Source organism: Nocardioides astragali, assembly GCF_024436375.1.
Classification (GTDB): domain Bacteria; phylum Actinomycetota; class Actinomycetes; order Propionibacteriales; family Nocardioidaceae; genus Nocardioides; species Nocardioides astragali.
In genome coordinates, this window is sequence record NZ_JAFMZM010000001.1 from 443,789 (window position 1) to 556,560 (window position 112,772).

109 protein-coding genes and 2 tRNA genes (2 of these 111 running past the window's edge) are annotated in these 112,772 nt (G+C 70.3%); 76 read left to right on the plus strand and 35 right to left on the minus strand.

What is annotated here, in order from left to right; all coding sequences use genetic code 11:
• Positions 1–860, plus strand: the 3' portion of a protein-coding gene (locus tag J3P44_RS02275; protein ID WP_255888606.1) for a sulfotransferase family protein. Its footprint begins 256 nt before the window's first position; 860 of the gene's 1,116 nt are visible here — the last part of the coding sequence; its start codon lies off the left edge, out of view; it ends in the stop codon at positions 858–860.
• Positions 861–882: 22 nt separating this feature from the next.
• Here J3P44_RS02275 and J3P44_RS02280 read toward each other — a convergent pair whose 3' ends face one another.
• Both J3P44_RS02280 and J3P44_RS02285 read right to left on the minus strand, forming a co-directional pair.
• On the minus strand, positions 883–1,470 hold the full coding sequence (locus J3P44_RS02280) for a hypothetical protein (protein WP_255888607.1): 588 nt from the start codon (positions 1,468–1,470) through the stop codon (positions 883–885).
• A complete protein-coding gene (locus J3P44_RS02285; RefSeq protein ID WP_255888608.1) occupies positions 1,467–2,588 on the minus strand; it encodes an ATP-dependent DNA ligase in 1,122 nt (373 codons plus the stop codon). Before J3P44_RS02285 ends, J3P44_RS02280 begins: the two co-directional genes overlap by 4 nt.
• Positions 2,589–2,630: 42 nt before the next feature.
• Here J3P44_RS02285 and J3P44_RS02290 point away from each other — a divergent pair, with 42 nt between their 5' ends.
• From J3P44_RS02290 to J3P44_RS02310, 5 genes are read left to right on the plus strand one after another with little or no spacing between them, the layout of a single operon-like run.
• Positions 2,631–3,422: a hypothetical protein gene (locus J3P44_RS02290; protein WP_255888609.1), complete on the plus strand. Its 792-nt coding sequence runs from the start codon at positions 2,631–2,633 to the stop codon at positions 3,420–3,422.
• 8 nt (positions 3,423–3,430) lie between these two features.
• Positions 3,431–3,772 (plus strand): SAV_915 family protein, encoded by a 342-nt coding sequence (locus J3P44_RS02295; RefSeq protein WP_255888610.1) that lies wholly within the window; start codon positions 3,431–3,433, stop codon positions 3,770–3,772.
• Positions 3,769–4,065, plus strand: a complete 297-nt coding sequence (locus J3P44_RS02300; RefSeq protein ID WP_255888611.1) for a hypothetical protein — start codon at positions 3,769–3,771, stop codon at positions 4,063–4,065. Before J3P44_RS02295 ends, J3P44_RS02300 begins: the two co-directional genes overlap by 4 nt.
• Positions 4,062–5,330: a hypothetical protein gene (locus tag J3P44_RS02305; protein WP_255888612.1), complete on the plus strand. Its 1,269-nt coding sequence runs from the start codon at positions 4,062–4,064 to the stop codon at positions 5,328–5,330. The genes J3P44_RS02300 and J3P44_RS02305 overlap by 4 nt, the downstream gene beginning before the upstream one ends.
• A complete protein-coding gene (locus J3P44_RS02310) occupies positions 5,318–5,719 on the plus strand; it encodes a hypothetical protein (RefSeq protein WP_255888613.1) in 402 nt (133 codons plus the stop codon). Before J3P44_RS02305 ends, J3P44_RS02310 begins: the two co-directional genes overlap by 13 nt.
• A 2-nt stretch (positions 5,720–5,721) precedes the next feature.
• Here the strand turns inward: J3P44_RS02310 and J3P44_RS02315 are convergent, their stop codons facing one another.
• From J3P44_RS02315 to J3P44_RS02330, 4 genes are read right to left on the minus strand one after another with little or no spacing between them, the layout of a single operon-like run.
• Positions 5,722–6,423 carry an ABC transporter permease gene (locus J3P44_RS02315; protein WP_255888614.1) on the minus strand — a complete coding sequence of 234 codons (702 nt, stop codon included), beginning with the start codon at positions 6,421–6,423 and terminating at the stop codon, positions 5,722–5,724.
• Entirely contained in the window at positions 6,420–7,331 is a 912-nt protein-coding gene (locus tag J3P44_RS02320) for an ABC transporter ATP-binding protein (protein ID WP_255888615.1), read from the minus strand. Before J3P44_RS02320 ends, J3P44_RS02315 begins: the two co-directional genes overlap by 4 nt.
• Positions 7,328–8,215, minus strand: coding sequence for an ABC transporter permease (locus J3P44_RS02325; protein ID WP_255888616.1), 888 nt, complete (start codon positions 8,213–8,215; stop codon positions 7,328–7,330). Before J3P44_RS02325 ends, J3P44_RS02320 begins: the two co-directional genes overlap by 4 nt.
• Positions 8,208–9,170 carry an ABC transporter ATP-binding protein gene (locus J3P44_RS02330; RefSeq protein WP_255888617.1) on the minus strand — a complete coding sequence of 321 codons (963 nt, stop codon included), beginning with the start codon at positions 9,168–9,170 and terminating at the stop codon, positions 8,208–8,210. The genes J3P44_RS02325 and J3P44_RS02330 overlap by 8 nt, the downstream gene beginning before the upstream one ends.
• Before the next feature lie 150 nt (positions 9,171–9,320).
• Here J3P44_RS02330 and J3P44_RS02335 point away from each other — a divergent pair.
• A tRNA-Gln gene (locus J3P44_RS02335) sits at positions 9,321–9,399 on the plus strand.
• On the opposite strand, the gene J3P44_RS02340 is transcribed toward J3P44_RS02335, so the two are convergent.
• On the minus strand, positions 9,388–9,993 hold the full coding sequence (locus J3P44_RS02340) for a hypothetical protein (RefSeq protein ID WP_255888618.1): 606 nt from the start codon (positions 9,991–9,993) through the stop codon (positions 9,388–9,390). The genes J3P44_RS02335 and J3P44_RS02340 overlap by 12 nt on opposite strands.
• A gap of 405 nt (positions 9,994–10,398) precedes the next feature.
• Here J3P44_RS02340 and J3P44_RS02345 point away from each other — a divergent pair, with 405 nt between their 5' ends.
• From J3P44_RS02345 to J3P44_RS02360, 4 genes are all read left to right on the plus strand, one after another.
• Positions 10,399–10,683 carry a hypothetical protein gene (locus tag J3P44_RS02345; protein ID WP_255888619.1) on the plus strand — a complete coding sequence of 95 codons (285 nt, stop codon included), beginning with the start codon at positions 10,399–10,401 and terminating at the stop codon, positions 10,681–10,683.
• A 32-nt stretch (positions 10,684–10,715) separates the two neighbouring features.
• The gene (locus tag J3P44_RS02350) at positions 10,716–10,883 is read left to right on the plus strand and encodes a hypothetical protein (protein ID WP_255888620.1); all 168 of its coding nucleotides are present in this window, start codon (positions 10,716–10,718) and stop codon (positions 10,881–10,883) included.
• 190 nt (positions 10,884–11,073) lie between these two features.
• On the plus strand, positions 11,074–12,510 hold the full coding sequence (gene glmU, locus J3P44_RS02355) for a bifunctional UDP-N-acetylglucosamine diphosphorylase/glucosamine-1-phosphate N-acetyltransferase GlmU (RefSeq protein ID WP_255888621.1): 1,437 nt from the start codon (positions 11,074–11,076) through the stop codon (positions 12,508–12,510).
• A 109-nt stretch (positions 12,511–12,619) separates the two neighbouring features.
• Entirely contained in the window at positions 12,620–13,591 is a 972-nt protein-coding gene (locus J3P44_RS02360) for a ribose-phosphate diphosphokinase (protein ID WP_255889152.1), read from the plus strand.
• A 125-nt stretch (positions 13,592–13,716) separates the two neighbouring features.
• Here J3P44_RS02360 and pepN read toward each other — a convergent pair whose 3' ends face one another.
• Positions 13,717–16,158, minus strand: coding sequence for an aminopeptidase N (gene pepN, locus J3P44_RS02365; RefSeq protein ID WP_255888622.1), 2,442 nt, complete (start codon positions 16,156–16,158; stop codon positions 13,717–13,719).
• 254 nt (positions 16,159–16,412) lie between these two features.
• Between pepN and J3P44_RS02370 the strand changes: the two genes are divergently transcribed.
• The 11 genes from J3P44_RS02370 to J3P44_RS02420 all read left to right on the plus strand — a co-directional run bounded on the left by J3P44_RS02370 (position 16,413) and on the right by J3P44_RS02420 (position 32,615).
• Positions 16,413–17,108, plus strand: a complete 696-nt coding sequence (locus J3P44_RS02370) for a 50S ribosomal protein L25/general stress protein Ctc (protein WP_255888623.1) — start codon at positions 16,413–16,415, stop codon at positions 17,106–17,108.
• 144 nt (positions 17,109–17,252) lie between these two features.
• On the plus strand, positions 17,253–17,843 hold the full coding sequence (gene pth, locus J3P44_RS02375; RefSeq protein ID WP_255888624.1) for an aminoacyl-tRNA hydrolase: 591 nt from the start codon (positions 17,253–17,255) through the stop codon (positions 17,841–17,843).
• Between the two features lie 315 nt (positions 17,844–18,158).
• Entirely contained in the window at positions 18,159–19,475 is a 1,317-nt protein-coding gene (locus J3P44_RS02380; protein ID WP_255888625.1) for a nucleotide sugar dehydrogenase, read from the plus strand.
• Positions 19,469–20,758 (plus strand): glycosyltransferase family 4 protein, encoded by a 1,290-nt coding sequence (locus J3P44_RS02385; protein ID WP_255888626.1) that lies wholly within the window; start codon positions 19,469–19,471, stop codon positions 20,756–20,758. The genes J3P44_RS02380 and J3P44_RS02385 overlap by 7 nt, the downstream gene beginning before the upstream one ends.
• 3 nt (positions 20,759–20,761) lie before the next feature.
• Positions 20,762–22,672 carry an asparagine synthase (glutamine-hydrolyzing) gene (asnB, locus tag J3P44_RS02390; RefSeq protein WP_255888627.1) on the plus strand — a complete coding sequence of 637 codons (1,911 nt, stop codon included), beginning with the start codon at positions 20,762–20,764 and terminating at the stop codon, positions 22,670–22,672.
• A gap of 88 nt (positions 22,673–22,760) precedes the next feature.
• Complete coding sequence (locus J3P44_RS02395) at positions 22,761–24,941, plus strand: bi-domain-containing oxidoreductase (RefSeq protein WP_255888628.1); 2,181 nt, start codon at positions 22,761–22,763, stop codon at positions 24,939–24,941.
• A complete protein-coding gene (locus J3P44_RS02400; protein ID WP_255888629.1) occupies positions 24,938–26,968 on the plus strand; it encodes an alginate lyase family protein in 2,031 nt (676 codons plus the stop codon). Before J3P44_RS02395 ends, J3P44_RS02400 begins: the two co-directional genes overlap by 4 nt.
• Complete coding sequence (locus J3P44_RS02405; protein ID WP_255888630.1) at positions 26,961–28,499, plus strand: Wzz/FepE/Etk N-terminal domain-containing protein; 1,539 nt, start codon at positions 26,961–26,963, stop codon at positions 28,497–28,499. The genes J3P44_RS02400 and J3P44_RS02405 overlap by 8 nt, the downstream gene beginning before the upstream one ends.
• On the plus strand, positions 28,496–30,103 hold the full coding sequence (locus tag J3P44_RS02410) for a YveK family protein (protein WP_255888631.1): 1,608 nt from the start codon (positions 28,496–28,498) through the stop codon (positions 30,101–30,103). The genes J3P44_RS02405 and J3P44_RS02410 overlap by 4 nt, the downstream gene beginning before the upstream one ends.
• Positions 30,100–31,359: an O-antigen ligase family protein gene (locus tag J3P44_RS25365; protein WP_255888632.1), complete on the plus strand. Its 1,260-nt coding sequence runs from the start codon at positions 30,100–30,102 to the stop codon at positions 31,357–31,359. Before J3P44_RS02410 ends, J3P44_RS25365 begins: the two co-directional genes overlap by 4 nt.
• Positions 31,350–32,615 (plus strand): MATE family efflux transporter, encoded by a 1,266-nt coding sequence (locus J3P44_RS02420; protein ID WP_255888633.1) that lies wholly within the window; start codon positions 31,350–31,352, stop codon positions 32,613–32,615. Before J3P44_RS25365 ends, J3P44_RS02420 begins: the two co-directional genes overlap by 10 nt.
• Here the strand turns inward: J3P44_RS02420 and J3P44_RS02425 are convergent.
• Positions 32,601–33,251, minus strand: a complete 651-nt coding sequence (locus J3P44_RS02425) for a phosphatase PAP2 family protein (RefSeq protein ID WP_255888634.1) — start codon at positions 33,249–33,251, stop codon at positions 32,601–32,603. The two genes, J3P44_RS02420 and J3P44_RS02425, sit on opposite strands and share 15 nt — an antisense overlap.
• The gene (locus tag J3P44_RS02430; RefSeq protein WP_255888635.1) at positions 33,248–33,811 is read right to left on the minus strand and encodes a dTDP-4-dehydrorhamnose 3,5-epimerase family protein; all 564 of its coding nucleotides are present in this window, start codon (positions 33,809–33,811) and stop codon (positions 33,248–33,250) included. The genes J3P44_RS02425 and J3P44_RS02430 overlap by 4 nt, the downstream gene beginning before the upstream one ends.
• Before the next feature lie 197 nt (positions 33,812–34,008).
• Between J3P44_RS02430 and J3P44_RS02435 the strand changes: the two genes are divergently transcribed.
• Genes J3P44_RS02435 through J3P44_RS02465 form a run of 7 tightly spaced genes read left to right on the plus strand, consistent with a single transcriptional unit; the run spans position 34,009 to position 41,276 of the window.
• On the plus strand, positions 34,009–35,232 hold the full coding sequence (locus J3P44_RS02435) for a class I SAM-dependent methyltransferase (protein ID WP_255888636.1): 1,224 nt from the start codon (positions 34,009–34,011) through the stop codon (positions 35,230–35,232).
• A 17-nt stretch (positions 35,233–35,249) separates the two neighbouring features.
• The gene (locus J3P44_RS02440) at positions 35,250–36,080 is read left to right on the plus strand and encodes a sugar phosphate nucleotidyltransferase (protein WP_255888637.1); all 831 of its coding nucleotides are present in this window, start codon (positions 35,250–35,252) and stop codon (positions 36,078–36,080) included.
• A 54-nt stretch (positions 36,081–36,134) separates the two neighbouring features.
• Positions 36,135–37,331, plus strand: a complete 1,197-nt coding sequence (locus tag J3P44_RS02445) for an HAD-IIIA family hydrolase (protein WP_255888638.1) — start codon at positions 36,135–36,137, stop codon at positions 37,329–37,331.
• A gap of 3 nt (positions 37,332–37,334) precedes the next feature.
• Positions 37,335–38,480, plus strand: coding sequence for a glycosyltransferase family 4 protein (locus tag J3P44_RS02450; protein WP_255888639.1), 1,146 nt, complete (start codon positions 37,335–37,337; stop codon positions 38,478–38,480).
• Positions 38,480–39,592, plus strand: a complete 1,113-nt coding sequence (locus J3P44_RS02455) for an NAD-dependent epimerase/dehydratase family protein (protein ID WP_255888640.1) — start codon at positions 38,480–38,482, stop codon at positions 39,590–39,592. The genes J3P44_RS02450 and J3P44_RS02455 overlap by 1 nt, the downstream gene beginning before the upstream one ends.
• Positions 39,589–40,290 (plus strand): nucleotidyltransferase family protein, encoded by a 702-nt coding sequence (locus tag J3P44_RS02460; RefSeq protein ID WP_255888641.1) that lies wholly within the window; start codon positions 39,589–39,591, stop codon positions 40,288–40,290. The genes J3P44_RS02455 and J3P44_RS02460 overlap by 4 nt, the downstream gene beginning before the upstream one ends.
• Positions 40,287–41,276: a GHMP family kinase ATP-binding protein gene (locus tag J3P44_RS02465; RefSeq protein ID WP_255888642.1), complete on the plus strand. Its 990-nt coding sequence runs from the start codon at positions 40,287–40,289 to the stop codon at positions 41,274–41,276. Before J3P44_RS02460 ends, J3P44_RS02465 begins: the two co-directional genes overlap by 4 nt.
• Positions 41,277–41,280: 4 nt before the next feature.
• Here the strand turns inward: J3P44_RS02465 and J3P44_RS02470 are convergent, their stop codons facing one another.
• The 3 genes from J3P44_RS02470 to J3P44_RS02480 all read right to left on the minus strand — a co-directional run bounded on the left by J3P44_RS02470 (position 41,281) and on the right by J3P44_RS02480 (position 45,123).
• Positions 41,281–42,495 (minus strand): polysaccharide pyruvyl transferase family protein, encoded by a 1,215-nt coding sequence (locus J3P44_RS02470; RefSeq protein WP_255888643.1) that lies wholly within the window; start codon positions 42,493–42,495, stop codon positions 41,281–41,283.
• A 41-nt stretch (positions 42,496–42,536) separates the two neighbouring features.
• A complete protein-coding gene (locus J3P44_RS02475) occupies positions 42,537–43,466 on the minus strand; it encodes a glycosyltransferase family 2 protein (protein WP_255888644.1) in 930 nt (309 codons plus the stop codon).
• A gap of 136 nt (positions 43,467–43,602) precedes the next feature.
• Positions 43,603–45,123: a right-handed parallel beta-helix repeat-containing protein gene (locus J3P44_RS02480; protein WP_255888645.1), complete on the minus strand. Its 1,521-nt coding sequence runs from the start codon at positions 45,121–45,123 to the stop codon at positions 43,603–43,605.
• Between the two features lie 389 nt (positions 45,124–45,512).
• On the opposite strand from J3P44_RS02480, the gene J3P44_RS02485 reads away from it, so the two are divergent.
• From J3P44_RS02485 to J3P44_RS02505, 5 genes are all read left to right on the plus strand, one after another.
• Entirely contained in the window at positions 45,513–46,184 is a 672-nt protein-coding gene (locus J3P44_RS02485; protein ID WP_255888646.1) for a PIG-L deacetylase family protein, read from the plus strand.
• Positions 46,162–47,556: a glutamate-1-semialdehyde 2,1-aminomutase gene (locus tag J3P44_RS02490; RefSeq protein WP_255888647.1), complete on the plus strand. Its 1,395-nt coding sequence runs from the start codon at positions 46,162–46,164 to the stop codon at positions 47,554–47,556. Before J3P44_RS02485 ends, J3P44_RS02490 begins: the two co-directional genes overlap by 23 nt.
• A complete protein-coding gene (locus tag J3P44_RS02495; RefSeq protein ID WP_255888648.1) occupies positions 47,553–48,575 on the plus strand; it encodes an NAD-dependent epimerase/dehydratase family protein in 1,023 nt (340 codons plus the stop codon). Before J3P44_RS02490 ends, J3P44_RS02495 begins: the two co-directional genes overlap by 4 nt.
• An 80-nt stretch (positions 48,576–48,655) precedes the next feature.
• On the plus strand, positions 48,656–49,906 hold the full coding sequence (locus J3P44_RS02500; RefSeq protein WP_255888649.1) for a DUF4910 domain-containing protein: 1,251 nt from the start codon (positions 48,656–48,658) through the stop codon (positions 49,904–49,906).
• A 98-nt stretch (positions 49,907–50,004) separates the two neighbouring features.
• The gene (locus J3P44_RS02505; RefSeq protein ID WP_255888650.1) at positions 50,005–50,757 is read left to right on the plus strand and encodes a GH12 family glycosyl hydrolase domain-containing protein; all 753 of its coding nucleotides are present in this window, start codon (positions 50,005–50,007) and stop codon (positions 50,755–50,757) included.
• Between the two features lie 41 nt (positions 50,758–50,798).
• Here J3P44_RS02505 and J3P44_RS02510 read toward each other — a convergent pair whose 3' ends face one another.
• The 4 genes from J3P44_RS02510 to J3P44_RS02525 form a co-directional block, all read right to left on the minus strand.
• A complete protein-coding gene (locus J3P44_RS02510; RefSeq protein WP_255888651.1) occupies positions 50,799–52,256 on the minus strand; it encodes a sugar transferase in 1,458 nt (485 codons plus the stop codon).
• 377 nt (positions 52,257–52,633) lie between these two features.
• A complete protein-coding gene (gene asnB, locus J3P44_RS02515) occupies positions 52,634–54,451 on the minus strand; it encodes an asparagine synthase (glutamine-hydrolyzing) (RefSeq protein ID WP_255888652.1) in 1,818 nt (605 codons plus the stop codon).
• Positions 54,452–54,482: 31 nt separating this feature from the next.
• Positions 54,483–55,166 (minus strand): LuxR C-terminal-related transcriptional regulator, encoded by a 684-nt coding sequence (locus J3P44_RS02520; RefSeq protein WP_255888653.1) that lies wholly within the window; start codon positions 55,164–55,166, stop codon positions 54,483–54,485.
• Positions 55,144–56,583: a sensor histidine kinase gene (locus J3P44_RS02525; protein ID WP_255888654.1), complete on the minus strand. Its 1,440-nt coding sequence runs from the start codon at positions 56,581–56,583 to the stop codon at positions 55,144–55,146. Before J3P44_RS02525 ends, J3P44_RS02520 begins: the two co-directional genes overlap by 23 nt.
• A 509-nt stretch (positions 56,584–57,092) precedes the next feature.
• Here J3P44_RS02525 and J3P44_RS02530 point away from each other — a divergent pair.
• From J3P44_RS02530 to J3P44_RS02540, 3 genes are read left to right on the plus strand one after another with little or no spacing between them, the layout of a single operon-like run.
• A complete protein-coding gene (locus tag J3P44_RS02530; protein ID WP_255888655.1) occupies positions 57,093–57,809 on the plus strand; it encodes a helix-turn-helix domain-containing protein in 717 nt (238 codons plus the stop codon).
• Positions 57,810–57,818: 9 nt separating this feature from the next.
• Positions 57,819–58,589, plus strand: a complete 771-nt coding sequence (locus J3P44_RS02535; RefSeq protein ID WP_255888656.1) for a 3'(2'),5'-bisphosphate nucleotidase CysQ — start codon at positions 57,819–57,821, stop codon at positions 58,587–58,589.
• 7 nt (positions 58,590–58,596) lie between these two features.
• Complete coding sequence (locus J3P44_RS02540) at positions 58,597–59,010, plus strand: VOC family protein (RefSeq protein WP_255888657.1); 414 nt, start codon at positions 58,597–58,599, stop codon at positions 59,008–59,010.
• Positions 59,011–59,018: 8 nt separating this feature from the next.
• Here the strand turns inward: J3P44_RS02540 and J3P44_RS02545 are convergent, their stop codons facing one another.
• From J3P44_RS02545 to J3P44_RS02560, 4 genes are all read right to left on the minus strand, one after another.
• Positions 59,019–60,536: a M20/M25/M40 family metallo-hydrolase gene (locus tag J3P44_RS02545; RefSeq protein WP_255888658.1), complete on the minus strand. Its 1,518-nt coding sequence runs from the start codon at positions 60,534–60,536 to the stop codon at positions 59,019–59,021.
• A gap of 43 nt (positions 60,537–60,579) precedes the next feature.
• A complete protein-coding gene (locus J3P44_RS02550) occupies positions 60,580–61,560 on the minus strand; it encodes a lytic transglycosylase domain-containing protein (RefSeq protein ID WP_255888659.1) in 981 nt (326 codons plus the stop codon).
• 61 nt (positions 61,561–61,621) lie between these two features.
• The gene (locus J3P44_RS02555; protein WP_255888660.1) at positions 61,622–62,308 is read right to left on the minus strand and encodes a hypothetical protein; all 687 of its coding nucleotides are present in this window, start codon (positions 62,306–62,308) and stop codon (positions 61,622–61,624) included.
• A 116-nt stretch (positions 62,309–62,424) separates the two neighbouring features.
• Positions 62,425–63,138 (minus strand): hypothetical protein, encoded by a 714-nt coding sequence (locus J3P44_RS02560; protein WP_255888661.1) that lies wholly within the window; start codon positions 63,136–63,138, stop codon positions 62,425–62,427.
• Positions 63,139–63,385: 247 nt separating this feature from the next.
• On the opposite strand from J3P44_RS02560, the gene mfd reads away from it, so the two are divergent.
• The 11 genes from mfd to J3P44_RS02615 all read left to right on the plus strand — a co-directional run bounded on the left by mfd (position 63,386) and on the right by J3P44_RS02615 (position 73,597).
• Entirely contained in the window at positions 63,386–66,952 is a 3,567-nt protein-coding gene (mfd, locus tag J3P44_RS02565) for a transcription-repair coupling factor (RefSeq protein WP_255888662.1), read from the plus strand.
• A complete protein-coding gene (locus tag J3P44_RS02570) occupies positions 66,949–67,638 on the plus strand; it encodes a hypothetical protein (protein ID WP_255888663.1) in 690 nt (229 codons plus the stop codon). The genes mfd and J3P44_RS02570 overlap by 4 nt, the downstream gene beginning before the upstream one ends.
• A gap of 12 nt (positions 67,639–67,650) precedes the next feature.
• The gene (locus J3P44_RS02575) at positions 67,651–68,052 is read left to right on the plus strand and encodes a MazG nucleotide pyrophosphohydrolase domain-containing protein (protein ID WP_255888664.1); all 402 of its coding nucleotides are present in this window, start codon (positions 67,651–67,653) and stop codon (positions 68,050–68,052) included.
• A gap of 120 nt (positions 68,053–68,172) precedes the next feature.
• Complete coding sequence (gene eno / locus J3P44_RS02580) at positions 68,173–69,450, plus strand: phosphopyruvate hydratase (protein WP_255888665.1); 1,278 nt, start codon at positions 68,173–68,175, stop codon at positions 69,448–69,450.
• Positions 69,451–69,469: 19 nt separating this feature from the next.
• Positions 69,470–70,099, plus strand: coding sequence for an FtsB family cell division protein (locus J3P44_RS02585; protein ID WP_255888666.1), 630 nt, complete (start codon positions 69,470–69,472; stop codon positions 70,097–70,099).
• Positions 70,096–70,635 carry a DUF501 domain-containing protein gene (locus tag J3P44_RS02590; RefSeq protein WP_255888667.1) on the plus strand — a complete coding sequence of 180 codons (540 nt, stop codon included), beginning with the start codon at positions 70,096–70,098 and terminating at the stop codon, positions 70,633–70,635. Before J3P44_RS02585 ends, J3P44_RS02590 begins: the two co-directional genes overlap by 4 nt.
• Positions 70,636–70,639: 4 nt before the next feature.
• A complete protein-coding gene (locus J3P44_RS02595; RefSeq protein WP_255888668.1) occupies positions 70,640–71,572 on the plus strand; it encodes a Ppx/GppA phosphatase family protein in 933 nt (310 codons plus the stop codon).
• 2 nt (positions 71,573–71,574) lie between these two features.
• Complete coding sequence (locus J3P44_RS02600) at positions 71,575–72,423, plus strand: uracil-DNA glycosylase (RefSeq protein WP_308212209.1); 849 nt, start codon at positions 71,575–71,577, stop codon at positions 72,421–72,423.
• Positions 72,420–72,938, plus strand: a complete 519-nt coding sequence (locus J3P44_RS25370; RefSeq protein ID WP_255888669.1) for a glycine cleavage system transcriptional repressor — start codon at positions 72,420–72,422, stop codon at positions 72,936–72,938. The genes J3P44_RS02600 and J3P44_RS25370 overlap by 4 nt, the downstream gene beginning before the upstream one ends.
• A gap of 8 nt (positions 72,939–72,946) precedes the next feature.
• Positions 72,947–73,504, plus strand: a complete 558-nt coding sequence (locus J3P44_RS02610) for a peptide deformylase (protein ID WP_255888670.1) — start codon at positions 72,947–72,949, stop codon at positions 73,502–73,504.
• A gap of 19 nt (positions 73,505–73,523) precedes the next feature.
• Positions 73,524–73,597 (plus strand) — tRNA-Leu (locus tag J3P44_RS02615).
• Between the two features lie 901 nt (positions 73,598–74,498).
• On the opposite strand, the gene J3P44_RS02620 is transcribed toward J3P44_RS02615, so the two are convergent.
• Complete coding sequence (locus tag J3P44_RS02620) at positions 74,499–75,689, minus strand: IS110 family RNA-guided transposase (RefSeq protein WP_255888671.1); 1,191 nt, start codon at positions 75,687–75,689, stop codon at positions 74,499–74,501.
• Positions 75,690–75,963: 274 nt separating this feature from the next.
• Between J3P44_RS02620 and J3P44_RS02625 the strand changes: the two genes are divergently transcribed.
• Entirely contained in the window at positions 75,964–76,311 is a 348-nt protein-coding gene (locus J3P44_RS02625; RefSeq protein ID WP_255888672.1) for a VOC family protein, read from the plus strand.
• A gap of 34 nt (positions 76,312–76,345) precedes the next feature.
• Here the strand turns inward: J3P44_RS02625 and J3P44_RS02630 are convergent, their stop codons facing one another.
• Complete coding sequence (locus J3P44_RS02630) at positions 76,346–76,669, minus strand: hypothetical protein (protein WP_255888673.1); 324 nt, start codon at positions 76,667–76,669, stop codon at positions 76,346–76,348.
• A 76-nt stretch (positions 76,670–76,745) separates the two neighbouring features.
• Here J3P44_RS02630 and J3P44_RS02635 point away from each other — a divergent pair, with 76 nt between their 5' ends.
• The 8 genes from J3P44_RS02635 to J3P44_RS02665 all read left to right on the plus strand — a co-directional run bounded on the left by J3P44_RS02635 (position 76,746) and on the right by J3P44_RS02665 (position 80,770).
• Positions 76,746–77,132 carry a hypothetical protein gene (locus J3P44_RS02635; RefSeq protein WP_255888674.1) on the plus strand — a complete coding sequence of 129 codons (387 nt, stop codon included), beginning with the start codon at positions 76,746–76,748 and terminating at the stop codon, positions 77,130–77,132.
• Between the two features lie 153 nt (positions 77,133–77,285).
• On the plus strand, positions 77,286–78,626 hold the full coding sequence (locus J3P44_RS02640) for an HNH endonuclease (RefSeq protein ID WP_255888675.1): 1,341 nt from the start codon (positions 77,286–77,288) through the stop codon (positions 78,624–78,626).
• 29 nt (positions 78,627–78,655) lie between these two features.
• The gene (locus tag J3P44_RS02645) at positions 78,656–78,907 is read left to right on the plus strand and encodes a hypothetical protein (protein WP_255888676.1); all 252 of its coding nucleotides are present in this window, start codon (positions 78,656–78,658) and stop codon (positions 78,905–78,907) included.
• Positions 78,904–79,116: a nuclear transport factor 2 family protein gene (locus tag J3P44_RS02650; RefSeq protein ID WP_255888677.1), complete on the plus strand. Its 213-nt coding sequence runs from the start codon at positions 78,904–78,906 to the stop codon at positions 79,114–79,116. The genes J3P44_RS02645 and J3P44_RS02650 overlap by 4 nt, the downstream gene beginning before the upstream one ends.
• A complete protein-coding gene (locus J3P44_RS02655) occupies positions 79,116–79,286 on the plus strand; it encodes a nuclear transport factor 2 family protein (RefSeq protein WP_255888678.1) in 171 nt (56 codons plus the stop codon). The genes J3P44_RS02650 and J3P44_RS02655 overlap by 1 nt, the downstream gene beginning before the upstream one ends.
• Before the next feature lie 183 nt (positions 79,287–79,469).
• A complete protein-coding gene (locus tag J3P44_RS02660; protein WP_255888679.1) occupies positions 79,470–79,643 on the plus strand; it encodes a hypothetical protein in 174 nt (57 codons plus the stop codon).
• The gene (locus J3P44_RS25730) at positions 79,643–79,762 is read left to right on the plus strand and encodes a hypothetical protein (RefSeq protein WP_372496481.1); all 120 of its coding nucleotides are present in this window, start codon (positions 79,643–79,645) and stop codon (positions 79,760–79,762) included. The genes J3P44_RS02660 and J3P44_RS25730 overlap by 1 nt, the downstream gene beginning before the upstream one ends.
• A 141-nt stretch (positions 79,763–79,903) precedes the next feature.
• Positions 79,904–80,770, plus strand: coding sequence for a Bax inhibitor-1/YccA family protein (locus J3P44_RS02665; RefSeq protein WP_255888680.1), 867 nt, complete (start codon positions 79,904–79,906; stop codon positions 80,768–80,770).
• 67 nt (positions 80,771–80,837) lie between these two features.
• On the opposite strand, the gene J3P44_RS02670 is transcribed toward J3P44_RS02665, so the two are convergent.
• Complete coding sequence (locus J3P44_RS02670) at positions 80,838–81,866, minus strand: SGNH/GDSL hydrolase family protein (RefSeq protein ID WP_255888681.1); 1,029 nt, start codon at positions 81,864–81,866, stop codon at positions 80,838–80,840.
• 62 nt (positions 81,867–81,928) lie between these two features.
• On the opposite strand from J3P44_RS02670, the gene J3P44_RS02675 reads away from it, so the two are divergent.
• The 4 genes from J3P44_RS02675 to J3P44_RS02690 are packed head-to-tail and all read left to right on the plus strand — an operon-like array spanning position 81,929 to position 85,622.
• Positions 81,929–83,314, plus strand: a complete 1,386-nt coding sequence (locus J3P44_RS02675; protein ID WP_255888682.1) for a cystathionine beta-synthase — start codon at positions 81,929–81,931, stop codon at positions 83,312–83,314.
• A gap of 8 nt (positions 83,315–83,322) precedes the next feature.
• The gene (locus tag J3P44_RS02680; RefSeq protein ID WP_255888683.1) at positions 83,323–83,760 is read left to right on the plus strand and encodes a hypothetical protein; all 438 of its coding nucleotides are present in this window, start codon (positions 83,323–83,325) and stop codon (positions 83,758–83,760) included.
• Position 83,761: 1 nt separating this feature from the next.
• A complete protein-coding gene (locus J3P44_RS02685; protein WP_255888684.1) occupies positions 83,762–84,541 on the plus strand; it encodes a TSUP family transporter in 780 nt (259 codons plus the stop codon).
• 37 nt (positions 84,542–84,578) lie between these two features.
• Positions 84,579–85,622, plus strand: coding sequence for a YihY/virulence factor BrkB family protein (locus J3P44_RS02690; RefSeq protein WP_255888685.1), 1,044 nt, complete (start codon positions 84,579–84,581; stop codon positions 85,620–85,622).
• On the opposite strand, the gene J3P44_RS02695 is transcribed toward J3P44_RS02690, so the two are convergent.
• A complete protein-coding gene (locus J3P44_RS02695; RefSeq protein WP_255888686.1) occupies positions 85,598–85,954 on the minus strand; it encodes a YchJ family protein in 357 nt (118 codons plus the stop codon). The two genes, J3P44_RS02690 and J3P44_RS02695, sit on opposite strands and share 25 nt — an antisense overlap.
• 92 nt (positions 85,955–86,046) lie before the next feature.
• Between J3P44_RS02695 and abmR the strand changes: the two genes are divergently transcribed.
• Both abmR and J3P44_RS02705 read left to right on the plus strand, forming a co-directional pair.
• The gene (gene abmR, locus J3P44_RS02700) at positions 86,047–86,625 is read left to right on the plus strand and encodes an ATP-binding transcription factor AbmR (RefSeq protein WP_305121870.1); all 579 of its coding nucleotides are present in this window, start codon (positions 86,047–86,049) and stop codon (positions 86,623–86,625) included.
• A gap of 32 nt (positions 86,626–86,657) precedes the next feature.
• Complete coding sequence (locus J3P44_RS02705) at positions 86,658–87,194, plus strand: DinB family protein (protein WP_255888687.1); 537 nt, start codon at positions 86,658–86,660, stop codon at positions 87,192–87,194.
• Between the two features lie 31 nt (positions 87,195–87,225).
• On the opposite strand, the gene J3P44_RS02710 is transcribed toward J3P44_RS02705, so the two are convergent.
• On the minus strand, positions 87,226–87,609 hold the full coding sequence (locus tag J3P44_RS02710; RefSeq protein ID WP_255888688.1) for a VOC family protein: 384 nt from the start codon (positions 87,607–87,609) through the stop codon (positions 87,226–87,228).
• Positions 87,610–87,705: 96 nt separating this feature from the next.
• On the opposite strand from J3P44_RS02710, the gene J3P44_RS02715 reads away from it, so the two are divergent.
• On the plus strand, positions 87,706–88,347 hold the full coding sequence (locus J3P44_RS02715; RefSeq protein WP_255888689.1) for a response regulator: 642 nt from the start codon (positions 87,706–87,708) through the stop codon (positions 88,345–88,347).
• A 98-nt stretch (positions 88,348–88,445) separates the two neighbouring features.
• Positions 88,446–89,048 (plus strand): hypothetical protein, encoded by a 603-nt coding sequence (locus J3P44_RS02720; RefSeq protein ID WP_255888690.1) that lies wholly within the window; start codon positions 88,446–88,448, stop codon positions 89,046–89,048.
• A 72-nt stretch (positions 89,049–89,120) separates the two neighbouring features.
• Here J3P44_RS02720 and J3P44_RS02725 read toward each other — a convergent pair whose 3' ends face one another.
• Together J3P44_RS02725 and J3P44_RS02730 are read right to left on the minus strand one after the other, a co-directional pair.
• Entirely contained in the window at positions 89,121–90,695 is a 1,575-nt protein-coding gene (locus J3P44_RS02725) for a sensor histidine kinase (RefSeq protein WP_255888691.1), read from the minus strand.
• 48 nt (positions 90,696–90,743) lie between these two features.
• Positions 90,744–91,184 carry a pyridoxamine 5'-phosphate oxidase family protein gene (locus tag J3P44_RS02730; protein WP_255888692.1) on the minus strand — a complete coding sequence of 147 codons (441 nt, stop codon included), beginning with the start codon at positions 91,182–91,184 and terminating at the stop codon, positions 90,744–90,746.
• 152 nt (positions 91,185–91,336) lie between these two features.
• Here J3P44_RS02730 and J3P44_RS02735 point away from each other — a divergent pair, with 152 nt between their 5' ends.
• The 3 genes from J3P44_RS02735 to J3P44_RS02745 all read left to right on the plus strand — a co-directional run bounded on the left by J3P44_RS02735 (position 91,337) and on the right by J3P44_RS02745 (position 95,234).
• The gene (locus J3P44_RS02735; RefSeq protein WP_255888693.1) at positions 91,337–92,722 is read left to right on the plus strand and encodes a magnesium chelatase ATPase subunit I; all 1,386 of its coding nucleotides are present in this window, start codon (positions 91,337–91,339) and stop codon (positions 92,720–92,722) included.
• Positions 92,723–92,734: 12 nt separating this feature from the next.
• Positions 92,735–94,723, plus strand: a complete 1,989-nt coding sequence (locus J3P44_RS02740) for a vWA domain-containing protein (protein ID WP_255888694.1) — start codon at positions 92,735–92,737, stop codon at positions 94,721–94,723.
• 124 nt (positions 94,724–94,847) lie between these two features.
• Complete coding sequence (locus J3P44_RS02745; protein WP_255888695.1) at positions 94,848–95,234, plus strand: VOC family protein; 387 nt, start codon at positions 94,848–94,850, stop codon at positions 95,232–95,234.
• On the opposite strand, the gene J3P44_RS02750 is transcribed toward J3P44_RS02745, so the two are convergent.
• Together J3P44_RS02750 and J3P44_RS02755 are read right to left on the minus strand one after the other, a co-directional pair.
• A complete protein-coding gene (locus J3P44_RS02750) occupies positions 95,235–95,651 on the minus strand; it encodes a nuclear transport factor 2 family protein (protein ID WP_255888696.1) in 417 nt (138 codons plus the stop codon). It lies immediately after the preceding gene.
• Positions 95,652–95,691: 40 nt separating this feature from the next.
• A complete protein-coding gene (locus tag J3P44_RS02755; RefSeq protein ID WP_255888697.1) occupies positions 95,692–97,050 on the minus strand; it encodes an ABC1 kinase family protein in 1,359 nt (452 codons plus the stop codon).
• A gap of 102 nt (positions 97,051–97,152) precedes the next feature.
• Between J3P44_RS02755 and J3P44_RS02760 the strand changes: the two genes are divergently transcribed.
• Positions 97,153–98,604 (plus strand): S8 family serine peptidase, encoded by a 1,452-nt coding sequence (locus tag J3P44_RS02760; RefSeq protein ID WP_255888698.1) that lies wholly within the window; start codon positions 97,153–97,155, stop codon positions 98,602–98,604.
• A gap of 128 nt (positions 98,605–98,732) precedes the next feature.
• Complete coding sequence (locus J3P44_RS02765) at positions 98,733–99,017, plus strand: DUF1905 domain-containing protein (RefSeq protein WP_255888699.1); 285 nt, start codon at positions 98,733–98,735, stop codon at positions 99,015–99,017.
• On the opposite strand, the gene J3P44_RS02770 is transcribed toward J3P44_RS02765, so the two are convergent.
• Complete coding sequence (locus J3P44_RS02770; protein WP_255888700.1) at positions 99,018–99,746, minus strand: CDP-alcohol phosphatidyltransferase family protein; 729 nt, start codon at positions 99,744–99,746, stop codon at positions 99,018–99,020. It abuts the gene before it with no gap.
• Between the two features lie 138 nt (positions 99,747–99,884).
• On the opposite strand from J3P44_RS02770, the gene J3P44_RS02775 reads away from it, so the two are divergent.
• The gene (locus J3P44_RS02775) at positions 99,885–100,424 is read left to right on the plus strand and encodes a hypothetical protein (protein ID WP_255888701.1); all 540 of its coding nucleotides are present in this window, start codon (positions 99,885–99,887) and stop codon (positions 100,422–100,424) included.
• A 19-nt stretch (positions 100,425–100,443) separates the two neighbouring features.
• Here J3P44_RS02775 and J3P44_RS02780 read toward each other — a convergent pair whose 3' ends face one another.
• A complete protein-coding gene (locus J3P44_RS02780; RefSeq protein WP_255888702.1) occupies positions 100,444–100,785 on the minus strand; it encodes a YciI family protein in 342 nt (113 codons plus the stop codon).
• A gap of 339 nt (positions 100,786–101,124) precedes the next feature.
• On the opposite strand from J3P44_RS02780, the gene J3P44_RS02785 reads away from it, so the two are divergent.
• Genes J3P44_RS02785 through J3P44_RS02795 form a run of 3 tightly spaced genes read left to right on the plus strand, consistent with a single transcriptional unit; the run spans position 101,125 to position 105,452 of the window.
• The gene (locus J3P44_RS02785; protein WP_255888703.1) at positions 101,125–104,469 is read left to right on the plus strand and encodes a CLIPPER-2 domain-containing protein; all 3,345 of its coding nucleotides are present in this window, start codon (positions 101,125–101,127) and stop codon (positions 104,467–104,469) included.
• 1 nt (position 104,470) lies between these two features.
• Positions 104,471–105,160 (plus strand): class F sortase, encoded by a 690-nt coding sequence (locus J3P44_RS02790; protein ID WP_255888704.1) that lies wholly within the window; start codon positions 104,471–104,473, stop codon positions 105,158–105,160.
• Positions 105,153–105,452, plus strand: coding sequence for a helix-turn-helix domain-containing protein (locus J3P44_RS02795; protein WP_255888705.1), 300 nt, complete (start codon positions 105,153–105,155; stop codon positions 105,450–105,452). Before J3P44_RS02790 ends, J3P44_RS02795 begins: the two co-directional genes overlap by 8 nt.
• Before the next feature lie 25 nt (positions 105,453–105,477).
• Here J3P44_RS02795 and J3P44_RS02800 read toward each other — a convergent pair whose 3' ends face one another.
• From J3P44_RS02800 to J3P44_RS02810, 3 genes are all read right to left on the minus strand, one after another.
• A complete protein-coding gene (locus tag J3P44_RS02800; RefSeq protein ID WP_255888706.1) occupies positions 105,478–106,080 on the minus strand; it encodes a ClpP family protease in 603 nt (200 codons plus the stop codon).
• Positions 106,077–106,691, minus strand: coding sequence for a ClpP family protease (locus tag J3P44_RS02805; RefSeq protein ID WP_372496458.1), 615 nt, complete (start codon positions 106,689–106,691; stop codon positions 106,077–106,079). Before J3P44_RS02805 ends, J3P44_RS02800 begins: the two co-directional genes overlap by 4 nt.
• Positions 106,692–106,788: 97 nt before the next feature.
• A complete protein-coding gene (locus J3P44_RS02810) occupies positions 106,789–111,003 on the minus strand; it encodes an nSTAND1 domain-containing NTPase (protein WP_255888707.1) in 4,215 nt (1,404 codons plus the stop codon).
• A gap of 254 nt (positions 111,004–111,257) precedes the next feature.
• Here J3P44_RS02810 and J3P44_RS02815 point away from each other — a divergent pair, with 254 nt between their 5' ends.
• Positions 111,258–112,148 (plus strand): alpha/beta fold hydrolase, encoded by an 891-nt coding sequence (locus J3P44_RS02815; protein ID WP_255888708.1) that lies wholly within the window; start codon positions 111,258–111,260, stop codon positions 112,146–112,148.
• A 94-nt stretch (positions 112,149–112,242) separates the two neighbouring features.
• A protein-coding gene (locus tag J3P44_RS02820; RefSeq protein WP_255888709.1) for an FAD-binding oxidoreductase crosses the window boundary here: on the plus strand, positions 112,243–112,772 show its start. The gene runs 754 nt beyond the window's last position; the window shows 530 of its 1,284 coding nt (coding positions 1–530); its start codon is at positions 112,243–112,245; the stop codon falls past the right edge of the window.

Sequence of the window (112,772 nt, forward strand, 5' to 3'; positions counted from 1 at the left end):
TGGTCTCCCACTACATCGCCTCCGGCGCGCCTGCTGCCGAGCTGCACGGATGGCTCTCCGGACAGCTCGACGCTGCCCAGATCGTCGTCAAGGATCCGCACGCCTTCTGGTTCGCGCAGGTCTGGGAGCAGGTGACCGCCGAGCTCGGCGTCGACCTGCGGTGGCTGACCGCCCTGCGCCACCCGGCCGAGGTGGTCGGCTCGCGCGACATCGCCTATCTCTCCAGCCAGTCGGACGACCTGCGGCTGACCAAGGAGACGTCCAACGTCGCCGGCTGGGTGCACGCCGCGCTGCTCACCGAGCGGGCCGGCCGCGGCTCCCGGCGCGCGTTCGTGCGCTACGGCGACCTGCTGGCCGACTGGCGCTCGGCCCTCGCTCCTGTCCAGGAGCAGCTCGACCTGGCCTTCAACACCGACCTCGCCACCCCTGTTTCCGAGCGCGACCACCACCCCGTCGACGACTTCATCGAGCCGTCGATGCGCAAGTCGCAGCTGACGTGGGACGACGTCCGCACCCCCGACTGGCTGCGCGACATGGCCGAGGAGGTCTGGCAGCTGCTCGGCGTGCTCACCACCTCCCCGGACGACGAGGAGAGCCAGAAGCGTCTCGACCAGGTCCACGAGGACTACACGGCCCGCTACGCCGACGCCGTCGCGCTCACCTTCGACCACACCCGCGCCGCGTCCGTCCTGGCCGGGCGTGAGGCGCGCGACGCCCAGCGGGCCACCGTGCAGCAGCTGCGGCGCGACCTCGAGCAGGCGCGCCACGACGGCGCCGCGGCCGGGGCGCCGGGCGTGGGCGGACGCGAGGCGGCGCGCATCCTCGGCCGCGCCGTCGTACGCCGCATCGCCCGCCGCTGACCCGAGGCGGGCGCAGCTCGGCTCAGAGGCCGGTGACGCCCTCCTCGGGACCGGTCGCCTGCTCGTCGAAGTTCTCGTGCTCGATGAGGTGCAGGACGGGTACGCCGAGCTTGCGGCGCGCTCGCGAGGTCCAGTCGACGTGGAAGAACTCGGCCACCACGTGAGGCCTGGTGAGGATGATGGCCTCGCGTGCGTCGACCGCCGCCACCAGCGCGGCGAGGGCGTCGACCGGGGGCTCGGAGGTGACCTTGCCGGTGGCCTTGCCGCCGGCGGCGGTGATCGCGGCGAGTGTCTGCTGGAGCTCCGCGGAGGAGTGCTCCTCGCACTCGCGGCGCAGCGCCTCGATGTCGACGTCGCTCATCGCCAGGGCCGGGGCGGCCATCAGGTCGCCGGCGCCGAGGGTGCCGAGCGAGGCCTCGACGCGGGCTGCGGCGTCCTCGAGCGGCAGGAGCACGTGATAGACGACCGGGTCGTCGATCTCGGCATGGAGGGACCGCACCTGCTCGGCATCGGCGGAGGTGAGGGCCTGCTCGACGAGCAGCACCACGTCGTAGGTGCCGTGCCCGTCATGGATGGAGCCGTCGTGAATCGTGTCGCTGGTGTCACTCATGACTCGCCTCCGGTGTCGGTACTGAGAATTCTAGTGAGGTCGTAGCCGGATGGCTCCTCCAGCTGCGAATATCCGCAGCTCTCCGGTTCGCGGTCCGCGCGCCACCGCTTGAAGTGCGCCGTGTGGCGGAAGCGCCGGCCCTCCATGTGGTCGTACTTCACCTCCAGCACGCGCTCGGGGCGCAGCGCGGTGAAGCCGAGGTCCTTGCCCGCGCTCCACCGGCTCTGGGTGCCGGGGACACGATCGGGGTTGGCGGTGAGGAACTCGTTCCACCTGCCCCACGGGTGGTCCTCGATGTCGCAGACGAGGGGCTGGAGCTCCTGCCACAGCGCGGCGCGCTTCGCGGCGGTGAAGCTGGCCGAGACCCCGATGTGCTGCAGCTCGCCGTCGTCGTCGTACAGCCCCAGCAACAGCGAGCCGATCAGCGGCTCCTCGGGGGTGGACGTCTTGTGCTCGCGATAGCCCGCGAGCACGACGTCGGCGGTGCGCTCGTGCTTGATCTTGAGCATGGTGCGCTTGTTGGGCTCGTAGGCGGCGCCGAGCGGCTTGGCGACGACTCCGTCGAGCCCGGCTCCCTCGAACTCCTCGAACCACCGCTCGGCCTCGACCGGGTCCTCGGTGGTGCGCGTGAGGAAGCAGGGACCGGTGCCGTCGAGGTGCCCGAGCGCCTCGACGAGCGCGGCCCGGCGTTCGGCGAAGGGACGCGCGAGGTACGACGTGTCGCCCAGGGCGAGGAGGTCGAAGGCCACCAGCCCGGCCGGCGTCTCGACAGAGAGCTTGTCCACGCGGCTCGCGGCCGGGTGGATCCGCTCCTGCAGGGTCTCGAACTCCAGTCGCCATCCCTGCGGACCCTGCAGGCCGACGAAGATCTCGCCGTCCAGCACGACGCGGTCGGGAAGCTGGCGGCGGCACGCCTCGACGACCTCGGGGAAGTAGCGGGTGAGCGGCTTGGTGTTGCGGCTGGCGAGCTCGACCTCGTCGCCGTCCTTGAAGACCAGGCAACGGAACCCGTCCCACTTCGGCTCGAAGCTCAGGCCGCCATGCTTGGCCGGGTCGGGCACGCCGCTCACGCTCTTGGCGAGCATCGGCTGCACGGGCGGCATCACGGGGAGGTCCACGCCACCGAGCCTAGTGGCGGGCGCCTTCCTAGACTTGCCGCCATGACACGCGCCGCGACCGTCCCGTTCTCCGGCCGCACGAAGTGGGGGGAGGTCCTCGGCAACGTGGGGCTCGCCGCGCTGGGCGTGGTGCTGCTGCTCGTCGCAACAGCCGAGCTGTCGGGGCGCGAGCCCGTCGGGCTCTGGCTGCTGGTGCTCTACACCGCGTACGCCGTCGCGGCGACCCTCGCGCTCGCCGTCGTGGTGGCCGTCACCTCACAGCTGCCCACGCTGGGCGAGGCCACGGTCGACGATCGGCCGGCGGTCGGGGTGCGTTCGTGGTCGGCGCCCTGGTGGCACGCGAACGCCCTCGACCTCGGCCTCGCGGTCACCGGCGTCGCCCTCGCCGCTGCCGGCTTCGCAGCGGGTGGGACGTGGACCGTCGTCGGCGCCCTCCCGGGACTGGTCGGCCTCTGGTTCGCCGTCCGGGTCGCGCTCGTCCTGATCCGCAGGCGCCGCCCGCCCGCTCTGTGGCTCACCGCCGACGAGGTCGTCGTGGATTCTCCCGCCGGGCGCGCCCGTGCCGCCCGCGAGACGGTGCGTGAGGTGCGCAGCCGTGGACGACGCGTCGTCGTCGAGCTCGACCGGGACGCGACCTGGGAGTCCTGCCCCCGCCCGTGGCGGCGCGGGCCATCGGCCGGGACCGTCCTCGTGCTCGAGGCCTCGGACGTCGGGCACCGTGCGGGCGCGCTCGCGGACTGGCTCCGCGCCGAGCTCGACCTCGCCGACAGGGTTAGGGCGAGCCCACCGGGGAAGGCACCTAGCTGGCCCCGATCCCCCCACCACAAGGAGTGACCACTTCCGTGACGAGCAACCAGGCGACCCCACAGGGCGTGAACACCGAGGGGCGGCCGCAGCTGCCGCCGGTCGTCTACGTGCCCACGACGGACGAGTGGGACGTCGCCTCTCGCCGGGTGCTGCTCCACCAGGTCGCCGACGGACGCACCGCCCTCTACACCTACTCGGCCATCGACCGGCTCCACAGCTGGTACCTGCCGGACGCTCCCTGGCTGCTGTGTGACGTCGCTGCCCTCCAGCGCATCCACGACCAGACCCCCTACGACCTGCTGTTCCTCGACGTGGACCCCGGGCTGCGCGACGAGCCGGCCGGCGCGGATGACGACGGACACGAGGCGCGCAGATGAGCGGGGGCATCGACGTCGACCTCGGGGTCCTCGACACGATCGCCGGCGACCTCGAGGGCGCGGCCGAGGGACTCGAGGGCCTGGCCGGGAGCGTCCCGCGTGGCGTGGACGCCGGCCCGATGACCGCGGTGGTGGCGAGCATGCTCAGCCAGGTCGTCACGAGCGCCGGCAACGTGGCCAACGCCCTCACCGGCACCGCCGATGGCGTACGACTCGCGCGCGGCTACTACCAGCGGGCGGACGCCGATGCGTCTGCCGACATGAACCGGATCCGCCAGGTGATGGAGCCGTGAGCATCGAGACCGAGATCACGGGCTCGCCCGGCGGCATCGAGGGCGCCGCCACGTGGCTGCGCAGCAGCCTCGAGCCGAAGCTCACCGGGGCCGCTGACGCCGCCAACGGCGCGCGTCGTGCCGCCGAGATGGGGGGGAGCTCGGTGGCGGGCGAGGAGTTCGCCGACACCGCCGGGCGCATCCGTGACAAGTCCGACGATCTCGCCGGGGCGGCGAAGAAGATGGCCGGCGACCTCGACGACTTCGCGGAGAAGCTGCGTCGCTCGCAGGACCAGATGGGCGACGTGCGGTCCACCGCCCGCGGCAAGGGGCTCACCGTCACCGGGTTCACGGTGCAGCACCCCGGCGACGGCCCGTCCCGCCCGCCTTCCTCCTTCGAGGGGACACCGGAGGAGGTCGAGGACCACAACCGGCGCGTGACGGCGTACGACGCGCACCAGGACCTGCTCCAGGCCTACTACGACGCCGAGACCGAGGCTGCGCGCATCGACCGCTACTACGCCACCGCCTGCCGGGAGCTGCAGAACGACTACCTCCCCGGCACGCACGCGGCCTGGATCATCACCCTGGGCGACATCGTGGGCGAGGGCGCGGCCGGCATCATCGGCGCGACGATCTCCCTCGAGCGCTCCCGCCTGCTGCAGTCCGCCACGGACCTCGTCGACGAGGCAGCTCGGGCCATCGACGACCTGCAGGCACACCCCGAGCGCTACATGAAGCGCAAGTGGTTCTTCTTCCAGACCATCGACGAGGCCAGGCTGGAGGCCGACCGGCTCGCCATCCAGGGCAAGCTCGACGAGGCCGAGGACCTGCTGCGCCAGGCCGACGAGGTGGCGGACTCCCGTGCCCTGCGATACCTCGGCCGCGCCGGCAAGATCCTCGGGCCGTTGGGTCTCGGGCTCGGGGTCTACAACGACTGGCAGGAGGGGGAGACGACCGAGCAGATCGCGGTCTCGCAGGGTGTCTCCGCCGGGCTTGGCGCCGCTGCCGGTTTCGGTGCGAGCGTCGGCACGGCGGCGTTGATCGGTGCCGCCGCCGGCTCCGTGGTGCCCGGCGTCGGCACCGTTGTCGGAGCCGTGGTCGGCACGGTCGTGGGTGCCGGCATCGCGATCTTCGCCGACGGTGCCATCGACTCGCTGTTCGAGAACGGCCCCGACGTCGGCAAGGCGTGGGACGAGGGCGTCGACGCGCTCGAGGACACCGGCGAGGCCATCGTCGACGGCGTCTCGAGCGTCGGCGAGACCGTCGGCGGGTGGTTCAGCTGACCGCGCGGCGCAGGATCGGCACGGTCTCCGCGGCCTTCGGCGTCGTGGCGGGGTTGCTGGCCGGCGCGCTCGGCGTCGGGCTCGTGCTCGAGGCCGACAGTGCCTTCGGGCGCGCCTGGTCGTCGGCCTTCATCGTGTTCGGCGTGGTGTCCGTGCTGGGCGCGGTCGTGTCAGCGCGACCTCTCGAGGCGGACTCCCCGGCGGCACGGACCGCAGGACTGGCCACGCTGGTGCTGCTCGGCGGCTGGGCGGCGGTTGCCGCCGTGGTGGGCGCGGTCGAGGAGAGCTGGCTGTGGGGCGTGCTGCTCGGTGCCGCGGCGCTGTACCTCCTCTCGGCCGCCGCGAGGCTCTGGCGTCGTGCACCACGCGGTGCCGCCGCTCGCCGCTGAGCTCAGTCCTCGCCGCGCAGGGAGAACGACCGCAGCCGGTCGCCGGCGAACCACACGCCGACAGCCGTGACGACCAGGCTGGCCAGGATCGCCCACGTCAGGTTGGCCGGGTCTGGCAGCTGGGCGGAGAGCTCGTGGCCCACCCGCAGGCCCCACTGACCGATGCTGAGCCAGGCGACCCCGGTGAACAGGTTGCCGAGCAGGCTCTCCCAGATCAGCACGAACATCAGCGACGCGATGACCGCGTGCCGGGTGACCGCGGAGATCGCGAGGAACAGCGCGGAGTACGTGGTCCCCGCCACGAGCGCGCCGACGAAGAGTGCCCACGCCCGCGTGCTGTCGCCGGTGATGAGGGCAGCGACCAGGATCGGCAGCGCTCCGGCCGTGAGCGTGGCGGCGAGCGCCACGACCCACTTGCTGATGGCCACGCCGTAGCGGCTGACCGGCTTGGCGAGCAGGTAGATGATCGAGCCGTCGTCCACCTCCGGTCCGAGCACCGAGGAGGCCGCGAGGATCGCGACCAGCGGCAGCACGAGGGGGTAGCCCAGGCCGGGGAGGATGTCGAAGGCCGCGTCGCCGTCGGCGAGGGCGGTGATCAGGGACACCAGCGCGATCAGCAGGACCGGGAAGGCCAGCAGCAGGTAGAAGCGGCGGCGACCCAGCAGTGCTTGCAGGGCCAGCTTGGCGATCGTCGCGTTCATCATCGGGCCACCAGGTAGGCGAAGACGCTCTCCAGCGACTCGTCGCTGGGGGAGAGCTCGTAGAGGGTCACGTCGTGCTGCTTGGCCAGGCCGGGCAGGCCGACGGCGAAGCTGCCCAGGTCGTCGACCTGGACGTCGAGGTGGTCGCCGCGCAGGCTGACCGATCGCACCGAGGCCTGCGCCATCAGGGCGGCGGCGAGGGTGCGGTTGTCGCTGGACTTGAGGGCGTACTGCACCGGCCGATCGGTCATCAGCCGGCGGATCGCACCGAAGTCGCCGGAGGCGGCGTGCCGTCCGGAGACCACGACCTCGATGTGCCGGGCGAGCCGCTCGACCTCCTCGAGGATGTGGGAGCTGAAGAGCACCGTGCGGCCCTCGTCGCCGAGGCGTCGCAGCAGGTCCATCAGGTGCATCCGCTGACGCGGGTCGACGCCGTTGAACGGCTCGTCGAGCAGCAGCACGCCGGGGTCGTGGACCAGGGCCGCGGCGATCTTCACGCGCTGCCGCATGCCCTTGGAGTAGGTGTCCAGACGGCGCCCCGCCGGCTCGACCATGTCGACCTCCTCCAGGATCCGCTCGGTGGCGGCGGCCGCGTCGGGCAGTCGGTGGAGGTCGGCGTTGGCACGGACGAACTGGCGCCCGGTCAGGTAGCCGAAGCTCAGCTCGCGCTCGGGCACCAGCCCGATCTGCCGGTAGATCTCGGTGTTGCGCCAGACCGGCTTGCCGTCGATCGTGACGTGGCCGGCCGACGGCGCGAGGAAGCCCGCCATCATCGCCATCAGCGTGGTCTTGCCAGCGCCGTTGGGACCGAGGAGGCCGGTGACGCCGGGACCGATCGAGAGCGAGACGTCGTTGACCGCGACGACGTTGCCGAACCAGCGCGAGGCCGAGTCGAGGACGAGGGTGGTCATCGCGACCCCACCTTCTGGAAGCGGGCGACCAGGCCGAGGAGACAGCCCGCGACGAGCAGCAGCGCGACCAGGGCGTACGCCAGGACCCAGGCGCCGTCGACCGGCACGAACGTCTCGACCCCCGCGTCCCAGGCATTGGCGAGCCCGGTGTAGAGGGACCAGGGGGAGAACAGTCCGGCCGCGACCGACACGGCGTCGGCGTCCTGGTCCGCCGCGATGGCCTGGATCGCGGTCACGACTCCGGTGAGGACGATCAGCGCCATCACGGAGCCGACCACGGCGAAGCCGCGCCGCAGGGACACCGAGGAGATGAGCCCGGTGATGCCGGCGACCAGCAGGGCCAGCAGGGTCTGGAGCGCGACCGCCTTGAGCAGCTGGGTGACCTGGTCGCTCTTGTCGAGGCCGGACAGCATCGCGCCGACGAAGAGCAGGAGCGTCGGCACGGCCATGAAGAACCAGAGTGCGACCGCCAGCGACAGCCACCTCATCAGGGCGAAGAGGGGCGCGGAGAGCGGCCGTGCCAGGTAGAGCACGATCGAGCGGTGGCGCAGGTCGCGGGAGAACAGCACCGGGGCCTGCGCGGCGGCGAAGAGGCTGACCAGGAGCTGGGTCTGGTTGGTGTAGTCGGCGTAGGAGATCGGCAGCGAGGACATGCCGGTGAGGACCACCACGCCGACGACGATCAGGGCGGGCAGGACCGACATCGCCAGGAGCAGGAACGGCATCACCTTGGACTTGCCCGAGCGTCCCAGGCCGTAGGCGTGGCGCAGGCCGGTGATGAAGAGGGTCCGCGCGATCGTGGCGGTGCCCTCGCGGAGGCCGTCGTAGCGGCGGTAGCCGAGGTCGTGGATGACACCGGGGCGGGACTGCGGGACGTCAGACATGGGCGGCACCCCCGTCGAGGAAGACGTCCTCCAGGTGGCGACGGTCTGGCTGGAGGCGCATCAGGCCCAGGCCCAGCTCGGCGGCGACGTCACGGATGAGGTCGAAGGCCGCGCCCTCGTGAGCCAGCTCCGTCGGAGGCGGGTCGATCGCGACCATCGCGCCACGTGGCCGGCAGGTGAGGCCGCGCTTGGCGAGCGCCTCACCGAGCAGGTCACGCTCGGTCTCGGTGCCGACGACCTCGACGAGCAGGCTGCCGGTGTGCTCGATGAAGTCGCCGGTCGCGCTGGAGCGCAACAGGTGGCCGCCGTCGAGGACGATGACGTGGTCGCTGACCTGCTCGAGCTCGCCCAGCAGGTGGGAGGTGACCAGGACGGCGATGCCGAACTCGCCTCCGATGCGCTCCACCAGCCGCAGCATGTCGTTGCGGGCGGCCGGGTCGAGGCCGTTGGTGGGCTCGTCGAGGAAGACCAGACGAGGGTCGTGGGCGAGCGCCTGGGCGAGCTTGGCGCGCTGCTTCATGCCGGTGGAGTAGCCGCCCATCGGCCGGTAGCGCTCCTCGTCGAGCCCGACGTGGCGCAGCACGTCGGCCGCTCGCTCGCGGGCCGCCGAGGCGCCGAGGCCCGACATCCGCGCCATGTGGACCACGAAGTCGCTCGCGCTGACGTCGGGCGGGAGGCAGTCGTGCTCCGGCATGTAGCCGACGAGCCGGCGGATGTCCTCGCTGGCTTCCTCGATGTCGTGGCCCAGGACGCGGGCGTGGCCGCCGGTCGGCTCGAGCAGCCCCAGCAGGATCTTGATCAGCGTCGACTTGCCCGCGCCGTTGGCTCCGACGAGTCCGGTCACACCGGCGCCGACCTCGACCGTGAGGTCGGTCAGCGCGTGGACCGCCCCGTAGTGCTTCGTCAGGCCGGCCGTCGAGATGACTGGCGCCAGGCCGGTGAGTTCCCCCGTCACGAACCTCACGCTAGCGGTACGCGCCCACAGGTGGCATCAGGGAGGTCCCTGAGGCGTGTGGGGATTCGGTGAAGATCCGCGTTGGCCCGCGTACCGGTCTGCCGGGTCTCGGCAGCCCCGCCCGAGGCGGGCCCTAGGCTTGCCTTGCAATCCCCGGTTGGTCTGCCGGCAGGGCCCGCCTGACTTTGAATCAGGACTAGCGACGTAGGTTCGACTCCTACCCGGGGAGCTCATCGTCCGTCGTACTCGGGGTGTGCGCGTACCAGCCGGCCCCGGCTGGGGGTGGACCCGCCGCCTGCATCGCTATGAGGGCGCGGAGGCTTCCGTTCACCGGAGGCAGCTCCTCACGCGTCGAGCGGACGAGGTCGCCCGCCCAGAAGACGATGAACAGCTCGTCAGGGTGTCCGGAGGCGAGCAGCTCGCTGAAGTGATCGAGGAGCCACGAGCGCCTGGTGCCGTGCTTCCGGACGACCTCCTCCCACTGGTCAGGGGTCACGAGGAACGTGCGGTCGGGCCGGGCGGGCGAACGGCGTACGACGAACCGACCCGGAGCCAGCTCCTCGAACTCGCCCTGGAACCGGAGGACCTCGTGCAACCACGCGCGCTGGGTGGCGCGGTCCGGCAGGTCCGAGGCCTCGCTGGCCGTGCCCCGATGGGCGAGGATGTGTCCGCCGACGCCGCGCATGACTGCGAAGGCTGCCCACGGCGCGTAGGCAGAGGGCTCGTCGTAGCCCTGGGCCGCGCGCCACTCCGCGGCGAGGGGGAGGAGGAGCAGCGACCCCTCGGCGGGCACGTCGTCGGGCAGCTTGTCCCGGTCGAGCACAACCCGATGTCGAGCTGGCTGCCGTACGGCCCGGGGACGACGTCGACGGACGTTACCCGGACGTCCGTGCCGAGGCCGTCGTAGCGCTCGATCCGGTCAGCCCCGGTGCCGTACGCGTCCACCGTCTCGTCCGGGTCGAGCGGCCGGGTGAGGATCTCGAACAGACGGCGGGCGTACTCCTCGTCCTCCATGACCCGATCCTCCTCCCTCCCTGTAGGGCTGACGACTGCGTTCCTCCTTTCTGCGAGGAGCGATCGCCGCGACAGCGTTTGTTCTCGACCACGCTGACGTCGTCGTGGCTGCCGAGCGCTGACCCCGGCCTTCACCTCCTCGGGGGGACCAATGGCCCTGTCGCGGCAGCCACGGGACGAGGACACTCGAGACCAGAGACCAGAGGAGACCGCGATGACCCACGCGCCAGCGCCTCGCCCGCCAGACCCCGTCCGGGTCGTGGTCGAGGACGTTCCCGGCCTCGAGGACCGCGTGAGCGAGGCGACGCGACGCGCTCACGCGTCCGGGTGCGCCGTCGAGCTCGTCGAGACGGCGGTGGCCGAGGACGACCACGAGGCCAGGGCACGGTTGATCCGACGCCTGGACGAGGCTCTGACGGTGGCCCGTCGCGCTGCCCCGGGTGTCGAGATCCGCGTCGGTGCTCCCATCGACCTCCCCCGCTCTCGGCACCCGCTCTGAAAGGCGTTCTCGCGGTCGGGAGGGTCCGGAAGATGCGCTCTGCTCCGAGCAGCTCCCGAGAAGCGGTGCACCACCCCGGCGGCGACGTCGGCGGCTCCCAGCGCCAAGAGCTCGCGTCGCGCGCCGATCAGGCGGCGAGCCTTGCCGACCCCGGCATGACGGTCGGCCGGCAGGAGCACGTGTCGCTGCACGCGAGGTAGGTGTGCACCGCGTGCCCACAGCCGGGGCAGGGCAGGTCGTGCGACAGGTGCTGGGTGCTGGTCTGGACTGTGTCCCACATGGTCGTGCCTCCGATCGGGCCTTCTCCTACAAGGACGACGATCGGGGCGTCCCTGATACGACACAGAGATGCAAATTCGCCTCCCCAGAGGCCAGTGACAGACTGCGGCCATGGACAACCTCACCGTCATCGTCCTCGCCGCCGGCGGCGGCACCCGGATGAAGTCGAAGACCATGAAGGTGCTGCACCCGATCGCCGGACGCTCCATGATCGGCCACGTGCTCCGCGCCGTGCAGGCCGTCGAGCCCACCCGCGTCGTGGCCGTCGTCGGCCACCAGCGCGAGCAGGTCGGACCGCACATCACGGAGCTGCTGCCGGATGCCGTGCTGGCGGTCCAGGAGAAGCAGGAAGGCACCGGCCACGCCGTACGCATCGCGATGGAGGCCGCCGGGACGACCACCGGCACCGTGATCGTGGCGGCCGGTGACACCCCGCTGCTGGAAGGGGACTCGCTGCGCGCCTTCGCCGCCGAGCACGAGGCCGCCCAGCGGGCGGTGAGCATCCTCAGCGGCCGGGTGCCCAACCCCTTCGGCTACGGCCGGATCCTCCGCAACGCCGAGGGCGACGTCGAGGCGATCGTGGAGGAGAAGGAGGCGACGCCCGAGCAGCAGGCGATCGACGAGATCAACTCCGGGATCCTGGCCTTCGACGCCGAGTTCCTGGTCTCCGCGCTGCCGCGGATCACCAACGACAACGCCAAGGGCGAGTACTACCTGACCGACGCCGTCCACCTCGCCCGCGAGGACGGACTCACCGTCGGTGCCCACCTCATCGAGGACGTGGCCCAGACCGAGGGCGCCAACGACCGCGCCCAGCTCGCCGAGCTCGGCAAGGAGCTCAACCGCCGCATCGTGACCCGCTGGATGAAGGACGGGGTCACCGTCATGGACCCGGCCACCACGTGGATCGAGGCCGACGTGGTGATCGAGCCCGACGCCACGATCCTGCCCGGCACGCAGCTCCTCGGCGCGACGGTCGTCCGCGAGGACGCCGTGGTCGGGCCGGACACCACGCTCAAGGACTGCGAGGTCGGCGCCGGCGCGCGGGTCGTACGCACTCACGGCGAGCTCGCCGTCATCGGCGATCGCGCCACGGTCGGTCCGTTCGCCTACCTCCGCCCGGGCACCCAGCTCGGTGCTTCCGGCAAGATCGGCACGTTCGTCGAGACCAAGAACTCGCTGATCGGCGACGGCGCGAAGGTCCCGCACCTCTCCTACGTCGGTGACGCCGAGATCGGTGAGGGCACCAACATCGGGGCCGGCACGATCTTCGCCAACTACGACGGGGTGGCCAAGCACCGCACCGTCATCGGCCGGTACGTCAAGACAGGGTCCCACAACACGTTCGTCGCGCCGGTCTCGGTCGGCGACGGAGCGGCCACGGCGGGAGGCACCGTCGTACGCCGCAACGTGCCGCCGGGAGCGCTCGCCGTCAGCAGCTCGCCGCAGCGCAACCTCGAGGGGTGGACGGAGTCGAAGCGCCCCGGGACCGCGCAGGCCGATGCCGCGCGAACGGCTCGTGAACTCCAGGAGAAGACCGAGGGGTGACCCGGGGTTGGGGGATGGGCCGCAGGTGGGCGAGAATCCTGACAGCACCTCCGAACGCCCACCCCCCAAGGCTGACGAGCACAGCGAGGAGTCGCGTCGCGTGAGCGGTATGAAGCGGACCACCGAGAAGAACCTGATGGTCTTCAGCGGCCGGGCCTACCCCGGGCTCGCCGAGGAGGTCGCTGAGCTCCTCGAGTGCGGGCTCGTGCCCCAGGACGCCAGAGCCTTCGCCAACGGCGAGCTCTACGTCCGCTACGAGGAGTCGGTGCGCGGCTGCGACGCCTTCGTGATCCAGAGCCACACTGCTCCGATCAACGAGTGGATCATGGAGCACCTGATCATGGTCGACGCCCTCAAGCGGGCGTCGGCGAAGCGGATCACGGTGGTCATGCCCTTCTACGGCTACGCGCGCCAGGACAAGAAGCACCGCGGTCGCGAGCCGATCTCGGCTCGGCTGATGGCCGACCTCTTCAAGACCGCCGGCGCGGACCGGCTCATCACCGTCGACCTCCACGCCGACCAGATCCAGGGCTTCTTCGACGGCCCCGTCGACCACCTGATGGCGCTGCCGATCCTCACCGACTACGTCAAGGAGAAGTACGGCGACCAGCCACTCGCCGTGGTCTCCCCGGACGCCGGGCGGATCAAGGTCGCGGAGCGCTGGTCGGCCCGCCTCGGCGGCGTACCCCTGGCGTTCATCCACAAGACCCGCCGCACCGACGTGGCCAACGAGGTCGTCGCCAACCGCGTGGTCGGTGACGTGGCCGGCAAGATCTGCATCCTGACCGACGACATGATCGACACCGGTGGCACGATCGTGAAGGCCGCCGAGGCGTGCGTCGCCGCCGGCGCCGCCGGGGTGATCATCGCCGCCACGCACCCGATCCTGTCCGACCCGGCGGTCGACCGGCTCAAGAACTCCTCGGCCATCGAGGTCGTGGTCACCAACACGCTTCCGGTGCCCGCGGACAAGCAGTTCGACAAGCTGACCACGCTGTCGATCGCGCCGCTGATCGCGCGGGCGATCCGCGAGGTCTTCGAGGACGGGTCCGTCACCTCCATGTTCGACGGCCACGCGTAGGGACCCTGCGGCATCTGCATGAATCCCCGCGTACGCGGGGATTCATGCATTGTCGGGGTGTTGCAAACCCCTCGCGGTGCCAGTTCCCCCGCGTACGCGGGGAAACCAACGACCGCCGACGACCCCTACAACGCGCGGTCCAGGTCGTCGAGCGCGTCGTTCCACGCCCGCGCCAGGACCGTCGGCGCGTCCCCACCCTCGAGCGCGGCGGCGACCGCGGCGCGCAGCTCGCGGCGTACGTCGGGGGTGAGGGGCAGGCGCGGGAAGGCGTCGCCGATCACGTCGCCCATCGCCTGGCCCGAGCGGCGGGCGAGGTCGAGGCCGTCGGTGACGTAGCGGGTGAGGTAGGGGTGGACCAGGTCGGCCTGCTCCCAGCCCCAGAACCCGGCGCCGACGGCGTGGAACTCGTGGCTGCCCAGCTCGCCGCCCATCAGCCTCGCCCACGCATCGGCCTTCGCCTCCGGAGTGGGTACGGCGGCTCGCGCGCTCAGCTCGGCGAGGTGGCCCGACACCGACTTGTCCCGCTCGGCCTCGGCGTCGATCCAGGAGGGGTCGCCGAGCTCGGCGAGGCGGTGGACCGCCGCCCACCGGACGCTCTGCTCGACCTCGTCGCTCGCGAGCTGCGCGACGAGGAAGTCGGTGTCGTCGCTCAGTCGCGACAGCATCAGGGTGGCGCCCGGGGCGAGCGCCGGGTTGCCGGCCTCGACGGCCCCGCGCGCGATGTCGGCGACCACTGAGAGGTGGGCGCCGATGTCGCCGGGTTCACCCTGGCTGCGCATGACGGCCGCCGTGGGTGCGCCGAACTTGAACGGACCGGCGAGCACGCGCGTCACTCCCTCGAAGACGAGGGGGTGCGTCTCCTTGCGCAGGTGACGGTCGGCCAGCGCGACGAGCTCGGCCAGCGAGATCACCTGCGACTCGCAGAGGTCGAGCGCGGTCCACCACAGCATCGCGCGGGTCAGGTGCGACTCCACCAAGGACAGCCCGGCCGCGATCGCGGCCCACGACTGCTCGTCGGGACGGATGACCGCGAAGGTCTCGTCGCCCGAGTTGGGCACGACCACCAGGCCGGCGAACTCCTCCAGCCGGACGGGCTCGGCGCCGAGGTGCACGTCGCGGGAGTCCACGAGCCGCATCGAGTCGTCGTACGCCGACACGGTGAGGCGGTGCGGCCGCGAGCCCTCGCGGGTGAGGACGGGGACCCCGGAGCCGTCGCGGGTGACGCGAAGGGTGTCGAAGCCCGTCGTGCGCAGCCACGCCTCGGCCCAGGAGCGGACGTCGAGGTCGGTCGCGGAGTCGAGCGAGTCGAGGAAGTCGGCGAGGTCGGCGTTGCCGAAGGCGTGGGAGGTGAGGTGGCGGTTGACTCCGGCCAGGAAGTCCTTCTCGCCGAGCCAGTGCCCCAGCTGCGCGAGTGCGGCGTTGCCCTTGGCGTAGGTGATCATGTCGAAGTTGGCGAAGGCCGTGTCGACGTCGACGATCTTGTCGGTGACCTCGGCGATCGGGTGCGTGGAGCGCCGCCGGTCGGCGCGGTAGCCGGTGGGCTTGCGGGTGATGGCGGCCGAGGTCCAGGCGTCGGTGTAGCCCGCCGCGACGCCGGCGATGTCGTAGCCCATGAAGTCGGCGAACGACTCGTTGAGCCAGGAGTCCTCCCACCACTTCATGGTGACGAGGTCGCCGAACCACATGTGGGCCATCTCGTGCGCGAGGGTCGATGCGCGCCACTCGCGCTCGAGCTCGGTCGGGGTCCCCTGCGTGAGGCTCTGGTCGCGGAACACGACGCAACCGGGGAACTCCATCGCGCCCCAGTTGAGGCCGGGTGCAAAGACCTGCTGGTAGTCGGCGAAGGGGTAGTCCGGCTCGAAGATGGTCGTGAAGTGCTGGAAGCACGCGCTGGTGATCCGCTTCAGCTCGTCGGCGTCCCGACGCAGCTCACGCTCCTGGGACGCGCGCGCGTGCCAGCCGAAGGGCAGCGTGCCGGCGGGCGCCGGGGCGTACGGCTCGTCCCACGTCACCGACACCCAGGGGCCGCCCACCACGGTGAAGAGGTACGACGAGAACGGCGGGGTCGTCGCGAAGGACCACGTGTCGCCCTCGCGGCCCGTCAGCGCGCCGTTGGCGAGGATGGTCCAGTGCGAGGGCGCCGTCACCGACAGCGAGAAGGTCGACTTGATGTCGGGCTGGTCGAAGCAGGGGATGACCTTCTGGGTGATGTCCATCGACGTGTGCGCGCAGACGTAGCGCTCGCCGTCGGCGGGGTCGACGGTCACCGTCATCCCGTCGCCGTCGGTGACGTAGGGCATCCGTGCGGCGACCCGCACCTTGTTGGTCTCGCCGAGGTCGGTGAGCGCGATCCGCCCGTCCTCGTACGCCGCCGGGGAGTCGTCGAGCGTGACGTCCTTGCCGCCGTTGAGCTCAAGGAACGTCGAGGCCCCCGGCCGGGTGCACCGGAAGGAGATCGTCGCCTCGACGCCGAAGTCCTCGGTGGAGGTCAGGTCGAGGTGGAGCTCGGTGTGGACGTCGGTCAGCAGGAGGGCGCGCTCGCGCGCCTCGGGAAGCAACAGGGGCACCGGGCCACCCTAGTGACCGGCCTCCAGCACGGCCTGCGGATTCGACCCGGCGCGGGGACCGGGTCTAGAGTTCACGGGTTGCCTCGGCGAGGGAGCCCGACGAACGACTGGGACTCCGTGATCGACTGGGCCGGACCGCACTCACTGCGCCGCGCTCACGATCCGGAGCGCGGCGTTCGTCGTCTCCGGAGCGCCGGGCCCACCGACCAGGGCTGCCAGGCCCGACCCGAGACCCCGACCTGATGGAGAACGCCATGTCTGCCCCCGAGAAGATCGCCGCCGAGCCGCGCACCGAGTTCGGCAAGGGTGCCGCGCGCCGCATCCGCCGCGAGAACAAGATCCCCGCCGTCATCTACGGTCACGGCAACGAGACGGTCCACGTGATCCTGCCCGGCCACCAGACGATGATGGCCCTCAAGCACGGTGGCGCCAACGCCCTCCTCGCGCTCGAGATCGACGGCTCCGAGCAGCTCGCCCTGACCAAGGACGTGCAGGTCGACCCGATCCGCCGCGTCATCGAGCACCTCGACTTCGTGGCCGTGCGACGCGGCGAGAAGGTCACCGTCGACGTCCCGATCCACGTCATCGGCGACGCCGCCCCCGAGACCCTGGTCGTCACCGAGAACACCGTCATCTCGGTCGAGGCCGAGGCCACCCACATCCCCGAGTTCTTCGAGGTGTCGGTCGAGGGCGCCCCGATCGGCACCCAGATCCACGCCAAGGACCTCGACCTCCCCTCGGGCACCACGCTGCTCGCCGACGAGGAGCTGCTCATCGTCAACGTGACGCAGCAGATCTCCGCCGAGGCCCTCGAGGCCGAGCTGGAGGAGGCCGAGGCCGAGGCCGGCATCGAGCACGACGCTCCCGAGGCCGAGACCGCCGAGGCCCAGGACGAGGCTGCCGGCGAGGACGCCGCCGCGGAGTCCGGTCAGGGCACCGACTCCGAGTGAGCCACGACGTCCCGCGGTGATGCTTCACCATGGGATGTCGCTCGATGGGCACTTGCCACGGTGAACTCACCGTGGCAAGTGCCCATTCGTCTGCATACCGTGATGAAGCGACGCCGGAGCCGGAGCGGCTGGGAGGATGAGCCCATGAGTGGGGAGCAAGACGGGGTGTGGCTGGTGGTCGGCCTGGGCAACCCCGGGCCGGCCTACGCCGGGCACCGCCACAACATCGGCTACCTCGTCGCCGACGAGCTGGCCTCCCGGATGGGCAGCGCGTTCCGCTCCCACAAGTCCGGGCGCGCCGACGTCGTGGAGGGACGCCTCGCGATGGGCGGGCCCCGCGTCGTGCTCGCCCGCGGCCGCGGCTACATGAACGAGTCGGGCGGGCCCGTCAAGGCGCTTGCCACCTTCTACAAGGTCGACCCGGGCCACGTGATCGCCATCCATGACGAGCTCGACATCCCCTTCGGCACCCTGCGGATCAAGCTCGGCGGCGGCGACAACGGCCACAACGGCCTCAAGTCGATGCGGTCCTCCCTGGCCACCGGCGACTTCTACCGCGTCCGGGCCGGCATCGGTCGCCCGCCCGGACGCCAGGACGTCGCCGACTTCGTCCTGTCGAACTACTCCACGGTCGAGCGCAAGGAGCTTCCGTTCCAGGTCTCCGACGCCGCCGACGCGGTCGAGTCGCTGATCACCGACGGGCTCGAGAAGACCCAGCAGCGCTTCAACAGCTGACCGGGCCGGCCGGTCACCAATAGTGGTGAACCGTCTTGCCGGCTGCCACATCGCCGGTTTGGCCGTGGCCAACATGGAGGTGTGCCGCCCGGGCCCGGGCGGCACACCAATGTCACCGGTTGTGCGCGTGCGGACCCACGCGACAGCGACCTCCGGCACCCTCGGCGACGCGGTTCAGGCGACTGCCCCGGAGCGAACGCCCACCGGGACTCCCCAATACGGATGATGTCGGGCGCTCGCCCACGCCAGCCAGGGACCCCGGCGAAAAACTCTCCTTGTCTGTCGGCTTCGGACGCCGACTGGTGGGGAGGGGACATGAAGGTCGCGGTCTTCGGGCTGGGGTATGTCGGAACGGTGACCTCGGCGGGCCTCGCGTCCCAGGGCCACGCGGTCGTGGGGGTCGATGTCGATCCACACAAGGTGAGCTCGATCCGGGCGGGAAGCTCACCGGTGGTCGAGCCGGGGCTCGAGAAGCTCGTCGCAGACGGCGCGGCGTCAGGTGCCCTCACCGCCACCGACGACGCCCGCGTCGCGATGGAGCACGCCGACGTGTCCCTCGTCTGCGTCGGCACACCGTCCGGACCGCACGGTGAGACGGACCTCAGCTACGTCAGTCGCGCTGTGGAGGACATCAGGGACGCCATGGAGACGGCGTCCGTGCCGCCTTTCGGCCATCACTCGGTCGTGATCCGGAGCACGGTGCCACCAGGGACCGGCGCGCAGATCGTGGCGCCGGTCTTCGCGGAGCCCCCCCACGGGTGGCAGGTCGGCACGGCGATGTGCCCCGAGTTCCTCAGGGAGGGATGCGGCGTCGCCGACTTCTACGACCCGCCCTTCCTCGTGGCTGGGACCTCCGACGTGCGGACGGTGGAGGCGCTGGGTGAGCTGTTCGCTTTCCTCGACGGGGACGTCCTGCACTGCGATGTGCCGACCGCAGAGGCGCTCAAGTACGCCTGCAACGCCTTCCACGCCACGAAGATCTCGTTCACCAACGAGATCGCACGCGTCTTCCGGGACTTCGGCGTCGACTCCCGTGAGGTGATGCGGATCTTCTGCCGTGACGAGAAGCTCAACCTGGCGCCTGCCTACCTGCGTCCCGGCTTCGCGTTCGGCGGGTCGTGCCTGCCGAAGGACCTGCGCGCCCTGCAGCACATGGCCAGGACGATCGGAGCCGACGTCCCGCTGCTGTCGGGTGCAAGGCAGGCCAACGACCTGGTGATCCGTGATGTGGTGGACCGGGTGCTTGCCACGGGGCTGCGCGACGTCGCCATCCTGGGCCTGAGCTTCAAGGCAGACACCGACGACCTGCGAGAGAGCCCCAACGTCGAGCTCGCCGAACGGCTGATCGGGAAGGGCCTCGACGTGCGGATCTACGACCCGATCGTCAACCCCGACCGGCTCGTCGGCGCCAACCGACGCGAGGTCGAGGCGCGCCTCCCGCACCTCAGCCGCCTGCTGACCTGTTCGCCCGAGGACGCCTTGGTGGGAGTGGACGTCGTGCTCGTCTCGTCGGCCGAGCCTGCGGTGGTGCGCGCACTCGGCTCAGTCCAGCCGCACCTGGTCATCGACCTCGACGGACGCCTCGGACCGGGCGTCGAGAGCCTCTCCGGATATCAAGGAGTCGGATGGTGACCAGCCGCGCGGCACCGCGGCCGGCTGCGTCCGGGCCGCGGGTCCTCATCATCATCCAGAACCTGCACGTGCCCTTCGACCGCCGCGTGTGGCTGGAGTGCCAGACGCTCGTCGCCGCCGGCTACGACGTCACGGTCATCTGCCCTCGTGGCCCGGACTCCAAGCCCTACGAGGTCATCGAGCAGGTGGCCGTGCACACCTATCCTCCCTACGCCCCGGGCGGCCGTGCCGCCGGCTTCGTCATCGAGTACGCCTACTCGTTCCTGGCGACTGCCCGACTCGCCGTCAAGGCGCGGCGTCGCGGTGCCTTCGACGTGGTGCAGGCATGCAACCCGCCGGACATCTTCTGGCCTCTGGCGGGTTGGTTGCGCCGGCGCGACGGGTCGCGCTTCGTCTTCGACCACCACGACCTCTGCCCTGAGCTCTTCGACTCGCGCTTCCCGGGCGGCTCCCGAATCGCCCGACGCGGCCTGCTCCTCCTGGAGCGCGCCACCTTCCGGACGGCCGACCGCGTCACGTCGACCAACGAGTCCTATGCACGGGTCGCGATGGAGCGAGGTGGGCTTTCCCCCGACCAGGTGACCGTGGTGCGGACCGGTCCGGACGCCGAACGACTGCGACGCGGTCCCGTCGATCCCGAGTGGCGGCGCGGGCGTCAGCATCTGGTGGCCTACCTGGGAGTGATGGGCCCGCAGGACGGTGTGGACATCGCTCTGGCGGCCGCCGAGACCATCGTCCACAGGATGGGCCGCAGGGACATCGCCTTCACGTTCATGGGAGGCGGGGACTGCCACGCGGACCTGGTCGCCGAGCGGGAGCGTCTCGGGCTGGAGGACTTCGTCGAGCTGCCGGGCCGGGTGCCCGACGCCACTGTCGCCGGCGTGCTGTCCGCTGCCACTGTCGGCCTCTGCCCGGACCCCAAGAACCCGCTCAACGACGTCTCCACGATGAACAAGACGATGGAGTACATGGCGTTCGGCCTGCCGGTCGTCGCCTTCGACCTTGCCGAGACGCGGGTCTCTGCACAGGACGCAGCGGTCTACGTGCTGTCGGGCCGGGTCGAGGACTACGCCCGGGCGATCGTCGACCTCGTCGACCGTCCGGAGGTGTGCGCCGAGATGGGTCGAGTCGGTCGCGATCGCGTGGAGCGGGTCCTGTCATGGTCGCACCAGCGCCAGGCGTACCTGGACGTCTACGACGGACTTCTCGGGCGTGCGCACAGGGCGCTCCTCCCGGAACCCGCCGGGGCCGGCACGAGCCCGCCCCTCGCCGGGGAGGGCTGAGCAGTGTGCGGGATTGCTGGCGCCTTCCAGCAGGCCGACGGCAAGGTGGTCGTCAGCGCCATGATCGAGCGCCTCGGTCACCGTGGCCCGGACGCGGGCGGCCTGCTCGAGCTCGTGGACCCGGAGACCTCGGTGGTCCTGGCGCACCGGAGGCTCTCGATCATCGACCTGTCCGCTGCCGCGGACCAGCCGTTGAGCAAGAGGGGACTGACCCTCACCTACAACGGTGAGCTCTACAACTATCGCGAGCTCCGGCGCGAGCTCGCCCAGAGCGGCGTGACGTTCCTGACCTCGTCCGACACCGAGGTCGTGCTCGAGGCGTGGCGTGCGTGGGGTCACGATGCCCTTCGCCGGTTCCGCGGGATGTTCGCGTTCGCGGTGCACGACGAGGCGACCGGCAGCCTGACCCTCGCCCGCGACCCACTCGGCATCAAGCCCATGTTCACCATGCGGCGCGGGGACGGAGTCGTGTTCGCCTCTGAGCTGAAGGCGATCGTGACCGCTCTCGGTGCGGAGCTGCGCGCCGACCCGGCCGGCATGGTGGCTTCGACGCTCTTCTACTGGCTGCCGCCCGAGTTCGAGGCGCTGCGCGGGGTCGAGAAGCTGCCGGCCGGGACGTGGAGGGAGTACCGGCGCGACGGCACCGTGACCAGTCGGCAGTACTGGGACCCGGTCGCCGAGGCTGCGGCGGCCGTTGCCGGACCGGAACGGGACCTGGCCGCCACCATCGAGGAGTCGGTGGAGGTCCACCTCGTCTCGGACGTGCCGGTGGCGACCTTCCTGAGCGGAGGGCTCGACTCCAGCATCATCACGGCGTTGGCCCACCGCCGTGACCCTTCGATCGAGGCGTACACGATCGCCTTCCGCGCCCAGGACCAGCGACTCGAGGCGATGCCCGACGACGCCCACTACGCCCGCAAGATGGCCGCCCACCTGGGTATCCGGCTGCACGAGATCGAGATCCAGCCGCAGGTCGCCGACATCCTGCCCCGCATGGTCGACATCCTCGACGAGCCGATCGGGGACCCGGCCGCCATCAACACCTTGTTGATGTGCGACGCCGCGAGGGAGTCCGGCGTCAAGGTGCTGCTCTCCGGGATGGGGGCCGACGAGCTGTTCGGTGGGTATCGGCGGCACCTTGCTTGCCTCCTGGCCGAGCGCTACCAGCGGGTGCCTGCCCTCCTGCGTACGGGGATCGCGCCCGCCGCGCGCCGGCTGCCGGTGGCGATGGGCGGGCGCGGCATCCGGTCGGTCCGCTGGGCGCAGCGGTTCCTCAGCTTCGCCGAGCTGGCGGAGGAGGAGGCCTACCGGCGCAGCTACACGCTGTACGCGCCCGACGAGCTCGGCGACCTCCTCGATCCGGCGCTCGCCCCCGTCGTGGCTCGGGTGCTCGACGGCCATCGGCGCGTCTACGAGGACAACGACCTGGCCGATCGGACCGCTCGTATGTGCCTCGCGGACACACGGCTGTTCCTTCCTGGCCTCAACCTCGCCTACACGGACCGGGCGAGCATGGCCGCCTCGACCGAGGTACGCGTGCCCTTCGTGGACGTCGACGTCTTCGCAGCCGCTTTCGCCCTGCCGGACACCGGCAGGATCCGAGGCCGGGTGCAGAAGGCCGCCCTCAAGGACGTCGCCCGCTCATGGATCCCGGAGGAGATCGTAGACAGGCCGAAGGCCTCCTTCGGGGTGCCGTTGCGGGCCTGGGTGACCAACGACCTCCGCGAGCAGATCGATGACGTCCTGCTCACCGGCGAGCTGGGGACCAGCGGGTTCCTCCGGGCGGGCACGGTCGAGCGCCTCGTTGCGGAGCATCGCACGGGCCGCCGCGACCACTCGAAGCAGATCTGGCAGCTGCTGACCCTGGAGCACTGGTACGCCCACGTGCGAGCGCTGGGAGTGGGGACCGTCTGAGACAGCAGCCGAGATCGTGCCCGGCAAACGGGCACCGAGTGGGAACCGAGTGGGGAACGAAGTGGGGGAACGAAGTGGGGGCACGACGATGAAGCAGGTTGCGCAGAACTACCGCTCCGGGGAGCTGACGGTGCTCGACGTCCCGCCGCCGGCCTGCAAGCCGGGCGGGGTCCTGGTGAGGACGCTCTTCTCGCTCATCTCGACCGGCACGGAGCTGATGAAGGTGAGCGAGGCACGGAAATCGCTCCTGGGCATGGCCCGCGCTCGCCCGGACCAGGTTCGCAAGGTCGTCGACTCCCTGGCTCAGCAGGGCCCGGCTGCGACGTACCAGAAGGCCATGAATCGTCTCGACAGCTACACCCCCCTCGGCTACTCACTCTGCGGAGTCGTGGTGGAGGTGGGGTCCGGAGTGACGGACTTCGCGGTGGGGGACCTCGTGGCGGCCGCCGGCAACGAGTTCGCCCTCCACGCCGAGCTCAACTGGGTGCCGGTCAACCTGTGCGTGCCCGTGCCGGACGGCATCTCCCCGGAGCATGCAGCCTTCGCGACGGTGGGCGCCATCGCCCTGCAGGGCGTACGCCGGGGGGAGGTGCAGCTCGGGGAGTCCGCGTGCGTCATCGGACTCGGCCTCGTCGGACAGCTGGTGGTCCGGCTGCTCGTGGCGGCGGGGGTCCGCGTGGTGGGCCTCGACACTGTGGAAGCCCGGTGCCGCATGGCCGAGAAGGCTGGCGCCCTCCTGTGCGCCACGCCCGACGCCGCCGGGGTGGCCGCCGTCGAGCAGGTGCTGACGGCGAATCAGGGCCTCGGGGCGGACCACGTCTTCCTTGCTGCCGGGGGCCCGACCAACGAGCCGGTGGAGCTGGCCGCCCGGCTGGCGCGCGACCGTGCCCGCATCGTCGACATCGGGAAGACCCGGCTGGACCTGCCCTGGAACGACTACTACGAGAAGGAGCTCGACGTCCGCTTCTCGAGGTCGTACGGACCCGGTCGGTACGACGACCGCTACGAGCTGGAGGGCATCGACTACCCCGCCGGTTACGTCCGATGGACCGAGCGCCGCAATCTCCAGTGCTTCCTCGACCTGATCGCCAACGACTCCATCGAGGTCTCCTCGCTGGTGTCAGGGGTCCATCCCATCGTCGAGGCGGCCGCGGTCTACGAGCAGCTGCGCACCGGGAACCTGCAGGGAGTCGGCTTCCTGCTTGAGTATCCGCAGGGTGCGGTCCCTCAGCGACCCACCCATCGCGCTGCGGAGGCCCGTCGCGGCGAGCCGGCTTCGACGTCCGGTCCGTCAGGCGCTTCCCGGCCGCTGCCCAGGGACGGGGTGCGCGTCGGCTTCATCGGCGCGGGCAACTACGCGACCTCCATGCTGCTTCCTCACCTCGCCCGCGAGGAGGACGTGACGCTCGCGCGCGTCGCGACCACACGATCGCTGTCGGCGGTCAACGCTCAGAGGAAGTTCGGGTTCGGGGGAGCGTCCACCGCGGTGGATGACGTCCTCGAGGATCCTGACATCGACGCTGTGTTCGTCGTGACCCGCCACCACTCCCACGCCGAGCTCGTCTGCCGCGTCCTGGAGAGCGGCAAGGCGGTCTTCGTCGAGAAGCCGCTCGCGCTCGGCAACGAGCAGCTCGATCGGGTGGTGGAGACCGTGGCACGCACCGGCAACGACCGGCTGATGGTGGGTTTCAACCGACGCTTCGCCCCCCTGTTCGTCGAGCTCCGGGGACGCCTGGGCCGCTCGGAAGCACCCGTCAGTGCGCGTTACCTGGTCAACGCAGGCCGGCTCGACGCCGCCAGCTGGTACCTCGACGAGGACTTGGAAGGGTCCCGTTTCCTGGGGGAGGGCGGACACTTCGTCGACACGCTCAGCGCCCTGGTCGGCACACCCGTCGAGGTGCAGTCGATCCAGACGCCGGACGACGTGCACGTGACTCTGCGCTTCGAGAACGGTTCGGTGGGGACCGTCAGCTATGTCACCAGCGGTCATCCGCGCTACCCGAAGGAGACGCTCGACGTCTCCGGCGGTGCTCGCAGCGCCAGGCTCGACAACTTCGGGCGGGTCACGGTGTGGACCCCTTCGGGAAGGCACGTGAAGCGCGCGCTCTACGGGCAGGACAAGGGGCAGCGGGACATGTTGCGCGCCTTCCTCGCGGCCGTGCGCGACGGGCAGCCGATGCCCATCGGGTTGGACTCGCTCGTGGCCACGACCCGCGCGACCATCGGCGCCCAGTCGAGCCTGTCCTCAGGGCGGTCGGTGATCCTGTGAATCGCCCGATCACCTGGTACGCCCAGCGGCTGCGGAGCATGTCGCCGGCCGAGGTCGCGGGACGCGCTCGAGACGCGGCGCTGCGACAGGCCTGGTCCCGGATGCAGGTCGTTGCCGGTGAGGCAGCGTCGGTCCCGCAGGGCACGCATGGCCTGAGGCAGTTCGCCACCACGATCCCGGAGGAGGTGCGGGCGCGAGTGCCCGCGTCAGCGCGTGAGGCGGTGGTCGCCGCCGCCGAGCGCGTTCTCAGTGGCGAGTGGATGGTGCTGGGAACGCCGCGATCCGACAGCGCTGACCCGGACTGGTTCTGGGATCCCGTCACGGGTCGCCGGTCGCCTCACGACCGACTCGCGTTCCGCATCGACCACCGCGACGAGGACGTCACGGGCAACGTGAAGTCTGTCTGGGAGCTCTCCCGCCACCATCATCTGACCGTGCTGGCCTGCGCCTTCTGGCTGACGGGCGAGGAGAGGTACGCCCGGGCGGTCGACGCGCAGCTGCGCTCGTGGTGGGGCGCGAACCCCTTCCTCAGCGGCGTGCATTGGACCAGCGGCATCGAGCTGGGGGTCCGTCTCACGAGCTGGGTCTGGATCCGTCGGCTCCTGGACGACTGGCCGAAGGTGGGGGACCTCTTCGAGACGAATGACGACGCACTCAGGCAGATCTGGTGGCACCAGCGTTTCCTCGCCGCGTTCCCCAGCAGAGGGTCATCCGCCAACAACCATGCCGTTGCGGAAGCCTGCGGCCTGCTCGCCGGCTCCTGCGCGTTCCCGTGGTTCTCGCAGAGCGAGCGCTGGCGCACCCTGGCCACGAGCCGGCTCGAGCGCGACTGGGCGGCCAACACGTTCCCGAGCGGGGTGAACCGGGAGCTGGCCAGTGACTACCACCGGTTCGTCACCGAGCTGGGGATGGTCGCTCTCGTGGAGTCCCACGGAGCCGGCCACTCTCTGGATGACGCCACGTGGAACCTCTTGGCCCGCTCGCTCGATGCCGCCGCGGCCATGCTCGACGTACGCGGTCGCCCGCCGCGCCAGGGAGACGGGGACGAGGGGCGCGCTCTCGTGGTGGACGCCCCCGACGCGGATGACTGGAGCGTGCTCCTCAGCGCGGGGGAGGCGCTCGTCGGAAGGTCCTTGTGGTGGCCGGACGTCCAGCCCAGCGTCCTCGGAACCGTCCTGGGCGGCATCGCTCCGGCGCGCCCCCGAGCCGGGCCGCGACCCCCAGAAGCGCCGCGAGCGTTCGCCGACGCAGGCATCTACCTGCTGCGCACGCCCGTCGAGGACGGGCCGGAGATCTGGTGCCGCTGCGACGGAGGACCACACGGCTTCTTGTCGATCGCCGCGCACGCCCATGCCGATGCGCTGTCGATCGAGGTCCGTCACGACGGGGTGGAGATCCTGGTCGACCCGGGGACCTACTGCTACCACGGGGAGCCGGAGTGGCGGAGCTACTTCCGCTCGACACTCGCGCACAACACGGTGGAGATCGACGGCACTTCGCAGTCGGTGGAGACCGGGCCGTTCATGTGGACCAGCCACGCGCCGTCCCGTGTGATCGACTCGTCAGTGGGCGACCTGGCCGTCCAGTCCTGGACGGCCCAGCACCACGGCTACGCCGACCTCGATCCGTGCGTACGGCACGTGCGCGGCGTGTGGCTGGACCGCCGTGCCCGCACGCTCACCGTCAACGACGTGCTGAGCAGCGAGGGGCGTCACGACGTCCGGCTGGTGTTCCACCTCGGACCAGAAGTCGAGGCGACGCTGTCGTCCGATGCCAGCGCCGCCCTTGCTCGGCTCCGCTGGCGGGGGCGAGCATCTGACGTCGAAGCGGTCCTGCGGCTCCCTCCGGAGCTCGCCTGGACAGCTCATCGAGGTGGGACCGACCCGGTCCTGGGCTGGTACTCACCGAGGTTCGGCCACAAGGTGCCGACCACCACCCTTCTGGGGCGGGGCGTGATCGCGACGACGGTCGAGCTGCGCACGACGCTGGTGTTCGCGGAGTCCGGGCGGGGTGGGTCGCATGGCTGAGCAGCCGCTGGACCTCCGCTCGACGCTCTCGATCCTGCGGCGACGACGCCGGGTGCTGGCCGCGGCCGCCGTGGCAGGAGTCGCGGCGGGGGTGGCCTTCGCCCTCGCCAACCCGCCGATGTACGGCAGCACAAGCCAGGTCCTGCTGCCCTCCTTGCAGGGGCAGAGCGGCGAGGCTGTGAGCCGGGATGTCAGGACCGACGTGACCATCGCCGAGAGTGATGCCGTCCTGGGCGAGGCGGGTCGCAACCTCACGCCCCCTGTGCCGCTCAAGACTCTCCGCAAGCGGGTCGAGGTCGAGGCGATGACCGGGGACATCCTGAGCTTCCGGGCGATGGCCGACACCGCTGAGGAGGCGGAGGACCTCGCCCACACCGTCGCCGAGGCCGAGGTCGCCTACGTCCAGCACGCAGCGAACACCCTCAGCGATGCCGAGGTCGCGGCGCTCACGGAGCGCAGGGCTGCGCTCGAACGGAGCCTGGAGACGGTGGAGGGAGAGATCCTGAACACCCACGAGCGCCTCCGGGCAGGGACACCGGGCAGTGCCTCGGCCAAAGCCGATGCCGCGGCACTGGCCCGGCTCACGGCGGAGGAGGCGAAGCTGGTCCTCCAGATCGACCAGGTCAAGGGCGAGGTGGCGAGGGCGGCTCCGTTGCTGGACGCCACGATCCTCCAGAACGCCTCACCGGGAGAGAGGCCATCCCCCGTCATCACGTTCACGCTGGCTGCGATGATCGCAATGGTGGCGGCACTGGTCCTCTGCATCCTGGTCCTGCTGCTCCTCGCCAAGAAGGACCGGCGGGTGCGTTACCGCGACGACATCGCCGATGCTCTCGGGACCTTGGTCGTCGGATCGGCGCACAGCCGGGTGCCGCGCACGGTCGCCGGATGGGCGTCCCTGATCGAGACCTACGTGCCGGGCCCCGTCGAGGCGGTGGCGATGCGGCAGACGCTGCGCCGGCTCGGCCAGGCGGGACCCGGCACCGGTGAGGCGTCAGACCGGTCGGTCGCCGTGATCACCCTCTCCGGGGATCCGCGCGGCCTTTCTTACGGTCCGCAGCTCGCCGCGTACGCCGCCTCCGCTGGCCTCGACACCCGGCTCCTCGCTGCGGAAGGACACGAGTCCGCAGCCCCGCTGTGGGCGGCCTGCTCAAGCTTCGTCGCCCACGCAGACCCGCCCCCGCACCTGACCGTGCAGGTCGGCAAGCTGGCGGAGGACGCCACCGCCCTGACCATCGTGATGGCGGTCGTGGACCGGGAACACCCGGCTCTGACTGACCTGCCCCGTGTGTCGTCGACGGTCGTGGCCGTGTCCTCCGGCGCCGCGACGGCCGACGAGCTGGCCCGCCTGGCGCTCGCCGCCGACTCCGCCGGCATCCAGCTGGACGGGCTCATCGTCGTCGACCCCGAGGACCTGGATCGGACGACAGGTCACCTGAGCCGGCGTGACCGGGACGAGCAACGGCCGCTGCCGACCCGCCTTACCGGGCTGCCCAGCTATCGACTCGGCCAGGCCGGGAGGCAGCAATGATCGACCCCCTGTGGCGTGAGGAGGAGGACGGCAGCCGCTTCCAGGGGAACTACACGGCTCCTCAGCCCGCGCTGGTGACCCTCCACTTCCTGCGCGCCGCCCTTCGTCGCAGCCGATGGCTGTGCATCGCCTTCGTGCTCGCGGGTGGCGTCCTGGGAGCCACGGCCGCGGCTCTGCTGCCCACGCCGAGCACCGGGACGGTCTCACTGTTGCTGGCGCACGACCCGGACAGCGACTCAGCCCTCGCCATGGAGAACGACGTGAGCCTGCTGACGACCCGCGCGGTCGCCGGAGCCGTGATCGAGCGGCTCGACCTCGAGATGACGCCGTACGAGTTCCTCCAGACGGTTACGGCCGACGTTACGAGCTCGAGCATCCTGGTGGTGACCGTCGAGGGCGACGACCAGGTCCCTGGCGTGACAAGGGCAGCCGCTCTCGCCGACACCTATCTCGCGTTCAGAGGGTCCCAGCTGGAGTCCCAGACCGCCGCTCTGGCCGACAACTACCGTGAGCGGATTGCGTCTCTCGACGACCAGGTCGCCGAGCTCACGGAGCAGTACGACCAGCTGGTGACCAGCGGCCCAGCGGGTCAGAGCGAGGCCGCCGACCTGCTGACCCAGCGTTCGCAGCTCATCTCCGAGATCGCCTCGATGCAGCAGATGATCGAGACCACGTCGCTGGAGACGAGAGCGACGCTGGACGCGAGCCATGTCCTCGATCTGGCGAGTGAAGTGCCCACATCGACGGTCCGCAGGTTGGCGCTCGGCACCGCGTCCGGATTGGTGGGGGGCACCGGACTCGGCATCGGCCTGGTGCTCTTCGTGGCCCTCACGTCCGACAAGGTGCGCCGGCGAGCGGACGTCGCAGCCGCACTGGGCGTCCCCGTGGTGGCGAGCGTACGGACACGGTTCCGGAGGCGGTTCCGGCGAACGCGGCTGTGGCCACCTCGGACATCGGTGGCCGGTCTCACAGAGGCACTGCTGGAGGCGGTCGAATCAGCGGCACACGGCTGCTCCCGTGTCGCCCTGGTGTCGGTCGACGACAGGCGGGTCGCCGGCGAGATCGTCACCACGGCGGCGCTCGAGCTCGCCAGGCGCGACCGGAAGGTGCTGGTCGTCGACCTCAGCAGCTCTGGCCGGCTGAAGGGTCTGGTCACAGGGCACGCGAGGCATGGTGCCGTGGCGGGTGCAGAGCAGGGCAACCTCGAACGGGTGGCCGTGCAGGCGGGCCCACGCCGCCTGCGGTTCGTCCTGCACACCCCAGAGGTGGACTCCTCGGAGGGCTGGGGTGCGGAGACCACGCAGGTACCCGAGGGAAGCCCCCTCCAGGTCTTCCGGGACAGTGCTGACGTCCTCCTCAGCCTGGTGGAGGCCGATGTGACGACCGGCGTCGGTGAGCTGGAGAGCTGGGCGGACACGGCCGTGGTGCTGGTGGCAGCGGGTCGGTCCAGCGCCGAGCGGCTGCGGACGACCGCCGCCCAGATCCGCGCTGACGGCGTCACCATCCACTCGGCTCTGCTGGTGGGAGCCGACGCGACGGACGAGAGCTTCGGCAGCCCTGACGTCGGCGAGAGCGAGAGCCGGTTGAAGGGACTGGACCGGTGACACCACCCCCCCGCTCTATGGTGGCTGTCGACCACCGAGCGGTGGAGCGGCTCGCGGGCCGGCGCCGCGAGCTCCGCCAGGTGACGCTCGTGTGGGCCGCCCTGTTCCTCAACGTGCTGACCTTCGCGGGACCGACCGTGCTGCCGATCCCAGCGGGATGGGGGCAGATGGTGACCCAGGGTGCGTTGCTCGGGGCTCTCGGCCTCGCGTTGGTGGTGAACGCGCGCGGGTTGGTGCAGGTCAACCTCTTCCTGGTGCTGCTCTCCATGCTCGCCGTGGTGTCGCTGATGGTCAGCCTGCACAGCGAGTTCCTGCTCGGGTCCACCTACCGTGCCTGCCGCTACCTGTTGTTCCTGCTGGTCCTCTGGTTGCTGACCCCGTGGTTCGGGCGACGCGACATGCTGTTGCTGCGTTGCCACCTGCGGGTGCTGTGGGTCCTCCTGGGGGTCGTGCTGGCCGGGGCGGCGGTGGCTCCCGGAGTCGCCTTCGCCTTCCAAGGGCGCCTCTCGGGAGTGCTGTGGCCCATCTGGCCGACCCAGGTCGCCCACTACGCGGCCGTCCTTCTCGGTGCCTACGCCCTGCTGTGGGCGTGCCGCATGGTCAGCAATCGACAGGTTGTGATCGCGGTGGTGACGGCGGGGACAGTGCTGGTGCTCACCCACACTCGGACGGCTCTCCTGGCGCTCGTGGTGGGTGCGTGCGTGGCCGGAGCCAGCCTGTTCCTGGGCCACGTGCGTGTCCGACGTACGTCGGCGTTGGGTGCTGTGGTCGTCGTGGTCGTGGCCACGGTGTTCTCACCCCAGCTCGCCGACTGGGCCATGCGGGGACAGACACCGGAGGAGGCCAGCCAGCTGACCGGACGCACCAAGGTGTGGACCGCCGCCCTGCGAGCCCCACGGCCGCGGGTCGAGGAGATGTTCGGGTCCGGCGTGTCCAACCAGTCCTTCAACGGCATGCCGATCGACAGCAACTGGGTCGCGACCTACCTCGACCAGGGGTGGTTCGGACTCGTCGTCCATGCGTGTGTCCTCGTCGTTCTGCTCCTGGTGGCCGCCACACGTGAGCGCGGCCCTCACCGTGCCGTGGGCGTGTTCCTGGTGGTGTACTGCCTGACCGCGTCCTTCACCGAGACCGGGCTGGTGAGCGCGACGCCGTACCTGCTGGACCTGACCGTGGCCGCAGCGCTCCTCGCCGCTGGTGCGTCCGGCGGGGTGGGCGGGCCGCGATGGCGGCAGGAGGCAGCAGGATGGACCTGAGGTCGATGCACCTGTTCCGCCGAGTCAGCTGGGGAATCGCCGATCAGGGCGTGTCGAGCATGGGCAACCTGCTGCTGGGGATCATGGTCATCAAAGCCCTGGACGTCGAGGGCTTCGGGGCGTTCTCCCTCGCCTTCGTCACGTTCAGCTTCGTCCTCAGCGCCTCGCGCGGGTCCTCGACGGACCCCTTGCTCGTACGCTTCAGCGGTCTGGCAGGGCCGGCGTGGAGCCGTGCGGTGGCGGCTGCCTCGGGCACCGCCCTCCTCACCGGCGTCGTCACGGGAGCGGTCTGCGTCGTCATCGGTGTCCTGCTCCCGGGATCGCTGGGTGGCGGATTCATCGCCCTTGGTGTCGGCCTGCCTGCGATCCTCCTCCAGGACAGCTACCGCTTCGCCTTCTTCTCCCAGGGGCAGGGCGCCAAGGCCTTCGTCAACGACCTCCTGTGGGCGGTGCTCCAGGTCGCCTCCGTCGGACTCCTGCTCATGACGGGGACCGCCACCGTGGTGACCTGCCTGCTCGCCTTCGGAGGGTCGGCCGCCGTCGCGGCGGCTGTCGGCCTTCGGCAGAGCGGGGTGTGGCCGGCTCCGAGAGCTGCGCGAGGATGGCTAGCCGAGCACGGCGACCTGGGCGGTCGATACCTCGTGGAGAACGTCGCCGTCGGCGGTGCCCGGCAGATCCGCATGTTCGCCGTGGGCGCCATCGCCGGGCTCGCGGCCGTCGGGGAGTTGCGGGCGGCCGAGATCATGCTCGGTCCCTTCTTCGTCCTCATGAGCGGTATCAGCCAGGTGGCCGTGCCGGAGGCGGCCGCAGTGCTGGCGCGAGCGCCCGATCGTCTGCGGCGGTTCTGTTTCTGGCTAGCCGTGCTGCCCGCCGGCGCGGCCGTCCTGTGGGGCAGCGTTCTCTATTTGGTGCTACCCCTTGGCGCGGGCGAGGCCCTGCTCGACGAGCTGTGGAAGCCTGCCGCGGCGCTCCTGATCCCTCTCACAGGCGTGGTGGCGATCGGCTGCTACCACAACGCGTGCACGTCGGTCGTACGTGCACTCGGCGCCTCGCGCCGCAGTCTTCTCGCCCAGGTCGGCAATGCGGCGTTGTACGTGCTGGGCGGTGCCCTGGGCGCTGCTCACAGTGGAGCGATGGGGTCGAGCTGGGGGGTGCTCGTCGCGAGCATCCTCGGTGCGGTGCTCTGGCACCACCAGGTGCGGGCAGGGATCTCTGACCACCTGGCGTTGCCGCGCGAGGTGTCACCCGTTCGCTAGACGCGCCTCCGTACGCCCGTCCGGTGGCGAGCCGGGCCGAGCTGGTGACGTGCTCAGCAGGGCCAGCACCACCACGGACAGGAGTCCTCCGCCGATCACGTCGGTCAGCCAGTGGGCGGCGGTGAACAACATCGCCAGGGCCATGGTCGCTCCGAGGGGCAGCACCAGCAGCAACCACATCCACCACCGGGTCCGCGTGACGAACAGCAGCAGGATGCAGCCCGCGCTCACGAGGTCGGCGACAATGTGGCCCGATGGATAGCTACCTCCGCTGTAGAGGTCGAGATGCGGATCGGGCCGGCCGACGGCGTGCTTGGTGACCAGGGTCGCCGCACTGGTCGTCCCGATGGCCAGCGCGGCCGTCGCCACCGGATGCCACGAGTGGCGGGCGAACCCGGTCGCGACGGCGATGAGAGCGAGCAGGGCGAACGCGCGGCGTGGTTCGAGACCGTCGATGACGGGCCTCGTCACGGCCTGCGCAGTGCCCCAGACGTCGTCAGGTCGGAAGGCCTCACGCGTAGCGACATCGACCGTCTCGGACGCTCCTGTGGCCACCAGCATGGTCAGGACGACGAACCCAACCCCTGCTGCGCACGCGCTCGCGACGGCTCGCCGGCTCTCCCCGGAACGGATCACGGCGCGGCCAGGATGCGGCCAAGGTCCTGCGGGAGCTCTGCCAGGGTTCTTGCGTCGCGGTCGCCGGCCGACTGCACCGTGACGGGCAGTGGCCACGGGATTGCCAAGTCGGGGTCGTCGTGGCAGATGGTCAGGTTCTCCGACGGGTCGTGCCGTCGGTCGATCCGGTAGGACGTGTCGGCGAGTGGGGTCAGGGCTTGGAAGGCGTGCCCACAGCCGGGCGGCACGTAGATCGAGTTCTGGACGTCCCCGTCGAGGATGAACGACAGCCACGTGAGATAGGTGGGAGACGTTGGCCTGAGGTCGACCACGACGTCGAACACGCGACCGTGGGAGCAGCGGACCAGCTTGCCCTCACCCCGACCAGTGCGCACGTGGATGCCACGAACCACTCCGCCCAGAGAGCGGGAAAGGCTGTCCTCCACGAACGCCTCCGGCTCCAGGCCAGCAGCGCGGGCGGTGTCCGCCTCGAACGTGCGGCTGAAGAACCCGCGGTCGTCGCGGTACGGCGTCGTGGTGAACTCGAGGAGGCCCGGAATAGGGGTCGTCGAGAAGTCCATGGCTGCCCTTGCCTCTCGGTTGCCTTGTCCCGTCTGTTCCAACAGGTTGGGACGCCGATCGGCCTGTCCGCCGCGTACTCCGGGCTGCTCCCCGAATTGTGGTATATGCGCCGTGTCCCGAGCGTCCCGAGAGGCACGGCCGACGAGGCTCTTCCCAAGGCGTCGCGTGCGTGTGGCCTGGTGGGAGGGCGAGAACCATGAGGAGGTGTCGGCTCTGCGGTGCACCGCTGTCGCAGACTTTCGTCGACCTGGGGATGTCCCCGCCGTGCGAGAGCTATCTCGATGTGGCCCAGCTGGACCAGGGCGAGATCTTCTACCCGCTTCACGTGCGAATCTGCACGGAGTGCCTGCTTGTCCAGTTGCCGGCGTACATCCCGGCGGAGGACATCTTCGGGCACTACGCCTACTTCTCCTCGTTCTCGGACTCGTGGGTGCGGCACGCCGAGACGTTCGTAGAGCAGGCGATCGACCGGCTCGGGCTGGGGTCGGAGTCGTTCGTCGTGGAGGTCGCCAGCAACGACGGCTACCTCCTCCAGCACGCGGTGGCCCGGGGGATACGGTGCCTGGGCATCGAGCCGGCGGCGAACGTCGCCGAGGCGGCGGAGGAACGGGGAGTCCCCACCGAGGTGCTCTTCCTCGGTGAGGAGACGGGGGCCAAGCTCGCTGCCGAGCACGGCCCGGCTGATCTGGTGATAGCCAACAACGTGTTCGCTCACGTGCCGGACATCGTCGACTTCAGCAAGGGACTGCGGGCGCTTGTCGCCGACTCGGGGCAGGTGAGCATCGAGATCCCCCATCTGCTCCGGCTGATCCAAGGCCGTGAGTACGACACGATCTATCACGAGCACTTCTCCTACGTCTCGCTGCTCACCACCCAGCGCGTGCTGGCGGCGGCGGGCCTCTCGGTGGTCGACGTTGAGGAGCTCCCGACCCACGGCGGGTCGCTGCGGACGTGGTCGGTGCCGACCGAGCACGCCGACGACCCGAGCCACTCAGTGGCCGAGGTGCTAGGCGCCGAGGAGCGGGCCGGGTTGCACAGCCTCGAAGGGCACGCGGGCTTCGCAAATGCGGTGGCCGAGGTGCGCAACGACCTCGTCGAGTTCCTGGTCAGCTGCTCGCGCGAGGGCAAGCGAGTCGCGGCCTACGGCGCACCCGGCAAGGGGAACACTCTGTTGAACCACTGCGGGATTCGCAGTGACCTCCTCGAGTTCAGCGTGGACCGCAACCCCTACAAGCACGGGAAGTTCCTACCCGGGACCCACATCCCGATCCACCCCGTCGAGGCACTGGAGCAGGCGAAGCCGGACTACGTCCTGGTGATGCCCTGGAACCTGCGGCGCGAGATCGCCGAACAGCTGGACTACGTCCGCGCCTGGGGCGGGCAGCTCGTCGTGGCCCTGCCCAGGCTCGAAGTCTTCTAGGACATGGAGGTCCTGACATGAAGGTGGTGCTGTTCTGCGGCGGTTTGGGCATGAGGATGCGAGCAGACAACCAGACCCTGCCCAAGCCCATGATGCCCATTGGCAGCCGACCCGTGCTCTGGCACGTGATGCGCTACTACGCGTACTTCGGCCACACGGAGTTCATCCTCTGCCTGGGCTACGGCGCTGAGGCGGTCAAGCAGTACTTCCTGGACTACCAGGAGACCGCGTCCAACGACTTCGTCATCACGAAGGGCGGCAAGCACGTCGAGATGCTCGACACCGACATCAGCGACTGGACCATCACGTTCATCGACACCGGCATTGACACGGCCATCGGTGAGCGCCTTCGCCGGATCCGGCCCTACTTGGAGGGCGACGAGATGTTCCTGGCCAACTACGGCGACGTCCTCACGGACGCGCCGATGAACGAGCTGGTTGACGCGTTCGCGGAGACGGAGGCAGTGAGCCAATTCCTGGCCGTGAAGCCACAGGACTCGTTCCACGTCGTGGACATCGACGACGACGGCAGGGTCACCGGCCTGGTTCCGGTCGCCGACATGTCGATGTGCATCAACGGCGGCTACTTCGTCCTGCGCCAAGGGATCTTCGACTACCTAGACGAAGGCGACGACCTCGTGATGGACGGCTGCGTCAAGGCAGCCAGGGACGGAAAGGTCCGGGCCGTGCGCTATCCGGGGTTCTGGGCGCCCATGGACACCCTCAAAGAACGCACGGCGCTCGAGGACCTGTACAAGCACGGCATCAGCCCCTGGGCGCTCTGGCGGGTCAGGCCGGTGGAGCAGGGCCGGCCGGTCTACGCCGTGGACGAACCCTCCCTGGCGTGACAGGGCGACATCCATGTATCGGCGAGGAGCGATGACGATGAGCAAGGACGTGTGATGGGCCGCCCTGGTGTGCTGCTCGACCGGGACGGCACCCTGATCGTCGACAGCGGTTACGTCGGCTCGGTGGATCGCGTCACGTTCCTCGAAGGGGCTGTCCAGGCGGTGGCTGCCCTCAACGCCGCCGGCATGCCGGTGGCGGTGGTCACCAACCAGGCGGGTGTCGCCAGAGGCTACTTCGGCCTCGAGGACGTACGCCGGGTGCACGACCACATCGACGCCGAGCTCGCGAAGCACGGGGCGCACGTGGACATGTGGCTCTTCTGCCCCTACCACCCTGAGGGGGTCGTCGAGGGTTTCGCCCGGGTGAGCGCAGACCGCAAGCCCGCACCGGGCATGGCGCTCGCCGCAGCGGAGGCGCTCGACCTCGACCTCGGGGCGTCTTGGGTCGTGGGTGACGCGCCCTCCGACATCGGGCTGGCGCGCGCCGTTGGAGCACGTGCCCTCTTCATCGGTACCGCCACGGGTGACCCGGATGTCGAGTCGGTCCCGGACCTCGCGTCCGCCGTGCGACGCATCCTGCGCACCGACGAACCGGCGAGCAGTCCTATTCATCTGAAGGGGTTCCTCGAGCCGCGGTTCCCGGCCGCGCGGTACGAGACGGCGGACGCGTTCGCCCGGGACTACACCTCCGAGCTGGCGAAGGGCCTCGGCAGTGTGGACCTGGTGCAGATCGAGAAGGCCGCCATCCTCCTCAACGAGGCCTACGACCGGGACTGCCTGGTCTTCGCCTGCGGCAACGGAGGCTCCGCCTCCATCGCCAACCACCTGCAGTGCGACCACAGCAAGGGAGTGCGCAACGGCACCGAGCTGCACACCCGGGTCATCAGCCTCAGCGCCAACGCGGAGCTGCTCAGCGCGATCGCCAACGACATCGGCTACGAGTCCGTCTTCGAGTACCAGCTCCAGTCCCAGGCCAGGCCGGGTGACGTGCTGATCGTGGTCTCGTCGTCCGGCCGCTCGCCGAACGTGGTCCGTGCCCTGGAGTGGGCGAGGGCGAACGGGATGCAGAGCATCTCGATGTCCGGTTTCGAAGGGCTACCCGCACGCGACCTGGCGACGGTCTCGATCCACGTCGACGCACAGAACTACGGGGTCGTGGAGGATGCGCACTCGGCCTGCATGCACCTCCTGGCCCAGTACGTACGCCAGTCGCGGATGTCGTCGCGGGCCATCGCCGGGCAGACGTTCTGAGCCATGCGCGTCGCCATCAACCTGCTCACCGACGATCCGGAGCACCCGTCGGGCGCCCACTGGTTCTGGACTCGCGTCATCCCCGAGATGGCGCAACGCCTCGACCCGGGCGAGGAGCTGCACCTGCTCGTCAGCCCGCGGACGGCGTCCATGCACCAGGGCTACGGCAGCTCGGTCCACCACCTGATGTTCCCGTGGTCCAACGAGCATCCACGGCTGCGTACGCTGAGCGAGCATGCCTGGGCACCACTGAGTCTCCGTCCGGCCGGGATCGACGTCTTCAGCACCTTGATCGCCCCCTTGGTGAAGCCAGCACCGGGGCTCGTGGCTCATTTCAAGACGATGCACGCCTTCACCGCTCCCCGGTCGATCCGGCCCGAGGTGCGCCTCTACCGGCGGCTGAGCTACCCGAGGACCGCACGCGTGGCCGACGCCATCATCATCAACTCCGAGAGCCTGCGCCAGGAGGTGGAGCGGCACCTCGACGTCGACCCGGCGAAGCTGAGGCTCATCCCGGAGGCGGTCGACCACGAGCTGTTCCGTCCGGGCGACCCTGAGCACGCGCGCGACCGGCTGCGGATGCGCCACGGGGTGACGCGGCCGTTCGTGCTGTTCGTCTCCTCGCTGTGGCCCTACAAGAACTGCGAGGGCCTGCTGCGAGCGTTCGCGGTCGCCCAGGGAGCCATCACCGGTCGTCAGCTGGTGATCGTCGGGCCGGGTCGCGACCAGGACTACGTCTCCAGTCTCCGCGCGCTCGCCGAGGAGCTCGGGATCAGCGATGACGTGGTGTGGGTGGGCGGTGTCCCGCTGGAGGACACGGTGGACTTCTATCGCGCCGCGGACGTCTTCGTCTACCCGTCCTTCAACGAGACCTTCGGGCTCCCGATCCTCGAGGCCATGGCGTGCGCGTGTCCCGTGGTGACGTCCGACCGCAGCGCGATGCCCGAGACAGCGGGTGGGGCCGCGCTGCTGGCCGACCCGGACGACCCGCGATCGATCGCTGATGCCATCGTCTCCGCGTGTGGCGAGGACGGGGAGCTCGCCCGGAAGCTGGGGCCCGAGCGCGCCGGACAGTTCACCTGGGGAGTGACCGCCGAGCACACGCTTGCCGTGTACCGCGAGGTGCACGCGCAGAGGGCGAGCTTGTGATGCGAGTCCTGGTCACCGGCGGCGCCGGGTTCATCGGGTCGCACACCTGCGACCGCCTCGCGCGTCTGGGGCACGAGGTCACGGTGCTGGATGCGTTGACTGCTCCGGTGCACCGCGACGGGCGGCCCTCCTACCTCACCCCGGGGGTCGAGCTGGTGGTGGGCGACGTGCGAGACCGCGACGCCCTGGCACCCCTGCTCCGCCGCACCGATGCGGTGTTCCATCTGGCCGCCTACCAGGACTACCTCACCGACTTCTCGCGGTTCACCGCAGTCAACGTCGTCTCGACGGCTCTCATCTACGAGATCGCGGTCGCGGAGGGTATCGATCTCCAGCGTGTGGTCGTGGCGTCCTCCCAGTCGGCCATGGGTGAGGGGTTGTACGTGTGCGAACGGGACGGCGAGCAGACACCCGACATGCGCTCGGAGGCAGCGCTTGCTCAGGGCAGCTGGGAGCTGTGCTGTCCGGAGTGCGGTGGGGCGCTGGAGATGCAGCGCACGCCGGAGCGCGTCTCCAACCCGCAGAACGCGTACGGGATGTCGAAGTACGGCCAGGAGATGGTGGCCCTGAACCTGGGGCGGCGCTACAACGTGCCCACCGTTGCCCTGCGCTACAGCATCGTCCAGGGGCCGCGACAGTCCGTCTACAACGCCTACTCGGGGGCGTGCCGCATCTTCTGCCTCCACTACCTGCTCGGCAGCGCTCCGGTGCTCTACGAGGACGGCCTGGCGATCAGGGACTACGTCAACATCCACGACGTCGTCGACGCGAACGTGCGCGTTCTGACCGATGTACGGGCGATCGGGAGGGTCTTCAACGTCGGTGGTGGGACCCCCTACACGACGGCCGAGTTCGCCGACGTGGTGCGCCGGCAGTACCGCTCGGACCTAGCCCCCCGGGTCAGCGGCGAGTACCGGTTCGGTGACACCCGGCACATCTTCTCGGCGATCGACGAGCTGACCGGCCTCGACTGGACGCCGAGGCGCACACCGGCGAACTCCGTAGCCGAGTACGCCGCGTGGCTGGAGGACCTGCCGGAGCTCGATCGGGTGCTGTCCGAGGCGGACAACCGGATGCGGGCCCTCGGAGTCGTGCGCAAGGTGCTGTCGTGAAGGCCGTGGTCCTGGCCGCCGGCGTGGGGAGCCGCTTGAGGCCGATGACCGACCACCTCCCCAAGTGCCTGGTCCCCGTCCAGGGTCGGGCACTGCTCGACCTCTGGCTCGACTCGCTCGCTACAGCAGGTGTGGACGAGGTCCTGGTCAATCTCCACCACTTGCCTGACCTGGTGCTCGAGCACCTCGGGAGGAGAGTCGGACCACCGGCGGTCGTGACGGCGTACGAGCCCCGGCTGCTGGGCAGTGCTGGCACGTTGCGCGCCAACAGCGACTTCTTTGCTGGCGAGGACCTGTTCCTCGCGGTCAACGGCGACAACCTCACCGACTTCGATCCGGCGCTGCTGGCGGACGCCCAACGGGCGTCCGGTGGATTGGCCACCCTGGGTGTGTTCCGGACGCCGCGTCCCGAAGCCTGCGGCATCGTCGAGGCCCGTGACGGGCTGGTCGTCGGGTTCGAGGAGAAGCCGGCGGTGCCTCGCTCCGACCTGGCCAACGCCGGGCTCTACGCGTTCAGTCCCGAGATCGTCGGGCTGGTGCGGGACGATGTGCCTCAGGACATCGGCTTCCACCTGCTGCCCCAGCTCGTGGGACGCGCGAGGGTCCTCGACATCGGCGACGCCTTCTTCCTCGACATCGGCACGCCCGAGGCCTATGCCGTGGCCGAGCGTGAATGGGGCGGGGTGGGGTGCTCATGATCATCACCCAGACACCACTGCGACTGGGCCTGGTCGGCGGAGGCACTGATCTGCCCGCCTACTACCGCGAGCACGGTGGTCGGGTGCTCAACACAGCCATCGACAAGTATGTCTACGTCATCGTCAAGCAGCGCTTCGACGACGACATCTACATCAACTACTCGCAGAAGGAGATCGTCACCCGCGTCGAGGACATCCAGCACGACCTGGTGCGTGAGGCCATGCACATGACCGGTGTCCGCAGCGGCGTGGAGATCACGACGTTGGCCGACATCCCCTCCGCCGGATCGGGACTCGGGTCGTCCTCGGCCGTCACGGTGGGCCTCCTGCATGCACTGTTCACCTACCAGGGCCATCAGGTCACCGCCGCGGAGCTGGCAGATCGGGCGTGCACGATCGAGCTGGACCGGTGCGGCAAGCCCATCGGGAAGCAGGACCAGTACGCCGCGGCGTACGGAGGCGTGTGCGACATGCGCTTCGGCCCCGGCGACAACGTGACGGTGGACCGCATCCGGCTGGAGCCGCGCGAGCACCACCGGCTGCAGGACGAGCTCCTGCTCTTCTACACAGGGGTCACCCGCAGTGCCGACACGATCCTCAAGGAGCAGACGGCCAACGTGGGCGACCGACTGCAGCAGCTCCACCGACTGCGTGACCTCGCCGGAGAGGCCGCCGGCGGACTGCGCACTGGCGACCACGGCTCCCTGGGGCGGGCGTTGGCCGAGAGCTGGATCGCCAAGCGAGAGCTGGCCTCGGGGGTGTCCAACGAGCTCCTTGACGACTACGTCGAGCGGGCGCTGAAGGCGGGAGCGACCGGCGCTAAGGTCGCGGGTGCCGGCGGGGGCGGATTCGTGCTCGTCACCTGCCCGGTCGAGCACCACTCGGCCGTGCGCGACGAGATGGCGCCCATGAAGGAGCTGCCGGTCAAGATCGAGCCGAGTGGCTCACGCGTCATCTTCAACGTCCATCGCGACATCTGGGGTTGAGGAGTCACGGCCCGTCCCCATCTGCGACGGCTCGTGGGGGCGCTGCGGATCGCAGGAACGATGACAGGGCTTCGAACTGTGGGCCGAGTGCTCGTTCCTGCTGCTCATTGTGCCCCGCGAGCATTTGCGCCACCTCGTCGTGCTGCGCGTCGAGTCGGCGGACCTGGTCGATCACCTCGTCGACGTCGAAGTCGGCAGCGTGGTGGCAGTAGTCACCCAGCCCCACGCTCTCCATCAGGATGTCCGACTTCCGGGCATAGCCGATGGCCACGGTGGGCACGCACGTCCGAAGTGCCGCTTGCACGCTGTGGTACCTGGTGGCGACGACGAGGCCGACGTCGACCAGCATCGACATGACGTCGTCCATCGAGGCGCACCGGTGAGTGGTGAGGACGCTTGGTGAGGGCCGCTGTCGCATCCTGGCGGCGATCAGCTCGACGATCGCCCAGTCTTCGACGTCCCCGCCGAAGAGGCGCACCTGCCAGTCGTCGTCCAGCAGCCCGGCCACCAGGTGACTGATGCCGGCGACGTAACGGTCATGCATCTCCTGCGCCCGGGGACGGTCCTCCTCAGCCCCCCGGAAGTTCATGACACCGATGGCGATCGACCGCGGGTGCGGTTGCCGTCGCGCGGGAGTCGGCAGGGCGAAGGCAAGATCGGGGTACACGCTATCGGTGCGAGCGACCTCGACACCCATCGCAAGCATGGCGTCCCTGGACAGCTCGTCGCGATACGACCGAAAGTGCACGAGACGCGCTGTGCTTGTGATCAGCCATCGTGTCATTCCGGGTGAGATCACGTCCGCCCCCACTGCGACCAGCCCGACCCGCGCGCCGGTGAGGCGTCCCGCCACGGCCAGGCACCACAGGCTCAGCGGCAGCCCCCACGGCCTCGACGGTGTAGTCGTCTCAAGTACTCCCATTCCGGGCACGAGGACCGCGTCATGGCCACGGACCCATGTGAGGGTGCGGAGCGGGTCGAGAAGGCGGCCGATGGCCTTGAGTGCCGGAGCCGGTACGGCCGAGAACCGCGCGGCATTCGCCTCGTACCACTGCAGGCTCGTCGCCGGCGCACCATACCTGGACTGGAGGACCCCCGGTCCCATGGCGAAGAAGTCCACCTCCGTGTCGGGGTACCGCTGCCGCAGGAAGGAGACCAACACCGCCAGCGACCCGTCGTTGCCCAGGTTCCCCGATCCCAGGATCCCGAAGAACCCCACCCGCACAGGTCCGGGGTCTCCAGGTCGGCGGACCGCGCGCGTCACGCGGCGCGGTCCGGTGGTGGCGCCGCGACAACCGACGACGGCATCTTCCATTCGCGCCTGCCACCGGCACTGGCAGCGCGCAAGGCGCTGGCGACACCCCGAGCCGCCAGCCACTCGAGCACGGCCCGGTAGCACGCGGCACGATCTGCCACAGACAGCGGCGCACGGTGGATCGCGCGGACGTAGGCAGCCACGTACTCGCCGAACAGGTGAAAGGTCGACTGTCCGGCCCGATCCGGGTCGAGCCGGCTGCACAGGGCCTGCACCGTCGGGCTGCGGTCACCCCGGTCAGGATGGTCCCGCCGGTAGTAGAGGAGCTCGGGCACCTGCAGGAAGCGTCCGTGCAGAGAGAGCTCCGCCACGTACGGCCGCCCCGGGTTGTAGAAGCTGCCGAGGGGACGTACCCGGCGGAGAACGTCCGTTCGGACGACGCCGTACTCGTCGTCGCCACCTTCCGTGAACAGCAGGCTCCTGAATCGGGTGGACGCTGATGGAGAGCTCGTCGGCATGGTGTAGTCGTATCGAGCGATGATTGCTCCCTCGGCGTCGATGTAGGCCATGTCGGCATGACAGAGGACCGCGTCCGAATGCTCGTCGAGCATCTTGACGCAGCGCTCGAGCAGCCGGCGCCCATAGAGGTCGTCATGGGCGGCAAGCTTGAACAGCTCGCCGCGAGCCAGCTCGACGACGAGGTTCTGGTTGGGTGTGCCGCCCGTGTTGCGCGCCTGGCGGACGTACCGGATGCGGTCGTCCTGGGAGGCGTACATCCGACAGATGCTCTCCGTCGCATCGGTCGAGGCGTTGTCGGAGATGATCAGCTCGAAGTCGGTGAAGGTCTGGCTCAGCAGCGCGTCGAGCGCCTTCACCAGGTAGTTCTCACCGTTGTAGACCGGCAACCCGATGCTGACTCGGGGTGATCCCGTCATTCTCGTGCCCCCTGCACCGTCTTGAGCCGACGGTCGCCGTGGCTCACCTCGACACCCAGTCAGCCATCGTCGGGCGAGCTGGACTCAAGACGTGTCCGAACAGCCCGAACTTTGGGTAGGAGTGCTGCCGATGCGGTCAGCGCAAGGTGCTTCCCTTGTCCTGCCGGAAGGGCGCCCCTCGCCAGGTCCGCCAGTCCACCGCGTTGCCCATGTCGTGCACGATGAAGCGCCACGGTCCCTCGTACCGATTGTCGGCCCACGTGTTGTCCTGCTCGAACGTGATGTTGTCCTCCACCACCTCTCCCTGGTACGGCGACCACTCCGGCGAACTGCCGACATTGGAGAACAGGCCCATCCAGCCGCAGCCGGCGGACGGCACGCACTCGGCGCCGAGCCTTGACGGGTGGAAGCGGAAGACATTGTCACGCACCCGCAGGTGCTGCGTCTTCCAGCGGCAGTCGTCGACGTAGGGGGCCGTGCCGATCAGGTTGGGGTTGCTGCATGCCTGCTCGGTGGCCACGTCGGGATTGACCAGGGTCGTGAATCCGGTGCTCGTGTTGGCAGGGGACCCGGCGAAACGGTCCGCGTTCTCCCACGCCATGATGCCTGACCAGTTGTCGACGAACCTGTTGTGCGCCACGGTGAGCGCCCGCGCGTACCTCGTCCCGGCACGTGGGTCACTGCCCGACTCCGACACGTACAGCGCGCTGAGCGGGAAGCAATCGCAGTCGGGGCCCTCTGCCAGGCCGTTGCGCACGAAGGTGTTGTGGACGATGCGCGCGTTGTAGCTCGTCTCGTAGATCATGCCCTCGGCGGCGTTGTGGGAGATATGGTTGCCCCGCACGAGGAACTCGGTGTTGTTCGTGTCTGCCCACAGTCCCACCCCGTGGTTGTGGTGGATCCAGTTGGCGAGCACGAGGGCCCCACGGGTGTCCCAGAACTTGCCGCCGCCCGTGCATCCACATCCAGGCTCACGCTGTTCCCAGTCGTCGGTGTTGTTGCCCATGACCTCGTTGCGCTTCAGCACCACGTCACGCACACCGTCGGGCTCGAATGCGCTGAACCCGTACTGCCCGTTGTGGGCGAGGCAGTTGTGAGCCACGACGTTGCCGTCGCCCAGGAACACGCCGGCGCCGTCGTTGTGCTGGATGGTGTTGCGCTTGATGCGCCAGCCGTCGCCTGAGTCGTGGTTGACGACGCCCTCGTTGCGGGGCGAAACGAAGTTCTCCACCGTGAGGTGCTTGATGGTGACGTCGGCGCCGTCACCTCCGAAGGCGTAGCGGTTCACGTGACGGCCGTCGACCACCGCTCCCGGTGCGCCCACGAAGGACTGCCCGTCCTTGGGGCCGACCTGGTCGAACTCGTCGTCTCCGAGGCCGTGGCGGCCCGGCGCCAGCCAGAACGTCGTGCCAGGTCGCGATCCCTCCACCGCGGCCTGCAGGTCCTCGGAGGGGGTGATCCGCCGCGCACCGGGGGGAGGAGTCGCCGGGCCGCGGAGGCTCTTCGAGCCGCAGATGGCGGCAGGCCGCTTGGCCCGCGAGCTGGGGGAGGTGCTGATCGCCGGCCCATCCCTCGACGTGTCCGCCGCCGGGCCGCTGGAGGTGTAGTCCGACGCCGGTCGGGGCGAGACCCGGGCAGCATCGACGCCCGGTCTCATCAGGAGAACCACGAGGAGTGCGGCGAACGCACCCACCACACACGCGGTTGCAACCAGCGGCTCAAAGCGCGAACAGTGTGCCACTGTGCCCCGCTCCTTGCTGGTGGAGGACAACACCGACCGCGACCATCGTCCAGGCTAAGCACCGCGACTGCCATGGGTAAAGGTGCACGGCCCCGCCTCCGTCCTCCCAGCTGACGATTTCCCCCACATAGGGGACCCCGGACCCCCACCGAGGCCGGAGGGGGCATCGCTTCGGAGCGTCCGCCGCCCGGGGCGCCGGCGAGGCCGAGATGACGGACGTCCTCGAAATTGGGGAGAGGTGCCGGAAATGTAGCCCGGTGCTCGCACGCGTGGGGATGATCGTTGTGTCCGACGGAGGGGGATGCATGATCCGCTTGGCACTGGGAGGACGACCTCTCGAGGTGCTGTGCTTGGGGGCACACCCTGATGACATCGAGATCGGCTGCGGGGGTGCGCTCCTGCGGCTGGCTGAGCGGACCCGGCTGAGCCTGCACGGCTTGGTCCTGACAGGTGACGGCCGTCGCGCTGACGAGGCGATGCTGTCGCTGCCGGCGTTCGTCCCCTCGGCGAAGGTGGAGGTGGCCGGCCTGCTGGACGGCCGTCTGCCTGCCCAGTGGGGACAGGCCAAGGAGGTTCTGGAGGACGTCGCCGGTCGCTGCGCCCCAGACCTCGTTTTCGCGCCGCGCGTCGACGACGCGCACCAGGACCATCGGGTGGTGGGCTCGTTGGCCAGCACGGCGTGGCGCGACTCTTTGATCCTGCACTACGAGATCCCCAAGTGGGATGGGGACATGAGGTCGCCCTCCCACTACGTCGCGCTCGAGGAGGAGCAGGCGCGTCGCAAGGTGGAGCTGCTGCGCGCGTGTTTCGGGTCGCAGGTCTCCAGGGACTGGTGGGACGACGAGCTGTTCATGGGCCTGATGCGTATCCGTGGCGTGGAGTGCCGCGCGAGCTACGCCGAGGGTTTCTATACGAGCAAAGTGCTGCTGGACCTGTCCGAGAAGGGGGCCGAGGATGCGGAGTCCTGCATCGACTGACATACCAGCGCCCGTCGACCGGGGGTTCTCCCGCTCGACGGCTGCCCAGGCCAGGCTGCACGAGCTCGTGCCGGGCGGAGCCCACACCTACGCGCGGGGCGAGGACCAGTACCCGGAGGGGATGGCGCCGGTGATCGCCCGCGGCGAGGGAGCCAGGGTGTGGGACGTCGACGGCAACACCTTCGTGGAGTACGGCATGGGTCTGCGTTCGGTGACGCTGGGTCATGCCTACGGGCCGGTGACGGCTGCGGTCACCGAAGCCATCGCACGCGGCGTCAGCTTCTCCCGCCCCGGCGCGCTCGAGCTGGAGGCTGCTGAGACCTTCCTGCAGCAGGTCCCCGGGGCGGACATGGTGAAGTTCGCCAAGAACGGTTCGGACGTCACCAACGCCGCTGTCAAGCTCGCCCGTGCCGCAACGGGGCGCAAGCGGGTGGCCATCTGCCATAGCCAGCCCTTCTTCTCCACTGAGGACTGGTTCATCGGCACCACACAGATGGCGGCAGGCACCCTCGAGGAGGAGGCTCGGCTCACGCTCGGCTTCGACTACAACGATCTCGAGTCGGTCCGCTCCCTCGTCCGGCGTTTCCCGGACGAGATCGCCTGCTTCATCCTCGAGCCCGCCACGGCGCTGGCAGAGCCCGCACCCGGGTTCCTCGAGGGTTTGCGTCGGATGTCGGACGAGCACGGCATCGTCTTGATCTTCGACGAGATGATCACCGGGATGCGGTGGTCGCTGCACGGCGCCCAGCACGTGTACGGCGTACGACCGGACCTGTCGACATGGGGCAAGGCCCTCGGCAACGGGTTCCCCATCGCAGCCTTGGCCGGTCGGCGTGAGCTGATGGAGCTAGGGGGCCTGCGCACCGATCGTCCCCGGGTGTTCCTGCTGTCCACGACCCACGGTCCGGAGTCGTCGGGACTCGCCGCCTACCTGGCGGTGCACCGGGCCTACCGCAAACGCGACGTCGTGGCGGAGATGGAGCACAGCGGCAGCCTGTTGACGGCGTACCTCACCGAGGAGATCGCGGCCGCCGGGCTCCAGGACCAGGTCAAGGTGCTGGGACGTCCCTCCTGCCTGGTCTTCGTGACGTGCGACGCGGCGAGGCAGCCGTCCCAGGCCTATCGAACACTCTTCATGCAGGAGTTGCTGCGGCACGGAGTTCTGGGCCAGTCCTTCGTCATCTCAGCGGCTCACACCGCGACGGACATCGACTGCACGGTCAGTGCCGTGGCCCAAGCGTTGACCGTCTACGCGCGTGCCATCGAGGCCGGCAGCACTGAAGGACTGCTCTCCGGGCGTCCGGTTGCTCCGGCGCTGCGGGAGTACGCGGCGCCGCGCCAGGTTCGAACACAGGGGAGGTCGTTCACATGAAAGTCCTCGTCGACGGCGACCGCGGGTACATCGGCGCGGTGATGGTGCCGGTGCTCCGGGACGCCGGACACGACGTCGTGGGCCTCGACGCCGGGTGGTACGACGGGTGCGACTTCGGGTCTGTGCCCTCCGGGTACGAGTCGCGCACCGGTGATATCCGGGACGTGAAGCCGGAGGACCTTGAGGGCTTCGACGCCGTTGTGCACCTCGCTGCGATATCCAACGATCCTGTCGGCCACCTGAATCCCGAGGCAACGTACTCCGTCAACGCACACGGGGCCGCCCACATGGCGCGCATGGCCAAGGAGGCCGGGGTGCCCCGCTTCCTGTTCTCCTCGTCCTGCTCCTTGTACGGCGCAGCTGGCGACGCACCCGTGACCGAGGAGAGCAGTCTCCATCCGGTGACTCCGTACGGCGAGAGCAAGGTCATGGCCGAACAACTGATCTCCGAGCTGGCGGACGACGACTTCTGCCCCACCTACCTGCGCAACGCGACGGCGTACGGCTCGTCGCCGCGACTTCGGGCCGACATCGTGGTCAACAACCTCACCGGAACCGCCTTCACCCGGGGCGAGGTCAGACTTCAGAGTGATGGCTCCCCGTGGCGTCCCCTGGTGCACGTGCACGACATCTGCCAGGCCTTCCTTGCGGTGCTGGAGGCCGACCCGGACGTGGTGCGTGACCAAGCCTTCAACGTCGGACGCGACGAGGATGTCCTACAGATCCGCGACATAGCGATGGCAGTCGCCGAGCGCTTGGGTGCACCCGTGACCTTCGCCGAAGGTGCGGCCCCGGACAAGCGCGACTACAGGGTCGACTTCGGCAAGGTCAAGGCGATGCTGCCGACGTTCCGGCCCAGCTGGACGGTCGCGGAGGGCATCGACCAGCTGGCGCACGACATGAAGGAGATCGGCTTGTCCGTGGACGACTTCGAGGGCCCGCGGTTCGTACGCCTCGAGCGTGTCAACGAGCTGCGCTCTGCAGGCGTGCTGGACGACCTGCTCGTCCTGGACCGCTGACGCCGATGGGCGGTGCGACACCCCACGAGGCTCTTGGCGCCGCCGAGGAGGACGGTTGCCGCACCGCCCGGATGCGCTCCATGATGGAGCGCCTCTACCCGATCTGCCGGAGCATCACGGGTGACGGTGTGCGCCGCACGCTCGACGTGATCGGCGAGGCGGTCCCGCTAGATCGGCACTCCGTACCGTCCGGGACCGCGGTGCACGACTGGACGATCAACGACGAGTGGAACGTGAGGGACGCCTACATCGCCGACGCCTCCGGGCGCCGGGTGGTGGACTTCCGCAAGCACAACCTCCACCTGGTCAGCTACAGCGTGCCCGTGCGGGCAACGATGACGCTCTCGGAGCTGCGTCCGCACCTGCACACGCTGCCCGAGCATCCGGACTGGATCCCCTACCGCACGACGTACTACGACCGGACGTGGGGTTTCTGCCTGAGCCAGCGCCAGCTCGACGCCATGGACGACGACACCCCATACGAGGTCGTGATCGACACGGCGCTCGGTCCCGGCGAGCTGACCTACGGAGAGGTCTTCCTCCCTGGCGAGACCGAGCATGAGGTCCTGCTCAGCGCGCACGTGTGCCATCCCTCCATCGCCAACGACAACCTCTCGGGGATCGTGGTCGCGTGCGAGCTGGCTGCGGTCCTAGCCGCGCGACCGCGCCGCCGCTACGGCTATCGGTTCCTGTTCGCACCAGGCACCATCGGCTCCATCACGTGGCTGAGTCGCAACGCCGGGCGGCTGGCTGCCGTTCGTCATGGCTTGGTGCTCACGGGTCTCGGCGGCCCCGGCGAGCTGGTCTACAAGCGGACTCGCAACGGTGACAAGCAGGTCGACCGGGCTGCTTCCCACGTCGTCCGTCGCGCCGGCGGCCAGACACGGCCGTACTCGCCCTACGGTTACGACGAGCGACAGTTCAACGCGCTCGGGTTCGACATGCCGGTGGGCCGACTGTCTCGCACACCGCATGGGGAGTATCCCGAGTACCACACCTCGGCTGACGACCTCGCCTTCGTCGAGGACGACCAGCTGCTCGGCGGACTCGACGCGGCTATCGCCATCATCGACGTCTTGGAGCGTGACCGGAACTACCGGAACCTCAGCCCGTACGGTGAGCCACAACTGGGTGCCCGCGGGCTCTACCCGTCCGTAGGGGGCAAGGCTGCCTCGGATACGGTGATGGCGATGCTGTGGACGCTGGCCTACTCCGACGGCCGCACGCCCCTCCTTGAGATCGCTGAGCTCGCCGACCTCGACTTCGCGGTCCTGGACGAAGCGGCCGCGAGCCTGATGGAGGGCGGAGTGCTGGCGTCCGTCATCGACTGAACACGGCGTTCCGGAATCGGCGCGGCAGGCGTACCCTCGTGGTCACCGCCCGCCCTCGTCAGACCAGGCGACCCGACATGGCTCGGAGGCTTTGCCGCGTGAAGAAACGAATCTCAGTCGTGCTGGTGGCAGTCTTGGCCGGGCTGCTCGCCCCCCTTACACCTGTGGCCACCGCTGCCGCCGATTGTGCCAACCCGCCATTCGTGACCTCGGACCCCAACGGGATGTGGAACGACGGCGGCTACATCGTCCACAACAACATGTGGAACGTGTCGGGCTACGACGTCTCCGAGACCTTGACGGCCTGTTCCTACCGCGACTGGTCGGTCCGGGTCACCGCCGACGACAGCCGTGGCGACGGAGCCGTCAAGACGTATCCCAACGTGCACAAGGACTACCACAACTGGAGCACGGGTGCAGAGCCACGGCTGAGCTCGTTCCGGAACATCCGGAGCACCTTCGCGGCCACCACTCCGCGTGTCGGCATCTACAACGCGGCCTACGACGTCTGGCTCAACGGGGTGCCTGGCGAGCACGAGGTCATGATCTGGACCGACAACTATCGTCAGGTTCCGGCTGGATCACGGATCGCCAAGGTGCGGCTGAGCGGTCGGACGTGGAGGGTCTACGCCACCAGCGACAACAGCTACATCGCGTTCGTGCCGGCCCAGCGGCTGACCAGCGGAACCCTGCGCATCAAGCGGATGCTCACCTGGTTGGTGGGCCGAGGTCGGCTTGAGCGCAACGTGACCCTGGGGCAGATCTGCTTCGGTTTCGAAGTCGTGTCCACAGGTGGCTCGCCCGCGGTCTTCTCCGTCTCGGACTTCTCGGTGACGAGCAGGAGGCGCTGACCGGCGCGCGTCCTGACGGGTCTCGGGGCGTGTCCACAGACTCAGTACGCCCCGCGGTGGTTCAACACGGCCTTGACGGTGCGAGCGAGGATCGCCAGGTCGAGGCCGAGCGACCAGTTGTCGACGTACCGCACGTCGAGGCGCACCGACTCGGCCCAGGAGAGGTCCGAACGGCCGGAGACCTGCCAGAGACCAGTCATGCCGGGCTTGACGACCAGACGGCGCCGCGGGTCGGTGTCGTACCTGGCGACCTCGTCGGGGAGAGCGGGCCGCGGACCCACGAGGGACATGTCGCCCCGGATCACGTTCCAGAGCTGCGGCACCTCGTCGATGCTGGTGCGGCGGAGCCAGCGGCCGAGCCCGGTGACCCGGGGGTCCTGCTTGATCTTGAACAGCACGCCGTCGGCCTCGTTGCAGGGCACCAGCTCGGTGCGCTCCGCGTCCGCCGAGCTCGACATCGACCGGAACTTGTACATGGTGAAGAGCCGGCCGTCGCGGCCGACCCGAAGCTGCCGGTAGATCGCCGGTCCAGGGGAGTCGATGCGGATGAGGAGACCGATCACCAGCAGGGCGGGAAGCAGGAGCGCAAGCCCGATCGTCGCGGCCACGCGCTCTACGACCTCCTTGACCCACCGCCGCGGTCCCCCCATTGACGGCGGAACAGCACGGACGAGGGTGAGCCCGCCGGTGGCGAACACCCGGGTCCGCACTGGGGTGACGTCGAGGAGACAGGTGCCCACGTAGAGCTGGGTCCCGACTCCCGTCAGGGCCCAGTCGAGACGGCGCACCTCGGCAGGGGTGAGGCGGCTGCCGGGCAGCACCACCACGGCGTCCGCCTGGTGCTGGCGCGCGGCGCTGGGCGAGGCATCGAAGCCGAGGTAGGTCGGCAGGTCGCCCGTCGGCACCTTGGACGTGCGGGTGAGGCACACCGCGACGAGGTCGTGGTTGTCGTTGGCCTCCATCTCGAGCATCGCGTCCCTGACGTCGCGCGGACGCCCCGCGAGCACGACGCGCGGCCGGCGCCGACGTACGGCGACCAGGAGGTGGACCGCGCTGGCGACGCTGAGGGCGGCGACGAGCTGGGAGAGTGCTACGGGGTCGATGGTCGTGAGCCAGGGTGACGTCGCCAGCACGAGGACCGCGATGCGGACACCGGTGCCCAGGACGAGACGGAACCGGCTGCCGCGACTCTCGCCGAGCTCCCGCTTCCGGTAGTGGCCCGCGGCCGACGAGACCAGCACCCAGATGGTGCTTGTTGCGACAGCCACCTCCATCGCAAGCAGGTCGAAGGCGGTCGCTGCCAGAGCCAGAGCGAGGGAGAGGGCGGTGTCGACGGCGACGACCGGCCAGCTCGTCTGGTGCCGGCGCACGGACGAAGGGGTCTCAGCCGGAGCGACCTGCGCCGCGACATCAGGTGCCGACGGCCCGGCTGCCCGCGGGCGGGGGATGGTGGGCGAGGAGACGCGGGGTGCATGGGTACGGGCGGTGACCTGCGTCATGCTCACCCCTCCCGGAGCCCCCCGGAGGCGCCTGTCGTCGAACGTGCTGCGAGCCTAGGAAGCATGCGATGGCGGGGCATGCCGCAAATCAGCGAAAGCCCTGCACACGGGCACCTTTTCGGGGGTGCACAAAGAGTCCTTGAAGAGTTACCCAGTCCGTGGGATGGGCGTCTCGCGGCGTGGCACCTACTCTCGAAGAGGTGCACCATCACTGATTCGCTGTGCTCGTCCTGACCTGTCCTGTTCAGTGTGCGAGCGGTCGCGAGGTCTCCCCACGGTCCGCGACCGCGAGGCGAACCAGTGGCGGCGGTCGAGGTCTCCCCCACCCTCGGCCGCCGCGTACGCTCGTCCACCTCGCCCGAGACGGTTCGAACCCTCTACGTGGGCGTGGTGGGCCGACTCGTAGCCCGCGCACCCTGGCGGGGGCGTGGCACCGCCGGCGCGGTGCCGAAGAAGCAGTCGTGCCACATCTCGAGGGACATCAGGGTCCAGAGCTGGATCTCCTCGTGGCCACCGCGCTGGTGCCTGTCGACGAGCTCGCGGACCATGGACCGATCGAGGGTGTGCCCGACCCACGATTCCGCTCCGGTGAGCCGATCGCGCGCAGTGTCGCGCAAACCTGTCCGGAACCAGGAGTCCAGCGGAACCCGGAAGCCGACCTTTCTGCGGTCGGTCACGTCGTCAGGCAGGAGGCGCCGCGCGACCTCCCTCAGCACCCACTTCGTCGACCCCGGGCGCACCTTGACCGACGTCGGCAGCCGGAATGCCAGCTCGACGAGCTGGTGGTCCAGCAGCGGAGGTCGCAGCTCCAGCGAGGCCGCCAGCGACATCCGGTCGCCCCGCTCGAGCAGGTTGTCTGGCAGCCAGTGGCGCAGGTCGTGGCGCAGCATCCGGTCGACCGGGTCGACGCCGAGCGGGGGCGCCGCGCGTCGCTCGGGCGGGGGTGGGCTGCCGAGCAGTCCCTGCCGCTCGGCTGCGGTGAACGGGGCGCCCTGGCGCCGCTCGATCAGCTCCGCCAGGCCCGAGTGCAGCCGGGCGGGCAGCACGGTGGAGCGCTCGGCGACGCGCGCGAAGCGGTACTTCGGGTAGCCGGCGAAGAGCTCGTCGCCGCCCTCTCCCGACAGCACCACGCGCACGTGCTCGCGAGCCGCACGCGCCAGCGCGAACACCGCGATGTCGGAGGGTTCGGAGATGGGCGCGTCTCGGTGCCACGTGAGCCTTGCCCACACGTCCTCGAAGTCGGTGGGTCGCAACAGCACCTCGTGGTGCTGCGTGCCGATCAGGGTGCTGACTCGCCGCGCCCAGGGGAGCTCGTCATGCGGGTGGTCACCGAAGCCAGCAGAGAACGTGTGCACCGGCTCGTCGCCGCGCAGCTGCTGCATCTGCGCAACGATCAGGCTGCTGTTCAGCCCGCCCGAGAGGTGCGCCCCCACCGGAACGTCCGCCACGAGCGCGGCCCGGACCGCCTCGCGTACGCCGTCGCCGACCGCCTCGATCGCGTCACTGGCGCCCCAGGTGCCGGGAGGGTCGCACTCCGGGGGTGCCCAGTAGCGGACCTCCTCGAGGTGTCCACCGGGCATGATCGAGACGCGGTGCGCGGGGCGTACCTTCTTCACTCCCTCGAACAGGGTGTCCGGCGCCGCGACGGCCCCGGCGCCGAGGTAGGCGTCCAGGCTGCGGTGGTCCACCTGCGGGGGTGGGCCGATGGTCAGCAGGGCCTTGACCTCCGAGCCGAACGTGATGCCTCCGGGGATGTGACGGTAGTAGAGCGGCAGGATCCCGAGGCGGTCGCGCACCAGGTGCGTGGTGCCGGTGCGCAGGTCGTGCGCGACGAGGGCGAACTGGCCTTGCAGCCGCTCGACGAAGCTGATCCCCTCCAGGGCCAATCCGGCCACCACGACCTCGGTGTCGCCGCGCGTGCGGAACGGATAGTCCAGATGGGCGCGCAGGCTCTCGTAGTTGACGACACCGCCATCGATGGCGAGCACCCATCGGCCGTCGACCGAGTGCATCGGTTGATGGGAGTTCTCGACATCGATGGTCGGCAGCCTCGTGTGAGCCAGGCCGATGTCGGGACCCACCCATACAGCGGCTTCGTCGGGCCCGCGGTGGTGCAACAGCTCGGTCATCTCGTGCAACGCGCCCGTCGCGAGCGCGCTTGGGGAGAACGCGCGTATGCCACCGATCCCGCCCATCAGCCGCCTCCGCTCCTCCCGCGCAGGGGGTTCACGCGCCTTGTCTCCAGCCGGCCTGGTGGGCCATCCCAACGGCCGCAAGCTGCGACGACACCTCGAGCTTGCTGAGGATCGACTTGACCTGGGTGCGCACCGTGGCTTCGGAGACGACACTTTCCTTCGAGATGGCGCGCACCGTGCGCCCCTCGATCAGCCCGGCCAGGACCTGCCGTTCGCGAGGCGTGAGCAGGTCGAGGCGGCGACGGAGATCGTCCTGAGCCTTGCGCTCCCGGGTCCATGCATCGAGCAGGGCCTCCAGCTCCTCCCGCGTCACCACTGGGAGCCCTTGGTGGAGGCGTCGGACGGTGCCGATCGCCTGCTGCAGTGCGCCGCTCTTCGGCAGCACCTTCCGGGCTCCCAGTCGCATGCACTCGCCCCATCGGCCGACGTCCTGCGAGGCAGTCAGCACCACGACGTTGATGCCCGCCCTCGCCAAGGGGGGAATCAGGTTCCCACCGTCGCCGAACCGCCCGAGATCGAGGTCGAGGATGACCGTCCGCGGGTTGGCGCGCAGCGCCAGCGACCGCAGCGTTGCCATCGAACCCCGCTCCTCGGGCAGCTCGAGGCGGCGTACGTCGTACCCCTCGAGCGACAGGGCGAGCTCGAGCGACTCGGCGAACAGCATGTGGTCGTCGACGATGAGGACCCGGTAGTCAGCCCGAGCGGAGCCAGGCATGGTGATCCTCCGACGTCTGCTCGTTCTCGGGGGAGCGGCGCGCTGCCGGCAGGGAGATGACGAAGGACGAGCCCTGCCCCTGGTTCTCGGCAAGCCTCAGTGAGCCACCCTCCTGGTTCACCAGCCTCTGTGCCAGGTTCAGGCCGATCCCCTCGCCCGGGGAGTCGCTGCCGCGCTCGCCCCAGTCGAAGATCTGCGCCTGCTGCTCCTTCGGGATGCCACGGCCGAAGTCCGTGACGCGGATGTCGATGGTCTGCTCGTCACTGCGCTCGACCTCCACCAGGCTGCTCTCGGTTCCCCCGTGGGTGACGGCGTTGTCCATGAGGATGTTCAGCACCTCGGCGAGCGAGTCGAACCGCGCCCTCACGACATCCCCGTTGCTGTGGCACTCGACGTGGCGACCCTTGAGCCGCTGCAGGTCGAGGATCAGGGTCAGTGCCTCGTCGAGGTCGAGGTCGGCGGCGGCGTCGTCCTGCCCGGACAGCAGCCGTTCCATGCGGTCGAGCTCCCGCCGCACCGATGCCCACAGGCGTACGCGCACCTCGGCGGGCACGTCGGGGCGGTCGATCATCTCCGACCCGCTCACCAGACCCGCCAACGTGCTGCGCAGCTCGTGCAGGCGCTCCCGCTGTGCGCGGGTGCTCACGAGTGCCTGCTCCAACGCGTCGACGCGCGCCCGCTCCTCGTCCAGCGCCCGCCGCGTGCTGACCCAGACGAATCCCAGCCAGGCGGCACCGATCGCAGCTCGAGAGAGGAGCACCACAGGGTCGCCGAGCGTGCCTGCGTCGCCCCAGACGTGGACCAGCAGGCCCCCCGCGGCCACCAGCACCGTAGCAACGATCAGGAAGCCGACCGGCCGCGACAGCGCCCTCTCCCGGAGCACGAGCGCGGTGACGGTGACGTGAGTTCCCACCAGTACGCCGACCAGCACCTGCATGAGCGGCGAAGGTGGCGACGACACCGGGAGCTGCAGCACGAGATGACTGGCGGCCACCAGGCCCATGCCCAGCCCGATCGCGAAGCTGTCGTCGACCAGGTGGCTGACGCGGTGCAGCCCGAGCAGAGGTGCCACGACGATCGCAAGTCCTGCGAGAGCCGCAGCGACGAGCAACCCCGCGCCGACGCGGCCATGTGGAAGCGCGCCTTGGAGCGCGAGCTGGGTGACCAGCAGGGACTGGGCTGCTATCACCGCCCCGGTTGTCAGGATCCATCGCGTCTTCCGGCCCTCGTGACGTCGCCAGCCAACGATGGCCGCGCAAGCGGATCCGGCGACGAAGACTCCGACGACCAGCCCGTCACCCAGCGACGGCGCCGCCGCTCCACCAGATCCGATCCAGGCGAGAGCGAGGAAGGACACGACCACCGCGATCCCCGTCCCCAGCTTGTGCCATGCGTTAGCCCAGAAAGTTCCGAGCATTGCGTCCTCCCCCTGCTGTGCAGTCGTTCCTTCGCGGTTCCCCTACCGGTCGGCAGCTCTCCCGTGCTGCCGCCCAGGACGAGCCCCTCGGCGTGGAGCGAGGCGCCCGACGTTCGATTGGAGCGCACGCCCCCGTGGTTATCCACGAGTCTGCGCCGCATACCGAGAATGTGGTATGCGCGGTCTGGTCCGCCTTGTTCATGGATGCTTCTTTTCTGGTCAAGCCCCCCCGCAGAGATCCGTCAGCGCCGCACTACTGCGCGTACGGACGCGTTCAGAACCCATCCCTGAGGAGGTGTCCCGCGGCGGCTCGGAACCGCAGCTGCGCCGGATCGTCAGGACCTCGTTGACGGAACAGCGCGCGTCTCCCCAATTCGGTGCACGTGGGCCTTTCCTGAGGGGGTCCGCAGCGGCGACGGGGCAGAGTTGGCCCGATGCCCGACGCAAGGAGGAGGGATGTGCGGAGCACTCGGGACCGCATGCCGCCACCACGGACGTGGGCGGACCCCATGACCACGTGGGTCGTCTCGCCCCAGCTGCTGGTCGCCCAAGCGGTGACCGCGGCGCTCACCTCGGCGGGCGCGCGCGTCGAGCTTCGCGCGTGGGAGACGGTCGTGGAGGACGCGCAGGCCAGCAAGGACCGGTCCGGGACGCAGCACGTCGTGGCCGTGTTCGACGACCTCGACAGCCTGACGGTCGTGGAGGAGGTCCGCAGGCTGGTCTCGGTGGGCGACGTGCGGGTGGCCGTCGTGGTCCAGGGCCCGGTGGCGCTGTGGTGGGGGAAGCTGTTGGAGGGCAGCGCGGTCGACCTGGTCACCACGACGACCTCGATCACCCAGCTCGTCGAGGTCGTGGACCGGCTCACAGCGGGTGACCTCTTGATGGAACCTGAGAAACGGATCGCGGTGAGAACGGCTTGGCTACGGGCCCTTGACAACCGACGACAGCTCATTGCACAGATGCGGACCCTGACGCCTCAGCAGCTGCGCGTCCTCGAGCTCCTCGCTGCCGGGCACCGGTCGGGGGAGGTCGCCGACGTGCTGGGCGTGACCGTCGCCACGGTGCGCAGCCACGTCAAGGCGTTGCGTGCCAAGCTCGGCGCCAAGACCCAGCTCGAGGCGGTGGCCATGCTCCGCGGGGTCTACGAGTTCGACGACGGCCCGGACCTCGTGCCGCGCCCCCGGCAGTCGCTGCCTGGCACGGAGGGGAGCAACAGGCGTCGATAGGCTGCCGCCATGATCGATCCCACAACGCTCGACGACCACGCCTTTGCCGTCTGGGCCGCCGAGCGCGCCGGAACGGTGCTGCTCGACGTACGCGCCGGCGCCGCGGCCCGCGGCCTCGAGGGCCGGGCGCTCAAGGACGCCGGGGACGCCGCCGCGCAGGCCGAGCTCGACCGGGTCCTGACCGAGCACCGGCCCGAGGACGCGGTCCTCTCCGAGGAGGTGGCCGACGACAAGTCGCGCCTCACCGCCCGGCGGGTGTGGATCATCGACCCCCTCGACGGCACCCGCGAGTTCTCCGAGCCGCCCCGCGACGACTGGGCGGTCCACGTCGCGCTCTGGGAGGACGGCGACCTCGTGGCCGGCGCCGTCGCGCAGCCGGCGCTGGGCGAGACCTTCGCCACCGGTCGCCCGAGCGTGGTGCCGCCCCGCACCTCCGAGCGTCCTCGCATCGCCGTCTCGCGCACCCGTCCGCCCGCCTTCGTCGAGGCTCTCGCGGCCGAGCTCGACGCCGAGCTCGTGCCGATGGGCAGCGCCGGCGTGAAGGTGATGAGCGTGGTGCGCGACGTCGCCGACGCCTACGTCCATGCTGGCGGGCAGTACCAGTGGGACAACGCCGCCCCGGTCGCGGTCGCCCGCGCCGCCGGCCTGCACTGCAGCCGCGTCGACGGCTCGCCGCTGGTCTACAACGCGGACGACACCTCCTTGCCCGACCTGATCGTGTGCCGCCCCGAGCTGGCCGAGCAGATCGTCGACTTCGTACGCCGCCACGGAACGGAGTGACCTCGTCATGACCTCCTTCGTCTCGCACACCACCGTCGACTCCCGCAACGCCTACGAGCTCTCCGAGTGGTGGAAGGCGCTGCTGGGCTACGTCGACGTCGAGGGTGATCCCAACCTGCCTGGCCACGAGGAGTGCATGATCCTCGACCCCGACAACGGGCACAGCATCCTGTTCATCGAGGTCCCCGACGCGGAGCTGCCGCCCAAGCGGATCCACTTCGACCTGCGGCCCCGCGAGGGCAACCGGGACGAGGAGGTCGAGCGGGTGCGGGCGCTCGGCGCGCGCGAGGTCGCCGACCAGCGGGGCAAGTACGGCCCGGGCACCGGCTGGGTCGTCTTCGAGGACCCCGAGGGCAACCAGTTCTGCATCCTGCGCTCGCAGACGGAGGTGGACGCCGCTCCGCCCCCGCCTGCTGGTTGAGCAGGGCGTCAGAACGCCAGGGCGTACGCCGCGCAGCCGATCATCTCCATGCTGACCGTCAACCGGTCCATGCTGATGTTCTTCTCGATGGTGTCCTCGGGCGAGTGGTAGGGCGGCTCGAGCAGCGCCGGGGTCGCCTCGCCACGCCAGGAGAAGTTGGCCGACGCGATGCCCTTCTCCTGGAAGGACTGGTGGTCGCTGGCGCCGCGCTGGGTCACGGCTGAGATGTGCGGGTCGTAGCCCAACCGGGTCGCCGCCGCCGCGATCTGGTCGGTGGTGGCGTTGCTGGTGCCCGAGAACGAGAGCAGCCAGTAGCGGGTGGCGGGACTCCAGCTCGTGCCCACCATGTCGTTCTGGAAGACGCCGCGGATGCGGTCGCGGTCGGGCTGAGGCAGCTGCCCGACATGGTGGCGGGAGCCGATGAGTCCCTGCTCCTCGGAGCCCCAGAGCGCGAACCTGATGGTGGCCTCGGGCTTGGGGAGGTTCCTCAGGACCCGTGCGAGCTCGAGGGTGAGCACCGTGCCGGACCCGTCGTCGTTCGCGCCGGGTGCACCGATCACCGAGTCGTAGTGGCCCGAGATGTAGACCACCGGGCCCGCGACACCCGACCGGCCCGGCACGTCGGCGAACACGTTGTTGCTGGTCAACCCGCGGTGCGAGGTGGTGGCGACGGTGAGGCGCAGCTTCCGGACAGCGAGGTCCTCACGCAGCAGCCGCTTCTGCACCTGCGCGACGCCGAGCACGGGGATCGTCGCGACGGGCGTCCACGGCGGCGGCGTCGTCCCGGTCGTCGGCACCAGCCGCAGGGAGGCGGCCGACGCGCGGCGGGGATACTCCAGGTCGGCCGGCAGCAGCACGACGGCGGCCGCTCCGCGTCGCTGGGCTTCGAGGACGAAGGCGGCCCGCAGGTTGACCCGCGTGGGTGCGTCGGGGTCCTGGGCGTCGTCGGCGAGCACCACGGCACCGGTGATCGCGTCGACGGGCCACACGGGAGCCGTCGCCGCCTTGACGTCGACCACCCGGCCGGTGACGGTCCCGTCGAGCCCGGCGTCGGGCGAGGCCCCCGCCTGCCAGCAGATGTCGTCGGGCAGCTGGCCGTCGGGGTCACCGAGGTCGGCGAGGAACTTGTCGGCGACGGGGAACGGCTCGAGCCGTACGTTGCTGCACCCGGCGCTGCGGAAGGACGTGAGGGCGAACTCGGCGGCCGCCTTCTCCGAGGCAGTGCCGCCGATGCGCGGGCCGATCCGCTCGGAGAGCACCCGGAGGTCCGCGAGCGCGCGGGCCGGCCGGATGCCGCGCACCACCGCCTGGTCGCGCAGGTCGAGCGCGGGGGCCCGGAGGGCTCCCGGCCGGGTGGCGTCGGCGGCCCAGGCGGGCTGCCCGGCTGCGACGAGGGCGACGCCTCCGGCGGCGCCGGCGAGGAGGCCGCGGCGGCTGAGGGCGGCACGCTCGATCTGGCTGGCCCGGCTGGTCCGGCTGGTCTGGGTGGGCAGGGCGGACCGGTTTGATCCCGAGAAGTGGCTCATGCCAGCCGAACCTATGTGTCCGACAGTCGAACGGTAAAGAGCCTCAGGGCAGCCGCTCGGGGTGGGCGGCGACGTACTCGCGCACCGGTACCGGGGTGCGGCGGGCGTACCCCTCCGGCAGCCACACGCTGCCGAGCCGGGTCAGGTAGTAGATCTGCCAGGCGAGGTAGCCGCGGAACTGCCGCGGGTCGCGCTTCATCGCCTCGGCGTGGTGGGTGACCCCGCGGACGTAGGCCCACGAGTTGTTGTAGCGCCACAGCGCCGCGCCCTTGTCGCGCGCGAACCCGTTGGCCTGCAGCAGCCGGCCCGCGGCGAGGATCGCGTCGTGGGCGTTGTTGATGTCACCCCCGGCCCCGTAGATGTCCCACGTCGTCGGGATGAACTGCATCGGCCCCTGGGCGCCGGCCACCGAGGTGCCCCGGATCCGGCCGAAACCGGTCTCGACCAGGTTGATCGCCGCGAGGTACTCCCAGTCCACGCCGAAGCGACGCTCCGCCTCGCGATAGCTGCTCAGCAGCGTGCGGGCGGGGGCGGGGGGCACGATCCGCCAGGCGGGAAGCTCGTCGGCGAGGTCGGCGACGTCGCTGGGGTGCATCGAGCGGAACTCCCGGCGGGCCGCGACGCTGGCACGCACCCAGGCACGGTTGCCCGGCCCCAGCCGGTCGAGCATGCGCGGCAACCAGGTCCGGCGTACGGCGACCTCGCGGACCGCGAGCTGGGCGGTGTGCCCGGCGGCCTCGAGGAGGTCCGGGCCTGAGTCGTCCGACCGGATGACCCGCTGCGCGGCGGTGACCATCGCGACCGCCTCGGCGACGCCGGCGGGGCGCCGGGGCTCGCCGGCGAGGGCCGGCTCCAGCTCCGGAGGTACGTCGTCCGGCTCGGCGCGCGGCTCCCGGGGCGCCTCCGCGACGGTGCCCTGGGTGGGACGGGGCTCCGTCTCGGACACAGGGCTCGAGGTGGTGGGGGTGCCACCGCAGGCCGTCATCGCGAGCAGCAGCGTGGCGACGAGCGGCGTACGGGTCATGACTCCACCCTCACACGGCAGCCCGGGCCCGAGTCCACACCCGGGCCCGTGATTTCCCAGATCAGGGCGCCGTCCGGTCAGAGACCCAGGTCTTCCAGATCAACTTGGTCCCGAGGTAGTCAGCGTCACTCTTGACGACGAACAACCAGTACCAGGTGCCGACGCGTCGGGGCAGGACGATCCGGTAGCGCCCGCGCTCGTCGGTCCTGATCGTCTTGACCCGGGTGTAGCCGGAGTGCTTCCGGGAGGAGATCTTGACGATGATCTTCCGCTCGCCGTAGTCAGGACGCACCTTGCCCCTGACCTCGAAGCCGTCCTCCGGGTGGCTGATCGTGCGGGCCACCTCGACGGTGAAGACGGCCGACTCGCTGGACTCGTAGGAGTCGTCCTGGGAAGACGAGGGGGTGTGGCCGTTGTAGACGACCTTGTAGGACGTCCTGATCCGGGGACGTACGTCGACGAAGCCGAGGGACGGCGAGGCGGTGGTGGCGATGGCCTGCCACACGGTGGACGTCGACTCCCTGGCGTAGAGCGTGGACGTGCCGGCGGTCGGTGAGTAGCCGCTCTGGCTGTCGACGTCGACCTCGACATCGATCGTGTCGCCGTAGTCGACGACCGTCGCCTCCGGCGAGGCCACCGTCGTCGTTGTCCATGTGTCACTGGCCGTTGCGGGCACCGCCCCGCCGACTGTCACGACTCCCAGCAGTGCGACGGCGAGGGTGCCGGCGAAGGATCGAGTGGAGAGCATGGGGGCCTTCCGTCACTGGAGCAGCTGGGACGGGCTGACATGGATGGTGAGCTGAATGGATCGACCGGCCCCGCCAAGGAGCTGGCGGAGCCGGTCGACGTGACGGACGGAGCGGGTCAGTTCTTCGCGACCGCTCGCGGCGTCATGTTGGGCCGGTAGCTGTAGGTGTACCAGACCTCGCTGTAGCTGAGGAACTTCGAGCTGCCCGGAACCGTGATCTTGAAGTAGAGCTTGTTGCCACGACGCGGAGCCGGGAGCCGCACCTGGAACTGGCTCTTCCGGTTGGTCTTGATCGTCTTGTACTTCTTGTAGGACTTGCCCTTCTTGATCTGGATCTTGACCTTCTGGCGCTTGTAGTCCGGCTTGACCTTGCCCTTGATCGTGAGCTTGGCCTTGGCCTTGCCGATCGTGACGTTGCGAGCGACGCCCACGGTGAAGGTGGCCGACTCGCTGGCCGCGTAGTTGTCCTCGTAGGTCGTGGTGGCCGTGTAGCCGCTGTAGACGACCTTGTAGACGGTGTTCATCTGCGGCTTGACGGGATAGATGTCGCTGCCCGCGTAGGTGCCCGTGGCGACCGGCACCCAGGTGGTGGATCCTGCCTCCATGGCATACAGCGTGGAGGTGCCCTTGATGACGCTGCTGCCGTCCGAGCCCACGACCTCGATGGTGACGTTGATCTCGTCCCCGTAGGCCAGCGCGGTCTCGCTGGGCGTGGCGGTGGTGGTGGTGGTCAGGTTGTCGGTGGCCTGGCTGGGTGCCGCGACGGCGATCGGCGTGAGGCCGAGCAGCCCTGCCGTGACGGTGCCTGCGACGAGACGAGTGATGCGCATGTCCCCGTTTTTCCTCTCAATGGAATATCTACTGGAAGTACGTGTCGACCGTTGCGTGAGCAGCGGTCGTTGCGGTGCTTGCTACCCCCCGCGACGCCGGGACAAACCCCGGCTCGTCCTGCAGGCCGGCCCCTCATCCCCACGTCCCGCTGTCGGGCAGCACCCGTAGACTCGCAGGCACCCCCCATCCTTCTGTGAATGGGGGTCGTTCTGCGTGCTCGTCTGCGTGCTCTCCAAGGAGTCCCCGGTGTCATCCACTCCACTCGTCGCTGTTGCCGAACGCCTCGTCTCCGCACCGACCCTGTCCGGGGCGCTGGCCGATGCAGCGGTGCAGTCGGCCCTCGACCTGACCGGTCCCGCCGCGGTGCGGCCGTTCGTGGTGCGCGGCCTGGTCGAGCGCGGCCGCACGGTCCTCGCGGTGACCGCGACGTCCCGTGAGGCCGAGGACCTGGTGGAGGAGCTCGCGGACCTGGTCGACCCCGACGCGGTCGCCTACTACCCGAGCTGGGAGACGCTCCCGCACGAGCGGCTCAGCCCGCGCAGCGACACCGTCGGTCGACGCCTCGCCGTGCTGCGACGGCTGCGCCACCCCGGCACCGATGCCGCCAACGGCCCGCTCAAGGTCGTGGTCGCGCCGATCCGCAGCCTGCTGCAGCCGCAGGTGCCCGGCCTGGCCGACATCGAGCCGGTCGAGCTGGCGCCGGGTGACTCCCGGCCGCTGGAGGAGGTCGTACGCGGCCTGGCGGACGCGGCGTACACCCGTGTCGACATGGTCGAGCGGCGCGGCGAGTTCGCGGTCCGAGGCGGCATCGTCGACGTGTTCCCGCCCACCGAGGAGCACCCGCTGCGGGTGGAGTTCTGGGGCGACGACGTCGAGGAGATCCGGGCCTTCTCGGTCGCCGACCAGCGCACGCTCGAGACCGTGCAGCGACTGTGGGCCCCGCCGTGTCGCGAGCTGCTGCTCACCGACGACGTACGCCGCCGCGCCGCGGAGCTCGGCCAGGCACACCCGCAGCTGCTCGAGCTCACCGACAAGATGGCCGCCGGCATCGCCGTCGAGGGCATGGAGTCCCTCACTCCGGTCCTGGTCGACACGATGGAGCTGCTGGTCGACCTGATGCCGGCCGACACGACCGTGCTCGTGCTCGACCCCGAGCGGGCGCGCAGCCGTGCCCACGACCTGGTCGCGACGAGCGAGGAGTTCCTCGGGGCGTCGTGGGCGGCCGCGGCAGGTGGCGGCACCTCGCCCATCGACCTCGGCGCCGCGTCCTACCGCGAGATCGCCGACGTCCGCCTGCACGCCCTCGGTCTCGGCCACGCCTGGTGGTCGGTGAGTCCCTTCGGTATCGACACGAGCGACGTGCCGGACGCGCAGACGGCCGGGGTGCCGAGCCAGACGCTCCCGACCCACGGCGCCGAGGCCTACCGCGGCGACCTGGAGAAGGCGGTCGCCGACATCCGGGCCTGGGTGACCGACGGCGTCGAGGTGGTCGTCGTCCACGCCGGGCACGGCCCGGCGGAGCGCTTCGTCGAGCTGCTCGGCGAGAACGACATCGCCGCCCGTTTCGTCGAGGACGGAGGGACTGCGGGGTCCCACGTCGTGACGGTCACGTGCGGCCACCTCGTCCACGGCCTCGTCGACGACCAGGCCCGCGTCGCGGTGCTGACCGGTGACGACCTGTCGGGACAGAAGACCTCCACCCGCGACATGCGCAAGATGCCCGCGCGCCGCAAGAAGCAGATCGACCCCCTCGAGCTCAAGGCCGGCGACTACGTCGTCCACGAGCAGCACGGGGTCGGCCGCTTCGTGGAGATGAAGCAGCGTGAGGTCGGCGGGGCGACCCGCGAGTACCTCGTCCTCGACTACGGCGCCTCCAAGCGCGGCGGTCCGCCGGACCGGCTCTACGTCCCGGCCGACACCCTCGACCAGGTCACCCGCTACGTCGGGGGCGAGAACCCCAGCCTCGACCGGCTCGGCGGCGGTGACTGGACCAAGCGCAAGAACCGGGCCCGGCGCGCGGTCCGCGAGATCGCGGCCGAGCTGATCAAGCTCTACGCCGCCCGGCAGGCCACCAAGGGGCACGCCTACGGACCCGACACCCCGTGGCAGCGCGAGCTCGAGGACGCCTTTCCGTTCACCGAGACCGTCGACCAGCTCACGACCGTCGACGAGGTCAAGGCCGACATGCGCAAGGTGGTCCCGATGGACCGCCTGGTGTGCGGCGACGTCGGCTACGGCAAGACCGAGATCGCGGTGCGGGCGGCCTTCAAGGCGGTCCAGGACGGCAAGCAGGTTGCGGTGCTGGTGCCCACGACGCTGCTGGTCACCCAGCACCTGTCGACCTTCTCCGAGCGGATGACCGGCTTCCCGGTCGTGGTCAAGGGGCTCTCGCGGTTCCAGACCGACAAGGAGGCCAAGGAGGTCATCGCCGGCCTCGGTGACGGCTCGGTCGACATCGTCGTCGGCACCCACCGACTGCTCAATCCCGACATCAAGGTCAAGGACCTGGGCTTGATCATCGTCGACGAGGAGCAGCGCTTCGGGGTCGAGCACAAGGAGCAGATGAAGCGGATGCGCACCTCCGTCGACGTGCTCTCGATGAGTGCCACGCCGATCCCGCGCACGCTCGAGATGGCGGTGACCGGCATCCGCGAGATGTCGACGATCACCACCCCTCCCGAGGAGCGGCACCCCGTGCTCACCTACGTCGGCGCCTACGAGGACCGGCAGGTCGTCGCCGCCGTACGTCGTGAGCTGCTGCGCGAGGGCCAGGTGTTCTACATCCACAACCGGGTGCAGTCGATCGAGAAGGCCGCCGCCCGGATCCGCGAGCTGGTGCCGGAGGCCCGGGTCGCCACGGCCCACGGCCAGATGGGCGAGCACGCGCTGGAGCAGGTCATGCTCGACTTCTGGGAGAAGCGGTTCGACGTGCTGGTCTGCACGACCATCGTGGAGAGCGGCCTCGACGTCTCCAACGCCAACACGATGATCATCGAGCGCTCCGACACCCTCGGCCTCTCCCAGCTCCACCAGCTCCGCGGCCGCGTGGGGCGCTCGCGCGAGCGGGCGTACGCCTACTTCCTCTACCCGGCCGAGAAGCCGCTGACCGAGACTGCCCACGAGCGGCTCGCGACCCTCGCTCAGCACTCCGACCTCGGCGGCGGCATGGCGATCGCGATGAAGGACCTGGAGATCCGTGGGGCCGGCAACCTGCTCGGCGGCGAGCAGTCCGGTCACATCGCCGACGTCGGGTTCGACCTCTACGTCCGCCTCGTGGGGGAGGCGGTCGCCGACTTCAAGGGTGACGCCGAGGAGGAGGCGGCCGAGGTGCGCATCGAGCTGCCGGTCGACGCCCACCTGCCGCACGACTACATCCCGAGCGAGCGGCTGCGCCTGGAGATCTACAAGCGCCTCGCCGAGGTGCGCACCGACGCCGACGTCGACGAGGTCCGCGCCGAGCTGGTCGACCGCTACGGCTCCCCGCCCGAGGCCGTCGACTCGCTGTTGTTCGTGGCCCGGTTCCGGGCCCGGTGCCGCCAAGCGGGGGTGCGCGAGGTGACGGTGGCCGGCAAGTACGTCCGGTTCGCACCGGTCGACCTCCCCGACTCCCGCGTCGTACGGCTCCAGCGGCTGCATCCGCGCAGCGTCGTCAAGGCGCCCGTCAGTACGATCCTCGTGCCGCGTCCGCAGACCGCCGCCGTCGCCGGGCGTCCGGTGGCCGGTGTGGCCCTGCTTGAATGGGCCCGAGGCGTCATCGACGAGGTGATCGACCCGCAGCAAGTGCCGGCAGCGACGACTAGGAGTGACTCGTGAGCAAGACCCGCCTGATGACGGCCGCGACGCTGGGCGTCGCAGGCCTGATGCTCTCGGGCTGCGGCAGCGCCACCCCGGGTGTCGCGGTCAAGGTCGGCGACGACGAGTTCTCCACCGGCCGGGTGGACGAGGCGGCGGCCCACCTGTGCACGGCGCTGCGCGACGACTTCGACACGGGCGAGGTCTACTCGATGTCATTCGTCCGCCAGAGGGTGGTCGGGCTCCTGACCATGCGATCGCAGAGCGAGCAGATCGCGGAGGAGTACGACGTGGAGCCGGGCTCGGTCTACGGCCAAGCCGTCGCTCAGGCGGAGCAGGTCGCGACCTCGAAGCCCGAGGAGCTGCGATCGGACTACGTCGAGCTGTCGACGGCCTTCGCTCTCAAGCAGGACGTCCGGGACCAAGTGGGCCGCCTCGAGCTCGAGGAGAACGGCGTCGCGGAGCCGACGGTCGAGCAGGTCAGCCAGGCCGGAGAGGACGTCTTCAAGGTCTGGCTCGACGCCAACGCCTTCGAGATCGACCCGCGCTTCGGCCTCAAGAACGTCGACGGGGTGCTCACGCCGGTCGACACCAACGTCTCGGTGGCCGTCAGCGACGAGGCGAAGGCTGCAGTCGAGGCCGGGCTGGCGATCGAGCCCGACCCCGCGTTCGCCGAGACGCTGCCGCCCACCCACCGCTGCGGCTGACGGCCGGTCCCCATGACGCCTGACGGCTCGGCGCTCGAGGACTTCGCCGAGCAGATGCGGCTCCTGCGGCGCGAGTGCGCATGGAAGCGCGAGCAGACCCACACATCGCTGATCCCGTTCGTCCGGGAGGAGGCCGAGGAGGTCGTCGAGGCCATCGAGTCGGGGGATCCCGCCGCGCTGTGCGACGAGCTGGGCGACCTGCTGCTCCAGGTGGTGATCCACGCGGTCATCGCCGAGGAGGCCGGGCACTTCACGCTCGACGACGTGGCCCGCGGGGTGATCGCGAAGATGGAGCGCCGCAACCCGCACGTCTTCGGCGACGCGGTCGCCACCGACGCGGCCGAGGTGCTGCGGCTGTGGAACGCGGCGAAGGCCGCCGAGAAGGCCGAGAAGCGCAGCCGCCCCTCTGGCTGACCCCGGCGCCGGTCCGTCGCCGACCGGTGCAGGTCCCACGCCCTCGGACACCCGACGACGTGGCGGCGGCACGTGGCTAGGCTGGCCGCTGTCCCACGACGTCCCCATCAGGAGCTCTTCATGTCGATGATCGCTGCAGTCGGTGCCCGCGAAATTCTTGACTCGCGCGGCAACCCCACCGTCGAGGTGGAGGTTCTTCTCGAGGACGGCGCGTTCGGTCGCGCGGCGGTGCCCAGCGGCGCGTCCACCGGCGCCTTCGAGGCCGTCGAGCTGCGCGACGGCGGCAAGCGCTACCTCGGCAAGGGCGTGCAGAAGGCCGTGGCCGCGGTCGCCGACTCCATCTCCGGCGCGATCGTCGGCCTCGACGCCGACGACCAGCGGCTCGTGGACCAGACGATGCTCGACCTGGACGGCACCGCCAACAAGGCCAAGCTCGGCGCCAACGCGATCCTCGGCGTCTCGCTCGCCACCGCCAAGGCCGCCGCGGAGTCCGCGGGCCTGCCCCTCTTCCGCTACGTCGGCGGACCCAACGCCCACCTGCTGCCGGTGCCGATGATGAACATCGTCAACGGCGGCGCCCACGCCGACTCCAACGTCGACGTGCAGGAGTTCATGATCGCCCCGATCGGCGCCGCGACCTTCCGCGAGGCGCTGCAGCAGGGCGCCGAGGTCTACCACGCGCTCAAGTCGGTGCTGAAGAAGAAGGGCCTCTCGACCGGGCTCGGCGACGAGGGCGGCTTCGCGCCGAACCTCGACAGCAACCGCGCCGCACTCGACCTCATCGCCGAGGCGGTCAAGAGCGCCGGGTTCAAGCTCGGCAAGGACATCGCCCTCGCCATGGATGTCGCCGCCAGCGAGTTCCACGAAAAGAAGAAGTACACCTTCGAGGGCACCAAGCAGACGACGGACAAGATGGTCGCCTACTACGCCGACCTCGTCGCGTCCTACCCGATCGTCTCGATCGAGGACCCGCTGGACGAGGAGGACTGGGACGGCTGGAAGGCCATCACCGACGAGCTCGGCACGAAGACCCAGCTGGTCGGCGACGACCTGTTCGTGACCAACGTCGAGCGGCTCCAGCGCGGCATCACCGGCGGCCAGGGCAACGCGATGCTGGTGAAGGTCAACCAGATCGGCTCGCTGACCGAGACCCTCGACGCCGTCGAGCTCGCCCACCGGGCCGGCTTCCGCAACATGATGAGCCACCGCTCCGGCGAGACCGAGGACACCACCATCGCGGACCTCGCGGTCGCCACCAACTGCGGGCAGATCAAGACCGGTGCCCCGGCCCGCTCGGACCGCGTGGCGAAGTACAACCAGCTCCTCCGCATCGAGGACGAGCTCGGTGACGCAGCTCGCTACGCCGGTGCGGGCGCGTTCCCGCGATTCTCCGGCTGAACGAGGCAGACTGGGACACATGCCTTCCCAGCGCCGTACTCCTCGGGGTGGGCCCGGTGGGGACGGCTCCCGCGGACCGAGGCGGAGCAGCTCGCCGCGTCCCGGCCCGCGCGGCTCACGGCCGCGCGCCGCTGGGGCGCGTACGACGTCCTCCCGGACCGCGGAGCCGACCCCCGCTGCCACACGGCCGGCGGCGGCGAGGAGTGCCGCGCGCCGTCCCAGGTTCACCGGCCGTGCCGCCGTGCTCGTGCTGGTGCTCGCCGTGCTGACGGTGTCCTACGCCTCGTCGCTGCGCGCCTACCTCCAGCAGCGCTCGCACATCGGCGACCTCAAGGCGCAGATCGCCGATCGCGAGGCCAACATCGACGCGCTCGAGCGGGAGAAGCAGCGCTGGGACGACCCGGCGTACGTCAAGGCGCAGGCGCGGGCGCGCTTCGGCTACCTGATGCCGGGCGAGTCCGGCTTCGAGGTCATCGGCCCTGACGGCAAGCCGCTCGAGGCCGAGGCGTCCCTCAACGACCCCTCCGAGGTGATCAAGACCGTGCCCAAGGCCTGGTGGACCGCAGCCTGGGAGTCGATGGAGCTCGCCGGCAACCCGCCGCCGCCCGCCGAGGAGCCGGCCGACCTGATCGACGGAACGAAGCAGTGACGGAGACGCCCACCCCTCCCGCACCGAAGATCGACCCCGCCGACGAGGCCGCGATCCGTGCCCAGCTCAACCGCCGCCCACGGGGGATCGACTCCATCGGTCACCGGTGCCCGTGCGGCAACCCCGACGTCGTGACGACCGAGCCACGGCTGCCCGACGGCACACCGTTCCCCACGACCTTCTACCTCACCTGCCCCCGGGCGGCCTCGCGCATCGGCACCCTCGAGGGGTCGCACGTGATGAAGGAGATGCAGGAGCGCCTCGGCACCGACGAGGAGCTCGCCGCTGCCTACCGCGCTGCTCATGAGCGCTACCTCGAGTTCCGCGCCGAGGTGGGCGCGCGCGCCGGTCTCGACGTGCCCGAGATCGAGGGCATCTCGGCCGGCGGCATGCCCGACCGGGTCAAGTGCCTCCACGTCCTGGCCGGTCAGTCCCTGGCCATGGGCCGCGGGGTGAACCCCCTCGGCGACGAGGTGCTCGACGCGCTCGGCGAGTGGTGGGAGTCCGGGCCCTGCGTCGAGCGCTCGGCAGAATGAGGGCATGACGCCCCCCTCCCCGCTCGTCGCCGCCATCGACTGCGGGACCAACTCCATCAAGGTCCTCGTCGGCCGGGTCCGCGACGACAGCAGCCTCGAGGTGGTGCTGCGTGACTCCCAGGTGGTCCGCCTCGGACAAGGGGTCGACGAGACCGGGGTGCTGGCCGAGGAGGCGCTGGCGCGCACCTTCGCGGCGGTCGACGAGTTCGCCGAGGTGATCCGCAGCCACGACGTCCCGCCCGAGCGCATCCGTTTCTGCGCCACGTCGGCCACCCGCGACTCCGGCAACGCCGCGGTCTTCGCCGAGGGCGTACGCCGCCGGCTGGGCGTGGAGCCCGAGGTGCTGTCGGGCGACGAGGAGGCCGCGCTCGTCTTCGCCGGTGCGATCGCCGCCCAGGACCCGATGCCGGCCGAGCCGGTGCTCGTGGTCGACATCGGCGGGGGGTCGACCGAGCTGGTCATCGGGGTGGGGGAGCAGCGGCAGGCGACCTCGATGGACATCGGGTCGGTCCGGCTCCACGAGCGACACCTCCACAGCGACCCCCCGACGGAGGCGGAGGTCGCGGCCTGTGTCGCCGACATCGACCAGCACCTCGACGCGTCCGGGATCCCGCTGGACCGCACGCGCAGCGCCATCGGCACCTCCGGCACGATCAAGACCATCGCCTGCGGGGTGCTCGGCCTCGAGTCCTACGACCGCGGCGCCTTCGACGGCGCGGTGCTGGCCAACGCCGACACGGCCGTCTTCGTCGACACGCTGGTGGCGCTGACGGTGGCGGAGCGTCGCGCACTGCCCTACATGCACCCGGGGCGCGCCGACGTGATCGGTGCGGGCGCCCTGATCTGGAGCGGGATCCTGGCCCGGGTCCCGGTGCCCGACCACGTCGTCTCCGAGGCCGACATCCTGCACGGCATCGCTGCCGCGATCGGTCGCTGACCGTGGTAGCGGGGGAGTGGCTGCCCCACCCGCTCACGCGCCGGGAGTTCTCCAGCCCGGTGGCGCCGGGCACCGGCTGGCCGGACGACCCGGCGGCGCCCGATACCCCGGTCGCGCACCACGCCGACGACGTACGACGTCTCGCGCAGGCCGGCTCCCTGGCCGAGCTCGAGGCCCGGGTCAGCGTCTGCTCGGCGTGTCCGCGCCTGGTGACCTGGCGCGAGGACGTCGCTCGCGTCAAGCGTGCCTCCTTCGCCGACCAGCCCTACTGGGGCAGGCCGATCCCCGGCTGGGGCGACCACGAGCCGGCGCTGCTGATCGTCGGCCTCGCGCCGGCCGCCAACGGCGGCAACCGGACCGGCCGCATCTTCACCGGCGACCCCAGTGCGGACTGGCTCTTCGCCAGCCTGCACCGCACCGGATGGGCGACCCAGGCCACCAGCCAGCACGCCGGCGACGGCCAGCGACTCCTCGGCGCGCGGATGGTCGCGACCGTGCGCTGTGCGCCGCCGGACAACAAGCCGACCTCGGTCGAGCGCGACACCTGCGCCCCCTGGATCGCCGCCGAGCTCGCCCTGCTCCCGACCGTCCGGGTGGTCGTCGCGCTGGGCTCGTTCGGCTGGGACGGCGCGGTGCGCTCACTGGTGGCGGCAGGCGCACCCGCGCCGGACCGCCGGCCGAGGTTCGGCCACGGCGCCGAGGTGGCGCTGGGCCCGGTCACGCTGATCGGGTGCTACCACCCGTCCCCGCACAACACCTACACCCGGCGGCTGACCCAGGAGATGACGGACGAGGTCTTCTCCCGGGCACGGGCACTGGCCGGCCCCACCACTGACAGAATGGGTGGGTGACCCTCCACGCCATCACCGTCCTCGGCCACGACCGTCCCGGCATCATCGCCGAGACCACCGACAAGCTCGCCGGGCTGGGTCTCAACCTCGAGGACTCGACGATGACGCTGCTGCGCGGCCACTTCGCGATGATGCTGATCTGCGAGGGGTCCGCCGCCGACTCCGAGATCGAGGCGGCTCTCGCCCCGCTGACCGCCGACGGCAGCCTGACGGTCACGGTCCGCGAGGTCCCCACCGAGCACGTGGAGGCGGCGGCCGGCACCTCGTGGGTGCTCTCCGTCCACGGTGGCGACCGACCCGGCATCGTCTCCGCCGTCGTCGGGGTGATCGCGCGCGTCGGCGGCAACATCACCGACCTCACCACCCGGCTGGCCGGTGACCTCTACCTCCTCGTCGCCGAGGTGGACCTGCCCGCCGCGGCGGACGTCGGCGCCGTCGAGCGCGACCTGGCCGCCGTTGCCGCGGACCTCGGGGTCGGCGTGACCCTGCGCGCCGCCGAGACCGACGAGCTCTGAGCGGGCCGATGGGCACCAACCCCCGGGTCCTGGAGTGGACCGAGTCCGACCTCGGCGTGGCCGGGTCGCTGCGCGAGGTCGTACGCGCTCCCGCCGCCGTCCTCTCCACGGTGGGCGACACCGTCGACCCCACTGCGCCCGAGACCGTGCAGCTCGCGGCCGACCTGGTCGCGACGATGCGCGTCTCACCTGGCTGCGTCGGCCTGGCCGCCCCCCAGGTCGGGGTCGGCGCGAAGGTCTTCTGCGTCGACGTCTCCGAGCACCCCAAGACCCGCGAGCACCACGGCACCTTCGTGCTCTGCAACGCCGTGGTCGTCTCGGGCAGCCGCAACGAGAAGGCGCGCGAGGGCTGCATGTCGGTGCCCGACTTCACCGGCGACGTCAAGCGCCCGAGCCGCATCGTCGTACGCGGCCAGCTGCCGGGCAGCGGCGAGGAGGTCGAGCTCGAGGCCGAGGCGTTCGAGGCGCGGGCGCTGCAGCACGAGATCGACCACTGCGACGGGCTGCTCTTCCTCGACCGCGCGGCCGGGGCGCACGCCGTCTACGCTCGCAAGACCTACCTGTAGGCACTGGCCTGCAGCTCCAGCCCCGGTATCCCAACTGGTAGAGGAAGCGGTCTTAAAAACCGCACAGTCTGGGTTCGAACCCCAGCCGGGGCACGTGAGGCGAGTGCGGGCTCTGGCCCAGATCCGGCCAGGCGTTGCTCAACGGCATCGTCGAGCGACGGGTCAGCCGTCGTTGGTGCCGACGACCAACATCGTCTCGTGGTCACCGCGTCCACCTACGCACCGGCGCCACTCTGCGGGCGCGCTCGGACCAGTCGCCTTCCAGACATCCCTGACCCAGCCCGAGAGCTCGACCGAGTCGCCCACGTCGAATGAGTCGTAGCCCCCGGTCAACCGAATGCGCGGAGTCTCCTGAGACACGCGGGAGCCGTAAGGGGCGAAGAGCAGCATCCCTCGACCGTCCTCCAAAGTGACGGACACGCAACCATCGGGGCTCACTCCTGCGACCACCTCGTAGGCGGCATGATCTGTCCGTTCGAGGGTTGGCGCGTCGCCTGGCGACAGCAGGGCCTGAGGAGTCCGAGTCGCCCCACCGTCAGAGGCATCGCGTGTTGTTTGATGCTGCGATGCGTCCCGGTCGGGCCCGACGCCACTGGAGCAACCACACATCGCGACTGACAACGCTCCCGCAATCGCCGCCGCTCGGCTCGTCGCGCCACAGGCGATCTTCATGCGTCGAGTATGGCTTCGAACGTGGTCAGTGGTGGTGCGGTGAGCGAGCCGCACTATCCGGACCTGCCACGAGACGGGAGACCTTCTACCTGCAAGACGCCACCCTTGAGCCCGGCGGGGATCTCAAGTATCACGTGGTCGAATGCACCGACAACCCGCTGTCGCTTGTGACGGCCGCTGAGGTGGAGTACGCCACATTGGACGAGGAGTATTGCCTTGGGCCGACGTGAACGATCACGGGTCGCGGTGAGGTCGTGCTGAGGGACGACTAGTAGTCCGTCCGGATCTGCCGCAGTGTGCACGGATCTGGCACCCCTCTGTGTCAAGACGCAGCAGGAAGCAGAGTTCTAGGGTGTTGTCTGGCGGGTCCGGGAAGTGACTTGTCCGAAGAGCCGGTGTGGGGATGCGAGCCGGCCGCGCTGGATTCAGAGTCGTTTCCCCGTTGTCCTCCCGGGCCCGTCCTCGTCGTCGCCTCAGTGGTGCGGACAGCGTCGTTGAGCATGGTCTGGAAAACGATGTCGGACAGTCGGCGCTTCACGTACCGCATGGCTTCCATCGGTGCCTTCCCGTCTGCCTTCTTGCGGTCGTAGTAGGCCCGGCCCTCGGTGGGGTTGCGGAGCTGCACGCGGGCCATGGTGTGCAGGACCCGGTTGATCTGTCGGTTGCCTTCACGAGACAGCCGGTGCCGGACCTGGTCACCGGAGGAGGCATCCAGCGGGGCGGTGCCGTTCCAGGACGCGAAGTGGGCCTTGTTCGGGAACCGGGTGATGTCGCCGACCTCGACCAGCAACCGGGCGGCACCGGTGGGTCCGATGCCGTGCAGGTCCAGCAAGCTGGTTCCGGTCGCGGTGACCAGCTCGGTGAGCTCCTTGTTCGCCGCCTTCTTCCGGGCATAGATCCGCTCCAGGTCCGCGACCAGCTCGGCTGCCACCCGGCGGCGCGTCTTGCCCACGGCGTCACGGGGGCGGACCTTGGCCAACATTGCCTTCGCCTGTGCTGGGGACAGGTCCCGCTTGGCCCCGCCCGGGATGAGCTCGAGCAGCAGCTGGTGCAGCTGGGAGGTCTTGCGGGTGTGCTCCTCACCGAGCGAGCGACGGCGGTCGACCAGGAGTCGCAGCACCTCGAGCTGCTCGTCGGCGACTACCGGCCGCAGCCCGGCCATCCGGGTCCCGACGAGGGCGACGGAGTGAGCATCAGTGGCGTCGGTCTTGCGTCCCTGCCCGGTCGAGAACACCCGGGCTCGCGCCGACAGCTTCGGTGGCACATCGACGACCTCCTCGCCGGCGGCGAGCAGTCGAACCGCGACGTGATGACCGATCCCCGAGCATCCCTCGATCGCCCAGACCCGGTCCGGGAACCGGCTGACATAGCGCCCCATCTCGGCGAACCCGGCCTCGTCAGTGCCGTACCGGCCGCCACCGAGGACGTTCTCGTCGGCTGTCATCACCTCGATCGTGACCGATCGCTTGTGTGGATCCATCCCGATCACCACACGGTTGTTCGTCTTGCTCATGTGCTCCTCCGATGCTCGAACCTGTTCGGTTGTCGAGCCGGGAGGGCAACGCTGCTTCGAGCTGGGCAAACCCCTCTTGAGCCTCTCCTGGCCCTGGCGACGCCCGGGTCACGCAGGCCAAATGAGAGCCACACGACCAGCGTGGGCAGCCGATGAGAGCGACGACCCGGGCGCCTGGACCGAGCCTCGCCAGGCACCGGTCCTGCGTCAATGAAACAAGCAGCCGATGTGCGGTCTCCTCCAGGGACGTTCATTCCCTGCCTAGGGTGAGGTTATGGAGCTACTTCGAGCAGTGCCGATCCTGACGGTGACCGATGTCGATGCCGCAGTCCAGGAGTACTCCAAGCTGCTCGACCTTGACGTACTCATGAACCTGGGCTGGGTGGCTACGTTGGGGACAAGCAGCGGTGCCCAGTTCAGTGTCATGGGTATTGACCAGTCCGCGCCGTGCAATCCCCAGATGTCGGTTGAGGTGCCGGATGTCGACGTCGCGTACCAGCGGGCGCGAGACAGCGGTGTGGAGATCGTCCATCCTCTGCAAGACGAGGACTGGGGCGTCCGCCGCTTCTTCCTGCGCACGAGCGCTGGCCATGTCGTGAACGTGCTCAGCCATCGCGGCTGAACCGCCCTCTTCTGCCGCTGAGCGTGCGCGTCAGTCAGGCTCGCGACGCGAAGAACCAACACGCCCTGTCGTGCGGGCTGAGTCGGCATTCTTCCTGAAAGTCCAGTCGGGTGAGCACAGCAACATCCGGCCCGAGGAGAGCTTCCAACTCGCTGACAATGTCGGCCATGTCCTGGTCTGCCGTCGGCGAGCTCGGGGGAGCCTGCAACACGAGTGTGACCCGGCGTCCCTCAACCTCGACGCCCAGCGCGTGCGCGTAGGTCGGGATCAGGCGCAATGAGGCCTGAGCGGACTGGGCAATGACGTAGTTCTCCCAGACGGGCGCCTGCTTCGGGTCGTCGGGAGTTGGAAACTCCATGCGGGGAGTCTGCCCGACAGCGTCCTCTCTCGCCGCTGGGAGCGCGAAGGTGTCGAACTCACGACAGGATGAACTGGTGATCCCGCATGACGAACCTGAGTCGCTGAATGCCGCCCTCCGGACGGTGGACCACCTGGAAGAGTCCCTTCTGAGTGGGCTCATGCTCACGCATCACGGTTACTCCGTTGAGCTGCGGTTCGAGCACCTGCGTCGAGGAAAGCCGGTGCCGGAGACAGCCCAAGTCACGATAGTCATGGAGGCCGTCGAGACGTTGCACCTCACTGGAGGCTTGTCGCAGACCATGCTCGAGCACCCGGAAAGAATCAACTGGGGCCTTTCTGAAGTTGCACAGGTGACCGCCTACCCGGCGGCAGCAGGTGTGGGATTCCTGGTCGCATGGGAGGGCGAGCGCGAGATCAGAGTGGAAGCGGCGCGAGCCCGGTTCCGGGCATCGCCTACCTGACAATGATGCTCTTTCGAGCGCACGCACATGCCGCGATCCGCGCGCATCCGGCGCGCTCCCGGACGGGATGGTGCACAGGGTTCCCGAACCCTTGACCATCGCTGCTACGCGTGAAAGAATCGAACACACGTTCGATCACACGAGGAGGCGCGAGTGGAGCCAAAGCCGACCGGCATCTGCTGGCATGCAGGCGACCTGCACGCGCTGGCAGATCTCCTCGCCGACCTGGTCCCCGCCGAGCTCCCGACCGATCACCTCGACCAGCTCGAGGCACTCGAACGGATCAAGGCGGCGGCCGCGGCTGCCCAGGTGACCGTCGTGGCCACCTTCGCCGATGCGGCCGACATTGAGGCCGTCCCGGCCGGCGGCCGGCGTACGCCGCCGCGTGCGATCTCGATCGGCGCGGAGGTCGCGCTCGCCACGCTGGCCAGCCCCTATGCGGGGGAGCAGCGGGTGCTGCTGTCGCGCCGGCTGCGCGACGACCTCCCGCTGACCCTGGCCGCGCTGGGTCGCGGTGAGCTGACCGAGGACCGTGCCTTCGCGATCGCGCGCGAGGTCGCCCACCTCGCCCCCGAGCAGCGCCGCGGCGTCGACGAGGACGTGGCGCCACGTCTGGTCGGGCTCGGTGACGTCAGGCTGCGCCAGACGGTCCGGCGGTCGTGCTTGACCATCGCCGCCGAGGCCGAGACCCAGCGCTACCGGCGCGCCCGAGCTGACCGCCGGGTCACCACCAAGCGTCTCGACGACGGCACCGGACAAGTCACCGCCACCCTGCCCCTCGAAGTCCTGGCGTCCGTGCGGGAGGCGCTCGACGCTGCCGCAGCGACAGCCCGCGCGGAGGGCGACGTACGCACCGCGGGTCAGGTCCGCGCCGACACGCTCGCCGCTCGGATCACCGGAGTTGACCCCGCCACCGACACGCCGCCGGTGCGGGTCAACCTCGTCATCGGCATCGAGTCGCTTCTCGGCCAGGGCACGGATCCCGGGCTCGTGCCGGGTGAGGGGTTCCTCCCCGCCGCGCTCTGCACCGGGCTCGTCCGCCACGCCAGCGACGCCGCCAAGGCCACCCTACGACGGCTCTTCGTCACCCCGGCCAATCGGGCGCTCGTCGCTATGGAGTCCACCAGTCGACGCTTCGACGGCCTCCTCGCCGAGTTCCTCGACCTGCGCGACGGCGGCATCTGCCGCACCCCGGGCTGCAACGCGGTGATCCGGCATCACGACCACGTCACGAGCACCGCCGACGGCGGCGCCACGGAGGCGACCAACGGTCAAGGACTCTGCGAACGCTGCAACTACCTCAAGGAATCACCGGGCTGGACGGCCTGGGTGCCCGACACTCCACCCGACCAGCCCCATCAGGTCCACGGCGTCACCGAACACCTCCGCCTGCACCACTCGACCGCGCCGCCCATGCCCGGCGGACCGGCAGGCGCGCCGGACTACTCGCCACTCGAGCTGCAGCTCGCGAGCAACTTCACCCTGGTGTCCTAGGCAGCCGTGAACCGCTCCGGCGGTCAGAGATGGTCGCCCTGCCGCTGGGCGGCGCACAGCGCGGCCAACGAGGTCGTCAGCTGCTCGATCGCGGGCTCGTCGAGCACCTCACCGATGCGCCGGCGGAGCTCTTCGTCGAAGACGGCGCCACCCCGCGCCAGTGCCCGCTCGCCGTCGTCGGTGAGCTCCAGCAGCGACGAGCGACGGTTGGCCGGATTGGGCCGCCGCCGGCAGTACCCACGAAGCCGTGCGCAAACCAGACCCAGGAGAAGACGACATGAGCATCCTCGACACCGCCCGCACCTACTTCACGGCCATCCGCGACATGGACACCGTCGCCGGCAGCCTCGCGGAGGATGTCGTCTGGCACCAGCCTGGCTCCAACCGCTTCTCCGGCGACCACGCCGGTCGCGACGCCGTCTTCGCCATGCTCGGCCAGATGATGCAGGTCAGCGCCGGCTCCTTCGCATCGACCAGGTCCACAGCCTGATGGCCAGCGCCGACCTCGTCGCCGCCACCATCCACTTCCAGTGTCAGCGGGACGGCGCCACCATGGGCATGGACGGGGTCGACGTGCTGCGCATCGCCGGCGGCAAGATCGCCGAAGTGTGGCTGTTCTCCGCCGACCAGCCGGCAGAGGACCTCTTCTGGGGGCAGTGACCGGTCCGCGTGGTCGGCGTCCTCGCTCCCGCGTCCTGAGCTTCCACGCGGCCTAGGCTCGCGCCATGTCACGCCGACGCGCGCTCGCGATCATCTCCCCGTTGGTCCTCGTCGTATCCCTCGTGGCGTCGGTGGGCTGCGTGCCCGCCTCCGGCGCGCCGGCGCAGTCCGTCGCCGCGACCTGTGCGGGGGTGCCCGCTCGCCGTCGTCGGCACCGACGGTGCGGACGCGCTCACCGGGACGCCGGGCGACGACGTGATCGCCGGGCTCGGGGGAGCTGACGTGATCCGTTCCGGGGCCGGCGACGACCTGGGCTGTGGCGACGCCGGGCCCGACGAGCTGGTGGGCGGGCGCTGATCGGGTCGTACGACGACGACGTGCTGCTCGGCGGCCAGGGTCGCGACCGGGTCGTCGGCGGCGGGGGTGCGGACCGTTGCCGGGCCGAGAAGGAGCAAGGCTGTGAATTCGCTGAGTGAGCCGCCACGCGGGAACAGCACCCCGTCGCCACGCGTTTGAACTGGTGTCTCCCCGGCTACAGTGGGGGGACAGGCGCAGTCACAGCGACGACGCCGTATCCCCTGGAACACCTCCGGGGGACGGCCTCCAAGGAGAGACCAATGAAGAGCAACAACCCCGTTTTCGCCCGTTCCGAGGAGTTCAACCGCGCCTCGTCGAACGCCTACGGCAACCAGACCTACCCGGGCGGTGGCCAGACCTACCCCGGCTACGGCGACCCGGGCACCGACCCGTCCACGTGGGGCACCGGCACGCCCGGGCAGGTGGACCAGGGGCGGATGACGATCGACTCGGTCATCCAGAAGACGGCCATCTCGATCGGCCTGGTCTTCGCGACCGCCATCGTCACCTGGTGGTGGATCGGCGACTTCACCGGCACGGACACCGAGGTCAACGCGGCCGCGTCCCGCGCCCTGATGCTGGCCGGGCTCGGCGCCGGCGGCGCGTTCCTCCTGTCGCTGGTCAACTCCTTCAAGCGCGTGATCAGCCCCGCCCTGGTGCTGGCCTTCGCCGCGGCTGAAGGTGTGGCCCTGGGTGCGGTGAGCAAGGTGTTCGAGGCCCAGTTCGACGGTGTGGTGACCAGCGCCGTCATCGGCACCTTCGGCGCGTTCGCCGGCACGCTGGCGGCCTACAAGGTCCTCGACATCAAGGTCGGCGACAAGTTCCGCCGCGGCGTCGTGGCCGCCATGTTCGGCATGGTGGGCCTCGGCCTGCTGTCGCTGGTGCTGAGCTTCTTCGGCATCAACACCGGCCTCTATGGCATGAATGGCCTCGGCTTCGTGTTCGCCCTGGCCGGCCTGGTGCTCGGTGTCCTCATGCTGATCCTCGACTTCGACTTCGTGGAGAACGGCGTCGCCGCGGGCCTCCCGGACCGCGAGTCGTGGCGTGCGGCCTTCGGCCTGACTGTCAGCCTGGTCTGGATCTACACCAACCTGCTGCGGATCCTCGCGATCCTCCGTGGCGACTGATCACCTGCCGAACGGCTGAACCACTCCGTCGGCCCGCCCGAGTCCACTCGGGCGGGCCGACGGCATTTCATGACGTCTCGGCCGGCTCGGGGTTGTCCTCGTACTGCTCCGGCGACTCGGCGTCGGTGGAGGGGCGACGGCGGCGGTGCCGGAGCTCGACCCAGCGGCCGCGCAGGCCGCGCTGGTTGCCGCCGACCTCGGTGCCGTCGACCTCGGTGCCGGGCGTACGGGCCGCGCGCACCGCAGCGGCGGCGACCGGGAGGATGCCCTCGCGGCGACGCGGCTCGGGAAGGGTCTCGTCCTCCGGCAGGAGGTCGAGCGCGGCGAGGCACGAGGGGATCAGCACCGACGCCAGCTGCTTGTAGCCGTCGGCGGAGGGGTGGAACCGGTCGGGGCCGAAGAGCAGCGCGGGGGCGGCGTCGAACTCGGGGCCGAGGATGTCTCCCAGCGACACCGACCGCCCGCCGTTCTCCACGACGGTGATCGTCTGCGCCGCCGCGATCCGGCGCGACCACTCGCGCGCCACCTGCTTGAGCGGCGGGGGGATCGGCCGGATCGTGCCGAGGTCGGGACAGGTGCCGACCACGACGGCGATCCCGGCCTCGCGCAGGCGGCGTACTCCCTCCGCGAGGTGGCGCACCGACTGCGACGGGAGCACGGAGTGGGTCACGTCGTTGGCGCCGACGAGCACGACCGCGAGGTCGGGGTGGGTGCCGATCGCGGCCTCCGCCTGGTCGGCCAGGGCGCTGGACTGCGCACCGACCGCCGAGAAGGAGCGCAGGTGCACCCGGCGATCGGCCTGAGCGGCCACGCCGCTGGCGAGCTGGGCACCGGTCGTGTCCTCGACGCGCTCGACGCCATAGCCGGCCGCGCTCGAGTCACCGAGCAGGGCGATCCGGATCGCCGGACCGGGCCGACCGCGGCCGTACCAGCCGGTCGCGTCGGGCGGGACGTCGGTGGCGTTGCCGATCAGCCGTCGCGCGATCTTCGCCTCGGCGACCAGGAGACCGTAGAGACCTGCGCCGAGCACGGAGAGTCCACCGCCGCCCAAGGCCGCGGCCGATGCCAGCTTGCGTGCTGCTCCTGTTGCCCCCACGGCCCCGATGGTACGCAAACGCCGTTGCCCGTTACGGAGGCGTCTGTCGGTAGATTGGCGAGGTGCAGTACGCGAACTCTCTCCTCGACCTCATCGGCAACACCCCGCTGGTCCGGCTGGGCCGCACCCTCGACCTCCCTGATGAGGCTCCGCTGGTGCTCGCCAAGGTGGAGTACCTCAACCCCGGTGGGTCCGTGAAGGACCGGATTGCCTCCCGCATGATCGAGGCGGCCGAGGCGTCGGGCGCGCTCCAGCCGGGCGGGACGATCGTCGAGCCGACCTCCGGCAACACCGGCGTCGGCCTGGCGATGGTGGCCCAGCAGAAGGGCTACAAGTGCGTCTTCGTGTGCCCCGACAAGGTCAGCGAGGACAAGCGCAACGTGCTCAAGGCCTACGGTGCCGAGGTGGTGGTCTGCCCGACCGCCGTCGCGCCCGAGCACCCGACCTCCTACTACAACGTCAGCGACCGGCTCGCCGCCGAGCCCGGCGCCTGGAAGCCCGACCAGTACTCCAACCCGCACAACCCGCGCTCCCACTACGAGACCACCGGCCCGGAGATCTGGGCGCAGACCGAGGGCCGGATCACCCACTTCGTCACCGGCATGGGCACGGGCGGCACGATCACCGGCGTCGGCCGCTACCTGAAGGAACAGAACTCCGACATCTTGGTCGTCGGCGCCGACCCGTCCGGCTCGGTCTACTCCGGCGGCACCGGTCGCCCCTACCTCGTCGAGGGCGTGGGCGAGGACTTCTGGCCTGAGACCTACGACCGCGAGATCGCCGACCGGGTCATCGAGGTCTCCGACGCCGACTCCTTCGCCTTCACCCGCCGCCTCGCCCGCGAGGAGGCGATGCTGGTCGGCGGCTCCTCCGGCATGGCGGCCTTCGCGGCGCGCCAGCTGGCGCATGAGCTCGCCGCGGAGGGGCGCACGGACGCGGTGATCGTGGTCCTGCTGCCCGACTCCGGCCGCGGCTACCTCACCAAGGTCTTCAACGACGACTGGCTCGGCCAGTACGGCTTCGCCACCGGCGCGCAGGCCGACCACCGCACGGTCGGCGAGGTGCTGCGTGGCAAGTCGGGCCGGCTCCCCGACCTGGTCCACACCCACCCCGGCGAGACCATCGCCGAAGCCATCCACATCCTGAAGGAGTACAGCGTCAGCCAGATGCCCGTCGTCCGGGCCGAGCCGCCGATCGTCGCCGCGGAGGTCGCGGGCTCGGTGTCGGAGCGGACGCTGCTCGACGCCCTGTTCACCGGCGCCGCCAGGCTCACCGACCAGGTGGGCGACCACATGTCCGACGCGCTGCCGACGATCGGCTCGACCGAGCCGGCCGCCGATGCGGTCACGCTGCTGGGGAAGGCGGATGCGGTGCTCGTGCAGGAGGACGGCAAGCCCATCGGGGTGCTGACCCGGCAGGACCTCCTCGCCTTCGTGGCCGGCTCGTGACGTCGGTGATGCGCCCGCGCGGCGCCCGCCGTGTCCGCCGTGTCCGCGGAGTGCTGGTCGCCCTCGCCTGCCTCGGCGCGCTCGGGGCGTGTGGCGACGACATCAACACCAGCACCGAAGCGGTCGAGGTCGAGGTCGGCGAGGCCTTCGAGTGGAACAGCTACGTCGTCGACTCGGGCTGGAAGCTCACCCCCATCAAGCGCTCGGCCGGCATCGAGGAGGTCACCACCCCGGAGGTCAAGGGGTCGATCACCAACAAGTCCGACGAGGAGCGCGCCGCGATCTTCGAGATGGTCTTCTCCGCGGACGGTGAGCCGCTGGCGACGCTCAACTGCTCGGCCGCCACGATGGAGACCGACCAGTCGCAGCAGTTCGTCTGCCCGGGTCTCAGCGCCACCATGCCCGAGGACTACGACGCCGTGGTGGTCCAGGAGTTCAGCCGCTGACGTGGGTGAGGTCTCCCTCGAGGTCCTCGGCTTCCTGGTCCTCGCCGCCCTGGTGGCGGGCTTCGTCGACGCCGTCGTCGGCGGTGGCGGGCTCGTGCAGCTGCCGGCCCTCCTGGTCGGGCTGCCCGGAGCCTCGGTGGTGCAGATCGCGGCCACCAACAAGCTGGCGTCCTTCTGCGGCACCTCCATCAGTGCAGCGACGTACGTCCGGCGCATCCGCCCCGACCCGCGCACCTTCCTGCCACTGATGCTCGCGGCCTTCGTCGGGTCGGCCGGTGGCGCGCTGGTGGCCTCGCTGCTGCCGCGCAGCGCCTTCGACCCGATCATCCTGGTCGTGCTGGTGCTGGTCGGCGGCTACGTGCTGCTGCGCCCCGACGTGGGCCAGCTGACCGCGCTGCGGTTCAGCGGCGGGCACCACGTGTCGATGGTCGCCGTCACCGGCCTGACGATCGGCTTCTACGACGGCGCGATCGGTCCCGGCACCGGCTCCTTCTTCGTGTTCGCGTTGGTCGGCCTGCTGGGCTACAACTTCCTGGAGGCCTCGGCGAAGGCCAAGCTGGCCAACTGGGCGACCAACCTCGCCGCGCTCATGGTCTTCGTCCCGCAGGGCGCGGTCATCTGGGAGCTGGCGTTGCCGATGGCAGTGGCCAACATCGTCGGCGGCTACCTCGGGGCCCGGCTGGCGATGGCGCGCGGAGCGAAGTTCGTCCGGGTGTTCTTCCTGCTGGTCGTCTCCGGCTTCGTCGTACGTCTCGGCGGCGACCTGCTGGGCTGGTGGTGACCGGCCCGGTGCGGGTGCGAGCGGTAGCCTCCACCTCGTGGGAGCGGTCTCGGCAGTCGACGGGTTCCAGCGCCGCCACCCCGTGCTGGGCTTCCCGCTCGCGGTCGTCTACAAGTACTTCGACGACCAGGGCCCCTACCTCGCCTCGGCGCTGACCTACTACGCGTTCATCGCGATCTTCCCCCTCATGCTGCTCGGCACCTCGATCCTCGGCCTGATCCTGCGCGGCGAGCCGCAGTGGCAGGAGAGCATCCTCGACTCCGCCCTGGCGCAGTTCCCGATCATCGGCGACGAGCTCGGCCGACCCAACGGCCTGCAGGGGTCCTTCGCCGGTGTCGCCGTCGGTGGCCTGGCTGCGCTCTACGGCGCGATGGGCCTGGGACAGGCCCTGCAGAACACCCAGCACATCGCCTGGTCGGTGCCGCGCAACAGCCGGCCCAACCCGTTCTACGCCCGGCTCAAGACCCTGGGCCTGCTGGTGACCGCCGGCTTCTCGCTGCTCGCGGTGTCGGTGGTGGCGACGGTCGCCAGCACCACCGACCTGTTCACGGAGGTGCTCGGACCCGGGATCAAGGTCTTCCTGCCGGTGCTGACCATCGCCGTGGTGGGCACGTTCCTCACCTTCCTCTTCCGCTTCGCGGCCACCGGCCAGCACTCGTTCGTGCGCGCCGCGCCCGGCGGCTACTCGCTCGCGGTGATGTGGCAGGTGCTGCAGCTCCTGGGCGCCGCCTACGTCGACCGGGTTCTGGTCGACACGTCGTCGATGACCAAGACGTTCGGCCTGGTCCTCGGACTGATCGGCTTCCTGTGGATCGGGGCCGTCATGGCAGTGCTGGCGATGGAGATCAACGTGGTGCTGACCAGACGACTGTGGCCGCGTGCCTTGCTGGCGCCCTTCACCGACAACGTCGAGCTCACCGACGCCGACCGCCGCGCGTACGCCTCCTACGCCCGCATGCAGCGGCACAAGGGCTTCGAGCGGGTCCAGGTGACGTGGGAGCCGCGGATGAAGGAGTCGGCGGAGAGCCCAGGGGACGCAGGCGACTCCGGGAAGCCTCAGTCGACGTCACCGTCGACGTAGACCCACCGTCCGGCCCGGTGCTCGAAGCGGCTGACCTCGTGCATCCGGCCACCCTCCCAGCTCGCCACGAACTCGACCGTGTCGTCCTCGGCGCGCACGACCTCCAACCCCGTCCAGCGGGTGCGCGGGTCGGGAGTGACGTCGTCCGGACGCGTGCGGGGGTGCCACGTGCGGAACAGGTGGTCGGCGTCACCGGTCACGTGGGCGGTGTAGCGAGATCGCATCAGCTGCTCCGGCGAGCTCGCCTGGGCGCGGTTGGCCAGCAGCGGTCCGCAGCAGTCGGCGTACGTCGCTCCGGTGCCGCACGGGCACGCGGAGGTCGAGGAGATCACGGGCGACAGCCTAGGGCGGGAACACCGGGCGTGACTTCTTGTGCAAGCGTGTAATCATGTAACTACTGCAACACTCACGAAGGAAAGACATCATGACCCGAGAAGACAACGAACGCCGCGGACGTCGCGGCGGCGAAGGCCGTGGCGGACGACGCGGGGGATGGCAGGTCGCCGACCTCCCGTCCGCCGACGATGCGGCCGACTGGTTCCGTGGACGACTGCCCGAGGGCTGGTTCAGCGACATCGAGGTCCGCACCGACCGGGAGGAGATCACCGTCCTCGGCACGCTGGCTGACGACACGGTGGCCGAGACTGCTGGCGCGGAGGTCGAGGGCCGCATCGGCCGCTTCCGCTCGGAGACCAAGGCGGAGCGGATCGAGATCGCGCTCGAGGCGCAGGCCCGCTATCAGCGCAAGGTGTCGTGGGGGGTGCGGCTCGGGGACACCGAGGCGCTGTTCACCCACGTCGCCGCCCCGGTCATGACCCGGCTGCGCCAACCCGAGCGCCAGGTGCTGGACACCCTCGTCGACGCGGGCGTGGCTCGGTCGCGGTCCGACGCCCTGGCGTGGTCGGTCCGGCTCGTCGGCGAGCACGCGGACGAGTGGCTGGGCCAGCTGCGCGACGCGATGGCCGAGGTCGACAAGCTGCGGGGCGAGGGCCCGGCTCTCTGAGCCGCCAGGAGACGTGCCCTAGGTTCGCCTCCATGACGATCGAGCGGCCGGAGCCGGCGTTCAGCAGTGACGAGGTCACGATGCTGCGCGGCTTCATCGACCACTACCGTGCGACCATCCGGCTCCAGGCCTCTGGCCTGACTGCCGCCCAGCTCGACCAGACCCTGCCGCCGAGCGACCTCACGCTCGGCGGCATGCTGAAGCACCTGGCGTTCGTCGAGGACTACTGGTTCTCCTACAACCTCATGGGCAACGAGCCCGCGCCGCCGTGGGACACCGCCCCGTGGAGCGAGGACCGCGACTGGGACTGGCACAGCGCCGCGGGGGCGTCGCACGCCGAGCTCGACGCGCTTCTGGTCGAGGCCATCGAGCGCTCCGAGCGCTGCCTCGACGAGTCGCTCGCCGCCGATCCCGAGCTCGACCGCAGGGTGGCGCGCGTGCGCCCGCCGGAGAAGGGCGAGAACGCGACCCTCCGCTGGGTGCTGGTCCACATGGTCGAGGAGTACGCCCGCCACGCCGGCCACGCCGACCTGATCCGCCAGTCGATCGACGGCGCCGTTGACGTCTAGCTGGACGTCCAGCTGGACGTCCGGCCCGCTGTCACGTCTGCTGGTGCAGGCAGAGCACGTGGCCGTCGGGGTCCTTGAACCACGCGGCCTTCTCCGAGCCCATCACGGCGACGTGGTCGACCGTCTTCAGGTCGGGCATGTCGTAGTCCTCGAACACGACGCCGCGGCCCTCGAGCTCGCCGATCTCCGTGGTGATGTCGTCGACCTCGAAGCTCATCGCCGTGCTCTCGGACGGGTGGCTGTCGGGGCGAGGCAGCAGGACGAGCGTCGAACCGCCCTCCAGGGCGAACATCGCGCTGCCCTCGTCGTCGGTGCCGGTGTAGTCGAGTCCGAGGGACTCGGTGTAGTAGGTGCGGGCGCGGTCGACGTCGGTGACCGGGAGCATCATCGCGACCGAGCGGTGGGTGAGCGTCATGGAGCGCCTCCTTGGTTGCCCTCAGTGTGCTCCCGATCGGCGCGCGGCGGCAGACTGATCCAGACCAGAACCGGTCGCGTCTGGTGCAATGGGCCCATGGCCGACCCGATCCGCGTGTTCCTGCTCGACGACCACGACGTCGTGCGCGAGGGGCTGAGGTTCCTGCTCGAGCAGCAGGACGACATCGTGGTGGTGGGTGAGTCCGCGACGGCCGCCGAGGCCACCGCCCGGATCCCCGCCCTCAAGCCCGACGTCGCCGTGCTCGACGCGCGGCTGCCCGACGGCTCGGGCATCGAGGTGTGCCGAGCTGTGCGAGCGGTCGACCCGTCGATCAACGCCCTGATCCTGACGTCGTACGACGACGACGAGGCGCTCTTCGCCGCGATCATGGCCGGCGCGTCGGGCTACGTCCTCAAGGAGATCCGCAGCTCCGACCTGGTCGCCGCGGTGCGCCACGTCGCGGCCGGCAACTCGCTCATCGACCCGGCGATGACCGCGACCGTCCTGGAGCGGATCCGCAAGGGCCCGAACACTCCCGACGAGCTCGCCTCGCTCACCGACCAGGAGCGGATCCTGCTCGGCTACATCGCCGAGGGCCTGACCAACCGGCAGATCGCCGAGCAGATGTTCCTCGCCGAGAAGACGGTCAAGAACTACGTCTCCAGCATCCTGGCCAAGCTCGGCCTCGAGCGGCGCACTCAGGCCGCGGTGCTGGCCTCCAAGCTGCTCGGGACTTAAGTCCCGCCGGCCGGTGACCGGCGGCCCTGCCGACGCGGCGGCGATCACGCGACTGTGGTGGTGACCCCGAAAACCACACCACCGAAGGAGTGATGACGATGAGCGTCATCCAGCGACACCGCCACGAGACGGACACCACCGCCGCAGTTCTCGCGGCGGACACCGAGAGCCACGACCGGAGCCCCTGGTTCGCCCGGGCCCTGGCCACCTTGCGGATCGCCTTCGGCATCACCTTCCTGTGGGCGTTCCTCGACAAGACCTTCGCCCTCGGCTTCCACACCGGCTACGACCAGGAGGGCAACCTCGACCGGTTCGGAGACGCGGCGTGGATCAACGGCGCCAGCCCCACCGAAGGCTTCCTCACCTTCGGTGTCCCGGCCGACAACCCCTTCAAGGGCTTCTTCAACGGCCTCGCCGGCAGCACCGTCGTCGACTGGCTGTTCATGCTCGGCCTCCTCGGCATCGGCGTCACCCTGCTCCTCGGGGTGGGCATGCGGATCGGCACCGCCGCAGGTGCTGCGATGTACGCCTTCATGTACGCCGCCGTCCTGCCACTGGAGAACAACCCCGTCGTCGACGACCACCTCGTCGGCATCATCGTGATGGCGGTCCTCGCCCTCGGCGCGGCCGGCACCACCTGGGGGCTGGGTCACTGGTGGAACCGCACCGAGGTGGTCGAGAACCACCCCGTCCTGCGGTGACAACAGCGCCCCCAGTCACAGAAGGAAGGCCCGATGCCACCCCCGGCGTCGGGCCTTCCGCCGCGTAACGGCTCAGTCGGACAGCGGGACGCGCCAGACCAGCACCGTGCCGCGTTCGCCGACCGGCGAGACCTCGAGGGTCCCGCCGAGGTCGTCGGCGCGGCGGCGCGCGTTGCGCAGCCCGCTCTCGGTGACCTCGGAGGGCAGGCCCACCCCGTCGTCGGCCACCCGCAGCTCGAGGCGGTCGCCCGCCACGACGACGTCGACCTCGGCGCCGTCAGCCAGTGCGTGCCGGGCGACGTTGGAGATCGCTTCGCGGAGCACCGCCAGCAGCTGCGACCCGAGCGCCGGCGGCACCACCGTGTCGACCGGACCCGAGGTGCGGACGACGGGGGTGAAGCCCAGCACCGGGACGTACTCCTTGACCAGGCTGCGGATCCCCGCGCGCAACGAGTCACCGCGCCGGTCCTGGAGCTCGAAGATCGTGCCGCGGATGGCCTTGATCGTGTCGTCCAGGTCGGCCACCGCCGCATCCAGGCGGTCGGTGACGGCCCCATCGCCGGCCATCGCAGCGACGCCCTGCAGCTGCAGGCCGGTCGCGAAGAGCCGCTGGATGACGATGTCGTGGAGGTCGCGGGCGATCCGCTCCCGGTCGGAGATCAGGGCCAGCTCCTGGCGCTCGGCGAGCGCCTGGGTGCGGTCGAGGGAGAGGGCGACCTGGTCGGCGAAGCCCGCGAGAAGCTCAGTCTCCTGCACGTCGAGGAGCCCGGAGTCGGGGCGGACGACGGCGACCAGGGCCGTCACCGGCGCGAGGTGGGAGCGCAGCGGCACGACGACGAGGGGCACGCCGTCCACGTGCGTCGTCACCAGTGGGCTGCCGGCGCCGACCGCGGCCATCGGGCGCGCCTCGGTGAGCGACCGGTGGACCGACTCGGCGTCGGCGCCCGGGGCGAGGCTGACCGTGTCGCGTTCGGGGCCGAGTGACGACCACAGCGCCACCGCGCTCGCGCCCGAGACCCGGCGTGCGGTGGTCACGATCTCGTGCAGCGCGGTGGGCAGGTCGACGGGAGGCTGGAGCACGTCGGTGAGCTCGGCGGAGGCCTCGAGCCACTGGCGGCGGCGCTCGCTCAGGGCGAACGACCGAGCGTTGCTGATGACGTAGCCCGCGGTGCGCGCGAGCTCCTCCACGAGGTTCTCGTCCGCCTCGGTGAAGGGACCTCCGCCGGCCTTCTCGGTGAGGTAGAGGTTGCCGAAGACGGTCCCGCGGATCCTCACCGGCATCCCGAGGAACGACGTCATCGGCGGGTGGTTGGGCGGGAAGCCGACGGAGGACGGGTGCGCCGACAGGTCGGCCAGGCGTAGGCCCGAGGGGTCCTCGATGATCACGCCGAGGATCCCGCGCCCTCGAGGCAGGTCACCGATGAGCGCGCGGGTCCGCTCGTCAATGCCTGTGGTGACGAACTCGACCAGGTCCCCGTCGCGGCCCAGCACGCCGAGGGCGCCGTACTGGGCACCGGTCAGCGCCGTCGCCGCCTCGACGATGCGAGCCAGCACGCTGGCCAGGTCGAGGTCGCTGGAGATCGCGGTGACCGCCTCCAGCAACGAGCGGGCTTCGGAACCGAGGTCAGGGTTCGGGGAGTGGGTCACGAGTCCAGTGTGGCGGGTCCGAGAGCCCGGCGGGCGGTCCGAGCGACGTCAGGCCAGTCGGCGTACGGGCAGGTGCTCCCACGGGTCCCAACCGCCACCGAGCTGGCGGCCGGTGACCTCGGTCCACGGGATCCGGATGACGAGGTGTCGCTGGCCCGCCGCCCACGGCCGTGGCTCCCATGTCCGAGCGATCTCGGCGAGCTCCTCCGGCTCGTTCACGAAGGACGCCCGGCCGCGCACCGAGACGCTCCAGCCGCGCTTGAGCTCGTAGTCGAACTGGTCGACCTCGAAGCACAGCTGTGCGTCGCGGCCGTAGGTCCCCAGCAGGCTGTAGGCCGTCGTACGGATCAGGATCGAGTCCTCGTGAACGGCGTAGTTGACCGGGACGATGTGCGGCCCGGTGGGCGTGCTGATCCCCACGCGTCCGGCGATGCCCGCGGTCAGCAGGCGCGCGCAGTCCTCGCGTGACAGGTCGTGGATGGTGTGCATGGGAGTCTCCTTCGGCTGGACTCCCAGCGTCGCCCCGCGCGCGCCGTGCGGGGAGGGTCGAAGGTCCCGAACGTCAGGGTCCGGAGTCGGTGATCAGCCCAAGCGGACTTCGAGTGCGCTCCACGTTGACCGACCGGTCTAGCGTGGATGCCGTGACTGCACCCGAGCCCCGCACCGTCGGCCAGCTGCGCGCGGCGGGCCACCAGCCCAAGCCGCTGCGCCAGGAGATCCGCGACAACCTGCTCACCCGACTGCGCGCCGGCGACGACCCCTGGCCGGGCCTGCACGGCTTCGCCGACTCCGTCATCCCTCAGGTCGAGCGGGCGCTGCTCGCCGGGCACGACATCGTGCTCCTCGGCGAGCGGGGGCAGGGCAAGACCCGCCTGCTGCGCGCGCTCGTCGGGCTGCTCGACGAGTGGACCCCCGTCATCGAGGGGTCCGAGCTCGGCGAGCACCCCTTCGAGCCGATCACCCCCGGATCGGTCCGCCGTGCCGCCGAGCTGGGGGACGACCTGCCGGTCACGTGGCGCCACCGCGACGAGAGGTACGCCGAGAAGCTGGCGACGCCGGACACGTCGGTCGCCGACCTGATCGGCGACGTCGACCCGATGAAGGTCGCCGAGGGGCGCCACCTGGGCGATCCGGAGACCATCCACTTCGGACTCATCCCGCGCAGCCACCGGGGGATCGTGGCCATCAACGAGCTCCCCGACCTCGCCGAGCGCATCCAGGTCGCGATGCTCAACGTGATGGAGGAGCGCGACATCCAGATCCGCGGCTACATCCTGCGGCTGCCGCTCGACGTCCTCGTCGTCGCGAGCGCAAACCCGGAGGACTACACCAACCGCGGCCGCATCATCACCCCGCTCAAGGACCGCTTCGGCGCCGAGATCCGCACCCACTACCCCCGCGAGGTGGAGGAGGAGATCGCCGTCATCGAGCAGGAGGCGGGGCTCGTCGCCGAGGTGCCGGCCTACCTGCTGGAGGTGCTGGCCCGTTTCACCCGGCACCTGCGCGAGTCGCAGTCCGTGGACCAGCGGTCCGGCGTCAGCGCCCGCTTCGCGATCGCCGGGGCCGAGACCATCGCCGCGGCCGCGCTGCACCGCGCGACCACCCAGGGTGAGGACGAGGCCGTTGCTCGCGTCGTCGACCTCGAGACCGCAGTCGACGTGCTCGGCGGCAAGATCGAGTTCGAGACAGGAGAGGAGGGCCGCGAGACCGAGATCCTCACCCACCTGCTCCGCACGGCCGTTGCCGAGACGGTGCGGGCCCACCTCGCCGGGATCGACCTGCGCCTGCTGGTCGACGCCATCGAGGAGGGCGCGATGGTGAGCACCGGCGCCCGCGTCGGCGCGCGGGACTTCCTTGCCGGCCTACCGGTGCTGGGGGAGTCCGACCTCTACGACGAGGTGTGCGACCGCGTCGGCGCGACCAACGACGGCGAGCGCGCGGCCGCGCTCGAGCTCGCACTGGAAGGCCTCTACCTCGCCCGCAGGATCGGCAAGGACACCGACGCAGGGGAGACCGTCTATGGGTGAGCAGGCACGGCCGTGAGCCGCTACCGGCTGTACGAGGGCGGTGACCCGCTCGCCCCGCCCGTAGACCTCGGCGAGGCGCTCGACGCCATCGGCCAGGACGTGATGGCCGGATACACCCCCGAGCACGCGATGCGCGAGTTCCTGCGCCGCGGCGGCAGCGACCAGGCCGGGCTGGACGAGCTCGCCCGCCGGGTCGCGGAGCGGCGCCGCGACATCCTCCAGCGCAACGACCTCGACGGCACCATGCGTGAGGTGCGCGAGCTCCTCGACAAGGCCGTGCTGGCCGAGCGCGGGCAGCTGGCGCGCGACATCACGATGGACGACGGCGACCGGCAGTTCCGCGAGATGATGCTGGACAACCTCCCCTCCTCCACCGCCTCGGCGGTGAGCGAGCTGGCGTCGTACGACTGGCAGTCCACCGAGGCGCGGGAGGCCTACGAGCAGATCAAGGACCTGCTCGGCCGGGAGCTGCTCGACCAGCGCTTCGCCGGCATGAAGCAGGCGCTCGAGGGGGCCACCGACGAGGACCGTGCGGCCGTCGCGGCGATGCTGTCCGACCTCAACGACCTGCTGGAGAAGCACGCGGCCGGGACGGACACGGACGAGGACTTCCGCGAGTTCATGGACAAGCACGGCGACTTCTTCCCGGAGGACCCGCAGAACATCGACGAGCTGCTCGACTCGCTCGCCCAGCGCGCCGCGGCGGCGCAGCGGATGCTCAACTCGATGACCGAGGAGCAGCGCCAGGAGCTGATGGAGCTGTCCCAGCAGGCGTTCGGGTCCCCGCAGCTCATGGACCAGCTGGCGCGGATGGACGCCAACCTCCAGGCGCTGCGGCCGGGTGAGGACTGGTCGGGCTCGGAGAGCTTCGAGGGCGACCAGGGGATGGGGCTCGGTGACGGGACCGGGGCCCTCCAGGACCTCGCACAGCTCGACGCGCTGGCCGACCAGCTGGCCCAGTCCCACCACGGGGCGCGGCTCGACGACGTCGACCTCGACGCGCTGGCCCAGCAGCTCGGCCCGGACGCCGCGGTCGCCGCGCGGACCCTGCAGGAGCTGGAGCGGGCGCTGCGAGACAGCGGCTACCTCAAGCGGGGCTCCGACGGCGAGCTGCGGCTCTCGCCCAAGGCGATGCGCCAGCTCGGCAAGGCGCTGCTGCGCGACGTGGCGGACCGGATGAGCGGTCGCTCCGGCGCCCGCGAGACGCGTACGACGGGTCTGGCGGGGGAGCCGTCGGGCGCGACACGACGCTGGGAGTTCGGCGACACCGAGCCCTGGGACGTCCCCCGCACGATCACCAACGCGGTGCTGCGCGACGGCGGGTCTCCAGTGCGCCTCCAGATCGACGACGTCGAGGTGGTGGAGACCGAGGCCCGCACGCAGGCCGCGGTGGCGCTGCTGGTCGACACCTCGTTCTCGATGGCGATGGACGGCCGGTGGGTGCCGATGAAGCGCACCGCGCTGGCGCTGCACCAGCTCGTCCGCTCCCGCTTCCGCGGCGACGACCTCCAGCTCATCGCGTTCGGCCGGCACGCGCAGGTGATGGAGATCGAGGAGCTCACCGCCCTTGACGCGCGCTGGGCCAAGGGCACCAACCTCCACCACGCGCTGCTGCTCGCGAACCGGTTCTTCCGCAAGCACCCCAACGCCCAGCCGGTGCTGCTGGTGGTGACCGACGGCGAGCCGACGGCCCACCTCGAGCCCGACGGCGAGGTGTGGTTCTCCTATCCGCCGCACCCGCTGACGATCGCCCACTCCGTGCGGGAGCTCGACGCGGCAGCGCGGCTGGGCGCGCAGGTCACCTTCTTCCGCCTCGGCGAGGACCCGGGCCTGGCGCGCTTCATCGACTCGATGGCCCGACGCGTCGACGGCCGGATGGTGAGCCCCGAGCTCGACGACCTCGGCGCCGCGGTCGTCGGGTCCTACCTCGGCTCGCGCGGCCCCGCGTCGTACCGCGAGCAGTTCGGCGACTTCTACGGCGGACGGGGCTTCTGGGTCTAGCTGTCTGGCTCGAGGGTGGCGGCGTACGACATCGGATCGGCCTGGCCACGTGTCGTTTCCCGCCACCCTGAGCTCCGGAGCAGTGAGCCTGGTGCCAGGTCGTCTCGTGCTGGACACTGTCGCCATGCCCACAGCGAGGCCGCGACTCGTGCAGGTCGCCCAGCGCGCCACGGACTTCGTCGCCACCACTACCTTCTACGCCGACCTGCTCGGCGTCGAGCCCGTCGCGTCCTTCGATCCACCCGGTCTGGCCTTCTTCGACCTGGACGGCGTACGCCTGCTTCTGGACCGCGGAGCGCCGTCCGCGCTGATCTACCTGCCCGTCGACGACATCGACGAGGCCGTGGCCGGGCTGAGGGAGAAGGGTGTCGAGATCACGTCGGAGCCGCACGTGATCTTCGGCCATGAGGACGACACCCTCGGGCCTGCCGGCACAGACGAGTGGATGGCGTTCTTCACCGACCCCGAAGGCAGCACGGTCGGCCTGGTGGAGCAGCGCCCGCGGAGCTGACTAGCTTCCGGTCCGCTCCAGCATCCGCAGCAGCTCCGCGCCCATGTGCTCGATGACGGCCTGCAGGGCCTTGGCCGGTCGCACCATCACGGTGAAGTCCACGATCTGGCCGTTCTCGTCCCACGTGATCATGTCCACGCCCGAGACGTCGAGGCCGCCCACTGCGGTGCGGAACTGCAGCACGGCTGAGTCGTCGCCGAGCCACTCGCGCTCGTAGGTGAGGCTGGGGCCGAGCACCGTGAAGGCCGCGGTGAGGTAGCCGACGACGGTGTCGCGCCCCACCTGTGGTGTGTGCACGGCCGGGCTCCGGAAGACGGCGCCCTCGGCGATCAGAGCGGGCAACCCGGCGGGGTCGCGACTCTCGACCACGGCGTGCCAGCGAGCGAGGGCCCGTGCAGATGTGGAGGCGGCATCCATGCGCGCATCGTGCCACTCCGGGCCCCCGACAGCCTGACTCTCAGTCGGCTGCGAAGCCGGGAAGCGACTCCTCGAGGATCTCCCGGAAGGGTGCCGTGGCGCCGAGCTGGCTGAGCAGCCCGATGCCGCCGAGCCAGGTGCGGTGGATCAGGAGGTAGGACGTCGGCAGGTTGAGGCGGGTGGCGATGGTGAACGTCTCGGACCGCGGGTCGTTGATCCGCTCGAACTGCTCACGCATCCAGTCCCGGGTGAAGGTGAACCGCTCCTGCGCGGCCGGCTCGACGAAGGGGGCGAGGTACTGCAGGACGAGGGCGGGGTCGACCTCGATCCGCTCCTTGATGAAGCCCTCCTGCCGCAGCCCGGCGACCAGCGACTCCTCGTCGGAGTCCAGCGCGATCCGCATCAGCCGGCCCGCGGCCGCCGGGAGCTGACCGCCGGGCAGGCGGGCGACGGCACCGAAGTCGAGCACGCCGAGACGGCCGCGACCGCCGTCAGCGGCCGGCAGGATGCGGAAGTTCCCGGGGTGCGGGTCGGCATGGAGCATGCCGGTGCGGTGCGGCCCCTCGAAGAGGAAGCGCACGAACAGCTCGCCGTAGTGGTCGCGCTCCTCCTGCGTGCCCTCCCGGATGACGTGGGCCAGCGAGTGGGGCGACTCCATCCACTCCGTGACCAGCACCTCGCCGCCGACCGCGACCACCGCTGGGACCACGATGTCGGGGTGGTCGGCGAAGGCCTCGGCGTACGCCGCCTGCGCCTCGGCCTCGAGCTGGTAGTCGAGCTCGTCGGCGGCGCGTGCCTGCAGCTCGGCGACGAGCGGCTTGATGTCGATGCCGGGGAAGACCGGCGCGACGCTGCGCGCCACCCGGGCGATCTGGCGCAGGTCACCCATCAGGGCCTCGCCCGCGCCGGGGTACTGGACCTTGACGGCGACCTCGCGCTCGGTGCCGTCGACGCCGGGCGCGTGGTCACGCCAGCGCCCGCGGTGCACCTGCCCGATCGACGCGGCCGCCGTCGGGGCGCCGTCGAGCCACACCAGCCGCTCCTTCCAGTCGTCGCCGAGATGCGTGGCGAGCTGCTGGCGGACGGTCTGGGTCGGCATCGGCGGAGCCGAGTCCTGCAGCGCGGTCAGGTGCTCGCGGTAGGGCGCGGAGACCTCCTCCGGCAGCGCGGCCTCCAGGACGCTCAGGGCCTGGCCGAACTTCATCGCCCCGCCCTTGAGCTCGCCGAGCGTGCGGAAGAGCTGCTCGGCGGTCCGCTGCTGCACGTCGGACAGCACCGCCTCGGCGGGCTTGCCCCCGAGGCGCTTGCCCAGGCCCATGGCCTGGCGTCCGGCGTAGCCCAGCGGCAGCGCCGCCAGGCGTGCCGTACGGGCGGCGGCCTTGCGCGGGAGCTCGGTCATGGGCTCATTGTCCCCTGCCGGCCAATTCGGCGGTCAGTGACCGTGACCTGGCGCACGTTGGCTCGTTGAGGTGGCAACCAGTCCACACACTCGGGAGGACCAGTGCGTCTCAAGCCCCTGCTCGCCTGCGCGGCGAGCGTGCTCGCCGTCTCAGGCGGCTTCGCCGCCGGCGGCACCGCCTCGGCATCAGTCCAGTCGCCGCAGCCGGCCAACGTCTCCGACTTCCTCGCCGAGCAGCTGCCCGGCCTCACTGGCCGGACGACCGTGATGGTGCACGGCACGTCCATCACGGCGGCCCACCAGGCCGTGACCGCCGCGGGGATGACGAAGAAGGGCGAGTTCCGCGCGATCGGCGTGGTCATCGCCCGCGCGACGAAGAGCCAGATCGAAGCGGTGCGCAGCGCAGCCGGAGTGACGTACGTCGAGGGCGGCGCGCAGCCGATCGAGTTCTTCCAGGAGACCTCCAACACCGCGACCCGCGGCGCCGAGGCGGCCGCGACCCTGACCGGTGCCGACGGCTCCCCGCTCACCGGCAAGGGCGTCAGCGTCGCGGTCATCGACTCCGGCGTCGACCCCACGCACCCCTACTTCCAGGAGGCGGACGGCTCCTCGGCCGTCGTCGCCAACCTCAAGGCGCTGTGCGAGCCGCTTACCGAGACCTGCTCGGTCCAGAGGCTGCCCAGCACCGTCGACACCGACACCCTCTCGGTCGGCGGTCACGGCACCCATGTCAGCGGCATCGTCGCGGGCCGCCCGACCACGCTGAGCGACGGCGGCAGGCTCCAGGGTGCTGCGCCCGGCGCCAAGCTGGTGTCCATCTCCACCGGCGCCGGCATCGTGATCCTCGGCGCGGACTCCGCCCTCAACTGGGTGCTCGAGAACCACGCGGCCCCCTGCGGCGCCGGCGTGCCGGCCTCGACCTGCCCGCCGATCAAGGTCACCAACAACTCCTACGGCCCCAGCGGCGGTGGCGAGTTCGACCCCGAGTCGGCCACGGTGAAGCTCCAGCGCGCCCTCGCGGCCGAGGGAGTCGTGACCGTCTGGGCGGCCGGCAACGACGGCGGCGACGGCTCGGAGAGCCTGACCAACCCGCCCGGACAGGACCCGACCGGCGGCATCCTCTCGGTGGCGTCCTACTTCGACCAGGACACCGGCACCCGCTCCGGTGTGGTGTCCGAGTTCAGCTCCCGCGGCCAGTCGTCCGACGCCTCGACGTGGCCGGACATCTCGGCGCCGGGCGAGAACATCACGTCGTCCTGCCGGCTCTACCTCGCCATCTGCTCGACGGGCCTCGACTTCCGCAACGGTCCCGGTGCGCTCGACATCGGCACCTTCAACACGATCAGCGGCACGTCGATGGCTGCTCCGCACATCGCGGGCATCGTCGCCCAGCTGTTCCAGGCCGACCCGTCGGCCACGCCGGCCGAGATCGAGGCGGCGCTGAAGGCCTCGGCCCACAAGTTCACCGACGGTGCCGCCTACGTCGGCGGGACCTCCTACGACAAGGGCCACGGCCTCGTCGACGTCGTGGCCGCCGTCGCGGCCCTGGGGTGACGCGCCACAGCCCTCTGGGCTGACCAAACCTCTCCAAGGGGGACCCACCGTGCAACAGGGGCGCGGTGAAAGGACGGACGGGAGTCTTTGGACTCCCGTCCGTCCTGTGTTTCTGCTTCGGTGAGGGCATGGACATCGAGTTCAGCGGCGCGCTGGTCGAGTGGCGTGGTCCCGCGCCCTACCACTTCGTCCCGCTCCCACCCGACGAGGCGGACCTCGTCGACGAGGTGAAGGCGGAGGTCGTCTACTGGGGTGTCGTGCCGGTGCGGGCCTGGATCGGCGACACCGAGTTCACCACCGCGATGTTCCCGCGCGAGGACACGTGGTTCCTGCCCGTGAAGGACGCGGTCCGCCGGGCCGAGCGGATCGAGCTCGGCGACGTGGTCGGCGTACGCCTGCGCATCGGGCGCTAGTCAGGCGGGTGTCGTCGCGGTGCGGCTTCGGCGAGCAGTCAGGTAGAGGCTCAGGAGGACGTAGTAGACGACGTAGGCCACCGAGATGGTGAGCCAGACGGGACTGGGATCGGGGACCTGCGTGAGGAGCACCGCGTAGCTGGCCAGCCACAGGCAGGTCAGGACCAGCGTGGTCGTCCGCAACGTGGTCGTGCGCGAGGGGTAGACGTAGCCCACCGGCACGAAGACCAGGGCCGCACACACCAGGAGCGTCACGGCGACGGCGGCCGGCTCGAGGTCGAGGACCACGACGTAGAAGGCGGCGATGTTCCAGTAGCTCGGGAAGCCGAGGAAGAGGTGGTCGTCGGTCTTCGCGTCGACGCGGCAGAACTGGTAGGCGGACGCGAGCAGCGGGACCACGGCCAGCACCGTGGCCGACGTGCCTTCCCCGAGGTAGCCCGCGCTCCAGAGCAGCACCATCGGCATGAAGGCATAGGTGATGTAGTCGACGATGTTGTCGAGCAGCGCGCCGTCGAACCACGGGACGTGGCGCTTCACCTGGACCCAGCGCGCGAGCATCCCGTCGGTGCCGTCCACGACCATGGCTGCCAGGAAGAGCCACAGCGCGCGGACCGTGTCGCCCTCCATGACGGCGACGACGGTGAGGAACGCCAGCACGACTCCCGACGCGGTGTAGGCATGGACCAACCACGAGGCGGCGATCAGTACGGGCTGCCGTGGCAAGGCCACGCATCTCCTCCGTCGGTCGTGTCGACTGGCATGCGGATCATGTCAGAAGGGCGCGATGCAACCTTCCTGGACCCTTCCGCGTCCTCATGGTGTCCTTGCGAACCGCAACGGACACGACACGAGAACGGGAAACCTTCCATGCGCAGCATGCTCCTGGGCACCGCCGCCCTGTCGGCCGCCCTGACCCTGACCGTCCCGGCGAGCGCCGACGGGATCGGCGTCTCCGACCCACGGGACCTCGACCACGGCGTCGACCTGCGGTCGGTGGTCGTCGACCACGGGGCCGACAACGTCGTGGTGACCACCACGCACCGCAACCTCCGCCCCTCGTTCCGCAGCGGCTCGTCCGGTGCCTTCTTCCTCGACACCGACCCGTCCGACACCGGCCCGGAGTACGTCTTCGTCGGCGGCTTCTTCGACGGCACCGACTACCAGCTCCTGCACACCGAGGGCTTCGGCCAGGGCAAGTGGGGCAAGCCGGTGAAGGGGTCCTACCGGATGCGGCTGAACTACGAGAAGGAGCACGTGCGGGTGCGGATCTCCCGCGAGACGCTCGGCTCGCCTGCCGAGGTGCGCGTCGCCGTGCGCGTCGCCGGCACCTATCGCGACGGGAGCGACACCGACGTCGACTGGCTCGGCGAGCCGCGCAGCTTCACCGAGTGGGTCGCCAGCTCCTAGCGGGGCAGGGCTTGACGGGCTACTTGACCTCGCGGACCTCCTGTGGCCACCCGCAGCCCTCGGCGACCTTGGCGGCCCACATCTTCGCTGTCTCCAGGTCGGGCACCTCGATGATCGTGATTCCGCCGAGGTACTCGGTCGTCTCCGTGTAGGGGCCGTCGGAGACCACCATGGTTCCGCTGGTGCCGTCGGCGCTGAACGCCTGCGACATGTCCTCCACCAGGCCGCCTGCGAACACCAGCACCCCTGCGGCCTCCATCTCCTCGCAGACGGCCGTGGACGGCTCGACGCGGCTGAGGAACCACTCCATCGGGTGGTCCCCGACCCACTGCTGGTGGAAGTAGATGGCGTACTTGGTCATGTCACTCCTCCGGTGAGGCCGCCCGGTGCGGCCCGTCACCACTCTGACGGACGAGCACCCACCGGATCGACAGCCGGCCGTCAGCGATTCGCGTCGTCCCGCACCCGGCGGAGCCACGGCGCTCCGCAGGGCGTGGAGATCGTGCGGAGCCTGCGGGCCACGTTCCATCGAAGGGTGGGTCCTCATCCTTAGGTTGCGACTCTGGGCGAGGTGGCCACGTAAGGGAAGCCTTGACTTACGTTTGCTCCGGCGTGGGCATGTGACGCCCGCGCGCACACCACAACCTGGGGGAACAACTCAATGAATCTCGGATCGATCACCCGTCCACCGGGCGTGCCCATGCGCACCGCCTCTCTGGCCGGTCGGGCGGTGCTCACCGCCGCGGTGGCCCTGTCCGCCGGCCTCGTCACTGTCGTCGGCGTCGCATCACCCGCGGCCGCAGCGCCCGCTCTGGACTGCACGGGCGCTCTCTACCTGACCGACAACTCGACCGCCGGTGGCAGGGTTCTGCGGCTGGGCCTGGACGGCAGCCTCAGCACCACCTCCATCTACGACCCGACCACCGGGGACACCACCGATGCCAACCAGCTGGGCATCGGCGCTGGTGGGACCCAGGTCATCAACACGGACCGGACGTCGGACCAGATCGTCAGGTACGTCCTCGGCACTGAGGTGCGCACCGACTTCGCGGGGCCGGGAATTTCGGGCAGCAGCATCGCTGGTGCGATCAACCCCGCCAACGGGCTCTACTACTACGGCGGCTACTCAGGCAGCAACCTGCTCCTGTACTCCTTCGACCCGGCCACCGGCACCGCGTCGAACGTCCCGGTCGCCACGATCGCCACCCCCAACCAGCCCACGGGTGGCACGAACGGCGACATCACGTTCGACCCGGCCGGCAACCTCTACTACGTCGCCTCCTCCACCAGCGAGTTCGCGCTGTACTCGCTCGGCGGCCCGGCGCCGACCAACGGCACGGCCACCCGACTGGCAGGCGCCGGCGGACTCGGCGGCTCGGCCGTCAACGGCATCGCCTTCGGCAGCGACGGCTTCCTCTACGTCGGCCAGTCGACGCTGGTCCGCCAGGTCAACCCGGTCACGGGCACCCTGACGGGCAATGACCTGGTCCTCGGCGGCGGGGTGAGCAGCAGCGACCTCGCATCGTGCGCCGAAGCGCCCAGCAGCCTGACGGTGAAGAAGAACGTCACGGGACGTCGCGCCGCGACCGACCAGTTCACGGTCACCGCCATGCGTCCGGCCGCTGACGGCACCACCAGCTTCCCGGCGGGAACGACGACGGGCACCGACACGGGTCTGCAGAACACCGCCCCCGAGGTGGCCGGACCGGCCATCATCTTCCCCGACCGGACCTATGAGATCTCCGAGTCGGCCAGCGGGACGACCGACCTCGACGCCTACACGAGCTCGTGGGAGTGCCGCAACCAGAGCGGCACGCTGATCGACCAGGGGACTGGTTCCAGCGGCACGTTCACCGCTCCGACCACGGGCGGCCTGGCCATCACGTGCACGTTCACCAACGACCCGGTCCTGCCGGAGATCGACCTGACCAAGACCGTGGACCCGATGCGGTTCACGACTGCGGGGGAGACCCTGACCTACTCCTTCGCGGTGTCCAACTCAGGAAACGCGGCGCTGAGCGACCTGGCGATCGACGACCCGATGCCCGGCCTGTCCACCCCGGTCTGTGCACCTTTCGCCCAGGGGGAGACCCTGCCCGCTGGCCAGTCCACCAACTGCACCGCGACCTACACCATCACTGATGCCGATGTCGCGGCCGGTGCGGACAAGACCAACACCGCCACGGCCACCGGCACGCCGCCGGCCAGCACCGGACTGCCGCCTGTGGACTCGCCACCCGCGACGGCGACCGCCGAGTACACCGACCTGCCGGTGGCGAACGACGATGAGGCAAACACGCCGTTCGACACCCCGGTGACGCTGCCGGCCGTGGCTGACGACACCGCAGGGACCACCGCACCCCTGGACCCGACGGCGACCGTCTTCACCAGTCCGGACGCGACCAACGATGGGAAGACCCAGGTGACCGCTGAGGGCACCTGGCAGGTCAACCCGGGCGGCACGGTGACCTTCACCCCGGCGCCCGGCTACACCGGCACCACCCCGCCCGTGGAGTACGAGATCACCGACGAAGACGGCAGCACCGACACCGCTGACCTCGTCGTCACGGTCCGGCCGGGTCCGTCGGCCGCGCCGGACACCGACGCGACGCCGCAGGACGTCGACGTGACGGTGGACCCGCTGACCAACGACACCCCCGGGATGCTGGTCGACGGCTCGGACGGCAGCTGGGACGAGTCCTCGGTGGTGTTCCCGGTCGGTCCGAACCCGGGCACGGTGACCAACGAGGGCAAGACGCTGACGGTGCCCGGTGAGGGCGTCTACACGATCGACCCGGTCACCGGCGAGGTCACCTTCGACCCCGAGCCGCTGTTCACCGGCGTCGCGACGGCGGTGACGTACGACGTCACCGACTCCAACGGCAACGACGCACGTTCGACGATCACCATCACGGTGGCGCCGGTGGCTCCGCTGGCCAACGACGACACCGCGAGCACGCCGTTCAACACTCCGGTGACGCTGCCGGCAGTGACCGACGACGCGGCGGGCGATCCGTCGGCTCCGCTGGTTCCTTCAGCGACGGTGTTCACCAGCTCCGCCGCCACCAACGGCGGGAAGACGCTCGTGACCCCGGAGGGCACCTGGCAGGTCAACCCCAACGGCACGGTGACCTTCACGCCGGCGCCGGGCTATGTCGGGACCACGCCAGCAGTGGAGTACGAGATCACCGACGAGAACGGCACCACCGACACGGCGGTGCTGACCGTAACCGTGCGCACCGGTCCGAAGGCCCAGCCCGACACCGGGACGACGCCCCAGGACACCAACATCACGGTTCCGCTGCTGCCCAACGACACCCCCGGCCCGCGGGCCGACGGGACGCCCGGCAGCTGGAATCCCGCCACGGTGGTCTTCACCTCGCCCCACGCCACCAACGGGGGACGCACCCTGCAGGTGCCCGGTCAGGGCGTCTACACGATCGACCCGGTGACGGGGGCCGTGACCTTCGACCCCGAGCCGGGATTCACCGGCCAGGCCACGCCGGTGGACTACCAGGTGACGGACAGCAACGGCAGCACAGCCCGCTCCACGCTGACGATCACGGTGACCGCTGTCGCGCCCACGCCCACGCCCACCGAGGACGAGCCGTTCGACCTGGTGCTGGACAAGCGTGCGGTCGGTGACGCTCATGCCAAGGTCGGAGGCACCGTGCGCTATCGGCTCCAGGTCTCCAACAAGGGCCTCGGCACGGCGCGGGGTCCGATCAAGCTGACCGACCCGCTGCCCGACGGACTCGAGCTCGTCTCGGCCGATGGCAAGGGGTGGAAGTGCCAGGTCCGCAAGGCCTCGGACACCGTGAAGTGCGTGCGCAAGCAGGGGCTGGGCGCCGACCGCAAGGCGTCCGCGGTGTTCGTGGTCGCGATGGCGACCAAGGCAGCACTGGGTCGCGTGGTGAACGTCGCCAAGGTCGAGGTCGCCGGGGAGTCCATCCGGTCCAACAACCGCGGCAAGGCGGCCATCACGGTGGCGCCTGCGCAGCTGCCCTCGACCGGGTTCCGCCTCGAGCGTGGCGGACTGTTCTGAGATGACACCCGCAGGGCGGCTCTTCAGGAGCATCCGTGTCGCCCTGGTCCCCGCGGTCGTGCTGGGCGTCGCGCTTGCGGCGTCCGGCACGGCCCCGTCGGTCGCGTCCGCGCAGGTGGGCGCGGCCGAGCGGGGCGTGCCGTGTGCCGAGGTCGATAGCGGGTTCCGCCCGACCACACTTTCCGTCGCCGGCGTCGTCGGGTCGACGAAGGTCCTGGCCCAGGGCCAGGACCAGCACGGCGTTCCCCGGCCGCCACCGCTCACCGAGCGGGGCAAGTGGCAGCTCGCCTGGGACAAGGCGGCGGGTGTCCGTCCGGGCGATGCTGAAGGTGTCGTCCGCCTCACCGCGCACACCTACCCGCGCGGCGGGTCGCACGTGCCGGCCTTGGGCAACCTGCTGCTGGCCCGGTTGCGCGCGGGCGCCCAGCTCGAGCTGTCGGGCGCCGGCGGCGAGCGGCTGTGCTACCGCGTGGCCCGCCGGGTCCAGGTCCCGGCGGATGGCTCCGTGTCGGGCTTCTACGCCACGACCGGGCCGCCGCGGGTGGCCATCCTGGTCTGCTCGGGCAGGCGCCGCGGCCCGGGGGACTGGTCCCACCGCACCATCTGGTACGCCGTGCCGGACCCGCATTCTGCTCTGAGCGGAAGCCGTGGAAGCCGTGGGCTCGGATCGCTACCGTCGCTGCATGGGTGAGATCCTGCCGTTCCCCGACCGTGACGCCGTCCAGCCCGCCGAGGCCCCGGCCCCCCTGTGGCGCGAGCTGATCGGCCACGAGCTCCATCGGGAACGACGGGACCGTGGTGAGCGACTGGTGGACGTGGCCGAGCGCGCCGGGGTCTCGATGCAGTACCTGTCGGAGATCGAGCGTGGTCTGAAGGACCCCTCCTCGGAGATGCTCCAGGCCATCGCCGGGGCGCTGGACCTGGGCGTCCGCGAGCTCGCTGGCCGGGTGAACCGGTCCGAGACCCTCTGCCTGGCCGCCTGACTGGCCGCCTGAGTGGCCGCGTGACTCAGCCGAACGCCGAGGGCTGCTCGCGCAGGACGGTGTCGACGATCCCGTAGTCGACGGCCGCCGAGCCGGGCAGCACCAGGGTGCGGTCGGTGTCCTGCCGGATCTGCTCCGGCGTACGCCCGGTGTGCTCGGCGAGGATCTCCTCGAGCAGCAGGCGCACCCGCGCCACCTCGTCGGCCTCCAGGATGAGGTCCGGGATGGTGCCGCGACCCTGCGTCGCCGGCTGGTGGAGCACCACCCGACCGTGCGGGAGGATGGCCCTGCTGCCCGGGGCGCCGCCGGCCAGGAGCACGGCCGCGGTCCAGGCCGCCTCGCCCACGCAGACCGTCTCAACCTTCGGCCGCACGAACTGCATGGCGTCGTACACCGCCAGCATCGCCGAGATGGACCCGCCCGGGGAGTTGATGTAGAGGCTGATCGGGAGGTCCGGGTTCTCCGAGGCCAGGTGGAGCAGCTGCGCGATGACGGCGTTGGCGACGCCGTCATCGATCTCCGTGCCGAGGTAGATGATGCGCTCCGACAGCAGGCGGGAGTAGAGGTCCAGGGTGCGCTCGCCCCGCGGCGTCTGCTGGATGACGTAGGGGATCGTGTAGGTGCTCATCGCACCCCTGCCAGACCGATGGCGTGCTGTCGCCCCGGGGTGACGTGGTCGACGCTGCTGATGATGTGGTCCACGAACCCGTAGTCGAGCGCCTGCTCGGCGCTGAACCAGCGGTCGCGGCGGGAGTCCTGCTCGACCGTGTCCAGGTCCTGTCCGGTGTGCGCCGAGATCAGGCCGAGCACGGTGTCGCGGGTGCGCCGCAGGTCCTCGGCCTGGATCTCGACGTCCACCGCCGTGCCGCCGATGCCGGCCGAGCCCTGGTGCAGCAGGACCCGAGCGTGCGGCAGTGCGTACCGCTTCCCGGGAGTGCCGGCCGACAGCAGGAACTGTCCCGCGCTGGCGGCCATGCCCATCGCGAGCGTGCTCACGTCGTTGGGGATGAGCTCCATGATGTCGTGGATCGCCAGCATCGCGGAGACGGAGCCGCCGGGGGAGTTGATCCACAGGTTGATGTCCGCCCGTGGGTCCTCGGCAGAGAGCAGCAGGAGCTGTTGCATCAGCCGGTTGCCGTTGTGCTCCTGCAGCTCCTCGCCCAGCACGATGATCCGTTCATGCATCAGTCGCCGGACGAGCTCGTCCTCGATGCGCTCAGAGGTTGCATTCATGCTCATGTCCACAGCGTGACGCGGCCGTCGGCCGCACACCATGGCTCTCTGCTTCCAGCAGACCCGCTGACAGCGGAGTGGCCTACGGCTGACCTTGAGGCCGCTAGTTCCGGAGCCCGGGACAGACCTTTCGGTATGCCTGCTCGGGCAGGAACTCCGCCCACTCCTCCTCGGTCAGGTTCCGGCCGGCCATCTGGCACGCGAAGTCGAGGGCTCGTCCGGGGTCGGTCTCCCAGGTGTAGACCCGCCCGTCGTACGACGCGATCACCACGGCGTGGCTGTCGCCGATGAACTGCACGCCCGCCGGGACTGCGTCTCCCTCGTTGGGTGGGTACACCGTGCCCAGCAGATCAAGCGTCCTGGCGTCCCACAGGCTGACGCCGCCGTCCGCGGCGCCGGAGACCAGTCGGGCACCGTCCCCGGAGTACCTCAGCCACAGCACCTCAGAGGCCAGGCCGGTGGAACCCTGCCGCTGCTCTCCGCTCGAGACGTCGATGGTGACGAGCTCGCCGGTCTGCCCGGCGACGGCCACGGTCGAGCCGTCCGGGGAAGCGACCGACGTGTAGGCACGCAGGTCCAGGTCGCCGTCGGAGAGGACGTCGCCATTGCCCAGGTCGATGACCCGCCAGCGCTCGGAGGCACCGTCATCGGAGTCGTCGTAGAGGAGCGCCGTGCTGCCGTCGCCGAGCGACGTGGCGCAGCAGTCCGAAGGGACGTCGAGTGGGTCGCCACGCGGGCGCAAGGTCTCCGCGTCGAAGATATGGGTCCTGCCCTCCGAGTCACCCGCCAGCAGGCTTCGATCCCCGTCGACGTAGGTCAGTGAGTAGATCTCGCCGTCGAACACGTGGCGTTCGTTGAGAGCCTTGCCAGTGGTGGGATCGGTCACTGTCAGCGTCCCCGCCTCGGCACATGGCTCGTCGCATCCATGGCTGACGTACGTCTCCCCGTCGGGATGCCAGACGCCGGGCGACCACTCTCCCTCGTACACCGGAAGCGGGGTCGGAGGCGTGGCAGCCCCGGTGGCCGTGTCCACGAACCTGACCCACCCCTTGTCCTTGTCGTCGAGCCAGCGGTACGCCACTCGGCCGCCATCGGGGGCTACGTCGGCATGGGCGAAGCCATCGGCGTCTGTGATGCGGGCAGTCCGTCGCAGGTAGGTGTCATCGACGGCCAGGTCCCAGGTGCGGAGCATCGCGTCGTCGCCGCCGGCGTAGACGAGCCCACCGTCCGGGCTGAAGCCGATGCTCCAGGACTGTTCGAAGGTGTCCCAGCGTGCCATCGGCTTGCCGCTGCGGACGTTCCAGACGATGACCTCGCCGTCGTGGGAGGCAGTGCCCACGAGCGAGCCGTCCCATGAGAACCGGAGGTCGCGGATCCCTTGCTGGTGCCCACGCAACCTGGCGACCGTCCGGCCCGTGGCCGCGTCCACCAGCAACCCGTCCTTGTCGGTCGCGCGATCCTCCAGTGCGAGCCTGGTCCCAGCAGCGTTCACGTCGAGGACGAGGTACGACGTCACGTCGTTGCGGCGCCAGATCGGCCGTCCGGTCGCCACGTCGTACGCCGTCAACGGCCAGGGGGTGTACATGGTCTGCCCGTCCGGGCTGAGCGCAACGCCCCAGTCCACAGGTCCGACCGGCACGAGCGCCGGCGGTTTCGAGGGCGAGCGCAGGTCCCAGACCACACCGCGGCCCGTGGTGTCGGTCAGCACGGTGGCCGCCAGGTAGCGGCCATCGGCGCTGAACTGGACATCGCCGCCATAAACCGGTTCGCCTCCTGGAAGGGCGGCGAGCTTCTTGGCAGCCGGTTGCATCGTGCTCGTGTCCAGCAGCCGCACCGGTTCCGTCGACTCGGCGTACGTGGAGACCGCGAGCTGCCGGCCGTCGGGGCTGAACGCCGGAAGCATGGACGCGGTGCCCTCCGGGAGCTGAGCGCCGTCATAGGTGCGCACCACCTCGTTGGTGGAGGCGTCGTACAGATGCATGCGGTTGCTGTCGTCGGAGGCTGCGATCCACCGGCCGTCGGGGCTGACGGCCATCACCTCGAGATAGTCGCCACCGGCCGGAGCGGATCGCACCAGGTGGGGGCGCTCGGCCAGTGCGGCGAGCAGGTTGGTCCGGGTCTCGGGGGAGTCGTCGAGCCGCACTCCCGCTATCGCGAGCAGGAGCGAGAGGCTGATGTCGTCGGCGAGCTGGGCTCGAGCGCCGATCCGCCGCGCATCGGCCGACACGACTGCTTGTCGCGCCTCCGCCGCATTGCGACCAGCCCGGTCCGACTGCACCGCGGCGAACCCGCCGGCGACGAGGGCCAGCACCAGGAGCACCACGGCGCCGCCGAGGACCAGCCGCAAGCGCCTGATCAGGACGGTTTGTCGCCTGGCGTGCGCAGCGGCAGACCGCTCGGCGACTTCCTCAGCCTCACGGGAGGCCTCGAGGAAATCGGTCTCGACCGGATTCAGTGAGGCGCCATGCTGGTCCTTCCAGCCCAAAGCACGGGCCAGCCTCACGCCGCGGTAGAGCTCGGTGTCCGGTCGCCCCAGCGTGTCCCAACCGTCCGCGGTGGCCGCGAGATGGTGCAGGATCCGCTGGCCATCGATGTCGTCGTCGAGCCAGGAGCGCAGTCGTGGCCAGGCGCGGGCGAGGGCTTCGTGGCTGATCGCCAGCACGCCCTGGTCACTGGTGACGAGGCGGGCCTCGACGAGGCGCTCGACCAACTCGTCGCGGCCCTCCTCACGGTCCAGCAATCGTCGCGGAACCTTGGCCCGCACCGGGTCACCCTCCTCGTCGGGGATGACCAGACGCAGCATCACGTCGCGCAGGTGCGGGCGATCGTCGGGGTCAAGGGCCGCGTACAGCTGTTCCGCCGACTTCGCGACGGCGCCCTGGATGCCACCGGAGTCCCGGTAGCCAGCGGTGGTGAGCGTACGACCCTCCCGGCGCTGCCAGGTCTCGAGCAGCGCGTGGGACAGCAGCGGGAGGGCACCTGGATCACGCACGACCTCGGCGACCAGCAGGTCGACGAGTCCGGGCTCGACCAGGAGGCCCGCCTGCCGTGCGGGAGTCTCGATGGTGGCCCGGAGCCCGTCCTCGTCCAGTCCCCCGACCAGGTAGAGCCCGCGTTCCAGCAGACGGCTGAACGAGGAGTGCAGCGCGACGTCGGAGAGCCGGTCGGCGCGGAGGGCGACCACGACGGTGCGCCGCTCGGCCTCGTCTACGAGGGAGTCGAGGAAGGTGCGTCGCTCCTGCTCGTCGGAGCAGAGGGTGAAGACCTCCTCGGCCTGGTCGACCAGGAGCACGGTCTGCGGGTCCCCCCCGCGCAGGACACTCACTGCCTCCATCGGTCGAGCTCCGGGGGTGAGAGTGACCAGACGGTGCCCCCGAGCCCGAAGCGCCGATCCGACCCCCGCGCGGAGCAGTGACGACTTACCCGATCCGGACGGTCCGGCCAGCGCCAGCAGGCGCTGCGTCCGCAGGATCTCCAGGCAGGCTGCCACCTCCCGCTCACGACCGAAGAACCAGTCGGCATCCTCGACGTCGTAGGCACGCAGGCCCTGCCACGGGCATGCGGCGAGAACCTCGCCCATTTGTTCCGGCACCACCAGGCTGGGATCCTGCTGCAGCACCGCCTGCTCCAGGGCCATCACGTCCCGGCTCGGGTCGATGCCCAGCTGCTCGGAGAGGATCGCCTTGAGCTGGTGGATCGTGCGCAACGCCGCGGCCTGTTGTCCCGACTGGTACTGCGCGCGCGCCAGGAGCGCCCATCGCTGTTCGCGCAGCGGGGCCTCGCGCACCAGTGTCTGGCACCCCGCAAGCACCTCGCCGACGCGCCCCGCGGCAAGCTCGCCCTGGGCCCTCAGCTCCTCGGCCTCGAGCCGAAGCTCGACGAGCCGGCGCACCTCCGGTGCAGCCGGCGGCCACGACTCCAGGTCGAGGAACGGTCGCCCGCGCCAGAGAGCGAGCGCCTCGCCCAGCTGGTACGACGCCCGGTCGGGCTCGCTCAGCGCGAGCAGCTCCCGGGCTCGCGTCACCAGGCGCTCGAACTGCCAGACGTCCACGTCGTCGGGCGGAACTTCGAGCGAGTAGCCGAGCGACGTCGTGGCGATGGCTCCGGCGCCGAGGAGCCGGCGCAGCCGAACCACGCACCCCTGGAGGTTCTTGGCCGCGGAGGGTGGCGGCTCGTCGCTCCAGACCGCATCGGCCACCGTGTCGATGGGCACGGGCTGCCCCAGTCGACAGGCCAGGACCGCCAGCACGATGCGGTCGCGTCGGCCCTTGATGTCGGCGCCGTCCACCGTCAACGGGCCGAGCACCCTGATGCTCATCCGTCCAGATTCCGCCGATCGGTACCGCCCGTCAACGCGCGAGATACCGACGCGATACCGCTCGATACCGCTCGATCTCGAGTCGGATACCACTGACTGGAAGACCCGGTAGCCGGCACTGGGCAGCTCGCCCGGCGTACCGGGTCGGAGCAGTCGACATGAACCGCGTGGGACCTCTCGTGGGGCTTGCGCATCGAGGGCGATCGGGCGACCGTGGAAGCCCGACATGCTCCAACCTCGCGACGGGGACCGACGTGAGCCCTGGGTCCAGGCTCGTCCTGTGTGCTGTCGCAGTCGTGCTCGCTCTCAGCGCGTGCTCGGACTCGCCCGACGATGGTCCCGACGACTCGGCTTCGGCCCCGTCCAGCGACTCCGCATCGCCGAGCGCTTCGGGTTCGGCCCGGGCCGAGTCGGACCAGCTCGCGGGACCCGTCACCCTCGACGACGGGCGCGCGGTCTTCCTGCAGTGCTCGGGCACCGGGTCACCCACGGTGATACTGGAGGGCGGCGACGACGACACCAGCCAGTCCTACGCCTACGCCTTCGACGACCTCGCTGCCGTGACCAGGACCTGCGCCTACGACCGGGCGAACCTCGGCCAGAGCGACCCGGATCCGCGGTGCCGCGGCCTCCAGGAGCTGGTGGGCGACCTCGAGCAGGTGCTCAGCGCCGGGCAGGTCCCCGGTCCGTACGTGCTCGTCGGAACGTCCGGTGGCGGCCACATCGCCGCCGGCTACGCGGTCGAGCACGCCGCGCAGGTGGCCGGCATGGTCCTGGTCGAGGTCCCGCCGCCGTTCCCGGACCCGCCCGCGGACCTCGTGGCCGAGACCCGGTGCGACGCGCCCGGCAACGTCGAGAGCAGGGACTACCTCCAGGTGGAGCGGGACGCGTGGGAGGCTCGGCGCGAGATCGGGGCCATCCCGCTGACCGTCATCAGCAACAGGTACAGCCCGGCGGAGGTCGCGGCCGCACCACCTTTCGAGCGACCACTGCTGCGCGCCAACGTGGAGAGCCAACGGGGCTGGCTGGTGCTGAGCCCGCGAGCGGAGCAGGTCGTGGTCGAGACCGGCCACGCGGTCGAGGAGGCCGACCCCCAGCTCGTGATCGACGCGATCCTCGCCGTGGTCGACGAGGCGCGCGGCTGATCCCCGGTCTGGCCACTCGCAAACGGAAATTGGCTTGAGCTCAACCGCACCTGAAGTTCTAGGGTCGTCCTCGCAACCGACACGAGGGGGACCCATGAGCTTGCAGACGACCGCCATCCGACCCGGGGACGAGGGATACGACGCGGCACGAACGACCATCACCGGCACCGCTGCTCCTGCCGTCGTGCTCCGCCCGAGCACGACGGAGGAGGTGGTGGAGAGCATCGGCCTGGCACGCGAGGAGGGGCTGCCGCTCGCCGTTCGAAGCGGCGGTCACAACCTGCTCAACTTCGGCAACATCGACGACGGGGCGGTGCTTGATCTCTCGCTGCTCGACACCGTCGAGGTCCTCGACGGCGACCGCGTACGCCTCGGGGCCGGTGCCACGTGGGGCCACGTTGCCGAGCAGCTGCGACCTCACGGACTGGCGATCACCTCCGGTGACACGATGTCGGTCGGGGTCGGAGGGCTCACGCAGGCGGGCGGGATCGGCTGGATGGTCCGCAAGCACGGCCTGACGATCGACAGCGTCGTCGCCGCCGAGGTGGTCACCGCCGCCGGTGAGGTCGTACGAGCCAGCGCGACGGAGAACCCGGACCTGTTCTGGGCGATCCGGGGTGGCGC

Bases quoted from the DNA above. Each gene is read 5' to 3' on its own strand.
- pth (WP_255888624.1), top strand. From the start codon at position 17,253: ATGAGTGGGGAGCAAGACGGGGTGTGGCTGGTGGTCGGCCTGGGCAAC.
- J3P44_RS02680 (WP_255888683.1), top strand. From the start codon at position 83,323: ATGCGCCCGCGCGGCGCCCGCCGTGTCCGCCGTGTCCGCGGAGTGCTG.
- J3P44_RS02380 (WP_255888625.1), top strand. From the start codon at position 18,159: ATGAAGGTCGCGGTCTTCGGGCTGGGGTATGTCGGAACGGTGACCTCG.
- J3P44_RS02370 (WP_255888623.1), top strand. From the start codon at position 16,413: ATGTCTGCCCCCGAGAAGATCGCCGCCGAGCCGCGCACCGAGTTCGGC.
- J3P44_RS02765 (WP_255888699.1), top strand. From the start codon at position 98,733: ATGGACATCGAGTTCAGCGGCGCGCTGGTCGAGTGGCGTGGTCCCGCG.
- J3P44_RS02475 (WP_255888644.1), bottom strand. From the start codon at position 43,466: ATGACGGGATCACCCCGAGTCAGCATCGGGTTGCCGGTCTACAACGGT.
- J3P44_RS02785 (WP_255888703.1), top strand. From the start codon at position 101,125: ATGCGCACCGCCTCTCTGGCCGGTCGGGCGGTGCTCACCGCCGCGGTG.
- J3P44_RS02395 (WP_255888628.1), top strand. From the start codon at position 22,761: ATGAAGCAGGTTGCGCAGAACTACCGCTCCGGGGAGCTGACGGTGCTC.
- J3P44_RS02525 (WP_255888654.1), bottom strand. From the start codon at position 56,583: ATGCTCGGAACTTTCTGGGCTAACGCATGGCACAAGCTGGGGACGGGG.
- J3P44_RS02595 (WP_255888668.1), top strand. From the start codon at position 70,640: ATGACGCCCCCCTCCCCGCTCGTCGCCGCCATCGACTGCGGGACCAAC.
- J3P44_RS02805 (WP_372496458.1), bottom strand. From the start codon at position 106,691: ATGAGCATGAATGCAACCTCTGAGCGCATCGAGGACGAGCTCGTCCGG.
- J3P44_RS02795 (WP_255888705.1), top strand. From the start codon at position 105,153: ATGGGTGAGATCCTGCCGTTCCCCGACCGTGACGCCGTCCAGCCCGCC.
- J3P44_RS02455 (WP_255888640.1), top strand. From the start codon at position 38,480: ATGCGAGTCCTGGTCACCGGCGGCGCCGGGTTCATCGGGTCGCACACC.
- J3P44_RS02610 (WP_255888670.1), top strand. From the start codon at position 72,947: ATGGGCACCAACCCCCGGGTCCTGGAGTGGACCGAGTCCGACCTCGGC.
- J3P44_RS02345 (WP_255888619.1), top strand. From the start codon at position 10,399: ATGACCCACGCGCCAGCGCCTCGCCCGCCAGACCCCGTCCGGGTCGTG.
- J3P44_RS02800 (WP_255888706.1), bottom strand. From the start codon at position 106,080: ATGAGCACCTACACGATCCCCTACGTCATCCAGCAGACGCCGCGGGGC.
- J3P44_RS02730 (WP_255888692.1), bottom strand. From the start codon at position 91,184: ATGCACACCATCCACGACCTGTCACGCGAGGACTGCGCGCGCCTGCTG.
- J3P44_RS02650 (WP_255888677.1), top strand. From the start codon at position 78,904: ATGAGCATCCTCGACACCGCCCGCACCTACTTCACGGCCATCCGCGAC.
- J3P44_RS02720 (WP_255888690.1), top strand. From the start codon at position 88,446: ATGAGCGTCATCCAGCGACACCGCCACGAGACGGACACCACCGCCGCA.
- abmR (WP_305121870.1), top strand. From the start codon at position 86,047: ATGACCCGAGAAGACAACGAACGCCGCGGACGTCGCGGCGGCGAAGGC.
- J3P44_RS02420 (WP_255888633.1), top strand. From the start codon at position 31,350: ATGGACCTGAGGTCGATGCACCTGTTCCGCCGAGTCAGCTGGGGAATC.
- J3P44_RS02705 (WP_255888687.1), top strand. From the start codon at position 86,658: ATGACGATCGAGCGGCCGGAGCCGGCGTTCAGCAGTGACGAGGTCACG.
- J3P44_RS02710 (WP_255888688.1), bottom strand. From the start codon at position 87,609: ATGACGCTCACCCACCGCTCGGTCGCGATGATGCTCCCGGTCACCGAC.
- J3P44_RS02480 (WP_255888645.1), bottom strand. From the start codon at position 45,123: ATGAGACCGGGCGTCGATGCTGCCCGGGTCTCGCCCCGACCGGCGTCG.
- J3P44_RS02745 (WP_255888695.1), top strand. From the start codon at position 94,848: ATGCCCACAGCGAGGCCGCGACTCGTGCAGGTCGCCCAGCGCGCCACG.
- J3P44_RS02510 (WP_255888651.1), bottom strand. From the start codon at position 52,256: ATGACGCAGGTCACCGCCCGTACCCATGCACCCCGCGTCTCCTCGCCC.
- J3P44_RS02755 (WP_255888697.1), bottom strand. From the start codon at position 97,050: ATGACCGAGCTCCCGCGCAAGGCCGCCGCCCGTACGGCACGCCTGGCG.
- J3P44_RS02360 (WP_255889152.1), top strand. From the start codon at position 12,620: ATGAAGCGGACCACCGAGAAGAACCTGATGGTCTTCAGCGGCCGGGCC.
- J3P44_RS02645 (WP_255888676.1), top strand. From the start codon at position 78,656: ATGGTCGCCCTGCCGCTGGGCGGCGCACAGCGCGGCCAACGAGGTCGT.
- J3P44_RS02625 (WP_255888672.1), top strand. From the start codon at position 75,964: ATGGAGCTACTTCGAGCAGTGCCGATCCTGACGGTGACCGATGTCGAT.
- J3P44_RS02320 (WP_255888615.1), bottom strand. From the start codon at position 7,331: ATGACCACCCTCGTCCTCGACTCGGCCTCGCGCTGGTTCGGCAACGTC.
- J3P44_RS02810 (WP_255888707.1), bottom strand. From the start codon at position 111,003: ATGAGCATCAGGGTGCTCGGCCCGTTGACGGTGGACGGCGCCGACATC.
- J3P44_RS02775 (WP_255888701.1), top strand. From the start codon at position 99,885: ATGCGCAGCATGCTCCTGGGCACCGCCGCCCTGTCGGCCGCCCTGACC.
- J3P44_RS02540 (WP_255888657.1), top strand. From the start codon at position 58,597: ATGACCTCCTTCGTCTCGCACACCACCGTCGACTCCCGCAACGCCTAC.
- J3P44_RS02530 (WP_255888655.1), top strand. From the start codon at position 57,093: ATGACCACGTGGGTCGTCTCGCCCCAGCTGCTGGTCGCCCAAGCGGTG.
- J3P44_RS02435 (WP_255888636.1), top strand. From the start codon at position 34,009: ATGAGGAGGTGTCGGCTCTGCGGTGCACCGCTGTCGCAGACTTTCGTC.
- J3P44_RS02545 (WP_255888658.1), bottom strand. From the start codon at position 60,536: ATGAGCCACTTCTCGGGATCAAACCGGTCCGCCCTGCCCACCCAGACC.
- J3P44_RS02500 (WP_255888649.1), top strand. From the start codon at position 48,656: ATGATGGAGCGCCTCTACCCGATCTGCCGGAGCATCACGGGTGACGGT.
- J3P44_RS02485 (WP_255888646.1), top strand. From the start codon at position 45,513: ATGATCCGCTTGGCACTGGGAGGACGACCTCTCGAGGTGCTGTGCTTG.
- J3P44_RS02440 (WP_255888637.1), top strand. From the start codon at position 35,250: ATGAAGGTGGTGCTGTTCTGCGGCGGTTTGGGCATGAGGATGCGAGCA.
- J3P44_RS02555 (WP_255888660.1), bottom strand. From the start codon at position 62,308: ATGCTCTCCACTCGATCCTTCGCCGGCACCCTCGCCGTCGCACTGCTG.
- J3P44_RS02535 (WP_255888656.1), top strand. From the start codon at position 57,819: ATGATCGATCCCACAACGCTCGACGACCACGCCTTTGCCGTCTGGGCC.
- J3P44_RS02630 (WP_255888673.1), bottom strand. From the start codon at position 76,669: ATGGAGTTTCCAACTCCCGACGACCCGAAGCAGGCGCCCGTCTGGGAG.
- J3P44_RS02315 (WP_255888614.1), bottom strand. From the start codon at position 6,423: ATGATGAACGCGACGATCGCCAAGCTGGCCCTGCAAGCACTGCTGGGT.
- J3P44_RS02300 (WP_255888611.1), top strand. From the start codon at position 3,769: ATGAGCGGGGGCATCGACGTCGACCTCGGGGTCCTCGACACGATCGCC.
- J3P44_RS02655 (WP_255888678.1), top strand. From the start codon at position 79,116: ATGGCCAGCGCCGACCTCGTCGCCGCCACCATCCACTTCCAGTGTCAG.
- J3P44_RS02665 (WP_255888680.1), top strand. From the start codon at position 79,904: ATGAAGAGCAACAACCCCGTTTTCGCCCGTTCCGAGGAGTTCAACCGC.
- J3P44_RS02520 (WP_255888653.1), bottom strand. From the start codon at position 55,166: ATGCCTGGCTCCGCTCGGGCTGACTACCGGGTCCTCATCGTCGACGAC.
- J3P44_RS02350 (WP_255888620.1), top strand. From the start codon at position 10,716: ATGCGCTCTGCTCCGAGCAGCTCCCGAGAAGCGGTGCACCACCCCGGC.
- J3P44_RS02430 (WP_255888635.1), bottom strand. From the start codon at position 33,811: ATGGACTTCTCGACGACCCCTATTCCGGGCCTCCTCGAGTTCACCACG.
- J3P44_RS02325 (WP_255888616.1), bottom strand. From the start codon at position 8,215: ATGTCTGACGTCCCGCAGTCCCGCCCCGGTGTCATCCACGACCTCGGC.
- J3P44_RS02750 (WP_255888696.1), bottom strand. From the start codon at position 95,651: ATGGATGCCGCCTCCACATCTGCACGGGCCCTCGCTCGCTGGCACGCC.
- J3P44_RS02410 (WP_255888631.1), top strand. From the start codon at position 28,496: ATGATCGACCCCCTGTGGCGTGAGGAGGAGGACGGCAGCCGCTTCCAG.
- J3P44_RS02780 (WP_255888702.1), bottom strand. From the start codon at position 100,785: ATGACCAAGTACGCCATCTACTTCCACCAGCAGTGGGTCGGGGACCAC.
- J3P44_RS02450 (WP_255888639.1), top strand. From the start codon at position 37,335: ATGCGCGTCGCCATCAACCTGCTCACCGACGATCCGGAGCACCCGTCG.
- J3P44_RS02290 (WP_255888609.1), top strand. From the start codon at position 2,631: ATGACACGCGCCGCGACCGTCCCGTTCTCCGGCCGCACGAAGTGGGGG.
- J3P44_RS02550 (WP_255888659.1), bottom strand. From the start codon at position 61,560: ATGACCCGTACGCCGCTCGTCGCCACGCTGCTGCTCGCGATGACGGCC.
- J3P44_RS02560 (WP_255888661.1), bottom strand. From the start codon at position 63,138: ATGCGCATCACTCGTCTCGTCGCAGGCACCGTCACGGCAGGGCTGCTC.
- J3P44_RS02405 (WP_255888630.1), top strand. From the start codon at position 26,961: ATGGCTGAGCAGCCGCTGGACCTCCGCTCGACGCTCTCGATCCTGCGG.
- J3P44_RS02575 (WP_255888664.1), top strand. From the start codon at position 67,651: ATGACGCCTGACGGCTCGGCGCTCGAGGACTTCGCCGAGCAGATGCGG.
- J3P44_RS02620 (WP_255888671.1), bottom strand. From the start codon at position 75,689: ATGAGCAAGACGAACAACCGTGTGGTGATCGGGATGGATCCACACAAG.
- J3P44_RS02790 (WP_255888704.1), top strand. From the start codon at position 104,471: ATGACACCCGCAGGGCGGCTCTTCAGGAGCATCCGTGTCGCCCTGGTC.
- J3P44_RS02280 (WP_255888607.1), bottom strand. From the start codon at position 1,470: ATGAGTGACACCAGCGACACGATTCACGACGGCTCCATCCATGACGGG.
- glmU (WP_255888621.1), top strand. From the start codon at position 11,074: ATGGACAACCTCACCGTCATCGTCCTCGCCGCCGGCGGCGGCACCCGG.
- J3P44_RS02585 (WP_255888666.1), top strand. From the start codon at position 69,470: ATGCCTTCCCAGCGCCGTACTCCTCGGGGTGGGCCCGGTGGGGACGGC.
- asnB (WP_255888652.1), bottom strand. From the start codon at position 54,451: ATGGGCGGGATCGGTGGCATACGCGCGTTCTCCCCAAGCGCGCTCGCG.
- J3P44_RS02715 (WP_255888689.1), top strand. From the start codon at position 87,706: ATGGCCGACCCGATCCGCGTGTTCCTGCTCGACGACCACGACGTCGTG.
- J3P44_RS02445 (WP_255888638.1), top strand. From the start codon at position 36,135: ATGGGCCGCCCTGGTGTGCTGCTCGACCGGGACGGCACCCTGATCGTC.
- J3P44_RS02495 (WP_255888648.1), top strand. From the start codon at position 47,553: ATGAAAGTCCTCGTCGACGGCGACCGCGGGTACATCGGCGCGGTGATG.
- eno (WP_255888665.1), top strand. From the start codon at position 68,173: ATGTCGATGATCGCTGCAGTCGGTGCCCGCGAAATTCTTGACTCGCGC.
- J3P44_RS02465 (WP_255888642.1), top strand. From the start codon at position 40,287: ATGATCATCACCCAGACACCACTGCGACTGGGCCTGGTCGGCGGAGGC.
- J3P44_RS02490 (WP_255888647.1), top strand. From the start codon at position 46,162: ATGCGGAGTCCTGCATCGACTGACATACCAGCGCCCGTCGACCGGGGG.
- J3P44_RS02385 (WP_255888626.1), top strand. From the start codon at position 19,469: ATGGTGACCAGCCGCGCGGCACCGCGGCCGGCTGCGTCCGGGCCGCGG.